The sequence below is a fragment of the Actinomadura pelletieri DSM 43383 genome, assembly GCF_003634705.1.
GTDB classification, from domain to species: Bacteria; Actinomycetota; Actinomycetes; order Streptosporangiales; family Streptosporangiaceae; genus Spirillospora; species Spirillospora pelletieri.
This window is the reverse complement of record NZ_RBWU01000001.1, coordinates 1088090-1168951: the sequence shown is the minus strand read 5'-3', so window position 1 is coordinate 1168951 and position 80862 is coordinate 1088090. Positions and strand designations below refer to the sequence as shown.

Genomic DNA, 80862 nt, shown 5'->3' with positions numbered 1-80862 from the left:
CCACGACGCCGAACGCTGGCGCACGGTTCGAGGAGACCGCGGAACGCGCCTTCGAGGCGGCGCATCACCCCGGACAGTCCACCTCCAACTCCCGAACGACCTGCTCCGCCGCCTTCCTGCGACGGGGGTCGATACTGCGCTGAACCGCGTGTCGCGCGTGGACCAGCGCCCGCAGGGGCTCGGTGTCCTTGAGCGCGCGGGCTAGGAGAAGGTCGGATTTGCCCGGTGATGTCGTTCCGGCCGGGTCGTGTCGTTGGTGCGCGCCGAGCAGGCCGACGGCGTCCGCGAACCGTCCCAGCAGGATGAGCGCGTTGGCGTGGACGAGTTGGGCGCGGAGCGTCGCGTGATGTGAGCGGCCGAACCGTACCCGGCGGCCGGTCAGGACCGCCTCGCTGTGCTCGCCGGCCGACAGGGCCGCCGCCCGGACCTCGTCCGGTTCGGTGGTCTCCTCCGCCTCCATGATCAGGGTCTGGGCGAGAATCAGCTGGGCGATCCAGGTGAACGGACGGTCGGAGCCGTGCACGCGCATCCGCCGCGCGGTCTCCTCCTCCAGCATGTCCAGCGCGCGTTCTAGATCGCCGGGGGCGGCGCGTTCCCGGATCGCCAGCGCCAGGTTCGCGTGCGCCGTCGAGGTCCGGCAGTCGTCCACCGGGAACAGTCGCGTGCGCAGTTCCCATTCGCGCCGGTAGAGCCGGACGGCCAGTTCCCCGTCGCCCGGCCGTCCACGGCGACGCACGTACTGCGCGTGCAACATGCGGATCGTCAGGTACGCGGGGTCGTCGGGCGCCAGTCTCATCGCGGCGGCGCGCCGTGCCAGCCCGGCCCAGACCTCGGCGGACACGGTCGCGTCACGGCCCCGGCTCAGCCACTTCTCCAGTTCGCACTCGATCTGGAGCACCACGGCGCGGTCGACCGTGGAGTCGTGGTCGGCCTCGGTGAGCAGTTCGCGCAGCGGCCGCGGGTCGCCGGTGTCGCCGACGTAGGTGACGAGCGTGCACAGTTCGCTTCGCAGTTCCTGGTCGTGGTCGCCCGGCACCGGTCATGCCCCCTCGGTGAGCAGCCGTAGCGCCTCGCGCGGAACCCAGGTGGGGAGGGCGGCGTCGAGTTCCGCGTCCGACAGGCTCCCGAGCGGCGCCTGGAGGTCGCGGAGGCGGCCGCGGATGCCCTCGACCATCCCGGTGATGGCGGCGGGGGCGTGCAGGATCTCGGTGAGGTCGTCGTAGACGGCGTCGACGACGGCGCCGGAGGACATGCCGAACGGGCCGCGCGCCTCCGTGACGACCTTCGCCAGCAGTTCCCCGGCCCTGGTCTCGGTGATCTCGCATGGCAGGACGGTGCACAGGTCCTGGACGGCCGAGTGCGGCGCGGCGAAGCCGTACACGGTGGCCAGGCCGGGTTCCGCCACGGCCCACCGGGAGAGGACGTCCACCAGGCTCAGCACCGCGCACCGGACGGACCCGCCCGGCAGCCGCGACAGCCCGTTGAGCCAGCCCTGCCGGTGGTCGGCGTACGACCAGATCTTCGCCTCGGCGACCAGGGTCGCCATCGCGTCGCCGTGGTCGAGCCGCGTCCGGAAGTCCGAGGGGCCGAGCGCCTCCTTGAACCGGGAATTGTTGATCGCGTGGTAGAAGGTGGACGAGGAAGTGATTCCGAGTCGCCGGTTGAGTTCGGGACGGGTGGGCCTCGCGGTATACGTCGGCGCCCCCGCGTCGAGAAGATCGCGAAGTGCGCGGTAGATCCGCTCCCGGCCTTCGCTCTTTTCGAGGGACAGCCACCAGCGCGCGGTGGTCGTCCTGTTCAGGCGCGATACGGAGTAGGCCATCGCTCCCCTTGTGCTGACTGATACCTGCCCGCTGCTGGTGCTATGCCCCCACTAGTACATGTCGCATCGCACGGTTGACGACCGTCCGGGAGGACTGTCAGGGATATGGCCACTATCTGTCACTATTCGTGCTTTTTATCCCCTGACTAGGCCGAGATTCGGAAGCCTTATGCGGCCCTCGCGGCCCCTCCGAAACCCCTTGATCACCAAGAGTGATCGCGCGCGGGACGAGTGGGCCGCCCCCGCGCCGCCGCCTTCGCGGCCGAACATGGTCACGGCCGGGCGGCGGCCCACCCCTGCCGCGCTCACCAGGGCGGGTGCACGGCTCGTAGGATTGTGGTCACGGGCGGGGAGGGGCGGTGCTGGGGTTCGAGTCAGGGGTCGATGAGTTTCCGGACGCTCTGCTGGATCGCGTCACGAGGGTCCGGCCGCTCGCGGTCGGCGGCGAGGCGGTCGTGTTCCTCGTGGAGCCGGACGGCGACTGGTGCGAAGGCGCGTCCGAGGCCGTGGTCAAGGTCAACAAGGCGGCCCGGGTGGACCACCACCAGATGCGGCTGCTGTCCCTGCACCGGTTCGTCAGGCACGTCCCGCGGATCTTCGACTACGGCGACATCGAGGTACACGGCGAGACCGTCGGGTGGATGGCCCAGGAGTACTGCCCGCACGGCTCGCTGCACGACGTCATCCACGGTCGCGCGGCGCCCACCGGGGACGCGGAACCGCGCCAGATCATCGCCGAACTCGCGGACTGCCTGAACTTCTGGGTCGTCGAGCAGGGGTTGACGCACACCGATGTGAAGCCCGCCAACATCCTGGTGCGGTCACGCGACCCCTACGAGCTGCTCATCGGCGACTTCGGTGGGACGGCCCGCGACGTCCGGGACCGGTCGCCGAACGGGCGCGGGCCCACCGAACAGGCACCGAACGAACACGCGCAGCGTGGACGGATGGCGTTCACGCTGTCCTACGCCTCACCGGAGACGCTCCGCGGCCGTCGCGGCGCCCCGGCGGCCTGGTGGGCGCTCGGGATCATCGCCTACGAGCTGCTCCTGGGCCGCAGGCCGTACGCGGGCATGGCGCCCGGCGAAGTACGGGCGATGCTGCGGGACGGGCGCCGTCCGGCGTTGACCGACGTCGACGATCCGGACTGGCGACGGTTGATCGAGGGCCTGCTGACCGTCGATCCGGAGCGACGCTGGGGCTACGAGCAGGTGGCGGCGTGGGTGGCCAGGACGAAGCGACCGGTGCGCTTCAACGGCCGCACGTACCGGAAGATCGAACACCTCGTCGACGACCTCGAGCAGAACTGGGCGCCGGGCATCGACTGGCTGGCCGCGAACGGCGGCAGGGTCGCCGACTGGCTCGTCGAACTCGGCGCGAGCGACCACGAGGTGACGTATCTGCGCGGTCTCACCCCCGGCCGGGCGGCGCGGGCGCTGGGCAGGCTGACGGCGAGCGTCCTGCCCGATGTGACGCCCCGGTACGAGGGGCGTCCGATCAGCGCGTCGGGGCTGCTGGAGCTGGCGCGGCGCGGGGACGCCGAGCAGCGGTTGCTGCGCAGGGCGTTGGAAGATGGTGCGCTGGAGTACGCGGCCGGGCACGGCTGCGCCCATTCCGGCTGCCAGGGGCGGTGCGCCGTCCTCGACCGGGTCGACGCGGAGGTCCCCGAGATCGTGGACTTCGTGGCGGCGAAGGTCGGTTGGCTGCGCGACCGGATCGTCCGGAGCTACCGGGGGCGGGCCCCGGCGGAACTGCCGTCCGAACGTGAATGGACGACGGTGTGGGCGTGGGCGACCGAGCTGACGCTCTCACCCGAGGCCGCCGTCCAGGCCCGCGCGCTGGCCGCCGGGGTGAGGTCCGACGTGCCCTGGTGGCTCGACCGGCGGCGGATCGCCGCGACGGCCGATCCGGCGACCGTGGAGGGCCGGGGCCATCTGGTCGTGACGCTGCTGCTCGCCCGCCACGCCCGGCGCGCGGCCGCCGTTCAGTAGAAGGACTGCGGATCGTCCATGGACACCTCCGGCTGGTCCATGTCGATCTTCGGGAGCAGCCCGGCCATGCTGAACAGCGACAGCAGCGGACGCAACACCCGCTTCGGTCCGAAGCCCTCGTCAGGGAACTCGGTCGCGTCCTCCCTCGGTTTCGAGACGCCCGACGCGGACGCGAAATGGACGGTGACCGGCGACCCCGACTCGAGGGGGTCCAGCCAGTGGCTCGCGCCGTGCCGCCTCAGGAAGGCGCCCGCGTCCACGGTCTCCACGAGCACGCTGCGCAGGTCGTTGAGGTGGGTCTCGTCCCTGCGGCGAAGCCAGCGCGTGACGGTGGCGTCGTCGTCGAGACCGTCCAGCATGTCGGACTTCGCGACGACGATGACGGCCGGGGGAAGCCTGCCGTCGCCGGTGACCCGGGTGCGCTCCAACTGCTCGATCGCGTGCATGAAGCCCGGGTCGGGGACCCAGTCGCGCCAGCCGTCGCCGGACCTGAGCCTGCTGCCGTCCGCGACGTAGATGACCGCGTCGGCGGCGCTCATGAACGGTGTGTCGTCGTAGCTGAACCTTCGGAAGTGCTCGCCGGGGACGTCGAAGAACCCGACCGCGTGGGTCCGGCCCGTCTGCCGGCTCTGCACGCGCAGGGCGTAGGCGAACTCGGGCTGTCCCGGACGGGTGCCGCCCAGTACCTCGTGGCGCACCAGGAACGGGGTGACGCGTTCGTCGTAGAACCGCTGCCGGAGCCGACCGTCGAGCGGCCCGATCCGCAGCTCGCGTCCGAACAGCGAGCGGCTCCGCTCAAGCTGCGCGATCATCGCGGTGAGCAGATGCGTCTTCCCCGCCGCGCTGTCGCCGACCAGGCCGACGACGAGCGGCTCCAGGTACCCGTAGTCGGCGGGCAGCAGGTGCGGCTCACCGTTGCCCCGGCACTGCCGCATGGCGCCGAGCGTCCGGTGCCGGTAGTGGGTCTCCGACTCGTCCGGTCCGGGTGTGAGAACCTCCGGCCCTTCGGGGGTCTCCTTCACCAGCGGCACTTCGCTGAAGTCGAACCAGTCGAGCTGGTTCAGGCAGTACGGACAGGTCGTGAGGCGTCGTTCGACCTGGCCGGGAAACGGTTCGGTCATGAGAACACCACCAGGAGGAGGATCACGGCCACCAGCGCGCCCACGGCGACCCACACGAGCGGATGCGGACGGCGACCGCCGTCCTCGCCGACACGGAACGGGAAGTCCGGCGGCAGGCTGCCGGGTTCCGGTCGAGGTCGCCGGGACGGGGCCGGACCGGACCCCGGCACCGCCGCCCCCACCGGCTGTTCGGGCTGGCCGTGCATGTTCGTCACCTTCTCGACGAGATACTTCCGGAACTGGCGGTCTTCACGGTCATCCGGCGGTTCGGACGGGTCGTCGCCCAACCGGCGCGTGCTCCCGGTGTCCGTTGGCTTCCTCGTGTCCTGATGCGTCCTCGTGTCTTGGGACGTCTTCGCGTCCTGGGACGTCTTCGCGTCCTGGTGCGTGTGCGCGTCGTCCTCGGGCGTCGCTCCGATGTGGTGTTGTGTCTCCGTGTCGTCCGCCCGCGTGGGTTCCCGGTCCTTCTTGGGCTCGGGGCCGCGCGGCGGCACCGGCCGCCTCGGACGGACGGGACGCGGCCACCCCACCATCGCGGCCAGCAGTTCCTCGGCGGTGGGCGACTCGCCCTCGTACACGGGCCGGAGCACCATCGCGAGGCAGGGACGATGCGCCTTCAGCCAGCGGTACTCCTGCTCGGCCGACCCGGCTCCGTCTGCCTGGTAGCCGAACGCCGAATCGTCGCCGGACGCGAGCCAGTAGAGCAGCCCGGCGGCGTGGCGCACGTCCCGGACGGCGCCGTCCTCGGCGTCGGTCTGGGTGGTCGCCATGCTGAGGTCGGCGATCTGCAACCCTTCGCCGTCCCAGAACACCGTGGTGGACGAGATGGCGCCGTGCACGTAGTTGTGGTGGGCCAGGATCTGCAACGCGGACAGCAGGTCGTGGGTGGGCTGCCACAACTCGTCCTCGGTCGGCATGGTCGTCGCCAGCCGCTGGGCCGCCGCCCGGCCACGCCGCCGCTGGACCAGCACGGCGCCGCCCTCGGCCGGATCGAGGTCGTAGCCGATCAGCTCGGCGAACCGGCCGTCGTTCACACCGGCCCATCCCAGGCCGCTGAGCACGGCGATCTCGTTCTCGACCGCGCGCCTTCCCCTGTCCCAGCGGGCGACCTTGTACAGGCAGTCGACGTCCGTGAGGCCGCCGCCCCGGACGGTGCCGTAGTGACCGGTGAACCGGGTGCCCCTGACCTCGCCGCCGTCCAGGGTCAGCGTGAACTCGACCCGGTCGCCCGCGGCGCCGGTGCGCGTCAGGAGCCTTGTGATCTCGGTGGTCACCCCATCACATCCCGTGTCGATCAGTTCTGGTAGAAGAAGACGATGAGCTGGACCGAGCTGTTGCCCGCCCCGCCCGTCCAGGCCGCCCGGTAGATCGCCGCGCGGAAGCGTGGATCACCGGACTTGATGGCCTTTGCGGCGTTCCGGCCGAGGACGACCCCGCTGTCGGTGTGCTCCCTGGCGCCGTAGACGAGGTAGAAGCCGACCTGCGCGTCCTCGCCGAGCTGCGCCTCGCAGCGGGCGCGGCCACCGGCGCTCCGCATCTCGGGCCCGTGCAGCCAGGACCGGCTCCTGCCGTCCACCGCCCGGTCGACCTTGGCCAACAGGTCGGCGGTCGCGGCGCGGTCGCCGCCGAGCAGCCCCTCCGCCTGGACCGGGATCATGAACTCGCAGAAGTCCTGGCCGAGGACGCGCGGCCCCTGCGGAGTGGGCCGGTCGTCGCCCCGGGGTTCCTGCGGGATCTCGGCGGGACGCTGCACGGCCATCGCGACGAGGAACAGCACGAGCATCAGGTCGGCGAACAGCCAGCCCGCGAGATGGGCCGCGCTGAACCTGGAGGCCCGCCGCGACCGCCGGGACGCGCGCCCGCTCACCGCGGCACGCCCCCGTCCGCGTCGCGCTCACCCGCGTCCCGGGCGTAGGCGACGAACGCGCGGGACTCGGCGACCAGGTCCTCCAGCCGGTCGAGCGCCACGCCGAGCCGGTCGGTGCTCGCGACGAGCCGGTGCACCGAGCCGCTGATCAGCTCGTGTCCCGAGTCCTGGTAGTGCCGGACGGTGTCGGCGTGGTCGGTGGCGGCGAGCGTCGCCCGTTCGACCTGTGTGACCAGGGCGGCCAGTTCGGCGCGCAGTTCGCGTTGACCGGCGGCGATGTCGTCCTGCAACACCCGGAACGCCGCCAGCGTCTCGGCGGGCGCCTGAATCGCCTCAAGCGCCCGTTCCAGCGCCGCGGACTTGTCGATCCAGGCCTGGAGGGCCTCCTCGATCCGTTTGCCGGTGCTGCTCTCCAGCGCCGCGCGGATCTCCTCGGCGGTGCCGGCCAGCCGGTCGACGAGCCCGCCGACGCTGGTCTCCAACCGGCGGACCAGCGCGCGGACGTCCCGGTAGGACATCTGGTCGTCGGGCGTCCCGGCGAGCAGGTGCGTCGCGAGCGCCAGGTCCTGGGTGATCCGCACGCGCTCGTCCTCGAAGCGGGGACGGTCGAGGCGGTTCTCGCACGCGTTCACCGCGATCGCGAACACGATCACGACCGCGACGGTGACGACGACCCACCACGCCGTCGTCGACAGCGGGTCGAAGTCCTGGACGCCCTGCCTGATGTGGTCGCGCTGGAACGAACCGGCCTGCCAGCCGAGCAGGAACGAGGACTCGCTGCCCGCCTTGCCGTAGGCGCTGAGCGCCTCGTGGAGTTTCAGCCAGGTGATCAGGATCGGCACGAAGACGAGCACGTCCCGCAGCAGCCGCGCCCAGAACAGCACCAGTTCCAGGACACGGGACGGCGCCGGTTCGGGCAGCAGCGCATCGGCCGGGTAGGCGGTGACGAGGTCGACGCCCGCCAGGGCGCGGCCACTGGCGGGGTCGAGATCACGGGCCAGCCGACGCAGCAGCACGGGACCGGTCGCGTCCGCGCCGTGGGCATGCCTGTCCGCCTTCGCGGCGTAGCCGTCCAGCCGTTCGCTGATGGAGCGCAGCCGCTCGTCGGCGGTCAGGGGGTCCGGGGCGGACCGGTGGTCGGTGCCGCTCGCGGCGGGGGCCGAAGGTGGGGCCATCAGTCGTTCTGTCCTGTCGGTGCCTTGGGCGGCTTCGTGACGGTCACGGTCACGGTCGGGGTCACGGTGGGGGTCACCCGGCGGGGCGGGTCATCGTCCGATCCGCCGCGCACGAACAGGATGTAGATCAGCAGCACCAGCACGAGCGCGAGGACTCCGCCGCTGATGAGCGCGTTGCGGTTGAGCCCCAACCCGGCGCCGGGGAATCTCCTCCCGACTTCGTCGGCCTGGTGGTGGTCTTCGCCGCAGACGCCGCACGCCCTGTCGCCGCCGCCGAAGGAAGGGGGCTGCTTCGGGTCGGGGCCCCCCGGAATCGGATCCCGGGGGGACGGTACGGGCGCAGGCGTCGGAACGTCGTCCGGCTCGACCTGTTCGACCTGCGGGGGACGGAAGTACGGGCCGCGCGTGATCTGGCGGACCAGGTCCTCCGACAGCCCCATTTCGACCGCGTGCCGCTGTGTCTCGCCGACCAGGACGGTCAGCACCGCGTCCGTACCGGCCGCCGCGAGGACGGCCAGACCGAACGATGGCGGCCCGCCCAGTGCGAGCAGTTCCTGGACGTCGGCGACGCTCAGGCCCGCGCCGTCCTGCCTCGCCCGGTCCCCCACGCGGTAGGCGCCGCCGATGAAGTGCCCGTAGGCGGCGAGGCGACGGTCGGGTGCCGCCTGCCACGCCGATTCGACCAGGTCGATCAGGAAGCCGTTCTCCAGCAGCGCCCTGCGGTTGGCCTGACGCTGGTCGGCGTCGTGGCGGCGGGTCCGTAGCAGTTCGCAAACGGGAACCAGCAGACCCGGCTGCCCCGGGCGGGCCGCCAACCCGAGGATGAGGTCGGCGCTGCTGAACCGGCGTAGCAGCTCTTCCAGAACCACCTGTGGCGCGTTCCGGTTGTAGGCGTGCGCCGCGACCTGGAACACGAGGTCGCGGCGTTCGACGACGGCGGCGACCGCCGTCCACGGCCGGTACTCCGTCAGCGCGGCGTCCATCGGCAACGCGCCCAGCACGGCCTTCATGTCGACGATCGGGGCGCCGTAGGCCAGGTGCAGGACGATCCGGTAGAGGTGGGTCTCCTCCTCGGCGGTCGCGTCACCGGCCGCGACCAGCCGGTGGATCGTCTCGTGGAACGTCCCGGTCTCCCGCAGCAGCGCGCGGACCTTCTCGTTCCCCGCCCGGTCCGTCGAGCGGCGCCAGCGGTCGTAGGCGGCGCGCATGAAATGCAGGGCCGCGTCGGTCTGACCCTCCGCCGCCATCGACGCCGCCCAGCTCAGCAGGTCCTCCACGGGGATGCCGTGCAGCGCCTTCCCGACGGTCGGGTCGGTCGTCACCTCGACACCGAACCAGAGCGCGAAGTACACCGCCTCGTACTGGTGCCACGGGGTGACCTGCGTGAGCCCACCGAACCAGTTCGCGAGGACGCGGGACGCCTCGACGACCGTGATGTCCATCCGCCGCGCCGCGTCCGCCAACGGCTCGGCCACCTCCCGCGACTCCCCGGCCTCGGCGAGGTACCGCTCCGCGGCGAGGATGCGCAGCGTCCTGGCCGCGTTGCCGAGCCCGCGTGGCGGGTCGGCGGCCCAGCGGCGCAACCGGTCGGCGAACTCCACCGCGCCGACATGCCGCAGCTCGGCGCGCAGCCGGTCCTGCCCGGACGGCCCGTCGAGATGGCGGCGCGCGTCGTCGTCGAGCGTCCCGGCGAGCGCGCGGTCGATGAGATCCAGGACCTTCGTCGCCCGCTGGTGCTCGCTCTCCACCCAGTCCAGCAAGGTGGCCGGGGTGGTCAGCGGCGTCCGTGGCGGGGCCGCGTCCGGGAGGGCGGCGAGCAGCATGGCACCCCGGTCGAGCCGCGCGTCGCCGGTCGGCGCCGTGGTCAGCTGGACGCGGCCGCGGCGGGCGTCGTCCAGCTCCGACACGAGCAGGCGGGGCCGCAGCTCGGCACGGGTGACGGTCGCGCCGAGCATCATCGTCCACGGCTCGTCGCCCGCCACCCCGCCCAACCGGCGGACGAGCCCGGCGACCAGGTCCAGATCGCCCGGCACGATGACCGCCGCGTACCGGTCCGTGGGCGCCGCGAGCACGCCCGCGAGCAGCCCCGCCAGCGGCTCGTGCCGCAGCGGAAACGCGTCCATGGCCGTGCGGGCGAACGTCCGCAGCTCCGCCGCGTCCCAGGGCGACAGCGAGTCGGGCAGGCCGGGCACGTCGTCGGGGGTCACCCAGCCCGGCCAGGCGTGCAGGCCGAGCGCGAGCCGCGCGTCGACCGTCGCGGCGGGGCCGATCAGCGCGTGCACGAGCTGGGAGACCCGGCCGTTGGCGTCCCGGGCCGGCAGCAGCCGCAACGCGACACCGTGCTGACCGAGCCGCAGCGCCCCCAGCGCGACGCACTCGGCGGCGCCGTAGTGCCACTGCCCGACGGCCGCGTCACCCCCGACCAGACGGTCGTTCCACAGCCGCAGGCCGTCCCTGTCCAGCGAGGACGCGACGGGACCGAGACCGCTGCCGCCGATGAGCAGCCGTTCCGACCAGGCGAACACGATGTGGTCGACGCGGTCGGGCGAAGGAGCGGATTCGCTCATGCGTCCTCCGGTACGGTGCCGAGGCTCTCGCGGGGCAGGACGCCCTTCATCGCCAGCAGGGACAGCAGCGGGCGAAGCACCCGCTGGCGGCGGAACGACTTCTCCGGGTACTCGCCGTCCTGCGCCTCGACGCCCGTGGCCGACGCGAAGTGCAATGTGGAGTCCGCGAACTTCTGGACGGGGACGAGCCACGACTCCACCCCGCGCGCCTTGAGGAAGGCGTAGGCGTCCTCGGACTCCTGTTCGACCGTGTGCAGATCGAGGTCGTCCTTGCGGCCGAGCCACTCGTCGACCTCTTTGAAGACGCGCAGCGTGTCCGACTTCGCGACGACCATGGCGGCGGGGATCGGCAGGAACTCCCGGCCCCGCCCCGGATGGACGTGCGCGAGATGGGACAGCACCGCGGTGAACCCGGGGTCGCTGGTCCGGCGGCCGTGCCGCGTGTCGAGGCTCGCGCCGTCCGCCACGAACATCAACGCGTCCGCGATGGACATGAACGGGGTGGACGCGGCGATACCGCCCCGCGTGAAGATCTCCCCGGGCACGTCGAAGATCAGCAGTGCGTACTGCTCGCCGGTGTGCCCGCTGGTGATCCGGTACGCGCAGGCGAACTCCGGGGTCACGGGGAGCCGGGTGGCGGGCAGCAGCTTGCGTTCGTTCAACAGGCCGAGCTGGTTCCGGTCGAACAACTCCTGCTGGAGGCGCGGGTCCAGGGGGAGGACGTCCAGCCGGTGGGAGATCTTCAACGCGGACTGGCCGAGTTCCTCCATCATCGCCCACAGCAGGCTGGACTTGCCCGACCCCGCCTGCCCGACCATGCCGACGATCAGCGTGGTCATGCCGCCGATCGCGGCGGGGATGAAATGGTCCTCGTCGGTCATCTCGCAGACCCGCCAGGCGTGCATGGTCCGGTTGCGCCAGCGGACCTCGTTCTCGCCCGGCGCGCGCACCAGCGCGACCTCGCCGTCCGCCGTGTCACGGCTGATCAGCGGGGCGCTGTCCCAGTCGAACTCGCTGAGGCAGTAGGGGCACACCATCCTGCGTCCCGGCGGATCGTCCGGCGGGCCCGGAGTGCGGGGCCTGCGCGAGAGATTCTCCGGCTCCTTCTCGAACGACGGCGGAGAAGGCGGCGGTTCCGCGGAGCCCGGCGGCGTGTACTCGATGCGGGGCTCGGGTGGTGTCGACGGCGGCATCGGATACGGCGGCCCGTCCCGCCTGGGCGGCATCTTCGGACGCGGGGCTTCGAGATCGCTCACGTTTACCTCACCACCAGGACGAACAGCAGAACGGCGACCAGGGCGAACAGACCGAACACGAACCACGACCGGGAACCGCCTTCAGGCGGCGACGGCTCCGACCCCGCCGCCTGCGCGGCATGCGCCGCCGGTCGGGCCGCGGCCCGCGCCTGTTCCGCGGCGCCGGCCCGCCTGGGCTTCGCCCCGGCCCGGTTGAACTCCCGCTGCTGGCGGCGCAGCTCCCGGAACTCCCGGCGATGCGCGTCCAGCCCGACGTGCCGCTCGTCCGTCCCCGGACGCTCCTGGCCACCTTCCTGGGCGGGGCGCCGCTGGACGGGACGACTTCGCTGCAGCCGCTCCGCCATCTCCTTAGGCGTCGGGGGAACGTCGGCGAGCAGGGCCGGTTCGAGGGCCTCGGCGAGGCGGGGAGCGGCGTCCGCGAGCCTCCCGAGCGCCGTCGCGGGACGGCCGTCGGCGCTTCCGGTGGCGAGGCGGCACAGCAGCAGCGCCGCCGCCCGCGCGTCTGGGACATCGCTGACCGGCAGCCCGGTGGGCGACCCCAGCGCGGACTCGTGCAACCCCGCGATCGTGAAGAGCGGCTCCACATGACCGAAGTTCTGCAACTGGATCTGGAGACCGTCCCAGAACACGCTGTCGGCCGACACGGCCCGATGCGCGAACCCGAGGTCCGCGAGCGTCGCCAGCGCACCGAACAGGTCGCGCGCCGCCCTGTCGAGCTGGGTCGCGTCGAGCCGCAGCTTCGGATCGCACCGGGAGATCGGTACGCCGCGCCTGGTGACCATGAGGCAGACCGGGTCCTGCGCGGTCCGAAAGCCCAGCAACCGGCCGAACGCGGTGTGCTTTCCGCTCATCCGGTTGTAGGCGTCGGCCTCGCGGCGCAGCACCTTCGTCCCGGTGCGCGACACGGCGGTCTTGACCAGGGCGTCACGGTCGCCGGTCCGGCCGTAGCGGTGTACGGCGAGCTGGTCCTCGTGCTGGAGGTCGTCCTGCGGGGTGAAGCCGAGCTCGACCCGTCCCGAATGACCGAAGGGCTTCTGCAGGACGAACGTTTCTTCCACCGGCGCCCCCGCACGTCCGATATTGAGCTGGATTCCGTGCTCATATTTACGGCATTAGGGGTAAGAAGCTCAAGTTGGCCACAGTGATTGTTATACAGTGCACTGGTCTGGACCAGTCCGTACCAGGCCGACAATCCACCCCTCTTTACTACATCGGACCACCCGCCCCCGAGCCCCACCCTCCAACCTCAACAAAATGGCCGGATATGGACATTCCTGGCACTGTCACAACGGCGCCGCAAGCGAACAGACCACTCGCGTAACATCGTGATTGACCATTTCTCTCCACCGCCCCGGCCACCGGTGAGTCACGAACCTGACGCGGGGCGCCGCAACCGCCCACGAACGACCTCCCCGCCCCTGACCAGCACGAATGGTCGACGGGGACCGGCAGCACACATCGCACCAGACCTGCTCGAACCCGTGCCGACACCGACCACTCGCGCCCCCACCACCCACGCACCAACCTCCTGCCCTGACCAGCACCGATGGTCGACAGGGACCGGCAGCACACATCGCACCAGACCTGCTCAGACCGGTGCCGGCACCGACTTCTCGCGCTTGACCGCCCATCGGAAACCCGTCCACGCGCTGTCCGGCATCACGACGGGACCAACGGCTTCACGCGGATCTCCCGCGCACCCGTCCCGCCGCCTGCGGCGGGGTCGCCGCCCGACCCGCGCGACCTGCCACGGCCACGGGCCCCGATCACCGACGACACGTCGGCCAGGCGCGGTCCGCGTCCTGGCGGCCGGGCCGTACTCGGGGCACGTGGCCGGAGGCGGGCCGGCCGCCCGCCAAGGCCCTCTCGTGGCCGCGCGTCCCGCGTCCGACCGTCCCGGTTCGGCAGGAGCCCCGAGGGTGGACATCTTCGTCGAAGACGAGGTCGCCATCCCTCCACGAGCCGCTCTCGATGAGCTACGGAGGAATGGCGACCGCACAACGAAAGGCTCAGATCACTGCTGATCCTCGTCCTTCTTCCGCCGATAAGAGGGGCGTGACTGGTAACCCGACTGACCGGAGTTGCCGGCCTTCATGGCACTGTCCTGGGAGGAGTACTTCGCGGCCCGGCTGATCTGCCCGCGCTGGATTTCTCGTTGCAGGTATTCGAGGGCCTCGGCCTCCTCGGCCAGGTCGTCGACGAGTTCCGCCGGGGCCTGCGCGCGGGCGGCGTCATTGAGCGCCTGCGCGGCACCGATCTCGCGGAGCGCGGCCTGGGTGTCACCCTGCGACAGGAAAGCCGATGCCCGCCTTTTGGCCTGCTGCGTCCGCAGGTAGGCGACCTCGGTCCGCACCACCGGATCGGGAATCCGGCCCGCCGCCTCATCTCCCGGCACCACGTTCACGTGCACGGGAACGGTCACGGTGTGCTCCTTCAGCGTGGGAATTTCCACCCAGGTGAACTCCAGCGTCGCCACCTCGGCAAGACCGAGCGCGCCGATCGCCGGAATCTCCAGGACCACCAGCAACTTTCGCCTTTCGTCGGCGTAGAAACCGCCGAGTTCGGCCCGCACACCGTTCGGCCCGGCCGAGGACGGCAGTTCGTTCAGCAACCGGACCGCCCTGACCCGTTCGGACGGCCGGATCAACACCGAGGCGGCCTGGGCGACCAGATCCAGCAGGTTGTCGACCTCCCCGACGATCAATTGGGCGGCGGTGTCGGGTTCCTCGGCGAACAGCTCGTTCCCCAGCCCCTCCCGGGCGAGCGCCGACATGATCGCCTCGTCGTAGCCCAGACCGTAGCCGAGCGCCGAGGTGGTGACGTTCTGCTCGCGCGCCCCCGCCGCGATCGCGCCGAGCGCTCCCGCCTCGGTGATCCCGACATTGGCGTGCCCGTCGCTGACCACCAGCAATGTCGCCCCGGTCGGCCCGGCCACCGACCGGGCCTCCTGGAGACCGCGCAGGTAGCCCGCCGACAGGTCGGTGGAACCGCGGCAGGTCACCCCCTCGATCGCCCGCTTGACCGCGGCCTTGTCGCGCAGCGGACCGGCCGGCACGACCACCTCGACCTCGTGGTCGAACGTCACGACGCCGAAGTTGTCGCTCGGATCGAGCCGGTCCACGACCGTGCTCAGCGCGGTCTTCGCCCCGGCCAGCCGTCCACCTCCCATGGAACCGCTCCGGTCGAGGACGACGACGAACGTCCCGGCGGGTCTTTCGGTCCGTTCGCCGGACGGTTCCGGGGCCTCGATCTCCATCAGAAGCGATAGTTCGTCTTCGGTCTCGTGCGCCACGATCTCCACGTCGAGATAGGCGTTCACGCGCATGCGTTCCTCCTCCGGTCACCGCCATCGTGCTGGCGGTCACCGCGCCCCCACAAGTCATTTCGCGAAATCGCAGCCATGACGTCGCGCATAACGTCCAGCCGTACCGCGAAATCACCGGCAGCCATCAGGAGTGGAGCGAGGCAGCCGACCGAACGACATCGCATGCGTGATGGGGACCGCGGTCACACAGCCTGGCCAAAGACTACGAAAGTAGACCTCATGAGTACTGGTCGGCCATTGGCCGGCGCCTAAGGAAAGCCCCCTGACCACGAATGCGGTCAGGAGGCAAACCCAGACGTGTGATTACGGTCAGCGGTAAATACCGTGGCTCGTCAGGTAACCAGCGCCATGGCAGTTTCGTCGAACGCCAGTAGCCGACCGCCCTTCAGGCCACACCGCGCGCCGCCGCTACTGCGGCCGTTTCAGGCGCCGTACTCACTCGAAGGGATGCGCGCCCTGGCACGAAAGTGGTCATTGTTCTTGAAACCGTTGGCGTCGTAGTCCTTACAGCAGAGACCGTTGAGAGCGCTGCGCCCGTCGACGGCCGAGGCGTGGGCGTCGACCGAGACCCCCCAGGACCAGCAGACCTGCCGTGACGGTGGCCGGCAGACCGCCGACCGCTATCGCGGTGGTGTGCATGACGTTCTCCGATCCGTCTCGCCGGTTCGACCGGCGAGACACAAGTGTTCGGCTCCGGAGGGCCGACGTGTTCTCCGCGTTCCGAGGGCGGGTCCGCCCACCGCTGCGCCTGACACCGCGCAGCGGAGGCGGCCCGCACCCCAGGACGAGGAGAACCCGCTGCTCAAGGTGTCCGACAGGGCGCCGGACAGGCTCGTCCACCCTCGTCCGGAAGCGGACGACGGGGTCCGACCACAATCGGACACACATAGTCACCACACAGATACTCTGAGCCAAGATCTGGGGGATAATCGAGATCAGGCACGGCAAGACCAAAGCGCAGAGGTCCGACGTGACAATCAGTGATGATTCAGAGGCTTCCCGGACCGTACGTCGGTCCGAGCTGGACTCGGTGACGTGCGGAGAGGAACTCGCGAGACTGCTGTCCGAGCAGTACGCGCGGGCCGATGTGTCGCTGCGCGAGTTGGAGCTGCGGTCGAACAGGTCGGGCGGGACCCGGCTGCCGCGGGCGACCTGTTCGGACATGTTGGCGGGTCGCAGGTTCCCCAAGAAGGCGGTGATGATGGCGTTCCTGCGGGCATGTCAGGTGCCCGAGGCCGAGCTCCCCGACTGGGAACGGGCATGGGAACGGGTGAAGATCTCCCAGATCTCCGCCATGCCGCAACTCTCCGGAACGGCCCACACCGGACCCGAGGTCTCCCTCAGCAAGTCCGCGGACCGCGTCGCGACCACGGAGCAGAACACTCGACCGCTCGTGGACAAGCCCGGCCGAGGCCGAAAACGTGCTCGGCGCCGCCTCGTACTGGCGGTCGGGCTCGCCGCCGTCCCCGCCCTGGGCACCGCCCTCGGCCTCTCGGCGCTCACCGATCCGGAACCGCCCCTTCTCCTCACCCTGACCGACGACGGTCGTGCGTTCAAAAGCGGTGGGTCGAGCCAGTTCACCGTGACCGTCGACCCCGCTCATACCGAGCTGAGACTGACCCGCCGTCTCGACGCCATCATCGGCAGACAAACCGCGACCATCTCCGTGGACGGGGTCCTGGCCGCGGTCTGGCAACCCATGCAGGGAGAAGCGCGGGTGTGGAAGGACCAGAGCGTCGTCCTCCCCGCCGTGCTGACAGCGGGGCACCGCGAACTCACCATCACGAACACGTTCGTCTCCTCGGAGCTGGACTTCAACGAGTTCACCTACTTCGTCGACCAGAAGATCAACGGCACCTGGTCCCGAGCCGACACGGTCGACGTCGGTATGGACCATCCGGAGAGTGAAGCCACACATCACTACCGCATCACCAACCAGAACTGGGCGGGGACCCGCCGCCTCAGCTACCTGCAATGAAGCCCCGGCCTGCCCCGGTACACGCCGTCCGCCACGGTGGGGCAGTCCGCGAAACCTGATCGTCCGCACACTCACCAGGGGGGCCTGTGCGATCGGCTGTTCTCACGTTGCTGCTGGTCGTCACCATGTTGGTGACGACAGCGGTGCAGGTCGGCCGGGCTCTGGCGGCGGACACGGTGCGTCCCGCCGTCGCCATCGCCGCCGACTTCCCCGACCCGGACCTTCTCAAGGTCGGATCCACCGTCTACGCCTACTCCACCAGCAGCTCGGCGGGCACGGTCCCTGTCGCCAGCGCGCCGTCCCCTGCCGGCCCATGGACCATACGTGGGGACGTCCTGCCCACGAAACCGTCGTGGGCGGAAAAGGACGGCGGTTTCTGGGCACCGGACGTCTCCCGACGCGCGGACGGTCAGTACCTCCTGTACTTCACCGCCCCGCGCGCCGCGACCACACCCAGGCGCATGTGCGTCGGCGCCGCACTCGCGACCAGCCCTCTCGGCCCGTTCCAACCCATCGGCGACGGCCCCCTCGTCTGCGACCTGGCCGAGGGCGGCGACATCGACCCGACAACCTTCGTCGACACCGACGGAAAGAGATACCTGGTCTACAAGAACGACGGTAACGCGCTCGGAAACATCCCCTCGATCATCTGGCTCCAGGAAGTACGCCCCGACGGCATCACTTTCATCGGCCCTCGAAAAGAACTGCTCCGCAACAATCACCCGGCTGAGGAAGGAGTGATCGAAGCCCCCGTACTGATCAGGCGCCCGACCCAGTACGTCCTCCTCTACGCAGGCGGTCCCTACTGCAGCAACGACTACTTCACCAGTTACGCCGTGTCCCCTTCACTCACTCGCCCCTTCACCAAGGCCTACCGCCCGCTGATGACGACCGGCACCCTCGACGGCGCGGTGCAAGGCCCCGGCGGCGCCGACGTCCTCGGCGACCGGATCTTCTTCCACGGCTGGGTAGGAACGTGCGGTGCCGGCGGCGTACGCTGGGCATACACGGCCGACCTGGGCTGGGCGAACGACCACCCCGTCGTGCGAGGAAGCCGCGTTCGCTACGAGGCCGAACGCGGCGCCGTGAACCACGCCGTGGTCCGCACCGGCGCCGTCGGCGCGTCCCAGGGCGCCGTCGTGGCCAAGCTGGACTACCAGGACAGCTGGGTCGACCTTCAGGTATTCGCACCGGCCGCCGGGGAGTACACCGCGCGCGTGGCATATGCCGCCGGGGGCGGCAATGCCCAGCACGCCGTGACAGTGAACGGCACATCCCGGTTCGTCCTGGATTATCCCGCCCATGGTTGGGACAACTGGAAACAGGTCATGGCCTCCGTCAACCTGACCCGAGGATGGAACACCATCCGTTTCCAACACCACAACCGCTGGGCCGAACTCGACTACATCGAAATCGCCTGACCCCGACCTGGACGATGGCGAGCGACCCGCTTCCACCTCGCCCCCGGCCGCTACGGCTCTCCACCGTCCACCACCGCGCAGGCGCCGTCAGGGATCCCATCGTCCTGGTAATGCCGCGTCCGACCCGCGTTCACGGCGCCGCTTTCTGGCGGGGGCGGGGCCAGGCACGGACGTGCACGCGTTCGCCCTGACGGCCGAAGACGCTGAGCATTTCAACCGAGCAGGCGCCATGAGAGATCTCATCGACCTGACGTCCCCGCGCCCGGCCCGCGTTCACGGCGCCGCTTTCTGGCGGGGGCGGGGCCGGGCACGGACGTGCACGCGTTCGCCCTGACGGCTCAAGACGCTGAGCATTTCAACCGAGCAGGCGCCATGAGAGATCTCATCGACCTGACGTCCCCGCGCCCGGCCCGCGTTCACGGCGCCGCTTTCTGGCGGGGGCGGGGCCGGGCACGGACGTGCACGCGTTCGCCCTGACGGCTCAAGACGCTGAGCATTTCAACCGAGCAGGCGCCATGAGAGATCTCATCGACCTGACGTCCCCGCGCCCGGCCCGCGTTCACGGCGCCGCTTTCTGGCGGGGGCGGGGCCGGGCACGGACGTGCACGCGTTCGCCCTGACGGCCGAAGACGCTGAGCATTTCGACCGGGCAAACGCCGTTAGGGATCTCATCGTCCTGGTGTGGCCGCGCCCGGTTCGTGTTCAGGGGGCTGCTTTTTGGTGTGGGCGGGCACGGACGTGCATGCGTTCGCCTTGGCGGCCGAAGAGGCTGAGCATCTCGACAGGGCCCTCGCCCGTCGTCCCGAACCAGTGCGGTAGCCGGGTGTCGAACTCGGCGACCTCGCCGGGGCTCAGGTGCAGGTCGTGGTCGGCCAGGATGAGGCGCAACCGTCCGGACAGGACGTAGAGCCACTCGTAGCCCTCGTGCGTGCAGAGGTCGGGCTCGCTGCGGGCGGCCGGGAGGACCATCTTGTAGGCCTGGAGCGGGCCGGTCTGGCGGGTCAGGGGCAGCACGGTGCTGCCGTTCACGCGCTTGGGCTTCAGCCGGACGCGGGGGTCGCCGACCTCGGGCGCGCCCACCAGTTCGTCGATCGGGATCTGGTAGGCCTGCGAGATGGGAAGCAACAATTCCAGGCTGGGACGGCGCTGACCGGTTTCCAGCCGCGACAGGGTGCTCGTGGAGATGCCGGTGGCCTCGGCGAGCGAGGACAGCGTGACGTTGCGTTCGGTGCGCAGCCGCTTGAGGCGCGGCCCGACCTCGGCGAGGGCCTCGGTGACCGTGGACGAGTGTCGCATACCCCCATTCCACCTCGGGTGTCCCAGAAATGGCAACAAGAGTTGCCGTCGGTCGGGGTCGACGTTCATCGTCTGCCACGGAGGTGATCGCGATGGACGATCGGACGGGGAGCAGCGGCTACGACGTCGTGGTGGTCGGAGCGGGGGCCGCCGGGTTGAACGCGGCGCTGGTGCTGGCGCGGGCGCGGCGGCGGGTCGCGGTGGTGGACGCCGGTGAACCGCGCAACGCGCCGTCCGCCCACATGCAGGGGTTCCTGTCGCGGGACGGGATGGCGCCCGCAGCGCTGCTGGAGGTAGGCCGCGCCGAGGTCGCCGGGTACGGAGCGGCGCTGATCGAAGGGCGCGTGGAGCGGATCGAGCCCGGCTTCACCGTGCATCTCGTCGGTGGCGCGGCGCTGAGCGCGCGGCGGATCGTGGTCGCGACCGGCCTGCGGGACGAACTGCCCGACATCCCCGGCGTGCGGGAGCGTTGGGGCGCCGACGTGCTGCACTGCCCGTACTGCCACGGGTACGAGGTCCGCGACCAGCCCTTGGCGGTACTGGGTTTCTCGCCGCTCGCGGTGCACCAGGCGTTGCTGCTGAGGCAGTGGTCCGACGACGTGACGCTGGTGTCCCACACCCTGGTGTTGAGCGATGAGGACCACGAACGGCTCACCGCCAGGGGCGTGCGCATCGTGAACGGCGAGATCAAGCGCGTCGTGACCGACGGCGGCCGGGTGAGCGGCGTTGAGTTGGTCGATGGGCGGACGGTGCGGCGCACGGCGGTGTTCCTGTTCCCGCACATGGTGCCGAACGACGGGTTGCTGACCGGCCTGGGCTGCGAGACCGCCAACGGCTGGGTGGTCACCGACCCCACCGGGCTGACCAGCGTGGCGGGCGTGTGGGCAGTCGGAAACGTGGTCGACCCCCGCGCGATGGTGATCTCGTCCGCCGGGATGGGAGCCACCGCGGCCTTCGCCATCAACGCCGGCCTGGTCGACGAGGACGTCGACCTCGCCGTCGAACGCCACCGCGCCGAGTCCGCGAGGGGCGTGGAAAGGTGAACGTCGAAACGGCACAGCCGACCACGTCGGTCTCTCGCGGGGCGCTGCCACCGGGTGTCTACCTGCTGGCGTTCAGCCTGTTCGCGATGGGCAGCGCGGAGTTCCTGCTGGCCGGTGTCCTGCCGGGCATCGCCGACGACTTCCAGATCAGCCTGTCCTCGGCCGGGGCGCTGATCTCCGCGTTCGCGATCGGTGTCGTGATCGGCGGGCCGCCCTTCGCCCTGTTGACGCTGCGCTGGCCGCGCCGCACCACGCTGGTCACCACGCAGGCCGTGTTCGCCGCTTCCGTCGCGACGGGCCTGCTGACCGACTCCTATGAGGTGCTGCTGGCCACCCGGTTCGTCTGCGGTCTCGCCTACGCGGGGTACTGGGCGGTCGCGGCGGTCACCGCGATCGGCCTGGTCACCGCCGACCGCACCGCACGCGCCTCCGGAGTCGTCGTCAGCGGGCTCAGCCTGGCGATGATCGCCGGCGGTCCGGCGGGCGCGCTGCTCAGCCACTTCACCGGTTGGCGCGGCGGATTCTGGGGTGTCGCCGCCCTGACCGCCGTGGGCGCGGTCCTGAGCCTGCTCGCGATCCCCGCGACCGACGCGGACACCGAGCCCAGCGTCCGGCGCGAGCTACGCGTCATGCGGCGGCCGCAACTGTGGGTCGTCTACGCCGTCACCATCCTCAGCACCGCCGCCTACATGATCACCTACAACTATCTCGCGGCGTTCCTGACCGACATCACCGGCATTCCCGCCGTGTGGGTTCCCGCGATTCTGGTGCTGTTCGGTGTCGGGGCCTTCGCCGGGTTGTCCGTCGGCGGCCGGATCGCCGACCGGTTGCCCACTCAGGCACTTCTGGTCGGAGCGCTCGGGATCCTGGTGGGCTCCGTCCTGCTCGCGGTTCTGGCGCGGCACGCGGTGGCCGTCGTCCCGCTCGTCCTGCTCCTGGGAATCTTCGGATTCGTGCTGAACCCCGCCATCTACGCGCGAGTGTTCACCATCGCGTCGGCGGCGCCGACACTCGCCGGGGCCACCACCGTCTCGGCGTTCCAGCTCGGCATCAGCCTCGTCCCGGCGCTGGCCGGGGCGGCACTGAGCACCGGCGCGGACCTCACCTCCGTCACCTGGATCGGCGCGGCCCTGGCGGCCGCCATCGTCCCGGCCGTCCTCCTCGACCGGACGCTCTCGAACCGCCGAACGATATGACCCGAGCCCGACGTTCACCCATGCGTGCGCGAGGAGCGGTGTAACGCGACGAGGCCCTCCCGTCAAGAAGTGGAAACGGCACATGGCGGGAGGCCTTGGATGGGAGATGAGAAGCCGGTCGTGGAAACAGATCCGGTGGACGTCACCGCGATCGGTCGCGATCCGGCGGCGCTGGAAGTGTTCTACAGGCGGCATGTCGCGGACGTGACCCGCTTCGTGGCTCGCCGGATCTCCGATCCGCACACGGTCGACGATCTGACCACCGAGGTGTTCCTGGTCGCGATCGATGCGGCCGAGCGGTATCAGGTCGGCAGGGGAACCCCGCGAGCGTGGCTGCTGGGCATCGCCCGGAACGTGGTGGCCGCCGAGTGGCGGCGCCATTCCGGTGAGCTCGACAAGGCACAGCGGGCGGGCGGTCATCGCCATCTGGACGGCGACGACATCGTCCGGCTGGAAGAGCAGATCGACGCCGAGCGAGCGGCGCGGGACCTGTACGTGACGCTGTCCGTGCTTCCCAGGCGGCTGCGCAGTGTCATCGAGCTCGTCGACCTGGACGGCCTGCCCCTGGCCGAGGCGGCCGCGGCGCTGGGCATCCGGGACGGCACCGCCCGGGTTCGGCTGCACCGCGCCCGAAGACGGCTGAAGGCCGCCGTTCCCCCAGATCACGCGACACCCGCCCGGTCGACCGCCAATTCACCGTCCCCGTTGGCGAAGGGAGCCTCCTCATGAACAGCATCCCCACCGAAGAAACCCCGCTCGCGGGCTACCAGGAACGGCGGCTGGCCGAGCTGACCGCGGTGGTCGCCGCCAGGCAGGAGCAGGGCGCGTCGGCGGTCCGGTCGCCGCGCAGGCTGGCGCACCCGCGGTCTGCGTGGGGCATCGCGGGCGCGCTGGGCGCGGCGACCGCCGTCACGGCCGGGCTGCTGACCTGGACGGGAAGCGCGCAGCCCGCCTACGCGGTGACGCGGGATCCGTCCGGTCTGGTCACCGTCAAGGTCACCCAGGAGATCCTGGACTCCCGCAACGCCGACGCGCTCTCGCGCGAACTGCGCTCCCTGGGCGTACCGGCGACCGTGTACTCCATCCCCGAGGGCAAGGTGTGCCCGCAGCCCCATGCCAAGCCGGTCGACCTGCCGCCGAACGTCTACGACATGCCGGACGGCCTCTACACCGTGCCGAGCCGACTCCCACGGCCGTCCGGCGGCTGGAAAATGACGATCAACCCGGGCAACTTCCGCCCCGGCCAGTTCATGATCTGGACGTTGACCACCTCCGGTATCTATGACGAGAGCAACCGCCGTACGGGAAACGGGACCTCGGTCGGCACCTACCTGGTCAGTGGACGAGCCATTCCCTGCAACTACCGTCCGGCGCAGCACCCGCAAGCACCGCATCCAGCGGTCACCAAAGTGATGGGGCAGAAGGACGGCCAGTCAGTAAGCGTCACCGACACCGGCGGCTTCATCACCTTTTCGACTTCACCTTGAGAATGACGCCTCAGTAGCTGCGGGAGCGCGCGTCGGGGGAAATGCGAAGGGGCAGCAGGCGATCTGCTGCCCCTTCTCCCACCGCATCGGAGGGACGGATACTCCAGGCATGGGATACCGCCGAGATGCCGCGCGGACCTCGGCTCCAGCGGTGCCTCGCCTAGACCTGGACGGCCCTCAAGGAGCTCGCCCGGTTGTGGGCGTAGTAGTGGGCCGGAATGTTACTCCTGTATTCTCCCTTCTGGCCCCACAGGCCCCAGCCGGTGTAGTTGTAGCCGCCATAAACACCGAAGTACCGAGTCGTCCGGTTCCAGTAGGAGCTCACTTTGTTGTCCATATTCTGGTCGGCCAGGTTAGGCGAACCCCACTTGAAGTAGGCCATCGTTCCGGTCCCGTCATGGCCGTCGAAGACGCAGTAGTAGCCCACCGGGCACCGGTTCCATCCGGTCGCGGCGAGAACGGGCGAAGTCACGATCGCACCCGACGCGCAGAACATCGCCGTGGCCGTGGCCAGAATCGCGATACGGCTCTTGATATTCTTCACTGTTCCCCTTGAGTTCCTCGAATGCCGCGACCGAGTATGAAATGTCCAGGGAAATCCGGCCAGGGCACTCACAGGGCACCTCCCGGGCTTATGCCGGAGCTCGCTGAGCGCCGGGCACGTCCCGTCCGGCAAAGAGAACTCCCAGCCCTATGGCCAGGTCGCTGTGGCCTGCCGGACTGCCGCCCGTGAAGGACGGCGGGTCACCGACCCGGGGTGTCGTCGCGGCGGCGCGGCAGCCATGCCGCCAGCACACCGACCACCGCCAGCACGGCCGCGGTCAACGCGAACGCCCGGCCGTACTGCGCGGCCAGCGCCGCCTCGCCGGTGGCCGGGCCGGTGGTGACGGCGACCAGCGCCGCCGGGCCGAGTGCGCCGCCGACCTGTTTGGCGGTGTTCATCAGCCCCGAGGCCGCCCCGGCGTCCCCGGCGTCAACACCGGAGGTGACGGTGGCCGTGAGCGGGGTGTTGAACAGGGCACCCCCGACCGACATCAGCACCGCCGGCCCCGCCACACCGGTCCAGTAGGTGTCGTCGACGGTGATCCGGCTCTGCCAGGCGAACCCGGCCGCGGCGACCCACACCCCCGCTACGACCAGCACCCGGCTGTCAACGTGCCGCATCAGCCGGGGAGTGACCCGGAGCCCGACCAGCAAGGTCAGCACGGTGTGCGGCAGGAACCCCAGCCCGGTCTCCAGCGCGTCCAGGTGCAGGACGTTCTGCATGTAGAGGGTCAGGAAGCCGAAGGACTGGCCTATTACGTCCTCACCGACCTGTGCACGGCCGACACCGCCCGCGACCACGTCCTGGCCGCGATCACCCGCACCTGCGCCCGTCCCCTCAAGACCGACGAGGGCTAGCGTCGTTCTCGTCCGTCACGCCCACCTGCCGGGCCAGGAGGCGTGCGTAGGCTCCGTTCGCGGCCACGAGTTCGCCGTGGGTTCCCTGTTCCGCGACCCTGCCCTTGTCCAGCACCACGATCCGGTCGGCCGACCGGATCGTGGACAGGCGGTGGGCGATCAGCAGTGTGGTGCGGCCCTGCCTGGCGGTCCGCACCGCGGCCCGCAACGCCTCCTCGTTCTCCGCGTCGAGGTTGGAGACCGCCTCGTCGAGGATGAGTATCGGGCGGTCGCGGAGGAGCACGCGGGCGATCGCGACGCGCTGGCGCTGCCCGCCCGACAGTTGCGCGCCGCGTTCGCCGCAGACGGTGTCGTAGCCGTCGGGCAGGCCGCCGACGAACTCCGCCACGCGCGCCCGCTCGGCCGCTTCGGCGACCTCCCGGTCGGTGGCGTCGGGGCGGCCGAGCCGGATGTTCTCCTTCACCGACCGGTTGAACAGGTAGACGTCCTGCGGGACGATCGTCACGAGGTCGCGGATGTGCCGCTGCGGCAGGCTCCGCAGATCACGGCCGCCGATCGTGACCGCGCCCTCCCGGGTGTCCCAGAAGCGCAGCAGCAGGTTGGCGCAGGTGGACTTGCCGGCTCCCGAGTGGCCGACGAGGGCGACGGTCTCGCCGGGCCGCACCTCGAACGTGGCGCCGTCGAGTGCGGGCGCGGCGTCCGGGGTGTAGGAGAACCGCACGTCGTCGAACTTCACATGGGCCGTCAGCGGCTCCTCCGGCGCGCGGGTACCGGCGTCGCTGACGGCGGGTCGTTGCCTGCTCACCGTGAAGACGCGGCGGGACGCCGCACGGATCTGGCCCAGCGCTCGGGCGGTGCCGGTGACGTCGACGACCGGGCCGAACGCCGACACCGACAGGATCACCACGGCCGGCAGCGTCGCCGGTGACAGGTCGTCCGCGGCGACCAGGAGGGCGGTCACGATGAGCACGGCCGTGAACCCGCCCGAGACCAGGCCGTCCGTGACGGCCTGCTCGATTCCGGAGCGGCGACCGTAGGCGAGTTGCCGGTCCTGGAGCGTGCGCGTGCGTTCGCGCAGCCGCCGCGCGTAGTCGGCGCCGCGCCCGAAGGTGACCAGCTCCCGCATGCCCTGCACGCCGTCGACGACCTCGGCGCCCAGCACGCCGAGTTCCTCGCGCAACCGCCTGCCCTGCCTGTCGGCCTGCCCGGCCAGCCACACCGGCACCGTGGCCAGCAGGACCAGGAACACGCCGACCACCAGCGCCGGCAGCGGGTGGAAGAAGGCGAGCACGACCGTGGAGCCGACCGCGACCAGCGCGGCCACGGCGTAGTCGATGACCGTGTGCGCGTAGAACCATTCGGTGGTCTCCACGTCGGCCGTGACGGTGCCCGCCAGGTCGCCGGTGCGGCGGCCGAGGAGGAAGCCGGGGGCGCGCCGTTCCAGCCCGTCGAAGAGCCGGATGCGCATGGTCGCCAACAGCCGGTAGGCCAGGTCGTGCGCCACCCACATCTGCCACCATCGGGCGAGCGCGGCGGCGACGACCAGCAGGATCAGCATCCAGAAGATCGTCGACAGCGAGGTGGGGCCGGGACCGGTGACGGCCTCGCCGACCATCCAGGCGGTCATCGCGGCCGCCGCGATGCCCAGGCCATGCGACAGCAGCCCGGCCAGCAACGTCAGCCCGGCGAGCACCGGGTGGCCGAACACCATGGGGACCAGCGCCAGGACGGGACGGCGCGGGCCGGCATCAGTGGTCTGGACGCCGCTCATGCCGTCACCTCCTGGGCGGCCACGAGCCGTGCGTAGTCGCCGTCGCGTCCCATCAGCTCGTGGTGGTCGCCGATCTCGCGGATCTCGCCGTCGCGCATGAGCACGATCCGGTCGGCCGCGCGGACGGTGGACAGCCGGTGCGCGACCACGAGCGTGGTGCGTCCGGCGGTGACCCGGCTCAGCGCGTCCTGGATGAGGGCCTCGCCCGCCGCGTCCACGCTGGAGGTGGCCTCGTCGAGCACCAGGATCGGCGCGTCCGCCAGGAGGGCGCGGGCGATCGCGACGCGCTGACGCTGCCCGCCCGACAGCGTCAGCCCGCGCTCGCTCACCGGGGTGGCGTAGCCGTCGGGCAGGCCGGCGATGAAGTCGTGGATGTGGGCCGCCTTCGCCGCCTCGACGACCTCCTCGTCGCCGGCGTCCGGGCGGCCGAGCCGGATGTTGTCGGCGACGGTGCCGGTGAACAGGTAGGTGTCCTGGGCGACCACGGCCACCCTCGCGCGCAGGTCGGTGAGCGCCGCCTCGCGCACGTCGACGCCGCCGATGCGCACGCCGCCCTCGGTGACGTCGAAGTGGCGCAACAGCAGCGCGACGAGCGTCGACTTGCCCGCGCCCGACGGCCCGACCACGGCCACGGTCTCGCCCGGCTCGATGTCCAGCGTGAAGCCGCGCACCGCCGGTCGCTCGCGCTCCGGGTAGCGGAAGGTGACGTTGTCGAAGGTGACGCGGGGAGCGCCCAGCGGCCGCGGCCGCGCGGGCTCCTCCACCAGCGGGTTCTCCCGCAGGAGGTCGTGGATCTGCTGACTGGACGAGATGCCGATATATCCGGCGTGCCAGTACTTCGACAGGTCGCCCAGCGGGCGGAAGCACTCGCGGGCGAGCACCAGCACGAGCAACAGGGTCAGCGTGTCGACCGAGCCCGAGGCCAGCCGCATGGCGGCCACGCCGACCGCCAGGGCCGGCCCGGCCAGCAGACCGAACGTGGTCACGGCGCTGTCGACCAGCGAGACGCCCAGCTGGCGCATCGTGGCCTCGCGCAACTCCTCGGCTCGCCGCGACAAGGTCAGGCGTTCACGGGCCGTGGCGTTGAAGGCCTTGAGCGTGGTCATGCCCTGCATCACGTCGAGGTAGTCGGAGCTGAGCCTGCCGTACGCCTCCCAGTTCTCCGCGCCCTTCTGGGCCAGCATCCTGTCCAGCAGGCGTGGCCCGACCAGGATCAGCGCGATGCAGACCGCGATGATCGCCGCCGAGATCGGATCGCGGGTGGCCAGGTAGATCAGAATCCCGGTCGGACCGAGCAGGCACAGCGCGACGGTCGGCAGGTACCGGCTGTAGTACGCCTCCAGGGCCTCGACCCCGTCGACGAGTACCGTGCGCACGTCCCCGCTGCGTTTCAGCGTGAGATAGCCGGGCCCGAGGTGCAGCAGCTTGTCGTAGAGCCTGCCTCGCACGCGCTCCTTCACGGCGTGGGCCGTGCGTTGGGCCGCGACCTCGGCCAGTACCAGGAGCACCAGCCTCGCGGCCACCACCACGGCCAGCCACACCAGGAGCCAGGTGGTGGATTCGAGCCCCTGCCCGTCGAGCAGGCGGGCGAGTACCTGGGCCACGAGCAGGCCCTGGGTGATGTAGGCCGCGGCGACGGCCAGCCCCAGGACGATGTTGAGCGCCAGCGGGAAGCGGATGTCGCCCGCCAGGGACAGCAGGCGGCGATGCACCATCATTGTCGGTCTCCGTCTCTCGCGCGGCGGGCGCCGGCGTCAGGTGTACAGCTCCTCGTCGTGTTCGTTGATCTGGATCAGGAGCCCGTCCGGGTCGGCGAAGACGACCGAGCGCCCGAACGCCTCGTCGGAGATGCCGCGAACGGGTTCGATCCCCGCCCGCTCCATGCGCTGGACGAGATCGTCCAGAGGTGTCTCGCTGACCAGGCAGAGTTCCACGGCACCGGCGGACGCGGCGGTGTCGGGCTCCGCGGGCTCCGTGCCGTCCGCGCGCGGCCGGGCGGCGTGCAGGGCGACGAGCCCGTCGGAGGCGGCGAGTTCGGCCCAGTTCCCGCTGCGTCCCCTGACCCGCACCGTCAGCCCGAGCGCCTGGTAGAAGCCCAGTGACCGGTCCACGGCCGAGGCGTAGACCACCGGCATCACGATCATGACTCCTCGTCCTCCGTCTTCCGGAGTTCGGCCAGGTGGTCGAGCAGGGCCCGCTCCACCATCGCCGACAGCGTGACGCCATGGTCGATGGCGGCGTGCTTGACCGCCTTGATCAGCTCGGGTGGGAGATAGACGTTGAACTGCTGACGTTTCATAGCTTGCTAGCATACTAGCATCTCGCCGAGTCGTCCCGCCGCCATCGGGTGCACCCGGTCGCACAGCGCGCGCAACATGTTCTCGTCGTGGCTGACCAGGACGAGGGCGGTGCCCTCCGCCGCCACCCGCCGGAACAGGGGCAGGATGCCCGCGACGGTCGTCACGTCCAGCGCGCTCGTCGGCTCGTCGGCCACGACGGCGGCCGGCGCCGCGGCCAGAGCCCTGGCGATCGCCACACGCTGGCACTGGCCGATCGACAGCTCGGACGGCATCGCGTCCAGGGAGAGGCCGCCCAGTCCGACGGCGTCCAGCCGCTCACCGGCCAGGGTGCGGCGCTCGGCACGGGACACCCGCCTGGTGACCGCGACCGGCTCGGTGAGGCTGCGCCAGATCGGCCAGCGCACGTCCAGGCTGCTGAACGGGTTCTGGAAGACCGGCATCACGTAACCGGGGCGGGGCGGACGGCGACGGCGCCTGCCGTACCTGCGGACCCAGGCGGGCGCACCGCCGAGCAGGACCTCGCCCGTGTCCGGCGGCTCGATCGCGGCGAGCAGGCGCAGCAGGGTGGACTTGCCCGAGCCGGACGGCCCGGAGACGCCCACGATCTCCCCCGGGCCCACCGCGAGGTCGGTCTCGAGCAGCGCCCGCGTGGCCGCGTACCGGCGGCTGACGCCCACGACCTCGATGACGGGCGGCTCACCCATGGCCCACCACCCAGCACGCGACGCCTTCGCGGGTCGGCGGGGGTTCGGCCGCGCAACGCTCCTTCGCGAGGGCGCAGCGCGTCACGAACGCGCAACCGGCGACGGCCTCGGCGGGCGCGGGCGGCCTCCCGGGCAGCGGCTTCGGCAGCCCGGCCCCCGGCTTCGGGACGGACGAGACCAGCGCCGCCGTGTAGGGATGGCGGGGCGCGGCCAGCACCTCCGCGGCGTCGCCGACCTCCACCAGCCGCCCGCCGTACAGCACCCCGACCCGGTCCGCGTGCTCGGCGATCAGAGCCAGATCGTGGCTGATCAGCAGCAGGCTCCGGCTGGCCGCGCGCAACGTGGCCAGCACCGACCCGGCGAGGTCCGCGTCGAGCGCGCTGGTCGGCTCGTCGGCCACGACCAGGCCGGGCCGGTGGGCGACGGCCGCGGCGATGGCCGCCCGCTGGAGCATGCCGCCGCTCCACTGATGCGGCCGCTCGCGCAGCCGGGTCGCCGCGTCGGGAATGCCCATCTCCGCCACCAGGCCGGCCACCGCTCCCGGCGGCGGGGTACGGCGGTGCGCCCGCCAGGCCTGCGCGACGTGGTGGCCCACCCGGCGCAGCGGGTCGAAGGCGGTGACCGGGTCCTGCGGCACGTATCCCACGTCGATGCCGCGCATGGTCCGCAGCGTCCGCCGCGACGCGCCGACGACCTCCACGCCGCCGACCCGGATCGAACCGGAGCATCGCGTGCCCGGCGGCAGCAACCCGAGCACCGCCCGCGCCAGCGTCGTCTTCCCGCAGCCCGACTCGCCCGCCAGCGCGAACGTCTCGCCGGGCGCGACGACCAGGTCCACCCCGCGTACGGCGTGGCCGCCGCCCGGGTAGCGCACCTCCAGCTCCGAAACGCGCAGCGCCGCACCGCTCACCGGCCCCTCCTCGGATCGGACGCCTCGGCCGCGGCCTCGCCCAGCAGGACCGCGGCCAGGATCACCACGACGATCGCCGCCGACGGGGCGAGCAGCAGCCAGGACGCGTCCGTCAGGTAGAGCCGGGAGTCCGCCAGCATGACGCCCCACTCGGCGTGCGGCGGCTGCGCGCCGAGGCCGAGGAACGACAGCCCGGTGATCGCCATGATCGTCTGCCCGACGTCGAGCGCGGCCACCACCAGCACGTGGGCGGCGGCGCCCGGCAGCAGGTGCGCCGCCGCGGCGCGGGGCCGGCTCGCCCCGGCCAACCGGGCGGTGACCACGTCCGGACGATCACGCCCGGCCCGCACATGGCCGCGCGCCAGCCGCGCGTACGGCGGCCAGGTGGTGGCCGCCAGCGCGATTACCAGATTGCCGAAGCCGGGCCCGAGCGCCCCGAGCAGCGCCAGCGTCAGCACCACGCCGGGGACGGCGAGCGCCAGGTCCACGGCCCGCATCGCCACGACGTCGACCAGACCGCCGGCGACCCCCGCCACCGTGCCCACGACCAGCCCGGCGGCCACACTGATCGCCAGTACCAGCGCGGTCGCCTCCAGCGACCGGCGACCGCCGTCGAGCAGCCGGGCGAACTGGTCGCGTCCGAACTGGTCGGTGCCGAGCCAGTGGGACGCGCTCGGTCCGCTGAGCACGCGGCCGAAGTCCGCGGCGTCCGGCTCGTGGGGCACGAACCAGGGCCCGGCCACGACGCCCAGCATCACCAGCGCCAGGATGACCAGCCCGGCGCGGGCGTCGCGGCGGCGCAGCAGCCGGGGGAGCACGCCACGCGCGGGCGGGGCCGTCAGCTCGGTGGAGGTCAGGCCCCGCCCGGTCAGGATGGAGGTCATCCACGGCTCCCGGTCCGCAACCTGGGGTCGACCAGGGCGGTCACCACGTCGGCCAGCAGGCTGACCGCCACCCAGACCACGGCCATCACCAGCGCGAAGCCCTGCACGACGGGCAGGTCCCTGGCGGTGACGGCCAGCACGATCTCACGTCCGAGCCCCGGCCAGGAGAAGACGTTCTCCACGATCGCCACCCCGCCCAGCAGAAAGCCGATCGTCATGGCCAGGACGGTGATACTCGGAACCGCGGCGTTGGGCAGGGCGTGCACCAGCAGCACGCGGGCGCGGGACGCGCCCCGCGCCGTCGCGACCGTGACATGGTCGGATCGCAGCGCCTCCAGCAGTCCGGCGCGCAGCAGCCGCGACCAGCGGGCGATCGGATACAGGGCGAGCGCGAGGGCGGGGAACCACACCTGCGACCAGCCACCCGTGCTGACCACACTCCCCACGCCCCAGCGCACGACCACGAACTCGATCAGCAGCAGCCCGACCACGAACGACGGCAACGCGGCCCCCAGCAGCGCGACGGCGCGGCCGACCGCGTCCGGCCGGCGCCCGGGGAACGCGGCGCCCGCCAGCGCCAGCGGCACCGAGACCACCAGCGCCAGCAGTACCGTCGCCACCGTCAGCCGCAACGTCGCCGGAACCCGCTCGGTGATGACCCGCGACACGGGGACGCCCGACCGCGCGGACTCCCCGAGGTCGCCGCGGACCACGCCGCCCAGCCAGCGCGCGTACTGCTCGGGCGGCGACCGGTCCAGGCCCAAGTCGGCGCGGGCCTGCGCGAGCTGCTCCGCCGTCGGCGCCGTGACATGCCGCGCCTCCAGGTAGCGTGCGGCGGGGTCGCCGGGAGCGAACGGCAACAGCGCCCACACCACCAGGCTCGCCAGAAGTGCCGTGGCGAGGGCTTGCCCGGCTCGCCGCGCCAGGGAGAGCATCACCGGCGCGGCGCGAGCGCCGGATCGACGAAGATGAAGTCCGGGTCGGGGGAGAAGTTCGCCCAGGGCTTGGCGACCACGGCGTCGACCGCCTTGAAACCCAGCACCGTCGCGTACGCACGCTCGGCGACCAGCGCTTGCACCCTGCTCAGGTCGGCGCGCGCCTGGTCGAGCGTGGTGGCCTGCAAACGTCCGATCAGAGTGTCGAGTTCGGGGTCCTTGACCCCGCCGAAGTTGCCGCCACCGCCGCCGCCCAGCCAGTTGGCCATCGAGTCCACCACGTTCGGGCCGTCCAGCAGGACGAACAGCGCCGCGATCGTCCAGTCCTTCGGCCAGGACTTGGCGTCGTAGGAGTCCTCGATGCGCTTCATGGCCACGTCGAAGCCGAGGGGACGCACCTGCTCGCGCAGCGCGATGCCGAACGCCTCCAGTTCGGTGTCGCCGGACTGGAACAGGTACGTCACGCGCAGTGGCTTGCCGTTCTTGGCCCGCACGCCGCCCGCGCCCGTCCGCCAGCCCGCCCCGTCCAGCAGCGCCGCCGCCCGCGCCGGGTCGGTGCGCTGGACCTTCGCGGCGAACGGCAGCGACCCCGGCACCACGGAACCGGCCCGCTCGAAGATCCCGCCTCCCGCGACCACGGTGGGCAACCGGGCGTAGTCGACACCCAGGGTGAACGCCTGCCGCACCGCGGCATCGTCGAAGGGCGCCCGCGTCAGGTTGAACTGGGCGAAGGCGCCCCGGTTGGCGATGACCGCCCGCCTGTAGGGAAACGGCCCGTTCTTCCGCGCCGTCCTGGCGATCTCGGCGGGCGGTGTGATCGCGATGTCGGCCTCACCGCTGCGCACCGCGGACAACCGGGCCGCGCTGTCGGGCATGGCCAGCACCTGGACGCCGGAGAGCGCGGGCTTCCTCCCCCAGTAGCGCGGGAACGTCTCTGCCCGCAGAGACTGGCGATCGACGGCGGTGGGCTTGAAGGGGCCGGTGTAGACACCGGCCGCGAGCAGCTTCTTCTCGTCGTCGCCCGCCCGCTCGGCGGCGGCCACGTCGTAGATCATGTAGTAGCGCACGGACGACGCCAGATCGCGCGGGACGGCGGCGCTCGGCTTCGGCGAGGTCAGCGTGACCTCCAGCGGACCGGTCGCCTCGATCTTCGCCTTGGCGACCGAGTCGGCGCCGTAACCCTGCGCGGCCCGCTTCTTCAGGGCCGCCACCACGGCGCGGGCGTCGACGGTCCTGCCGTTGTGGAAGGAGACGCCCTCGCGCAGCTTCAGACGCCACACGTTCGGTCTCGTCCGCGTGAAGGAGGCCGCGAGCCACGGCTCGACCGTCCCGTCGGGACGCGCGCGCAGCAGATGCTCGGCGACGCCGTAGCTGGCCAGGGAGTAGTGCCAGAACCCGTCGGGCTTCAGGCCCATGGCCGTCTCCGGCACCGCGATGCGCACCGTGGTGGATTGGAGCGGGTTCTCGACCGGGTCCCCGCTGCATCCCGTGATCAGAAGCGCGATCAGTACGGCGGGGACCCGGCTCGGCCTGCGGCGCGGGCGGGGGCGTATGTCCATGCGCGTGTTCCTCGTGGGTCGGCTGTGCCGGATCGAAGAGGTAGTCGACCCCGAGGGAGCCGGAGTTCCCGGCTGTTACCACCGCCACACTCGAACGTCCGCGCCAATCGCCCCGCCGCGCCTCCCCTAGCGGGACGGCACGCTCACGGCACGCTCCGAGCCTCGTCCGACAGCCACTCCAGCAGGTTCTCGCGCGCCCTGGCGACCCGCGATCTGATCGTCCCGATCGGGCAGCCGCACACGTCCGCCGCCTCCTCGTAGGACAGGCCGTGCAACTGCGTGAGCACGAACGCCTCCCGCCGCTCCTGCGGCAACGCCGCGATCAGCAGGCGGATCTCGACCTCCCCCGTCGAGGACGCCATCGACTCCGCGCGGGCCGAGTGGGCCTGAAGCGTCGCCTCTAGACGACGCGTGCGCGCCCGCTTCCTGATCGTGTCGGCCACGACCCGCCTGGCGATGGACAACAGCCAGGTTCGCGCGCTGGCCTCGCCCCGAAAGCGCGGCAACGCCACGCAGGCCCGGGCATAGGTCTCCTGCGTGAGGTCGTCGGCGCTGTCCACGTCGGCCAGCGCAGCGCACAGCCGCCAGACCTCCGGAGCGGAGGCCTCGATGAACTCCCGTATCTTCGGTTCGTCACCGTTTCTAGCTGCGAGGGCGAGACGGGTGAGCTTGTCCATGGGGCTACTTTGACAGGCGGGATGCTGGGAAATATGAGGATACGTTCGCCGGAGCTTCGGTACGGCGCGCCGATGACCACCGGGAGGAGGAGATGAGACGGCATGCGTTGCCAACGAGCACGTGAGGCCATTTCCGCGTCGATCGACGACCAGGACCCAGGCGTCGGCACCTACGAACTCCTCACGCACCTGAACGGGTGCACGGCCTGCGGCGACTGGCTGAACAGGGTCGTCGATCTCAATCGTGAGGTGCGCGCGACACCGCCCTCCCCCGCCCCCGACCTGACCGACCGGATCATGCACAACCTGGGCGAGCGGCGCCCACGGTCGAGGCGACCGCTGCGGGTGCTGCAAATCCTGCTGGCCACGATCGCGGCCTGCCAGATCGTGGTCGGGTGCCTGATGGTGGTGGTGCCCATGCAACTGCTCCACGAGGGCGGCCTCACCCACGACCTCAGGGAGGTCGGCGCGTTCAACCTGGCGTTCGGCGTCGGCTTCCTCACCGCCGCGCTCCGTCCACGCCTGGTGTGGGGTGTGCTGCCCGTGGTCACGTTCGGCGCCGTGATGCTCACCGGCACCGCCCTGGAGGACCTGCGCACGGGCGAGGTCGTGACACTACGAGAGGCGCACCACGGCCTCCTGCTCGCCGGCTGCGTCGTCCTGATCTGCATGGTCAGGTTGATCCGCAACCGACCCGCCTCGGGCGGCGGGGGAACGTCCACCGGCCGCGACCGCCCAATACTGGGAGGCACCGGCGGCTAGAGCGCCGTCACGATGTCGCCCATTATCGACGTCCCGGTTCAGTTCAACGGCAGAGTGGAAACCGTGACCCAGCGACCCCGTCCTCAGTACGTGCACTGTATCCCGAGATCGGCGAAACGGGCAGCCTGCGGGCCGCGATGCAGGCCGCGCTCGACGACGCCGGACATGACCTGACGGCTCTGCTGACCAGTTCTCCCGGCTGGTGGGACCGCGCGACACGTGTTGGGGACGATCGTCGACATGTGACGACCCTCGCGGGCAGCCAGGAGCGCCGGTTCCTGATGCAGTTCTGGCAACGAGGCGTGATGATGGCGGACGCGGAAACCGCCGACCTTTCCGCGGCGGCCCGAGCCATAGGCGTCCGGCAAAGCGGCCGGTGCCTTTCCGAGTTGAAGTCAGCGTGTCCGTTCGTCCAGTACAACTCGCTCGCCGAAGCCCATGAGCGCGGCAACGCCGTCGAAGCCCAATGGGCGATCTACCGGCGGACTTCTGCCCCACACGTCGATCGTGAACTGATCGAGGCCGCCTACGCCCAACCGCGACTGCGCGCGCTGTTTCCCTTTCACAGCCACCGGTCGCTTCACTTCAGTCGGTGCACCGGATTCCCCTACACCCATGACCTCCCCGTAATCGTTCCTCGGCCGGACGGGACGTACCGCGTCCTGGGACGGAACCGTTCGGGTCATGGCTCAACACCCCTCGGAGAAGCCTCCACCCCACACAGTGCAGTCGCCTTGGTCGTCGCCCACCTTCCGCACGATTGCGGCCCAGCCGTCGCCGGAACCGCCGACGACCTCGACAGAACCTTCTCAAGACGCTGACCTGATGCACACCACGTTGAGAGGTTGAGACGAGTGAGGAAGAGTTGGAGCATGACTCCCCTTCCAAAACCCGGCGACCTGACGTCCTTGGTCGTGCGCACCGACTTCAGCGATGACATGGCCTGGAATGCGCTGAAAGCAGCCATCGAAGCCTCTGATAGCGATAGTGCGACCTACGTCAACGACCCGGCGTACGCCGGAGTGACCGTTCAAGAATTCGTGGACACCGCCGACACGAACACGTCGACCTACCTTTTCCTTGCCGACGCGACCACCATGACCGAGGACCAACGCCCCCTACTCGCCGTCGACCTGTTCGGGGAACCCGGTCGTACCTTCCGCCTACCTCCCCGCTGGTACGGCGAGATCTCCGCCAACCTGTGCATCGCGAACCTGGACTTCGCCGATTACGCCGACGCGACAGACGAGTCCGGTACTTTCCGCGGCTTCGGCGAGGACTGACGCGGACCGTCCCAGGGAGCGGACGCTTCACCACGGCACGGACGACGCACGGCGGCTGGGGGTGTGGTCGGCGGCCACGCATGACATCAGGAAGGCGACCGCGCATTCGCGTGCCAGATGAAAGGACTTGCTCGCGGAATACGAGCCGAGGTGGCCGATGTAACCGCGAGGTCGGTGCCGGACCTAAAGGGAGGAACGCAGACACGATCTCGGGTTGGAGTCTCTTTGAGGCGATCTCGTGGGTGATGAAGCTGATCGGTTCACGGTGTTGTTCCGGCGGCATCACGGCCAGGTGCGGGCCTACGTACTCCGCCGGACCGACGATGCGCAGGCGGACGACGTGGTGGCGGAAACGTTCACGGCGGCATGGCGCCACATCGACCGCCTGCCTGATGACCCCCTGCCATGGCTCTACCGGACGGCGCACAACTGTCTGAACAACAGCCGCCGTTCGAAGCGGCGCCGGGAACGTCTCGTGGACCGCCTGGCAGCACACCACCGGGTCGAGCCCGACCACGCGCCGGGTGTTGTCGAGGAGGTACGCCTGAGAGCCGCCCTGCGGCAGTTGCCACCGGGAGAACGCGAGGCGCTGATGCTGATCTGTTGGGAGGGATTGGACCATCGCACGGCCGCGTACGTGGCCGGGTGTTCGGCCTCGGCCTTCAAGGTCCGCCTGCACCGCGCCCGCAAACGGCTGGCCCGGCTGCTCGCAACTGACAACACACCCGCAGGGGAGGTCACCCTATGAAGGACCTGGATGCCTTGCTGAGCGCGGCCAACCCCACGGTCGTCACCGACCTGACCTACGGGCCCCGGGAGGAGGCGCTGCTGCGAAGCATCATCCACGAGCCGAGCCGTCGGCATCGTGCGCGCTTCCGCAGACGGCTCCGGTGGATCCTTCCGGCCGTGGCCACAGCGATGGCCACCACCGCGGTGCTGTGGCACGTGCTGGTGCCGCAGGAAATCCCCGAGCAGCGCTACGTCACGTCCGGCGATGCGCACGCGGTCCTGCTGGTGGCGGCCGAGCATGCCGACCGGACCACGAGCAAGCGGTTCTGGCACGCCAAGGGCGAGATCCGTCAACTCCTCCGCCGCGACAACAATGGACACCGGTACACGTTGCTGGTCACCACTCCCACCGAGACCTGGGTGCCGCGAGACCCGATCGACGGCGAGAGTGTCCACTCCTACGACATCGGGGCGTCACGGCTCCAGCCGGTCAGTCCAGCCGACGCCGAGGCGTACCGTAAGGACGGCTCGCCTGGGCCGGATGAAAATTCCGATGCCGGGATTTTCATCTCCGTGCCGGCGGAGGGCCCGGAACTGGCCGGAGACGGCATCTTCGAGGGGGATCCCACCCGTCTGCCCATGGACCCGGCCAAGCTTCGGATGGCGATGCTGACCTGGATCCGCGACCACGGAGGCCTGCCTGCGCATCCCAACGCGTGGTTGTTCCGCGAGGCCGCCAAGCTGCTCGACTCCTCGGCACTGGTTTCGTCCCCGGCGGTACGCGGCGCGCTGTACCGGATGCTGGCCGGTTTGCCAGGGGTCCGCAGCCTGGGCACGGTCCGGGACCCACTCGGGCGCTCCGCGGTCGGGATCGCCATGCGCGAGCACACCTCCTCGCTCGGCACCATCGACTGGCAGATCCTGCTCAGCCCGTCCAGCGACTTCGTGATGGCCACCCGCGCCGTCATCGTCCGGCCGGGCGATACGAACAGTGACTTTCCCGTGGGCGCCGCGCAGTACCTCACCGTGAAGCTGACCGCCGGATGGACCGACCGACCACCACAACACCGCCTGCCGGGCGCACGCCGCTGATCAGATCATTCCTGACAGAGTTCCACGAGCAAGGGTGCGCCCGGACGTCCAGGCGCACCCTTCCGTCCTCCATGCCACTCATTTGTCGACCAGCTCGCACAGGTGTTTCGCCGTCGGCCGCCAGATAATGCGACGTCTTCCCGACGGCACCATCGACCCGATACTCACCGGACGATGTTCCGCTATGGCGTTGACGCTGCCACCGGCGGCGAGGGAAGCGACTCTCGTAACCAAGTGACCGAAGCGGCGGAGCGGCGGACTGGATGGGATCTTGATCGGTGTCCCTGTCGTCAACGGCGGGGCATCGCCCACGCGGTTCGACAAACTCGCTCAAAACCATCGGGCGGGAGATCGTCCTGGCAAGATCAGGCTGTGGGAACCGGTATCAGGGGATTCGTGGAGTGCCGCACCTGGGGTCCCGGCCTCGACATCGGCGAGACCGCCTGGTTCTCGGCCATTGAGCTGTCCATGCTCGGGATGACCAGGGACTACAGCGCCTTCGCCTGCCTCTTCGGCGTCCGGGATCTCCAGGGGCACTGGCGGCCGGTCGCCGCCGACCGCGGCTTGCCCGCTGACGTGTCAGAGAGCGTCCGTGCCGAGCACGTGTCGTGGGGAGATGCCGTGTTCGGCGCCACCTGGCTGGGCTGGGACGAAATTCTCGCCATCGACTGGGCAGAGCCGGCCATCCCTCGGGCCACGAACATCGCGCGTTACCGTCGGCGACCAGACGGCACTGTGGAGCTGGTGCACCGCGAGGACTGGAGTCGCGGCTTCGCCAGGGCCAGCGGTATCGACACCCAGTCCCTCGATCCCGACCGCATCAGTGAACTTTGGGAGGAGGGCACTGAATGGGAGGTCGGCACCACGCTCTACCGCGTCGAACGAGCCCGGCGCCGCGATGCCGTCCCCGCCGACGGACCGTGGCAGCCGGTGTGGACCGTCATGCGCGCCCTCGCTGACATCCACGGCGCTCCTGGCGTCCGCCTCGTGGTCTGGTTCGACGAGTAGCCCCTAGGGCTACTCCCCCGAGACGCCCCGCGTCCTGATCCCGCCGTGCTGCTGCGCTGGGGTCCGAGGTGGTCAGGATGGTCCGAATTGGGCAGGGCGTCGCAGCTTCGGCACGCGGTGATGTCCACATGAACAGCGTCGGGTGAGAACCGCGCCGCACGTCCGGCGGGGCCCGCAGCGCCTTGGGCGCGTCGGGCCCGTCGCCGTCCGGGCGGCGCCGTCCGCCTAAAGTCCCGACACCGGGTGCGGGTCGCGTTCGGTGCCGCCACCCACCCGGTACACCCCGGCCCCGATCTCCTCCGAACGGTCGGCGATCTGCTCGTGCAGGCCGGGCGGCCACCGGGTGGCCCGGTCCCATACCACTCAGTCCAGCGCACCGTCCCACACCGACCGGCCGGACAACGGCACGTCGGTCAGGTCGGCGCCGGAGGCGTTCACCGGCAGCTCCATCAGGTCGCGGGCCAGGTCGCGGGCATGGTCGCAGGCGTTGACGAGGTCGCTGAAGAGGTCCCTGGCGAGGGCGCGGGCGCGGTCGAGCTCGCCGGGACGAATACGGTCCGGGGGGCTCGGGGCCTGGTCTGGGAGCTCATCGAGAACATCGTCGAGCAGGGCGGCCAGGGTGGCAGCCGGGTCGGCGTGCGCCCGTACATGGTCGAGCAGCTCGGCGTTACCAGCGGCGAGGGCGGCGTCCAGCTCGGCGTCGGTGAGGTCGCTCTCGTTGGGCTCGTCGTCGGGAGGGAGCGGACCGTCGGGGGTGGTCATGACTGGCGCCTCCCTTCGTAATCTGCCGGATCGGCCTTGTTCGGTGTTCCCGTCCGCCGATTTCCGCTGCCTGTGACCGCGAGAAGCAGAACGTTCGTGCGTGGGCTTGAGGACAGTTGGGGAGGCGTGGGTGTGCGGTCGATGAGACTTGGCGTCGGTGTTGTGGCGATGGACGAAGGGGCCGACCGGCGGGCGGTCCGCAATCTGATGAGGGTGTCGTCGGTGGGAGTGATCAGCTGACGGCGTGTTCGTCAGGAGGCCGACGTTAACCTCTGCCCGTGGATGACGCTGAAACCGCCTTGGGATCCGGCGGCGACCTTGATTGGAACGACCTAGACGCGGTCTGGGAGGCGGAACTTCTCCCCGCGGATCTCCAGGCGGCGTTCGATCGCGGTGAGGAGCTGGTGGGAGTCGCACTCATTGCTCTGGCGCTCAACCATCCAGAGCCCGCACAAGTGCTGCCGCTGGTTGCGTTAGCGATGGAATCCGACGACCTTCGAATCCGTGAGCAGGGCTTGATCGCGATGGCTCACACAGCCAGGCTTCACCGTGCTGTGGACCAGCGTTGTCTAACGCTATTGCGGTCGTGCACACGAGGCAATCCGGCCGATGACGACCTATTGTCGTTCGTGCCGCATCGCCGGCTCCCCTTGTGGCTACGGTGGTATCACGCTAAGCAACGGCTCTGGTGGTTGCTCCGCGATCGGGGGCATTAACTGAAACCCGACCTTGCCTGAGTCTTCCGCGGCCAGAGACTTCGATACTGTGGTTATCATGTCCCCCAACTCTTCCATTTACCCCACTTGCGGGCAGGACGCAGCGTGAACGCGATCGCTTTGCGCCCGGCCACACCTGCCGACAGCGAGTTCTGCTTCCAACTGCACAAGGCCGCCATGGGTGACTACGTCGCCGCGATCTGGGGGTGGGACGAGCAAGCCCAACGGGACTACCACGCCCGCGGATTCGACCCGGACCACTGGCAGATCATCACCGCTGACGACACCGATATCGGCATGCTCAACGTCGAGTACCACGACAACGAGGTGTATCTCGCCCGCATCGAAATCCATCCCGACCACCAAGGGCACGGCATCGGCACCCGCCTCATCACCACGCTCGTGAAAGAGGCCGCCCAGCGAGGCCAAGACCTGGTCCTGGACGTGCTCGCGGTCAACCACCGTGCACAGGCCCTCTACCAGCGACTCGGCCTGCGGGAGGTCGCACGGCACGGCGACAACGACATCAAAATCAGAATGCGCTACACCCGGCCGTCCGCATAATCATCACAACACCCAATCCAAGGTTACTTGACTATTGCTCGTGCGTTCTGCGCCCAGCATCCAGGTCACTGTTGGTCTAACCCCCTAGAGCGAGCAGCAGCGATTTCTCCGCTGTCAGCTCGCTAGGCGTCGAGGTAGTCGTAGCGACCGTCGCCGGGTGTGACGAAGACCTGGCCTTCACGGATCTGCCACTCGGTCATGCCGTCGCTTTCGTGGGTGGCGAAAAACAGGCCGGTCACGCGGTCGCCGTCCTCATCGGACGCCGGGAGTTGTGCGATCTCTCGTACTTGCGCCAGCAGCGCATCTACTGCCCGCTCGCGTATGTCAGCGCCGAAGAAGACGTAGTGCGTCCAGTTGATGTGCCGGCGCGGCCAACCCCACCCGTTGGAGTAGTGGCCGTCGTCATGGGCGGCGATGATCGCGCGGATCGCGGCAAGTTGCCGCTCATCGCATTGCAACCATCCTCTGACTCCCACATAGATGCCCATCGGCTGATGGTCTCATCAGGTCTTCGGCCAGCTTGCCCGTCGCCCTCAGGGGTCTGGCATCGGTCCGGACGCCGGCCCGACACCAGATCACACGAGACTCTTGCGAACGGACGCCTCTTGGAGGTCGGCGCTCAGCGCTTGCCCATGCTCAATCCGGTGGGCGGGGTCCATTTGGTCGGTTCGGGTGGCTCCAGCGAAGCGATCGGGCTGACGCTGTTGGCAGTCTTACTCACCTCGAATGGGACGGCAGAGCAGGCGCGACTCACGGTGGCTCGAAGGCGGCCCGCTCCCGGTGTCCCGCAGCGGGCCCCGGCCGACAGCGCCGCCGATCGCGCTCCTGCCCTGAACGCTCCGGTGAAAGCTCGCAGGAAATGCAGGGAACGATCCAATGTCGTCCGTCCGTCGTAGATTGCATGATCCAGCGGTCCGCGTCCACGTGCTCACGTTCTCGCCGTCCGCGACCAACCATGAAACGGACAGATGACACACTCCTCCCGCGTCCCTGAGGCACCCGCGAGCCTGCTTCCGTCCCTATTGGTCCAGCCGCCGTGGACACGCGAAAGCACTCCGCGCTCCGCGGCACCGCCCGTCGTACAGGGGTTGAAGCGGCCGAAGACACCGACCGTCGAGTCCTGGCCGCCTGGGTTGCGGGAGAAGTTCCGGGACGTCTCGGACGGCTGGCGCGACAGGGAGACCCCCGTCCCTGATGACGTCGACTTCGCGGCGATCGCGGAGTACTTCCGCAGCGGCGACGCCTTGGAGGACGCGCGCGGCGGGCGACGCGCCGTGCGCTACCGCTGGCTCGTGCTCGACGGTCCGGACGACCTGGCCCACGAACTCCTCGCCGACGAACGCTACTTCGACGACTACTCGGGCTGGGTCTACCGCGTCCCCCTCCGGCGTTTCGCCGCGCGGCGGGGGCTGGCCGCGCACCCGCTGCTCCTGCACGCCGCGAAGAAGCACCTGTCGTGCGCGGTGGCGCTCGTCCCGTTCCTGGACGACGCCACCGCCCAATTCATGATCAAGGGAATGGGCGTCTGGAACGTCGAGGAGGCGTCGCGGGCCTGGTTCGCCTGGCACGGACCGGCCGCGGCCCCGTTCGTCATCCCGGACGCGCTGCGCAAGCCCGGCCCGAAACGCACCCAAGCCGAGAACGGGCTGGCGATCATCGTCCGGGAGCACGGCCGTGAATGCGTGATCGAGGCCGCGGCCAGGTACGGCGAGCACGTCGCCGAGGCGATCGCCGCGTCCGTCAGCGACCCGCTCGACCGCTACCCGGACCCGCTTCCGGAGCCGGACGAAGACTTCGTCCGCGAACGGCTCCCGCAGGTGCTGCTGCGGGGGAGGGAGCACGCGCTGCCGGTCTCCGCCACCCGGCACCTGGTCACGATGCTGCGAATCTCGTCTCCGAAGGAGCCCTACCTCGGTTGCGAGCCCGTCTTCGAGCACCTGGACCCGGACTCGCTCGCCGAACTGGCCTGGGCCCTGTACACCGCCGAGTTCGTCCGGGACCGGTGGGCCTCCGAAGGCGTCGAGTACGCGTTGCGACGACTCGGCAACGCCGGGACCGCCACCAGACTCGCGACCGCGATGGGCCGCTGGAGCAAGTCGTCCGTCTGGTCATGGCGAGGTTGGGAAGCCCTCGACGTGTTGACCGCGCTCGACTCCCCCGACACGCTCCGGCTCCTCGACCAGCTCGCCCGCAAGGCGACCGACGTCAAACGAATGCGGCCCAACGCGCAGGGACGCCTCAACACGATCGCCCGCGAGCGCGGTATCACGCCCGAGCAACTCGCTGACCGGCTCGTCCCGGACTTCGGACTGGACGACGAGGGCGGCCTCACCCTCGACTACGGCCCGCGCCGCTTCCGCGTCGGGTTCGACGAGGAACTCAAACCAACCGTCCTGGACGAGAACGGCCGCCGACGCAAGACGCTGCCGAAACCAGGCGCGAAAGACGACGCCACCCTCGCGCCCGCCGCCTACAAGCGGTTCACCGACCTCAAAAAGGAGGTCCGAGCCGTCGCCGCCGACCAGATCAAACGCCTCGAACAAGCGATGATCTCCCAACGCTCCTGGACGCCGAACGAGTTCAGCAAGGTGCTCGCCGCACACCCACTCCTCCGCCACATCGTCCGCCGCCTCCTCTGGTCCGCCGGAACGACACACTTCCGCGTCGCGGAGGACGGCACATACGCCGACGTCGACGACAACGCGTTCACACTGCCAACCGCACCCGTGACACTCGCCCACCCGATCCTCGTCGCCGACCTCGCCCCCTGGTCGGAACTCTTCGCCGACTACGAGCTGCTACAACCGTTCCCGCAGCTTGGACGGACGGTGTACAAGCCGATGAACGGCGAGGCAACGACATCTCGGCTAACCCGCTTCGAGGGCGCATCCGTACCGAACGGCCCGATCTTCGGACTCACCCGAGCAGGCTGGACACTCGGCCCCAAGGAAAGCGGCGGCTACCAACGACACATCTCACTGAAACTAGGCGAAAAGCAATACCTCGTCCTGTACCTGGACCCCGGCATCCGCATCCTCACCCCCGAGGACGCACCGATCCAGCAGATCGAAGAGGTACGACTCGCCACGTCCAGCCACGGCACAGGCAAGCTCACCTTCGAGGAACTAGGCCCCGTCCTGACCTCCGAAGCCCTAGCCACCCTGACAAAACTAACCACCCAGCACAAGGAGCAATAACACCCTTCCGCGGACACACAAAGACCTCTGGAGCGCGTTCCTGACCCACGGCAGCGAGCACGAAGACCGCCCACCTCGCCTACCCGTTCCGACCCAAGGCGACCCAATTCGCCCAGCCGCTCCGGCGGGTAGGCGGGACATGCAAAACGCGCGGACACGTAACGCACAGCCCAACAATATCTGTCACCCACTTTCGCAACACCCCAATAATCACGTCTCCTACGCTGAGCGGAAAGAAATCAACGCGACCTGACAGTCGGTGGAGGCCACGACAACACCACACTCAAGAAACATCGTCAGTTGGCACGCCAAGCGCGCTCCGCGCGTACTCGACAGCGGCGCCTTAGAAAAGGGCGGCAACCAATGCGAACTCCGTAAAGCCCTTGACGCAGCTGACTTAATCAACGACCCGGCGACCGCCCAGGCTTCATCACCGCAGCCTACGCGGGAGGCACCGTCACGCGCCTCATAGGGACGATCGAGGGTCTCCAACAGCCGGCGACCACCGCCCTATGATGATTGCCATGAAAACCCAGATCTTACTTACCGTGCTGACTTTCACGCTCCTGCCCGGCGCGTCCGGCTGCGCGGCCGCCGCGCCGTCGGGCAGCGACATCGTGGTCCGGCATGCCGAGAACACGGTAATGACCTACGACGAAACCGTCCGTGACTTCGCAAATCTTCGTGGCCTCGCCGGCGACAACTCCGATGAGTACTGCCGTAAGAGTCTTGCCAACGCCCAGGCACTAGGCGCCACGTTCCCGTCCGGGGAGGACAGGTTCCTGCAAGCCTGCCGGGAAGGTCTCAAGTCCTGACGGTGCAGCAACCAGTGAAGTGTCGCAACCGATCGACACGTATTCCTTGAGTTGCGGGAAACCAGTCACGTTGTGTGATCGTCGGGGAGCAGCGCACTCCAGGACCCCGCAGCTTTAGCTCGAAACCTCGTGTCCCGTCTCACCGCACGACAAAGCACACGGGCAGAACACCGCTTCCGCAACGAGCGGCTTCCACGAGACACTGCTGGCATGAAAGGGACGTTCCGGCTCCAGCGCCAGACGAGCCGTGGGGCCCACTTTGCCGAGGTAACCGTTGACGTCACCCCCGCCCACCAGCCTGAAGTTGTAATCGGAGTCGACACCTTCGGCTGGCGCCGTGAGGTGTACGGCCCTGACGCGTGGCCGTACACCCACGACAACGATCTTCAACGCGAGGCGGCCGAGGGCGCCTGGTACGCCCTGCACCACCTTCCGGAACCTTCGCCGCACGTGCGGGTCCTCATCACAGAAATCATCAACAAGGTAGCGGACACGTGCCCCGGCGACGTGAAGTTCGCAGCCGCAAACGCCGTCTGGCGCGCCATCGACCAACACCCTGCCGCCCCTTCCAGCCTAGACAAGAACGGAACACCCCACTTCCCCCACCAAATTCGCTAGACGGCCCTCTCGGATGCCCTGGGTTCCGCCCTCGTTCAGGCTCGTCCAGACCCGCTGTTAGCACCGGTGTTAGCAAACCGAAGTACTCCCCGCCGACCGGTCCGGAGGTGCTCGTTCGCGCGGACGGCGCGCAACCCCATGACAGACCGTCTCGCGCGAACGAGTGCATCGGCTCGCGGGAGGCGGGGGTCGCGAAGCCCCCACTTCGGGCATGTCGAACCAGCTAAACCGAACAGCGCGCGGCCCCCTTGATCTACTCTTCTCAGCCACCGCATAGCCTCATCCGAATGAATGAAGCAGTCCTTATCGAGGTCACCGTGCTGTGGGCCGAACACCTCGGTGCGCCGTGGCCTGAAGAGCTGTACCGGGTGGATGACCGTGACGGCGATGTGGTCGAGATCGATGGAGCGATGGCTGGATGCATCTCGACCTATGTGCAGGACCGTGGGGTGCTCGATGCGAAGCGATCGCGCATCCTCCAAGCCTGCGCACGCGACCTTCAAAAGATCCTTCCCCACTTGCATGGTGAAGGTGCACAATACATCCGCCGTTTGATCCGAATGGCGGAGTTGATAGGTCGGCCAGAAGACGCTGTCACCTCAAGCTCGTAACTCCCCGTCCGTCAGAGGGCGCCTCATGAGACCGGACGACCAGGCGACCCGACGCGGCGGAACCGGACGGTACAGGCCACATACCCGGCTCGCAATGGCCGGGCGCGGTCGCCCCGGCGGCCGCGGAGCGGCGCCTTTGAAGAGGCAGGAAAAGTTCTAACCAGAAAACCGCTATGCGCGCTCTGGTCTGTACGTCCCGTACTCGCGTGGTGAGCTGGACCCCTGATCGCCTTGGGCGTGCGGCGCAGCCTCTTGTGAGTCCACGTCCGTCCAAGGTCATGCAGCCCCGTTGTCAGCAACCGCACTAGCACGGTTAAGGCCCTTGTGAGGGACTGTTGCTGTACAGCAGTCTGTTGGCCTGCGGCGGGGTCCATGCCAAACAGGGGAAGGCGTCCCAGAGTGACTGGCGGGAGTGCCCTCCGGTGGCCGGGGGTCCAGGGGGCGGCGCAGCCCCTGGGTCCAGCTCGCTCAACCATGTCTTGCGCGAATCTCGTTGGCCTCTGCGTGAGCTGCCTCCGCCTCCGCGGCCGCACGCTCCCGGTCCTCTGCGAACAAGAGCCGCTGGGCCAACTCCTCGAGTACAGCCGCCATCTCATCCCGCCACTCGGCAAACGCAAGCGATCGGACCTCCGAAGGTCGACGAGCACGAACCTCGCGCAGCCGCTTCAGAGAACGCTTGAGATCGTCAGGGACGGTCACGGTCACCTTCAATGAGGGGCTGAACCGATCGTAGGCGGCAGCGCGTCCCAGGGCGGACCGGGCTGGCGACCAGCAAGCGCGGCCAACGGCGCGAGCGCCGCCGCTCCCTGACACTCGACAAGATGATCGAGCGCGAACTCAAGAAGATCAAGAAGCCCAGGAGGGAGCGGAAGCCCGGGGGATCGGGCACGTAGTGGGCACGGGGGATGAGGAACTAAGAAGGCCCAGAGTCAGTGACCTGGGCCTTTGGGGTGGGGGCGGGTGACGGGAATCGAACCCGCGTTGTCAGCTTGGGAGCAAACCGATCACACCTGCCACCGGGGCCAAGCTGCTCAAACACCTGCCCGCAAGTGACCGCTCATGCCCTTTGATCACCATGCCTAATCGCCCGCTAATCGCCCGGCCGCCTCCGCGCTGGCTGCACCTTCGCTCCCTTCTCGCTCCAACCATCGCCCACCTGAACAAACGCAGCAACCGGTCCGGAGGGTACATTCGCGCAGCGGCGAGAACCTGGCAAGGGCTATCCGCGCGAATGTGCCCTCCGGGTTACAGGAGGGGTCTGGGGAACCACGAGGTTCCCCAGAAGCGCACGCGCACCCGGCCGCGCTGAGACCTGCACATGCGGCTGGTCCGTCCAGCTCGCTGGGCGTGGCCGCCTCGGCGAGGCTGCTACTTCCGTCCTCAAACAGTTCCCGCTGTTGGACAGGGCGGCCGTGCACGGCGGCGCGAGACGGGACCGGACGGAACAGGCCGCATGCCCGGCTCGCAGAGCCGGGCGCGGCCGCCCGGCGCCCCGCGTCAGCGGGGCGCCCTTGAAGACGTAAAGAAAGTTCTCATTCGGGTGACTCAGTGCAGTGTGCGCAGGTACGACGGTGGCAGATGCATGCATCGATGAAGCAGCCGCCTGTGCTCTCTCCGTTGCATGCACGCTGGTTTGTGGGCCAGCGTGCATCGATCTCGACGGCCATCGCTCGGCAGTCGGTACAGGCGTTGTCGCGCTCCAAGAGCCATATGTTGTCATAGTGGGCAAGGCCGCTTGTGGTGAGGCCGCACAAGGTACGTTCCCAGGGCCCCCGAGCATGCATGATGTCCTGCTTCTGGTTGTGCACGCCCTCCCAACGCATCGCGGGTGGGTGGTAGAGGCGCCACTCTACGAGGGGCCTGTCCAGCGAGTAGTGCCTTGGCCTCTCGTGGTGGACAACCATCACCGCCATACACCACACACACGCGTATTCCGTGGATGCCGACAGGAAGTCACCCTGGTATGTCCCTGTCTCACTCAATTCGTGGCCGCAGATACGGCACGCAATAGAGTCCAACTGATCACCCTTTCCCAGCCGATCAGTACACGCGCAAGCGAAGCGAAATGGGGCACTCGGACGTGCGCCTGCGACGCCGCCCTTTAGCTGGCCTGCTGGCTCTCGTAGCGTTGGCGCCAGGCTGAGCAGCGCTCTACGTAGGCGGGCAGCTCGCGGGCCTCGAACTCCTCGGCGGACCAGTCGTCGTCTCCGACTTCGGCGCCGGGGTTGCATGCGTACGTCCAGCCGTGGCGTCCGTCGGTGAGGTCCACTCGGACGAGTTCATAGACGGGGTCCTCGAACGCGTCCAGGAGGCGCCACTCCTGCGGGGTGAGGCCGGTAAGCAGGTAACCGTGGGCGGTTTTGTCGCCGGGGAGGATGCCAGGGTACGGGCGTCCGGGCAGGGTGGCGACTCGCCATCCCTTGGCGCTCACTGGCTCGTGGTCGGTGACGCGGTCGATCAGCGCGAACAGGACCTCAGGAAACTGGAGACTGCCGTAGACGAACAGGGCCTCCGGGTCCACCGAAAGGCGGTCCCGCCGGCCAGAGTTCGGCGAGGTCGGTCGGGGTGAGCGGCGCTCGGTATGCGGCATGGAGTACCTCCCGGGACACCTTAGCGTCGGCCTTTGCAAGGGCTGCGAACCAGTCGAACCCGGCCGGATACGCCCACATGTAGCTGCGGTGCTGCGGGTTGGTTCCCCGGTCGGCGAGGTAGCCCGCAATGGTCTTGTCGGTTAGCCAGGGGACGCACACGCGTAGGTGGTCGGCGCATTCGGCGGCGGGTGTGCCGTCGTTGATTGCTCGGTGGACCTGGGCCAAGACGAGCTGTAGGTAGAGGGTGAGTCGGACGCGGGCCGTCAGAACCTTGTCCTCGGGCAGGAGATAGAGCGGCCATGCCTGGGCGAGACCTTCGAGCATGACCTGTTGGGGCGCGTGGACGCTGAGGAGACGGACCCATGGGACGTCTTCGGCCTCGGCCTGCGCGGTGAGGCTCGCGCCTGTAGGCCGTGGCCTAGAACCTCGTGTAGGGCGAACTGTCGGGCACCGGTCTGGGTGAACTCGGCGTTCGGGAGGTTGAGCCGTAGCCGGACGTCGTACCCAGCGCCGTCCAGCCAGTACGACCAGTAGGCGTCTACCTCGGCGGTCTCGATCGTGAGCGTGTAGGGGGCGGCGCTGCCGGTGGCCTGGCGGACGAGCGGCTCTAGGTCCTCGGCGGCCTGGCGGATGGCTTCGGGCGCCTCGCTGGCGTCGAGGAGTCCTTCGGCCTGGCGTAGCTCGGCGTTGGTCCTCTCGTCCCACCTGATGCCGAGATCGGCAAGTGCGCTGCGGGCTTGGTCCGCGCGCTCGGTGACGTACTCCTCGGGCCACCCGGCCTGCGGCCTCGGACGGTTGAGCTGTACCGCTGGCTGTTGCGCAAGCACATCGCGCCGCACCTCGGCGGCGTCCAGCTCGGCAAGCTCAGCACGTCCATGGTCCGGGACTGGCGGTCGAACCTCCTCGGGTCGGGCGTCTCCGAGACCATGGCGGCCAAGGCTTACCGGCTGCTGCGGGCGGTCCTCATGACGGCGGTCACGGAAGACAAGATCCTCTCGCGCAACCCGTGCCAGATCCGGGGGCCCGGCACCGAGGTCACGTCCGAGCGACCGACTCTGACCGTTCCTCAGGTGTTCGAGCTGGCTGAACGGGTCGGCACTCGGCCGGTCGGCAACATCCGCAAGCTCGACTCGGGAGAGTTCCGGCTTCGGTACCGGGCCAAGGGCGGCACGATGCGGCGGCACCCGGCCACCTTCGCGACCCGTCCCGATGCTGAGCGGGTGCTCTGGGAGCTGGCGGAGAACGGGCGCGCCGACGTCGTCCAGGACGACCGGCTCCGGGCGTTCATCCTCCTCGCCGCGTTCGCAAGCCTGCGGTGGGGTGAGGTGACCGCGCTCCGGCGCTGCGACGTCGACACCGTGAAGCGGACCGTCCGCGTGCGGGCCGCGTACGTCGAGCGGGCGAACGGGGAAATGATCCTCGGGCCGACCAAGTCACGGGCTGGCCTGCGGACGGTCGCGATCATCCCTCACCTGGAGGCGCACCTAGAGAAGTACGTCCGGCCGGACGCTGAGGCGCTCGTCTTCACGGGCGTCAAGGGCGGGCCGATGCGGCGTAGCGGCTTCAACAAGGTCACCCGGTGGCCGTTCGTGGTGAAGGCGCCCGGTGTGCCGAACCTGCACTTTCATGACCTCGGCACACGGGCAACACCCTCGCGGCTGACATGGGGGTCTCGCTTCGGAACCTCATGGCGAGGATGGGGCACGACAACGAGCGGGCCGCGCTGCGCTACCAGCATCGATCGGCCAACGCTGACCGCGCGATCGCGGACGCTCTAGACGCGCTCGTCCAGGCCGACCGCGAACGGGACGATGGGGCGGCGGGGTCGCTCGTTCCGGCGTAATCGCCCGCTAATCGCCCGGTGGCCTCGCGGCGCCGGAAACGATCAAGGCCTAGTGTCGGAGATCTAGTCCCTGACCTGGGCCTTTGGGGTGGGAGCGGGTGACGGGAATCGAACCCGCGCTGTCAGCTTGGGAAGTCACTTTTCTAGATCAACGATCACCAGCCACACCGCTGACCTCCCCTTACGTGCCTCCAACCCCGCTGACGACCGTTCGGCCCCGAGATCGCCCGCTCCAACGGGCACGCAACGGGCACGCTCCGGGCCCAGGTTCTCAGCAGGATGGATTGACCAGGAAGAGGAGTAGCCACGCCCCCTGACCAGCAAACGCGGGCCTTACCCGGCACAACCGGGGTCGCCCGTTCCGCAACTGTTCCGTGCTGCTGGGCTCAGCCCGGTGCTACTGCAGCGGCGGCGAACAGGCTTGCCAGGATGTTGCTCGCGACAGTTGCAGCAGGGTTGAACCATGAGCGCCACTTCTTCATGAGCATCACCTCCCCTTCGCCTCTTCCTTCGGACGACCGTCCGGAAGTGGATTCAGCAAGGTAGGCAGCGCCGCCGAGAAGCAGTAGCCCCGAGACTCGGTGAGACACCGAGCTCAACCCAGCAACGGCCCTAGTGTGACAGACAACCGCTCTGCGCGCTCCTGGTCTGGACGTCCCGTACACGCGTGGTAGCTGTACCCCTGATCGCCTTGGGCGTGCGGCGCAGCCGCAGTTCTTCCCCCTACCTTCCTCCCCCGGCCCCGACGGGACCTGTACCTAGCGGCGGACGGGTTCTGTCAAGGGTGGCCGTAGGCCATCACGTAGTGACGCCATCGGCGCCCTTGACAGGTTCCGGCCGACGCCATCCTCGATGGATCGGGTCGGGGGAGCCATGCGCATTTCCAGTGCAGCCTGCAACGTCCCTGTGCTGGCGGAGGCGAAATGCCCAGCTCGGTGGCGACGGGGCGGCGGCGCGACCCCGTGACGGCCGGTTGGGGCGGAGGCTGACAGAGGCGGCGCGATGCGCGGCCCGGCGCGGCCGTCCGGTGACCGGCGCCCACGCCGCACGCTCTGGGCGGCCCGGCGCTGGGCCGCGCAGCGGCGCAAGCGCCGCCGCCCCTTGATCCAAAACAGCCCAATTCGGCAGCTAATCCCTTGCGTCCTCTGCGGTCGCAGCATGCGCCCTGTCGGGGACCCTCGGGTCTGGCCGGTCACGGCCATGATGCGGTGTGCGTCTTGCCAGGCAGCCTCGTAATCTCAAAACTTGAGAGACGTTCCGCATAAGTTACGTATAAACTGCGCCACAGCGGGTAGTCATACCGTAAAGGCGATGGGATTTCGAGGAAACCTTTTGAAATGAGTGCTATCTCTGACCAGGATCGCGCTTGGCTTCACAGTCAGTTCATGGCGTACTCAATCCGTAAAACAGGGTTTGAATGGCAAGATTTCGTCACAAATCTTATGCACGCCAGACATGGAGGAAGCTTTATTCAAGTAGATCCCGGAGGTCGGGGAGACAAAGGATGTGACGGGTGGGTCGATGGATTAATGCTGGCTTGCTATGGAGCAAGCAAGCCGGATCAAAATTATGTGACCGATAAGATTCACGACGATTTTTTCGCCGCCCTTCAGCATTGGGGCATACTCATGAACCGATGGGCGTTTGTCCACAATAACGCTAACGGTCTCCCAATAATGGCCGCAGAGGGAGTAATCGAACTCAAGTCTGAATATCAAGATAATGTTGTCGCTATTGAGGTCTGGCCTCCACAAGTTCTCTGGGATCATTGTCTAGAAAAAACTACCCGAGAAAAACTAGTTCACGTCTTAGGTGCACCGCCCTCTGATCACCCCGCAGGAATGACGTACATTGCTCGATGCGTAGAGAGCTTGGCACGCACTCGCCTGAGAGAAGAGTCCGATGATGTTGCGGCTGTTCCTTTTGGTAAGATTGAGTTCAATGAGTTTGGCGTAGAGGTAGCGGAATTAATCAAACGCTTCCAAGTACACACGACTCATGTAAGGTTTTACTTCTCAAAAGCAACACCCGGGGAGCGAGCTCAGGTTTCCGAAAATCTCCGGGTGCGCTATGACGCTCATAAGGCCCGCTTGCAAAACTCGGACGCAATTTTTCATGCACTTTGTGATGATCTAATTGAAGAAGCTTTTCCTGGTACGGCGTTGGATGACGCAGAAGAACAGCGCAGCGCAGCAATGATGGTAGTGACGCACTTCTTTGAAAGTTGTGAAATATTTGAGATGCCAAGCGAGAGAGTATGATCCTTCCAACCAAGAATATTGCGCCAGACCAAGCACTCATTGCAGTTGGTGCACAAGTATTGATGCAGTTGGACCAGCCAGCGACGGTTAGCACTGTCCTTGATCGTCTTATCGCGTGGAGAGTTGAACATAAGATGCCGTCGTCTATTCCATTTTGGTGGTTCGCTCTGACCCTCGATTTCTTGTACACTACTGGTTCGATTAAGCTAGAAGCTGGCGAGCTAACGAGGGTGTCGCATGCTTCGTAGTCTGACGAGCGATCTCGAAAAGTTCAAAGCTGCGAGGTTTGGTTATGGTCTAAATATCGTACTTGCTGAGCGAACCAAGAAGGCAGCTTCTCAAGATAGTCGTAATGCCGTTGGGAAAACTAGCCTAATCAGGGTGTTGGACTTCTTGCTCGGCGCTGATGCTCGGCCGGACCACGTACTTAGACGGCCCGAGCTGGAGAGTGCAACTTTTTGGCTAAAGTTCGACCTTGGATCTGCCGTGGCTACTGCCGGTAGGTCAGGGGTGACCCCCGCTTTCGTTTCCCAGGGCGACACAAAATGGCGTCTCAATCAGTGGCGGCAGGAACTCGGCAGGGAGCTATTTGGTCTTCAAGGCTACGATGGCGAGCCTAGCTATAGGTCACTTATAGCTTTCTATTTAAGAGATGTCGCTAACGGTGCTTTTTCGAGCCCTGTCGAAACCCACAAAAAACAAGCTGCGCTTGCGACCCAGCCAGCCCTGGCTTGGCTGTTCGGGCTGGACACGGGCCTGGTAGGAAAGATTAAGGAGATTTCGGCTGCAGAGAAGAATCTCCGAGATCTCAGGAAGGCGACACGCGATCCAATTCTCGGGATGACTCTTGGACGTGCGCGTGATCTCGACGCGGAGATACGCACGCTGCGGATCGAAGAAGAAGCCCTCACCGAGCAGTTGTCAAGTTTCAAAGTGGTCGAACGCTACTCGGAGTACCGGGCTCAGGCTGATCAGCTAAGCCGACAGATTAGAGCGCTCAATGACAGACTGGTGCTTTCCGAGCGTCGGCTTTCCGATATCGACCAAGCTATCAACCAAGAAGATGACACTCAGCCCGATCATGAATACCTTGAGCAAGTTTATGATCAGGTTGGCCTTGTTCTGCCTGCTCATGTTAAGCGACGATTCGCTGAGGTCGAAGAATTTCACGCCTCCGTGATAAATAATCGGCGGCGGTATCTTGAGACAGAGCGCGCGAGACTAACAGAGGATATCGCTGACGACCGTGAGCGCCTAGCGCGTGCCGACGAAGAACGCTCAAGTCTCATGCGGCTCCTCGAAGCTGGAGGCGCGCTTGCAACCTACCAGGAGTTGCAACGTCAACTCGGGAAGCTTTCCGGGCGCCTAGCCGAGTTAATTGAGCGTCGTGAAACGGTCGATCGTTGGGAGAATGCCAATCGTCACCTGCAGTTGCGAAGTGCCGAGCTAGAAATCCTGTTTAGCTCTGATCTCGCCGAACGTCGTGTACATATTGAGGAGATAGGAAGGACGTATTCTGCGTTCGCCTATCGCATCTATGGTCGCAAGAGGCCGGCATCTCTATCTATCGAGCCTTCGAAATCCGGTTACAAGTTCACTCCTACCATCGGTGGCGACAAGAGCGAAGGCGTTCGGAGCATGGCGCTCTTTTGCTTTGATCTGACCCTAGCTGTAACTGCGCATAGACTCGGTCGCGGGCCTAATTTCCTCGTCCACGACAGTCATCTTTACGATGGAGTTGAAGGACGTCAAATGGCTAGTGCGTTGAACCTTGCGAGCGAAGTGGCGGTGGACGAAGGGCTGCAGTATATTGTTACTCTCAACTCTGATGATCTAGAAAAGGCACAGCGCGAGGGATTTGCAAGTGAGTATCGAGAAAGCGCCAGGATGACGGACGCGTATGATGATGGTGGCCTATTTGGGCTGCGTTTCAATTAGGCTGTCCGCTACCGCTGAGGTATCCCTGAGGGACAGGTTTTTTGGTGGCAGTAGAGTAGCGGGCATGATTCGTGCTGTGGTGTTCGATGTTGGTGAGTGTCTGGTTGATGAGTCTCGGGAGTATGGGACGTGGGCTGATTGGTTGGGGGTGCCTCGGCATACGTTCTCGGCGATGTTCGGGGCGGTGATCGCTCGGGGGTTGGACTATCGGGAGACGTTCCAGGTGTTCGCGCCGGGGTTTGATCTGACTCAGCAGCGTGAGGAGCGGGCTTCGGTGGGGCAGGCTGAGACGTTCGGGGAGGAGGACTTGTACCCGGATGCGCGTCCGACGTTGGCCAAGCTGCGGGGTGATGGGCTGTGGGTCGGGATCGCGGGGAATCAGACGGTGCGGGCCGGGGGCATCCTGCGGGCGCTGGAGTTGCCGTGTGACATGGTCGCGACGTCGGATGACTGGGAGGTGGCCAAGCCTGATCCAGGGTTCTTCCGGTGTGTGGTGGACGCTGCGCCGTGTGAGGCGGGGGAAGTGCTGTACGTGGGTGACCGGTTGGACAACGACATCATGCCCGCGGCTGCGGCGGGGTTGCGGACGGCGCTGATCCGGCGTGGGCCGTGGGGGATCATTCAGCAGGACGACCCGGAGGCCGACCGCGTTCCGACGATGCGGATTGATTCGCTGGCCGAGCTTCCGGGCCGTGTCGCTGCGTTCAACGCTGAAGGGCGCTGAGGGTTGTCTGCCATCCGTATAGGCGGTCGTCTAGGCGGCGGACGCATTCGGTGTCGGCCCAGGGTTGGAGGGCGCGGCGGACGTCGTGTACGCGGTCCATGCCGGTTGCGTACCAAGTGACGGCGAGTTGGTCTAGGGCCTGTTCGGCGTAGGAGCATGCGGCCTCGGGGTCGCTTTGGGCGATCTCGACGGCGGCCAGGTCGCCGAGGATGACCGATCGTTGTTTGGCGTTGGTGTCGCCGATTGCCTCTAGGACGCCTAGGAGGGTGGCCTGGGCTTGGGCGGGCTGACCGGCCTTTAGTTGGGTGTCTCCCTTGAATGAGGCGAGGCTGATGGGTGAGAACCAGTTGAACCACTCGGGGGCCGGTTGTTCGGTGCTCTCGGTCAGTAGGTGTTCGGCGTGGTTGATGAGTCGGAGGGCTTCGCGGGGGTGTCCGCATCGGGTTTCGCACTCGGCTTCGACTGCGTCCAGCCATGCCAGGAACTCGGCGGGTGCGGCGCCTCGTCGGGCATAGGTGCGGGCGGCGCGCATCCGTTCGGCGGCCTCGTCGCGTCGGCCGTCCCATCCTGGGATGAACGCGGCGTGGGCGAGGATCGCGGCACCCAACAGGGGGTCATCGGCTTCGCCTGCGGCCTGGAGGGCTCGGACGTATGAGGCGTCGGCGTCCTCGGGCTGGCGGAGGTCGAAGAACTCGATGCGGCCGACCAGTAGCAGGGACTCGGCGAGTGCGGTAGCGAGGATGGTGCGCGGAACGCCGGTGGTTTCGGCGAGTAGCTGCGTACCAAGTTTTGTGTGCTCGACCACGGCGGGGTGGAGCTGGGCGGGCTGAACTGAGAAGTAGAGGCGTCGCAACGCTCCGTTGATCGCGGCGAAGTCGGCTCCGACGGTGGGCGGCTGAACAGCGGTGTTGGCCTTGGGAAGTGGGAGGGTGGCCCCGGTGACCTGGCCCGAGAGTGCGTGAGCGGCCGTGTTCGACCGTGTCGGGCTAGGAGAGTTGGACGGCTCCCACGGCGGGGTAAAGCCGAGTTCTTCGATGGGCAGCTTGAGCAGGTGCACCAAGAGTCGTTGATGATCGGCGCGCGGCCACGGTGGAGACGCGGACTCCCATCGTCGTATCTGCCGCGCGCTGATCTGCATGTTTCCCAGGCCCAGCAACGGAGCGGCTGTCGTCATGGCGTCGGCTAGTGCCTGCTGAGATGCGTAACCGGCATGCTGTCGGGCCGCTTTGAGACGCGTGTTGCCTACTGCGCGCGGCATCGGTGCTCGTCCTCCTCCTTGGGTCCTCTTCAAGTCCGACTCTAGCGCTCATAACGTCCCTGAGCGGGCACTGTGACCCACCAGACAGCGGGTAAGGACCTTCAAACGTCCTCTATAGGCCCTAAGAAGGACCTTCAATAGGACGTTTCCGGGCGACAGAGTGGCTGTCATGCGAGACGAGCAACCAAGCAACGGATGCGGGCGCTGCGGCGGTCGTGGGTGGAAGTTTGTTCATCCTCGGCGAGCGGTGTTGGTGGGGCCTCGGGGTGGTTCCGGGCCGGATGTTGTGCGGCTGCCGTGTCGGTCGTGTGCTCTGCCGGGTGCGGGGCGGGCGGCGTAGTCCGTTGGGCTGCGGGGCCGGTGGATGTTGCGGCGGCTTGTGCGCGGGGCGGGGTTTTCCCGTGGCCCTGTCCTGCGTGGCTGGGGTGCTGGTGGGTCAGCCCTGGCGGTCGTCTGCCCTGCCGGTCCCGCTTTCATCGTCAGGGAGTGGGTGATCACCGGAAGCCGCGCGGCAGCGATCGCCCCCAGCCACGTACCCACCTCAGCCATGCTGTGGCGATCGTAGGGCGCAACCATCGCCGTCTGATCCGTAGCAAGATCAGGACTGTCCAGGCCCGTCCCATATGCCTCCTGACCAGCGCGGCAACCTCCCGCCCGTCCACACCTGTCCAAGGTCATCCGACCCCGTTGTTAGCACCGCCGTTAGCACCCGCACCCGTCCCGGAGGGTGCGCCCGCGCGAACGGCGAGACGGTGTGACAGACAGTTTCGCGCGAACGAGCACCCCGGCTCGCGGGGTCCAGGGGGCGGCGCAGCCCCCTGGTTCGAGCTCGCTCAAGCGGCCTTGGAGACACCCTCGCGCCGTGCGCTCTCCAAGGCTGGGAGGGTCACGCCCTTGGGGGCGTTGATTGATCCAACCTGCCGACTGCGTAGCCTCCGAGCAGGCTTGCCAGCTCTATAGTGATCGTTTGCACGGCCGTGGGATCCATCCCTAGGGCCGCGAGAAGAACGGCGGTAGCGCTCACGATGAACGCAACGGTGACCACGTCACCGCCGTTCGCTAGTGTGGACATGAGGGCCTCCTTTAGGGGCTACTCGGGCCGCGTGTGCGGGGCAGCATGACTGTCCAGGTCGAGCCCCGCACACGCTGGCTTCTTTGACGTTTATGGAAGCCTACCGCGCACAATTCCTGTTGCACCCTCCACCGGAGGACGAAACCTTCATCGGCGCATGATCAAAACCGCGAACACAACCGCCCACAGAAGTCTCAGTCGCTGGTCAGACTATGTGCACTCAGGTCCCAGTGGACACATATAACGATCCTGCATCATCCAGCCTCTGACGTGCCGATGGGCGGCAGCGCGATCGATGTCGAACGATAGATTCCGGGAAGAATCTCGGAGATATTTTGAGCAAACCTAATGCTCCAGCATTTTGTGCGAGAACGGAAATCGAAATCTTGCGCCAACTGGAAAATCTAAAGACAAACGAAAACGGAATCCCGAAACCTTAAGCCAACCGGGAAACCTAAAGACAAACGAAAACGGAATCCCGAAACCTTAAGCCAACCGGGAAACCTAAAGACAAACGAAAACGGAACCCGAAAGCTAACGGCAGGGCGAAAAGCTGCGGGTCTAGGCGGTCGGGCGACGCGGCGCGGCGGGACCGGACCGGAGAGGCCGCACGCCCGGCGCGCCGGGGCGGGCGGCCGCCGGCGGCGCGGAGCGGCGCCCTTGAAGACGTAATGAAAGTTTTCATTCGGCGGGCGCTTGCTCTGGTGGCCCTAGGTTTTGGGGGCTTGGCCGCCGATGGTGGGGCCTTGGGGCCAGAGGGCTGTTAGGTCGCTTGGGGTGAGTGGGGCCCGGTAGGCGGCCTGTAGGACGGTTGTCCTGGTTGGCTGGTCGGCTTCGGCGAGGTTGGCGAACCAGTCGAGTCCGGCGGGGTAGGACCAGAGGTAGGAGCGTAGTTGTGGGTTGGCTCCTCGGTCGGTGAGCAGGTCGGCTATGGCTGCGTCGGTGATCCAGGGCATGCGGAAGCGGGCGTGGTCGGCCAGTTCGGCGATGCTCGCGCCCTGGTTGAGGGCTATGTGCAGCTCGGCCCGTACGAGTTGGTTGTAGTGGTCGAACCTGGTGCGGGTGATCAATAGTTCGTCGTCGGGGGCGACGAACAACGGGAGTGCTTGGGCGAGTCCTTCGAGGAGGACTTGTTGCGGGGCGTGGACCGACATAAGGCGTACCCAGGGGACATCTTCAGCGGTGGCTCGGGCTGACCAGCTTGCGCCCTGGAGGCCGTGGCCGAGTACCTCGTGTAGGGCGAACTGGCGGGCGGCGACCTTGGTGAAGCTGGCGCGGCGCAGGTTGAGGCGGAGTCTGACGCGGTCGCCGGCGCCGTCGAGCCAGTAGGCCCAGTAGGCGTCCATCTCGGTAATCTCGATGGTCAGGTGGAACGGGGCCGTAGTGGCGGTGAGCTGGCGGACGGCGTCCTCGTAGTCGGCGGCGGCCTGGCGGATGGCGTCGGGGGCGTCTTCGGTGTCGATGGGGCCTTCGACGGCGTTGAGATCCCTGGCGGTGTCGGGTCCCCACTCGATGCCTAGGGCTGTGAGGGCTTGGCGGGCTTGGTCGCCTCGGTGGGTGATGTAGCCGTCTTGCCATCCGGCGGCGGGGCATCCCTGGGTTGCCTGGACGTAGTCGGTAAGGGGCGGGTGTTCGCCGAGGAGGGCGCCGAGGTATGCGAGGTCGGCCGTTACGCGGGCGGTGAGGCGGTCGGCTCCGGTCTCGACGGTGCGGGCGTGTAGGTCGCGTAGCTGGTGGTGGACGGCTAGGCGGCTGGTGGCGGGTTCGGTCGGTCTGGTGGTGGGGGCGCAGTCGAAGTCGATGACGGCGACGGAACCGCGGGCGGTCTCGTAGGCGTGCCAGGCGCGGATGGCGGCTTCGATCTCGTCACGCAGGTTCTTCACGGATCGGCTCCCAGCGCAGCGTCACGGCCTGGTTCGGGCGCAGGTGGTCACGAGTCAACGACATCACGGCGTCCTTGTCCTCGATGTCCCAGACCAGGCTATCCGTGGCGGTGTTCTCCGAACCGTCCGGGTGTTCCTCGGTAGCGGTACATCCGCCGAGGTCGATGTGGCGTTGCCGAACGTTGATCTCGTAGCGGCGGCAGTAGCGGGGCATGGATTCGCGCCAGTAGTGATTCAGGTCGAATTTCCCGCCGTCGCAGACGTAGCCGACGCGGGCCCACTCCCCCGGCTTAAGGGGCGGGGAGATCTGGAAGGCGAACTTGGCCAGGTTGGTCGTGTCGTGGATGCGCTGGATGGCGATACGCCGGTCTATGTCGGGGATGGGCTTGATGACCAGTGGGCCGGTGGTGTGCTCGTACCAGACTTCGCGCGATACGCGGGCTAGTGGCTTGTCGCCGAGGTTGAGCAGGTCGAAGCGGTATTCGAGCAGGGCGGCGCCGTCTTCGGAGATCTCCAGGCTGATCGTCTTGGACAGCTCGACCACGTGACCGGAAAGGCCGGCAAGCTCGGTGATCTCGGCATCGTTCAAGCGGCGTTCGCGTTGGAGCTGGAGCAGGCGGCGGCCGAGGGCCTGGGTGTGGTCGCTGGTGGCGCCGTGGTCGCTGGAGAGTCGGGCCTTGGCGGCGGGGATGGTCCTGGAGGTGCGCCCCCAGGGGATTTCGCCGGTCTTGGGGGTGTCGATGCGGTGCTCGATGGTCGTGAGCAGTTCGGCCACGTCCGGGGACATCGGCTCATCGGGGTTGCTCGTCGGCTGGTTCGACTCCTGCGGCGGGCATGGCTCGAAAAGCTGTTCCGCCGTCCAGCCCGGAAGCATCTTCTCCAGAACCCGGCAGTGGTGGGGGTACGGGAGTCCTTTGAGTTCGCCGCTCAGCCAGCGATGGAACTGCGCCCGGCTCGGCCAACTGCCGACAAGTCCAGGGTCAATGCTTTTGGCCGCCTTGTCATACTCGGCGCAGAACGTCTGATGTGTCTGCCAATGCTTCTCACGGAGCAGAACCTTTAGCCGCACGGGGAAATTCGCCATCTCAACCTCCGACGGCAGGAACGTAACACGGACGAGCATCAGAGAAGACAGGACGAGAGCGATCCGTCCTGGATGCGATACAGGCGGTAATGCGACGTGACGCGTCTCCCGGCCACCGTAGGAGCGTGAACACCGACACCACTCCTGAGATCGAGTTGCTGGCCGGTCTGCGGGCTGAGTTGAGCGAATACGAGGTTCGCTCCGAGGTTCGTGAGGACGTTGCCGGGCTGGCCGTCTCCACCGACGTGCGCGGCGTCTTCGTGTGGGTCTTCGTCAGCTACTCCGGGCGGTACTTCTCCTGGGACCGGGACGGCCGTCAGCACCCGGTCAACGACATTCCGGGGGCGGCTCGGCGGATCGCCGAACAGGTCCGTCCGGACGGCTCGCAGGTGGTGACGCCATGAACCGGCCCGGTGGTAGCGACACGTCGGCGCTGATCGAGCGTCTACGGGATGGGTTGCAAGCCGAGTACCCCGGCTGGCTGATCGCGCGTGAGCGCTCGGGCCGCTGGGTCGCCACCCGGCAGGAGTGGGGCGCCTTGTACGGGCAGAGCGCGGAAGAGCTGCGCAACCGGCTCGACCGGTTCACCACTCGGGGAGATGCGCGATGACCGGGAACCGGCGGGCGCCCGTCGTCCAGATCACCCCTGCACGGCACTCGATGACCAGAAAGAAGGCGGTCGGACTGACCGAGGAAGAGCGTCAGATCCTCCTCACGGAACTCGCCGAGATCACTGTGGAACTCGACGAACTCAACGCACGGACACGGCAGATCACGGCTCGGGTTCACGGGGCCGAATCAGCCGCGCCGACTCCCGAGAGCGGAGCGGCCTGAGATGAACCACTCCCAGTAAGGAACCCTGCGATGCGAACGCGTGCGTACACCGACACCGATGACCCGGCGCTCCGCCAGCTCCGGGAAGAGTTCACCGGTCACCGGATCTGGCGGTCTCGACGCTGGGACGGACGTCTGGGCGACTGGGTCGCGACGCTGCATGACCCGGCCGCCGGCGTCGATGCGACGGTGATCTGTTCAGACTCGACGGCGTTGCGCGAGGCGCTGGTCCGGGAGCGGGAGCGCGCGGAGCTTCGGTGTGTTGAAAGGGCCTGGTGATGCTGGCCTGGTTCCCCCCGCCATCATCACCGGACGGGGCCGTCTCCAGTAATGGGGCGGCCTCGGGGAAGGCTGAGGCGGCGCGGTGGGTGTGTAACCCCCCAAGTGCACGCGCCGCGCTGCCTCGGCCGATCATTGCGCGGTGGCTGCTGAACCGGCTCGGGCGGCGGCTACGGAGCCGGGGGTGGAGTGTGGAGCGCCGTTATGACAATGCGCTGCCAATGCTGCGGGTGTACTTCCCCAGGGCGCGGTGCCTGGGGGAAAGCGTTCTGGTCGTCGCTGGGGATGGCGGCTGGTGGTACCGGTCCAGTACCGGTGAGCTGCTCGCGCCGTGCTCGCAGGTGGACCTGACGGTGTCGTTGATCGTGTCGTCGCTGGAACGATGGGTGTCGGTGGTGGGCTCGTCCTGGGAGACGGACGGGGAGTGATGAATGCCGGGGCGCCCCTCGCCGAGGTCTCCGAACACTTCGGGGTCATCTGCCGGCGGGGCTGCTACACCCGGTCGTTGTGGGCGCTGGTGCGGTGTAACCGCGGGTGGCGCCTGGTGGAAGCGGTATCGGTCCGGGAACTGGTCATGGCCATCACGCATCCTGACGGGTGGCCATGGCCTTGACGGCCAGCCGTGCGGCATGGGCCACGGTGGGGGGCGGTGGGTCGTACCGCACGGTCGTCGCTGTTTGAGAGCGGCCGAAACGTGTCGCAACACTGCTCGGCTTAGAGGTCCTTGGTTCGCTCGTCCAAGTCGTCAAGCCGGGTGCTGAGGCGGCGGAGTTGGCCGCGGATGTCCTGGAGTTGGGTGAAGAGGAGCTGGAATTCCTCGCTCCGTTCCGGCGGCGCGTCGCCGGCGTCCTGCGTGTCCGGGGTCGCGATGACCGTTGCGCCCCTGGCGCCCTGCCGGGTGGTGACCAAGCCCTCTTCGCGCAGGACGGCGATTGCGTTGCTAACGGTCATGCCTGAGACGCCGTACCGGTCGGCGAGTTCTTACCGTGGCACAAATCTTCGACCTGGCCGAGCGGGTTGGCGTACGGCCGGTCGGCAACATCCGCAAACTCGACTCCGGGGAGTACCGGGTGCGGTACCGGGCCAAGGGCGGCGACATGCGGCGGCTCCCCCGGACCTTCGCGACCCGGCCGGACGCCGATCGGGCGCTCTGGAAGTTGGCCGAGGACGGGCGCGCGGACGTGACGAGAGACGATCGGCTGCGGGCGCTGATCCTCCTCGCCGCGTTCGCAAGCCTGCGCTGGGGTGAGGTGACGGCGCTCCGGCGGTGTGACATCGACATTGCGAACCGTACGGTTCGGGTCCGCGCGGCCTACGTCGAACTGGCGAACGGTCAGATGATCCTCGGGCCGACCAAGTCACGAGCTGGTCTGCGCACTGTCGCGATTCCAGAGGCGATCGTGCCTCACCTGGTCGCACACCTGACCAGGTACACGGGGGATCAGGACGATGCCCTCGTCTTCACGGGCGTCAAGGGCGGTCCGCTGCGGCGTAGCGGGTTCAACAAGCTGACCCGGTGGAAGCCAGTTGTGGAAGCGCTCGGCGTCCCGAACCTGCACTTCCATGACCTGCGGCACACGGGGAACACGCTCGCCGCCGACATGGGCGTCTCCCTGCGCAACCTGATGGCACGCATGGGGCATGACAATGAGCGGGCGGCGCTGCGGTATCAGCACCGGTCGAGCAGTGCTGACCGTGCGATCGCGGACGGGCTGAACGCGCTCGTCCAGGCCGAGCGGGAGCGGGACGGCGGTGACGATGACGGGGCGGCGGAATCACTGGTGCCCGTTGTCTAATTGCACGCTAATTGCACGGCGGTGATGTCAAGGAGAAACGATCAAGGCCCAGGCTCGGGGATCATGTCCCTGACCTGGGCCTTTGGGGTGGGAGCGGGTGACGGGAATCGAACCCGCGCTGTCAGCTTGGGAATAGTCCCGTCTCCCCTGCCCCCGCCACTGACCAGCCGTTCCGCCGTACCGCAACTGACCGCTATTGCCCCTTGATCACCCTGCTTAATGGCACGCTAATGGCACGCCGCCCCGCGCTGACCTGCTCACTCTTCCCGCCCTCGCCGCTCGCTGACAGCGGCCCGGCTGCCGCATGGTGCCCGATCCCCCTGGCTGCTGCCGCGTCCCGATGCGAGGACCTGCAACCGCGTGGTGTGCAAGTCTCGCACCCTGCTTGGGCGTGCGGCGCAGCCGCTGTTCTTCCCCCTACCTTCCTCCCCCCGGCCCCGACGAGACCTGTACTTAGCGGCGGACGGGTTCTGTCAAGGGTGGCGTACCCATCACGTAGTGACGCCCGTAGGGCGCCCTTGACAGGTTCCGGCTGGCGCCATCCTCAACACATCGGGGCCGGGGGACCCGCGCATTTCCAGCTCAACTTGCAACGTCCCTGAACCGGCGGAATCGAGTTCTCCAGGCGGAACCGTTCGGGCGGCGGCGCATACCCCGTGGCGGCCGAACGGGGCGAGGCCGGCGGCCGTGGCACGATGCGCGGCCCGGCGCGGCCGTCCGGTGACCGGCGCCCACGCCGCATGCTCCGGGCGGCCAGGCGCGGGGCCGCGCCAGCGGCCCAAACGCCGCCGCCCCTTGATCCAAAACAGCCCAATTCGGCAACTGAGTACCGGCGCGGGTCAACTAGTCCATTGACTCGGAGAAGACAGGGCGACCGTGACGATAGCTAACATCTGGTTCACGAATAATCAGGTCCTCTCCCTCCCATTGCATGCCAAACTTTCCTAGCCCTTTCCTGGATACCCGCAGACGGCTGCGCCAGGCAAGGTTTACACAGGCAATAGAAAGGATTAGCGCTATCAAGACTAGATAGACCTTTAGTGTCGAACTATCTCCGCCACGCGCAAAGGCGACAATAGGCTCTTCCGCAAAATGGAGGAAGTTTGGAAAACTAGCTCCACTGATAACGTCTAGTGACTTGCTTAGAGCTGGCATGCCCAAGAGGGCGGCCACGGTTAGACCGAACATCGAAATAACGAATCCGCGGCGAGCCGTTGCAGCCGCCGTCATGGCTCCGATCAATTGCGTCAAGGTTCCGAGACGACTCGTAACTCTAGCCTGCAGGCGGTCCACTTTCGCCTCTACCAGAATATCTGTTACAATATCCTGGGCATTGCCCCACTTTATCATTGTCATGCGCTGTTCTTCCAGGCCCATAATTACGTCATGCTGCATCTTTTCAAGCGTTTTTCGTGTCCATATCCTGGTTCTTGAGATGAGGATGTCCAGATCGCGGATCTGCCAATATTGTAGAAGGAAGTTTTCGATGAGGACCAACCTGAAGGCATCTTCCACTCTGGGATATCCATTGTCGTCATCATCCACGAAATCCCACTCCACGAAGACAGTGTTGGAAGATAGGTAGTACGAAGAACGGGATCGCTGGACGGACTTGTCTCGCTCTAGCAGATAATCGACAAAATTCGGTGACATATCCTGGTAGCTAGCCATCCTTCCGACGAGTCCAGCCAACTCCACTCTATGCCGTTTAATCCACCTAGACCTGGTTTTGCAGCAATCCAGCTTCCCTAGAATCAACGTTGGATAGCAAAGCCATTCTTCTTGAGCCTCAGTCCAACGGCCGCCGCAGGCAGCAATCACTCGTTCCTGATACAGCGAGAAGATATATGCCAAGTCGATAGGTTCGCGCCACTCTATGGTGCGCCAGTGTGTCCCGTCATATTTTTCATCTTCTACGACCAGGGTCTTATAGCTCTCCGAATACGGGCGAGCGTTTTTCCAAAGGTCTTCGCACGTGGTCGTCTGAGAAAAGACAAGGCCGGCGGCAGACTCTCCAGCAATCAAAGAATCTGTCGAAATCCCATCCTCTATCGGCGCCGCGAAGGTCATAATTGCCACACCTGACCTATGCAGCACGAGAAATACTTCTAGTGTCTCGTTGGCCAGAAAGTCATTTTTCCCTGAAAAGTTTCTCAAGCTCAGCCGAATGAAGGGCTCGCCACTGAGATAATCTTGCGTATAGAATTTCTGGTCATACATTGCATGAATAGCCAGAAGTGCTCTATCGGTGGCAATCTCCTTCTCGATGCTTTCCACTGCATCGAGCATCTCTTGTCTGTGTGTGACGTTCGATGTGGTCTCTTCCTCTGATTTTCTTTCACTTTTCCGCCAAGGAGAGGTCAGTCTCCCAACGAAAATATTCTTGGCAAGCGATACGGCCAGCTTAGGGTGTCTGCGCACCCAGGCGGAGACTTTCATTTTGCCTGAAAATGCCGCCTCCATATCGGCTATGCCTTGTGCCATCTTTTGCACACCTAGGAGCTCCGAATATTGCGGAGCAAGCTTCACTTCTCCATCCTTGGGAGAAACGGCCGTCTTTGCGATTCCTGCCTCGAGTAGCTTGTGTGCCACTTTTGCGATATCCACTTTCCGTGGCAATGAGAAACAAAAGGAGTAGTATATGCCTGACTTAGAGAACTTGGCTGTATGCTCTCGGCGGTACAAGTTACCCTATCTCCGATCTAAGACATTTAGCTAGGTTGAGCTGCATTGTAGCGGTATACCGTTTCCGTAGCGCCGTTAGCGGGAAAAATTGATGGATCACCCATAGTCAATGCTGACACACGAAGGTTGTGGCTTGTCCGGCAGACTTGCACCTCGTCTGCTTGCCACGCCACCTATCGACTGGTATGAGTTGTGTTGGCAATAAGCGCGCAAATCTTAGGACCAAGTGCGGGAGCTACACCGACTGTGGAGGACGAGTCATACGAATGGTCCTTGCCGTCTTGGTCGGTGACCTTGGCTCCGGCTTCACGGGCAATGATGACGCCAGCCGCCATGTCCCATGGCTTGTTGGACAGGGTGATGCTGGCGTCGAGCTTGCCTTCGGCTACCCACGCTAGGTCGATGGCTACTGAGCCAAGCATGCGGACGCGTTGGACGTTGGCGGCTAGGCGTTCGCTGAGGGCGAGGCGTTGGCGGTTCTTGGCTTCGGAGCCTTCCCCAACGGCGTAGTCGCCTATGGCCACGATTGCGTCCTTGAGGTTGGTGGTCATGCTGGCTTGGATGCGGCGGTCTCCGAGGTAGGCGCCGGTGTGTTGGGCGGCGTGGTAGCGGGTGCCTAGGAACGGTAGGTCGATGACGCCTACTACTGGGCGGCCTCGTTCGATGAGGCCGATGGAGATGCCGCAGAGAGGGATGTTGCGGACGAAGTTGGCTGTGCCGTCTATCGGGTCGATGGCCCAGAGGAGTTCGCCGGTTGTGTCGCCGCTGATGCCCTCTTCTTCGCCGAGGATGGCGATATCAGGGGTTCGCTCTTTGAGGTAGTCGCGGACGGCGCGTTCTACGGCGTAGTCGACCTCGCTGGCCATGTCGCGGTCACCTTTGGTGGTGAGCAGGCCGGGGACGCGTGTGCGCACTAGATCACTGGCTATCTGTGCCGCTCTGAGTGCGACGGGCAGTAGAGCTGCGGGTGCGTCTGTCATACGGTGCGGCCTCGTTCCCATAGAGCGGTGAAGATCTCCTCGAACGTCTCATACAGTCCGGCGCCGGTTGCGTTGCGCTCGGCGAGGAACGTGGGCGAGTCGACTCCGCGGGCGTTCGGTAGGTAAGGCTGCATCACACAGAGCCTGTCGTTGATGAGGGTGATGTTGAACCGGATCGTCTCGTCGTAGACGGCGACGGACACCCGGCCTCGGGCCTCGGGTGATAGGCGTCTGCGGAGGCGGGTCAGGACCTCGATGTTCAGGCGGGTCAGGGTCGTCAGGTGGTTCTCGCTGTACCCCTCCTCGCGCTCGCGGGCTCGGATGGCTTCGCCTTCGGGATCCAAGAACAGGGCTTGGAGAGTGGCGCCGTCTTCGATGAGGCGGTAGAGGCGCTGGTCGGGGTACTGCTGGCACAGCATGTTGAGCGAAAGACCGGCGGCCCGGATGCTGCTGGCGCCGTCGAGTAGTGCTTGCGGCGGGTGGGCGAATGAGAACTCGGCGCGGGTGGGGAAGACGGCGGTCACGTCGGCGTAAGGCTTTGGGCCGATCCGGTCGGCGGTCGATTCGAGGTCTGCGCGTTCTTCGCTGGGGGCATGGGCGGCGGGCTCGTCCGTCAGGACGTGCGGCGGGCATGGGGCGAACAGTTCCTCGGCGGTCCACTCGGGGAACATCGCCTCCAAGACGCGGCAGTGATCGGTATAGGGAAGGCGCTTGAGTTCTCCAGACGTCCAGCGGTGAAGCTGGGCGCGGCTGGGTGCGGTGCCGGTGAGTTCGGGCGAGATCTACTTGGCGGCCTCGTTGTAGGCAGCCTGAAACAGGCCGTACCTGTGTAGGCGCCGCTGACGTATCACGACCTGCAACAGGATCGGTTGGGGAGACACCTGCCGTCCTCTCTGGGTGGGCGTTCACCAGGCTAGGCACCGCACGAGATCGAAGACGAGACAAAGTCGAGACAGTTGCAAGACGTTGATGCCCGAGACGAGATCATCACGGCGTCGTGACGCAACGTGACGTGTTGGCACGGTGTTGTCATGGCGAGCGATTGCACCTCTTGTAGAGGCCGCGGGGTCAAGCGGCGTGTGGCACGGCGGACGTTGGCGCCGGGGCATGTGGCGGGCGTTCCGGCTGACAGCCGTCAGGACGACTGCCCCGACTGCTTGGGGACGGGTCGGTCTGCCCCGCGACAGGGCGGTATGGGGTCGTGAACGCGCGTGACTTCGAGCTACAGCTTCTTAACGACCTACGAACCACACTCCTCGGCTTGGGTCTAGCGGCCCAGTTGGACGAGAACATGCCGGGACTGTGGCTGAGAACCGCCAATCCAGACCTTTACGTGTGGGTGTTCGTCGGTGCTTCCGGGCGAACGTTCACCTGGCGACGCGCCGACAGTAAGCACCCGGTCGACGACCTTCCGGGCGCGGCGGCGAAAGTCGCTCGCTTTGTGACGGCTCAAGGCGGACAGCTCAACGGGTTGGCTGACGGGCATTTCGACTAGCGCTCGTGGCGGCCCCTGGCGGGTTAGCTCATGAGCGCATTGAACGGGTAGAGCCGGTGGCGTGGCGAGGACGGTCCGTGTCGTGATCTCAACCGTCCCCCCGGTGATCACGCAAGGGAGGCGGGCCAAGCCCCGCGCCTCCGGCTCTGCCTCCAAGGAGACGAGAAACAGTGATGGGTCCTTCCATTTCCCGTGAGGGCGAACTTCGGGTGTTGGGCGACTTGTGTCGTGCCTTGGTCATGCGAGGTCTGTACGTTCAGATGCGGGACGCCGTCCCCGGGCTGACGATCACGCGGGCGGGCGGAACGTCCGCGGACGTCATCGGCTACGTCGTCGTAAACCGTCGAAAGGGCCAGGTCTCCTGGTGGAGGGTCGACAACCTTCACCCGGTCACCGACTTGGACGGGGCGGCGGAACGGATCACCGCGTTCATGACCGAGTCGACGGTGTCTGACCGGCACGGGTCCCGGCCGTGAACTCGTGGGCGGCGGGCGCTCCGGAAAATGTGACGACGACGGTCGTCCTCCTGCAACATCGCTTTCCGAGGTCATCGGTATGGTTCGGACGCCACACGTTGCGATGGTGGGCGGTGATGCCTCGGGCCACGCAATGGGTGATCCTCGAAGCGGCGACGCCACGGGAGTTGGCGGACAGGATGGCTGAGGCCTGCGGGCCGACCGTTCCAAGCGGCGTGACTGGGCCTGCTGGTGTCCGATGGTCGTGACAGGCGGGGCCGGTTAGGCGTAGATTGAGCTGACCTGGTCAGACAACCTGTCGGATGATGGACGGTCGACATGAGCCTTGAATCCGTTCCGCCGAAGTACGCCCAGCTCGTCAAGGAGCTTCAACGGCGCATCGAAGCGGGCCGGTACCCCCCCGGCTCGGCGATGCCGAGTGAACACCAGCTCATCGACGAGTTCGGGGTGAGTCGGCCAACCGTGGTGGCGGCCCTACGAGTTCTCCGCGATCAAGGATGGATCGACTCCCGGCAGGGCAAGGGGCGGTTCGTTCGGGGGCGTCCCGCTCTGGCTTCGCTGGACAGTGCGCGAGCTGGACAGAGTCGGTTGGCTGGCTCGGAATCGGCGATTTCTGGCGAGGTGCTGGCGGCTGGGGTGGTCGATGCGCCGAACCGCGTACGTTCGCTCCTCGACCTCGGGTCGTCCGGCAAGGCGTTCGTTCGTAGGCGACTGCTGACGGCTCAAGGCGCGCCGTCTGAGCTTCTGTCCCTGTGGCTGCCCGTAGAGCTTGCGGAGGGAACGGACCTCACCAGCGCTGAACCGTTGAAGCAGGGCATAAGGCAGCATCTGGAGTCACGCAAAGGTGTGACGTTCGATCACATCATTGAGCACATCGTTGCGAGGATGCCTAGCGGGGAAGAAGCGTCTGCCTTGTCCATGGGTGAAGCCATCCCGGTCCTCGTCGTGTACGCGACCGCGCGTGACGCTGCCGGTAGTCCCCTGTTGGTGGTAGATACGGTCCTGCCTGCTGACCTGCACGAACTGGAAGACGCCTACCCGCTAGCGTGACCGTATCCGGCCACACGCTAGTTAGTTACTTGATAGACCAAGCTGAGTAGGATTATGATCGGATCACTTGATAGGTCAACTGACAGACAGTTGACCGGATGGCAGTCGATCAACATGGCGGTGCAAGGTCCGTTCAGGGTCGCGTTCGGGGCCGTGTTCCCCTATGGCGCGTTCGTCAAGGGCGGTGTCGAACCGGTGCGGGATTTCGACCGGTCGACCAAGGACAACTTCGTTCAGGCGCGGGACAAGGACACCGGGGAACTGGTGTGGGCGGTCGAGGTCCTGGACGCCGACCCGGAGTCGAAGGGGACGTTCAAGGTCAAGCTGACGGCCGCGGTTCAGCCGCTCTTGCCGGAGGCTGCGGCGGGGTTCCCGTTCGTGCCGGTGGAGTTCGACGGGTTGGCGGTGACGCCTTACGTCAACTCCGGGACCGGGCGGCTGGCGTACTCGCTGAAGGCGGCGGCGATGCGTCCGGCCAACGGCAAGGGCGGCGCGGCTCGCTCAGGTAAGGACGCGGCTGTTAAGGACGCGGCGTGATGGCGGCCGGGCGCGTGTCGGCGCTGTCGCTGCCGCTGGACGCCGGGGCATCGGCCGAGTTCAAGCCGTTCCGGGCGCGTACGCCGCTGTTCACGGTCTCGGCGGGTCGGGTGATGGTCACTCTCACCCTTCCCGAACGGCTGGGCGCGGGTGATGTGGAGTTCGCGCGGCGGCTGGCCGAACAGGCGGCGGCGTACGCGGTGGAGGTGGAGCGGCTGTACCGCTGCGGTCGCCGGTCCTCGTCGGGTCGCCTGGCCAGGAAGGGGGCGGCTGTCTGATGGACGCCTACAGCTACACCACGGTTCGAGTGGAGCAGGACGGGACGGCGCTGACGTCGGTGAGCCTGCACCCGGATGAGCGGGTGTCGGTGCTGTACCCGCGTGGCACGAACCGGGCGCAGATCTCGATCACGCACGCCTACGCCCACGTGCGCATCGTGCCGACGAACGCGACCGCACCGACCGCCGAAGACGTCCGCGTCGCACGCAAGCTCGCCGAGTCGTTCGTGGCGTATGCGGCCGAGGTGGAGCGGCTGCACGCCCTGGCCAACCCTCGGAGCGAGTCCGCCGAAGACCCGGCGGCTTGATCTGGGTGGGGCGGCTGGAGGTCGCATCTCCGGCCGCCCCCATCCCTCTCCCTCAACGCTTGCAAAGAAGAGGTGTGATCCATCATGGCATGGGAGTTCCGCAAGCTCGGTCCCGGTGAGAACGTTGCCGTTGAAGCCGACCGTGACCCGTTCGCCGCGCCCAAGTGGGCGCCCCCGGTGTGGCACATGCCCGAGGGCCTGGTGCTCATCGTCAACACCGTCCGCGCCCTGGTCCGCACGGTGGTGTTCCTGGTCCGCAACATCGTCCCCGTGTCCGTCGTCGCCGGGCTGGGCTGGCTCGGCTACCGGTTCGGGTGGGCCGTCCCCGTCCTGGTCCTGGCGCTCGTCGCGGTCGGTCTGGGGGTGTGGGCGGCGGTGGACCGTCCGTCCTTCGTCCGCTGGGTGGCGTATCCGGCCCTGGCGTGGTGGCGGCTCGTCACGGTGTATCGGCGGGACTGGCAACCGGTCCTGGTCACGGCCGGACTCACCAAGGTCCACAAGGGGCGGGAGTATCTGCCGTCGCTGGTGCGGGTGCGGTGTGGCCCGACCTCGGATCGGGTTCTGGTGCGCATGCTCAAGGGGCAGGCCCCGGACGCGTGGGAACGGGTGGCGGCCAACCTGGCGCACGGGTTCGGCGCGGCCCTGGTCCGAGTGCGGGACGGGGGTCGTCCGGGCCGGATCTGCCTGGAGTTCGTGCGCCGCGATGCCCTCGCCACCCCCATCCCCGCGCTGCCCGTCCTCGACCCGGCCGAGGTCGACCTGTCCGGCCTGGTGGTCGGGCGGTGTGAGGACGGCTCACCGTGGCGGCTGCGGCTGCTGGGCACCCACGTTCTCATCGCGGGCGCGACGGGGGCCGGCAAGGGGTCGGTGATCTGGTCCACGGTCCGGGCGGTGCATCCGCTGATCCTCGCCGGGCTGGTGGAGGTGTGGGCGATCGACCCCAAACGCATGGAACTGTCCTTCGGGCGGGTGCTGTTCGAACGGTACGGGCGCTACAGCGACGATCCCAAGGGCGGCATGGTCGAGCTGCTGGAGGCGGCGGCCGAGGACATGAACGCGCGCGCCGAGCGGTTCGCCGGGCTCACCCGATCGTTCACCCCCTCGACCGAGTTCCCGTTCCGGGTGATCGTGGTGGATGAGCTGGCGTTCTTGACCGCCTACTGCCCCGAACGCGACCTTCGACGGCGGGCAGAGTCGGCGCTGGCGGTGCTCACCTCGCAGGGCCGGTCGGTGGGGTACTGCGTGATCGGCGCACAGCAGGACGCGCGTAAAGAGGTCAACAACCTGCGCAACCTGTTCCCCGACCGCATCGCCCTGCGCCTGGATGAGGACGAACAGGTCGACATGGTCCTCGGTGACGGCGCCCGCGACCGTGGCGCTCTGGCAGACCAGATCTCCACCGTCCCGGCGCTCGGCGCGGGAGTGGGCTTCGTCCGCCTGGAAGCCAGTCCTGATCCGGTGCGGGTCCGGGCCGCCTACGTCTCCGACACCGACATACGCGCCATGGTCGCCTACGGCCTGCCCGACCTCGACGCCGAGGGGGCGGCATGAAACCCGTCCTCGATGGGGCCGAGGTCGACGGGGCTGGAGTCGAGGGGGCGGAGGTCGACGGGGCCGGGGTGGAGTCCGGTGCGGTGGTCAAGACGCTGCCTCCGCTGGCCCGGGGAGTGTTGGAAGCGGTCGCGGTCGACCACGGCGTCTGTATCCGGCCGGTCCCGATGCGGCGGGTGGACCTGACCACGGGCGCGGCCGAGATGGTCTATGTCCCCTGCGGGCATACGTTGGCCTCGGTGTGCCCGTCGTGCGCCGAACGTAAGCGCAAGCTTCGCGCCGTGCAGTGCCGCCAGGGCTGGCACCTGACCCAAGAACCCGTCATCGACCGCGCCGACCCCGATGAGGAACAACGCGCGTGGATGCAACTGCGCGCACAGGCCCAAGTGGCCCGGGATCGCGCGGAAGTCGACGGGACAGCCGATGGGGAAGACGCCGGGTTCTGGGACGCGGTGATCAGCGACCTCGACCACGAACTTGCACGGACCGGGGTACGGGGCGCCCTGAAGACCGGGGACCAGACCAGGGCACGGCGGACCCGATCGACGCGGCGGCGGCAGGACGCCCCGGATCTGCCTCGGCGTCCGGTCGACTCCCGCACCCTCGGGAAGGTGTTCCACGGCCGAGACGGCCGGACCTTCCGGCCCTCGCTGTTCCTCACCCTCACCCTGGACTCATATGGGCGGGTGTGCTCGGACGGAACGCCGGTCGACCCCACGTCGTACGACTACACGCGGGCGGCACGGGACGCGGTGCACTTCTCCAAGCTGGTAGACCGGTTCGTGCAGAACCTACGCCGCTTCGTCGGCTACGACGTGCAGTACTTCGCCACCGTCGAACCCCAACGACGCCTCGCGCCCCACCTGCATATGGCCATCCGCGGAACCATCTCCCGCGCCGAACTCCGCCAGGTGGTGGCGGCCACCTACCACCAGGTGTGGTGGCCTCCGACCGACCGCGTCGTCTTCGAGGGGGAACGGCTACCGGTCTGGGATGAGGCAGCGGGCGAGAACGGCGGGTACCTCGACCCGGCCACCGGGGAAGTCCTGCCCACCTGGGACGAAGCCCTAGACGCCCTCGGCACGGCTGAGAACGCCGAACCGCTTCATGTGGTCAGGTTCGGACGGCAGATCGACGCACAAGGCGTCATCGCCGACTCGGCCGACTCCCGCAAACTGATCGGCTACCTCACCAAATACCTCGTTAAGGGCGTCGCGGAATGCCACCAGGCCACCACCGCCGCCCAACGTGAGCATGTTGACCGGATGGCCGAAGCACTCCGGTATGAGCCGTGCTCGCCGACGTGCGCGAACTGGCTGCGCTACGGCATCCAACCCAAGAACCCCCGCAAGGGCCTCACCCCGGGGTTCTGCAAGGGCAAGGCTCACCGCCGCGAACATCTCGGCTACGGCGGCCGCCGCGTCCTGGTGTCGCGCAAATGGTCCGGCAAGAGCCTCGCCGACCACAAGGCCGACCGCAAAACCTGGGCGCTGGCACGCCTCGCCGAAGCCGGAATCACCGTCACCAACCCCGCCGACCCCCAAGCGGTGCACGTCTGGGAACGCGCCGGACCCGGTGACCCTGACGTGAAACCCACAGAGCAACGAATCCTCCTGCTGATCAACCAACGCATCCAACGGCGTCGCCAACTCGACGCGGCGACCCACAGCCCCACCCCAGAACTTTCGGCGCCTGCGGAGGCAGCGTGAACAACACACGTAGGTGGGCGGTGACCCTCGACCCCGATGACAAGCTCCTGACCTACGCCGAAGCGGCCGAGGTGCTCAACACCAGTCCGCGGTTCCCGCGCCGCCTGGTGGAGGAACGGCGCATCCGATTCGTCAAGGTTGGTCGGTTCGTTCGCATCCCCGAATCCGCACTTCACGAGTTCATCGCGGCCGGTCTCGTCGAACCGGTCACCCTTCGCGGGCAACACACAAGGAGGGCCGCGTAATGGCTGGCAAACGTCGTTTCGGACGCGTTCGGCAACTCCCGTCCGGACGCTGGCAAGCCCGGTACCCCGGACCGGACGGGCGCGACCACAACGCACCCCACACGTTTCCGCGTAAGCGGGACGCCGAACAGTGGCTCACGCTCAAAGAGGCCGACCTTAAGCGGGGTGACTGGCTAGACCCCGCGGCCGGTGCGATCCCGTTCGCCACCTACGCGGCCGAATGGGTGGAAGACAAGGAACTCAGTCCCAAGACCGTCCAGCTCTACGAACTGCTGTTGCGGCTCCACCTGAATCCGACCTTCGGTGAGATGCACATTGGCGACATCCGCGAGGAAGACGTCCGGAAGTGGCGGACGTCCCGTCTTAAAGCCGGTCCAAAGAGCAAGCCGACCTTCGGACCGGTGACGGTCGCGAAGGCGTACCGGCTGCTCCGCGCCATCCTCAACACGGCGGTGCGAGACAAGCGCATCAAAGAGAACCCGTGCCAGATACCCGGCGCTGACCGGGAGTCCAGCCCGGAACGGCCCGTGCTGAGTGTGGCCGAGGTGTTCCGAATCGCTGACGTGATCACACCTCGCTACCGGGCGCTCGTCCTCCTCGCGACTTTCGGCAATCTGCGCTGGGGTGAGCTGGCGGGGCTCCGGCGCCGGAACCTCGACCTGGACGCCGGAACGGTGCGGGTCGAAAAGACCGTGTACGAACTGGGGCCGCTGGTGAAGGGAACTCCCAAGTCGGAGGCCAGTCGACGCAAGGTCGTCATCCCTGCGCTGATCATCCCGGACCTGCGTAAGCACCTGGACGAATACGCCCAACCCGGCCCCAAGGGCTTCGTGTTCGTCGGCGTTCGGGGCGGCCAGCTCCGCCGAAGCAACTTCTCCAAGACCTGGGCGCGGGCACTGGAGAAGGCAGAACTGGAGGTCGGTGCGATCCACGTTCACGACCTCCGGCACACGGGCAACACCTACGCGGCCGAGTCGGGGGCCTCGCTGGCTGAGCTGATGAGCCGGATGGGGCACTCGTCCACGCGGGCGGCCCAGGTCTACCTGCACGCGCGGCGTGAGCGTGACCGGGAGATCGCCTCGACGCTCGACAAGATGGCCAAACGCGAACTCAAGAAGATCAAGAAGCCCAAGAAGGGGCGGAAGCTCAAGGGATCGGGCACGTAGCGGGCACGGCGGCTGATGAACAAACAAGGCCCAGAGTCATTGACATGTCAGTGACCTGGGCCTTTGTCGTGGGAGCGGGTGACGGGAATCGAACCCGCGCTGTCAGCTTGGGAAGCTGAAGTTCTGCCATTGAACTACACCCGCTGGGGCCTGTGGGGCCGCCTTGCTGTGGACACTGTACCGGAAGTCGGTCAGCGTTGGGTCAGGCCTACGGTGAAGAGGACTGCGGTCAGGCCCAGGCCGGTGGTGCAGAGGGTTAGGACGCGGGGGTGGACGCTGTGGGCTTCGGGGAGGATTTCGGCGGCGGAGAGGTAGAGGAGGACGCCGGCGAAGGTGCCTAGGTAGGTTGCCAGGACGGCGTCTGGGACGGTGATGAGGGTTCCTATCGCGGCGCCGATGATGGGGGCGAGGGCGTCGGCGGCCAGGAGGAGGATGGCGGGGCGGCGGTCGGTTCGGGATAGGGACGCGGCGGTGAAGGTGTTGAAGCCGTCGGCGAAGTCGTGGGTGATGACGGCGACCGCGACGAAGATGCCCACTTCTGTGCCGGACTGGAAGCCTAGGCCGATGCTGAGGCCGTCCACCAGGCTGTGGCCCACCAGGGCGGATGCGGCGAGGAGGCCTGCCGAGCCGCCGTGGGCGTGGGGGGCGTACTCCTTCTCGTGGCCCTGGTGGATCGCCACGGCCTGTTCGATCACGTGGAGGAGGAGGAAGCCGGCGGCGAAGCCGATCATGGGGGTGGGGACGCCGAGGGGGCGGTGGCGGGTCATCTCCAGGGATTCCGGGAGGAGGTCGAAGGCGACTACTCCGAGCATGAGGCCGCCCGCGAGGCCGAGGACCAGGTGGCGGCGGTCGCGTACCCGCATCGCCGCGAGGCCCCCGGCCAGCGTCATCAGGAACGCGATGACGGACGCGAGCACGGCCATCCCTGGGTTTTACCAGGGTGTCGTCGGCGCAATCCTTACGGTCGGAGGGAGTCGATGTCGACTACGTTCTTGGTGGGTGGGCGTACGCCGACCGGGGTCTCGTAGCCGAGGTACTCGATGCTGTTCCCCGGTCCGCCCTTCAGGAGGAGGATGTAGGGCGGTCCTTGGGACGCGACGTGGAGTTTGTCGCCGGACGAGCTGGTCATGACGACGCTGGGTGTGGTGCCGACCTTTCCGGGGCGGCTCTTCTTCCAGCCGCTGATCCCTCCGAGTACTTCGTTGAGCAGGGCCATACGGTTGGAGAAGACCGCGAGCTCCTTGAAATCGCGGTCCTTGACGGTGGTCTTGAGGTGCTTCCCGGAGAGGAGCTGCACTACGGCCTTACCGCCGTACTCCTTCCAGTACGCGTCATTGCCCGCGAGATATACGGTCTTCCCGAATCTGCTGATCTCCAGGTGCTGGGAGCCCTGCATGAACGTGCCGGCGGCCTTCGTCTTCCCCTCGTAGCGGAAGTCGAGTTTGTAGCTTTCGCCCTCCTCGTGGAGCTCCGCGCGCATCCGCACGTACTGGGCCGAGGCCGTCGCCTTGCGGGCGCGCGCCAGGATCTGGGCGGGCTTCAGTTTCTCCACCCCGTTGGGGGTCGCGGTGGGGGTGGGCTTGGCGGCGGCGGGGGACGCGGGCGCCTTCGTCGGGGCCATGCCGGTGTTCTTGTCGTCCGCCGGGAGGCAGGCGGACGACAAGAGGACGAGTGCGAGCGTGGCCCCCGGCACCATGACACGCCCGGACCGTCGTCCGTTATGAAGCACCAAACTCCCCTTTCACTTCCTTGTCGATGACCGGAGAAATGGTGGTGGACGCCGGTGCGGAATGACTGTCGCTATGCTGCCGTCACTGCGTCCGGGCTGCAGAATGGCGGCGGGGTCGGGGAAGTCGGAGGTGATGACGCTGCGGGGCGTGTGCTTCGGGATTCTGGGTCGTCCGGCCGCATGGCGGGACGGCGAGGAGATCGATCTGGGTCCCGGAAAGCAACGGGCGGTTCTGGCCGTGCTGTTGTTGACGCCGAACCGGCCGGTGTCGACGTCCTCGATCGTGGAGGCGGTGTGGGGGGACGAGCCGCCGGACAACGGTGTGAACGTCGTTCAGAAGTATGTGGCCGGGCTGCGGCGTGTGTTGGAGCCCGATCGTTCGCCGCGGTCCCCGGGGCGGTTGTTGACCTTGACCGGCGCGGGATATGCCTTACATGTGCCGCCGGGGGGCTTGGACGCCGAGGTCTTCCGGGAGCGGTTGCGGGAGGCCCTGGCCGTGCGCGACTCCGGGGACATGGCGCGGGCCGGGGTGCTGGTGCGGGAGGCGTTGGATCTGTGGCGGGGGATGGCGCTCGCCGGGTTGAGTGGTCCGTTCTTCGACGCGGCGCGGGATCGGCTGGACGAGGAGCGGGCGGCCGCGCTGGAGGCGTCCGCCGAGATCGGGCTGGAGCTGGGGGAGCACGCGCGGCTGGTGCCCGAGTTGATCCGTATGGTCGCCGAGTTCCCGCTTCGGGAGGGGTTCCGGTACCTGCTGATGCTCGCGCTCTACCGCAGCGGCAGGCAGGCGGAGGCCTTGGCCGCCTACCGGGACGCGCGTGAGTTCTTCGCGGAGGAGTTCGGGTCTGAGCCGGGCGAGCGGCTCCAGAACCTGCATGTGGGCATTCTGCGGTCTGATCCGGCGCTGGCGGCGCCGATCGATGATCCTCCGCTGGAGCGGAATTCTGGTGTGTCGGCTCCTTTTTCGGACGGGTTCGCTCCGCCGGCGGTGATGGCCGGTCCGGTGGTGTCGTCCTGGCCCGCTCCCCCGGCCGTGGTGCCTTCCAGGCGGCGGCTTCACTGGGTCGTGCGGATCATTCTGCTTCTGATTCCGTTGGTCACCCTCGGGCTCGCGACATGGACGCTGTTCGCCTACGTCGCGGTTCGGCGCAGGAGCCGCTCGCTCGGGCTGACGGCGCTCGCCTACCTGGTGGCGGCGGGCTTCTTCTTCGGTGCCGCCCTGGTCACCAACCCGGACAAGACGACCTGGTGGGACGTGCCGATCATGACCACGTTGCTGGTCGTGACGCTCGGCGGCAGCTTGCACCTCGCCCTCCTGACGGCCGATCCGTGGCCGAGCGGGACGCCCGTTCTCGACGTCCAGCAGATCGAGCGGAGGGTGCGGCGGGAGCAGGCTCGTTCTCTGGTGGCCCACGATCCGATGGTGGCGCGGCGGCTTCGTATCGGTCGTCCGGATCTGCCGCGCACGTTCGATGACGGTGGCCTCGTCGACGTCAACTCGGCGCCGGAGCATTTGCTCGTCTCGTTGCCGGAGTTGGACGCCCACCACGCGAAGCTGATCGTGTTGGCGCGGACGGCGCACGGGCCGCTCGCGTCCGTCGACGATCTCGCCGTCAGGGGGATCCTGCCGTACGCGGCGGTGCACGCGCTGCGGGAGACGTTGATCGCCGTCCCGCCGGGGGCGGACGCCGAAGCGCCGGACGGCAGGGTGACGTTCCGGTAGCGCCCTACTCGGCGGTGACGGGTTTCTTGTCCTCCGTCGTTCCCTTGATGGAGCGGATCAGGAGTTGGGAGACGTCCACGACCTCCAGCGATTCCTTGGCGTCGCCCGCGTTCTTCTTCTCGTTGATGGCGTCGCCCAGCATGACCAGGCAGAACGGGCAGGCGGTGGAGACGGTGTCGGGGTCGGTGGAGAGGGCCTCGTCCACGCGCTCGGTGTTGATGCGCTTGCCGATGCGCTCCTCCATCCACATGCGCGCGCCGCCCGCGCCGCAGCAGAAGCCGCGTTCCTTGTGCCGGTGCATCTCCTGGGTCCGGACGCCGGGGACGGTCGCCATGATGTCGCGGGGCTGCTTGTAGACCTTGTTGTGGCGGCCGAGGAAGCACGGGTCGTGGTAGGTGATGTTCTCCTCGATCGGGGTGATCGGGGTGAGTTTGCCGGTCTCCACCAGGTGTGCCAGCAGTTGGGTGTGGTGGACGACCTCGTAGTTCCCGCCGATCTGCGGGTACTCGTTGGCGAGGGTGTTGAAG

General features: G+C 67.7%; 79 protein-coding genes, 1 tRNA gene and 1 pseudogene (1 of these 81 running past the window's edge). 41 read left to right on the top strand and 40 right to left on the bottom strand.

Translation table 11 applies throughout. From position 1 onward, the window contains the following. Positions 1-64: 64 nt before the first annotated feature. Both BZB76_RS05365 and BZB76_RS05360 read right to left on the bottom strand, forming a co-directional pair. Positions 65-1036, bottom strand: a complete 972-nt coding sequence (locus BZB76_RS05365) for a hypothetical protein (protein WP_121433122.1) — start codon at positions 1034-1036, stop codon at positions 65-67. Positions 1037-1039: 3 nt separating this feature from the next. Continuing rightward, a complete protein-coding gene (locus BZB76_RS05360; RefSeq protein WP_121433121.1) occupies positions 1040-1822 on the bottom strand; it encodes a hypothetical protein in 783 nt (260 codons plus the stop codon). A gap of 359 nt (positions 1823-2181) precedes the next feature. Here BZB76_RS05360 and BZB76_RS05355 point away from each other — a divergent pair, with 359 nt between their 5' ends. Beyond that, positions 2182-3813 (top strand): serine/threonine-protein kinase, encoded by a 1632-nt coding sequence (locus BZB76_RS05355; RefSeq protein WP_121433120.1) that lies wholly within the window; start codon positions 2182-2184, stop codon positions 3811-3813. On the opposite strand, the gene BZB76_RS05350 is transcribed toward BZB76_RS05355, so the two are convergent. From BZB76_RS05350 to BZB76_RS05315, 8 genes are all read right to left on the bottom strand, one after another. Next, positions 3807-4934 carry a TRAFAC clade GTPase domain-containing protein gene (locus tag BZB76_RS05350; protein ID WP_121433119.1) on the bottom strand — a complete coding sequence of 376 codons (1128 nt, stop codon included), beginning with the start codon at positions 4932-4934 and terminating at the stop codon, positions 3807-3809. The two genes, BZB76_RS05355 and BZB76_RS05350, sit on opposite strands and share 7 nt — an antisense overlap. Then, positions 4931-6208, bottom strand: coding sequence for a protein kinase family protein (locus BZB76_RS05345; protein ID WP_121433118.1), 1278 nt, complete (start codon positions 6206-6208; stop codon positions 4931-4933). Before BZB76_RS05345 ends, BZB76_RS05350 begins: the two co-directional genes overlap by 4 nt. A 20-nt stretch (positions 6209-6228) precedes the next feature. Next, entirely contained in the window at positions 6229-6801 is a 573-nt protein-coding gene (locus tag BZB76_RS05340) for a hypothetical protein (protein WP_121433117.1), read from the bottom strand. Then, complete coding sequence (locus tag BZB76_RS05335; protein WP_121433116.1) at positions 6798-7976, bottom strand: hypothetical protein; 1179 nt, start codon at positions 7974-7976, stop codon at positions 6798-6800. The genes BZB76_RS05340 and BZB76_RS05335 overlap by 4 nt, the downstream gene beginning before the upstream one ends. Further along, the gene (locus tag BZB76_RS05330) at positions 7976-10543 is read right to left on the bottom strand and encodes a proline dehydrogenase family protein (RefSeq protein WP_121433115.1); all 2568 of its coding nucleotides are present in this window, start codon (positions 10541-10543) and stop codon (positions 7976-7978) included. The genes BZB76_RS05335 and BZB76_RS05330 overlap by 1 nt, the downstream gene beginning before the upstream one ends. Next, the gene (locus BZB76_RS05325; RefSeq protein ID WP_147449332.1) at positions 10540-11799 is read right to left on the bottom strand and encodes a hypothetical protein; all 1260 of its coding nucleotides are present in this window, start codon (positions 11797-11799) and stop codon (positions 10540-10542) included. The genes BZB76_RS05330 and BZB76_RS05325 overlap by 4 nt, the downstream gene beginning before the upstream one ends. Before the next feature lie 2 nt (positions 11800-11801). After that, positions 11802-12857 (bottom strand): hypothetical protein, encoded by a 1056-nt coding sequence (locus tag BZB76_RS05320; protein ID WP_121433113.1) that lies wholly within the window; start codon positions 12855-12857, stop codon positions 11802-11804. Between the two features lie 956 nt (positions 12858-13813). Next, positions 13814-15124, bottom strand: a complete 1311-nt coding sequence (locus BZB76_RS05315) for a vWA domain-containing protein (RefSeq protein WP_121433112.1) — start codon at positions 15122-15124, stop codon at positions 13814-13816. Between the two features lie 1030 nt (positions 15125-16154). On the opposite strand from BZB76_RS05315, the gene BZB76_RS05310 reads away from it, so the two are divergent. Beyond that, positions 16155-17102, top strand: a complete 948-nt coding sequence (locus BZB76_RS05310; RefSeq protein ID WP_121433111.1) for a hypothetical protein — start codon at positions 16155-16157, stop codon at positions 17100-17102. Between the two features lie 86 nt (positions 17103-17188). Beyond that, positions 17189-18523, top strand: coding sequence for a family 43 glycosylhydrolase (locus tag BZB76_RS05305; RefSeq protein WP_211342835.1), 1335 nt, complete (start codon positions 17189-17191; stop codon positions 18521-18523). A 702-nt stretch (positions 18524-19225) separates the two neighbouring features. On the opposite strand, the gene BZB76_RS05295 is transcribed toward BZB76_RS05305, so the two are convergent. Continuing rightward, positions 19226-19819 (bottom strand): helix-turn-helix domain-containing protein, encoded by a 594-nt coding sequence (locus BZB76_RS05295; protein ID WP_121433110.1) that lies wholly within the window; start codon positions 19817-19819, stop codon positions 19226-19228. A gap of 92 nt (positions 19820-19911) precedes the next feature. Here BZB76_RS05295 and BZB76_RS05290 point away from each other — a divergent pair, with 92 nt between their 5' ends. The 4 genes from BZB76_RS05290 (at position 19912) to BZB76_RS05275 (ending at position 23545) form a co-directional block, all read left to right on the top strand. Continuing rightward, the gene (locus tag BZB76_RS05290) at positions 19912-20862 is read left to right on the top strand and encodes an NAD(P)/FAD-dependent oxidoreductase (RefSeq protein WP_121433457.1); all 951 of its coding nucleotides are present in this window, start codon (positions 19912-19914) and stop codon (positions 20860-20862) included. After that, a complete protein-coding gene (locus BZB76_RS05285) occupies positions 20859-22058 on the top strand; it encodes a Cmx/CmrA family chloramphenicol efflux MFS transporter (protein ID WP_121433109.1) in 1200 nt (399 codons plus the stop codon). The genes BZB76_RS05290 and BZB76_RS05285 overlap by 4 nt, the downstream gene beginning before the upstream one ends. A gap of 99 nt (positions 22059-22157) precedes the next feature. Next, a complete protein-coding gene (locus tag BZB76_RS05280) occupies positions 22158-22787 on the top strand; it encodes an RNA polymerase sigma factor (RefSeq protein WP_121433108.1) in 630 nt (209 codons plus the stop codon). Continuing rightward, positions 22784-23545: a hypothetical protein gene (locus BZB76_RS05275; RefSeq protein WP_121433107.1), complete on the top strand. Its 762-nt coding sequence runs from the start codon at positions 22784-22786 to the stop codon at positions 23543-23545. The genes BZB76_RS05280 and BZB76_RS05275 overlap by 4 nt, the downstream gene beginning before the upstream one ends. Positions 23546-23705: 160 nt before the next feature. Here BZB76_RS05275 and BZB76_RS05270 read toward each other — a convergent pair whose 3' ends face one another. Then, on the bottom strand, positions 23706-24089 hold the full coding sequence (locus BZB76_RS05270; RefSeq protein ID WP_211342834.1) for a peptidase inhibitor family I36 protein: 384 nt from the start codon (positions 24087-24089) through the stop codon (positions 23706-23708). 200 nt (positions 24090-24289) lie between these two features. Then, positions 24290-24811 (bottom strand): MFS transporter, encoded by a 522-nt coding sequence (locus tag BZB76_RS05265; protein ID WP_121433106.1) that lies wholly within the window; start codon positions 24809-24811, stop codon positions 24290-24292. Between BZB76_RS05265 and BZB76_RS34600 the strand changes: the two genes are divergently transcribed. Then, complete coding sequence (locus tag BZB76_RS34600; RefSeq protein ID WP_170180514.1) at positions 24794-24946, top strand: hypothetical protein; 153 nt, start codon at positions 24794-24796, stop codon at positions 24944-24946. The genes BZB76_RS05265 and BZB76_RS34600 overlap by 18 nt on opposite strands. On the opposite strand, the gene cydC is transcribed toward BZB76_RS34600, so the two are convergent. The 10 genes from cydC to BZB76_RS05215 form a co-directional block, all read right to left on the bottom strand. Next, positions 24927-26717 (bottom strand): thiol reductant ABC exporter subunit CydC, encoded by a 1791-nt coding sequence (cydC, locus tag BZB76_RS05260; RefSeq protein WP_121433105.1) that lies wholly within the window; start codon positions 26715-26717, stop codon positions 24927-24929. The two genes, BZB76_RS34600 and cydC, sit on opposite strands and share 20 nt — an antisense overlap. Continuing rightward, positions 26714-28435: a thiol reductant ABC exporter subunit CydD gene (gene cydD / locus BZB76_RS05255; protein WP_121433104.1), complete on the bottom strand. Its 1722-nt coding sequence runs from the start codon at positions 28433-28435 to the stop codon at positions 26714-26716. Before cydD ends, cydC begins: the two co-directional genes overlap by 4 nt. 36 nt (positions 28436-28471) lie before the next feature. Then, a complete protein-coding gene (locus tag BZB76_RS05250) occupies positions 28472-28861 on the bottom strand; it encodes a VOC family protein (protein ID WP_121433103.1) in 390 nt (129 codons plus the stop codon). Further along, positions 28858-29016, bottom strand: a complete 159-nt coding sequence (locus BZB76_RS05245) for a ribbon-helix-helix domain-containing protein (protein WP_121433102.1) — start codon at positions 29014-29016, stop codon at positions 28858-28860. Before BZB76_RS05245 ends, BZB76_RS05250 begins: the two co-directional genes overlap by 4 nt. Before the next feature lie 6 nt (positions 29017-29022). Then, a complete protein-coding gene (locus tag BZB76_RS05240) occupies positions 29023-29721 on the bottom strand; it encodes an ATP-binding cassette domain-containing protein (protein ID WP_121433101.1) in 699 nt (232 codons plus the stop codon). Continuing rightward, positions 29714-30631: an ABC transporter ATP-binding protein gene (locus BZB76_RS05235; RefSeq protein ID WP_121433100.1), complete on the bottom strand. Its 918-nt coding sequence runs from the start codon at positions 30629-30631 to the stop codon at positions 29714-29716. The genes BZB76_RS05240 and BZB76_RS05235 overlap by 8 nt, the downstream gene beginning before the upstream one ends. After that, entirely contained in the window at positions 30628-31515 is an 888-nt protein-coding gene (locus tag BZB76_RS05230) for an ABC transporter permease (RefSeq protein ID WP_121433099.1), read from the bottom strand. Before BZB76_RS05230 ends, BZB76_RS05235 begins: the two co-directional genes overlap by 4 nt. Beyond that, positions 31512-32450: an ABC transporter permease gene (locus tag BZB76_RS05225; protein WP_121433098.1), complete on the bottom strand. Its 939-nt coding sequence runs from the start codon at positions 32448-32450 to the stop codon at positions 31512-31514. The genes BZB76_RS05230 and BZB76_RS05225 overlap by 4 nt, the downstream gene beginning before the upstream one ends. Next, positions 32450-34009, bottom strand: coding sequence for an ABC transporter substrate-binding protein (locus tag BZB76_RS05220; RefSeq protein WP_121433097.1), 1560 nt, complete (start codon positions 34007-34009; stop codon positions 32450-32452). The genes BZB76_RS05225 and BZB76_RS05220 overlap by 1 nt, the downstream gene beginning before the upstream one ends. A gap of 143 nt (positions 34010-34152) precedes the next feature. Continuing rightward, positions 34153-34686, bottom strand: coding sequence for a sigma-70 family RNA polymerase sigma factor (locus BZB76_RS05215; RefSeq protein WP_121433096.1), 534 nt, complete (start codon positions 34684-34686; stop codon positions 34153-34155). A gap of 102 nt (positions 34687-34788) precedes the next feature. Here BZB76_RS05215 and BZB76_RS05210 point away from each other — a divergent pair, with 102 nt between their 5' ends. From BZB76_RS05210 to BZB76_RS05185, 6 genes are all read left to right on the top strand, one after another. Then, the gene (locus BZB76_RS05210) at positions 34789-35448 is read left to right on the top strand and encodes a hypothetical protein (RefSeq protein ID WP_121433095.1); all 660 of its coding nucleotides are present in this window, start codon (positions 34789-34791) and stop codon (positions 35446-35448) included. Between the two features lie 137 nt (positions 35449-35585). Next, a complete protein-coding gene (locus BZB76_RS05205; protein ID WP_147449331.1) occupies positions 35586-36269 on the top strand; it encodes a DUF6193 family natural product biosynthesis protein in 684 nt (227 codons plus the stop codon). A gap of 93 nt (positions 36270-36362) precedes the next feature. Beyond that, positions 36363-36731, top strand: a complete 369-nt coding sequence (locus BZB76_RS05200; protein ID WP_147449330.1) for a DUF6924 domain-containing protein — start codon at positions 36363-36365, stop codon at positions 36729-36731. Positions 36732-36996: 265 nt separating this feature from the next. Continuing rightward, entirely contained in the window at positions 36997-37479 is a 483-nt protein-coding gene (locus tag BZB76_RS05195) for an RNA polymerase sigma factor (protein ID WP_170180513.1), read from the top strand. Continuing rightward, complete coding sequence (locus BZB76_RS05190; protein ID WP_121433091.1) at positions 37476-38552, top strand: CU044_5270 family protein; 1077 nt, start codon at positions 37476-37478, stop codon at positions 38550-38552. The genes BZB76_RS05195 and BZB76_RS05190 overlap by 4 nt, the downstream gene beginning before the upstream one ends. Before the next feature lie 372 nt (positions 38553-38924). Continuing rightward, positions 38925-39560, top strand: a complete 636-nt coding sequence (locus BZB76_RS05185) for a hypothetical protein (RefSeq protein WP_147449329.1) — start codon at positions 38925-38927, stop codon at positions 39558-39560. Positions 39561-39785: 225 nt separating this feature from the next. Here BZB76_RS05185 and BZB76_RS34595 read toward each other — a convergent pair whose 3' ends face one another. Together BZB76_RS34595 and BZB76_RS05180 are read right to left on the bottom strand one after the other, a co-directional pair. After that, entirely contained in the window at positions 39786-39923 is a 138-nt protein-coding gene (locus BZB76_RS34595; RefSeq protein ID WP_170180512.1) for a hypothetical protein, read from the bottom strand. Beyond that, positions 39924-40322: a hypothetical protein gene (locus tag BZB76_RS05180; protein ID WP_121433089.1), complete on the bottom strand. Its 399-nt coding sequence runs from the start codon at positions 40320-40322 to the stop codon at positions 39924-39926. It lies immediately after the preceding gene. Positions 40323-41143: 821 nt separating this feature from the next. Here BZB76_RS05180 and BZB76_RS05175 point away from each other — a divergent pair. After that, positions 41144-41602, top strand: a complete 459-nt coding sequence (locus BZB76_RS05175; RefSeq protein WP_121433088.1) for a GNAT family N-acetyltransferase — start codon at positions 41144-41146, stop codon at positions 41600-41602. Positions 41603-41724: 122 nt separating this feature from the next. Here the strand turns inward: BZB76_RS05175 and BZB76_RS05170 are convergent, their stop codons facing one another. Continuing rightward, complete coding sequence (locus tag BZB76_RS05170; protein ID WP_121433087.1) at positions 41725-42090, bottom strand: hypothetical protein; 366 nt, start codon at positions 42088-42090, stop codon at positions 41725-41727. Positions 42091-42690: 600 nt separating this feature from the next. Between BZB76_RS05170 and BZB76_RS05165 the strand changes: the two genes are divergently transcribed. The 4 genes from BZB76_RS05165 (at position 42691) to BZB76_RS34145 (ending at position 46843) form a co-directional block, all read left to right on the top strand. Further along, on the top strand, positions 42691-44799 hold the full coding sequence (locus BZB76_RS05165) for a DUF4132 domain-containing protein (RefSeq protein WP_147449328.1): 2109 nt from the start codon (positions 42691-42693) through the stop codon (positions 44797-44799). A 524-nt stretch (positions 44800-45323) separates the two neighbouring features. Continuing rightward, positions 45324-45614: a hypothetical protein gene (locus tag BZB76_RS05160; RefSeq protein ID WP_147449327.1), complete on the top strand. Its 291-nt coding sequence runs from the start codon at positions 45324-45326 to the stop codon at positions 45612-45614. A 210-nt stretch (positions 45615-45824) separates the two neighbouring features. Next, positions 45825-46232: a hypothetical protein gene (locus BZB76_RS05155; protein ID WP_121433084.1), complete on the top strand. Its 408-nt coding sequence runs from the start codon at positions 45825-45827 to the stop codon at positions 46230-46232. A gap of 287 nt (positions 46233-46519) precedes the next feature. Then, positions 46520-46843, top strand: a complete 324-nt coding sequence (locus BZB76_RS34145; protein WP_147449326.1) for a hypothetical protein — start codon at positions 46520-46522, stop codon at positions 46841-46843. A 2101-nt stretch (positions 46844-48944) separates the two neighbouring features. Here BZB76_RS34145 and BZB76_RS05150 read toward each other — a convergent pair. Together BZB76_RS05150 and BZB76_RS34590 are read right to left on the bottom strand one after the other, a co-directional pair. Continuing rightward, a complete protein-coding gene (locus tag BZB76_RS05150; protein ID WP_246006759.1) occupies positions 48945-49364 on the bottom strand; it encodes a gamma-glutamylcyclotransferase family protein in 420 nt (139 codons plus the stop codon). A 333-nt stretch (positions 49365-49697) separates the two neighbouring features. Beyond that, a complete protein-coding gene (locus BZB76_RS34590; protein ID WP_170180511.1) occupies positions 49698-50261 on the bottom strand; it encodes a hypothetical protein in 564 nt (187 codons plus the stop codon). Between BZB76_RS34590 and BZB76_RS35175 the strand changes: the two genes are divergently transcribed. From BZB76_RS35175 to BZB76_RS05125, 5 genes are all read left to right on the top strand, one after another. After that, entirely contained in the window at positions 50250-51212 is a 963-nt protein-coding gene (locus BZB76_RS35175; protein WP_211342832.1) for a site-specific integrase, read from the top strand. The two genes, BZB76_RS34590 and BZB76_RS35175, sit on opposite strands and share 12 nt — an antisense overlap. Positions 51213-52662: 1450 nt before the next feature. Continuing rightward, entirely contained in the window at positions 52663-53538 is an 876-nt protein-coding gene (locus BZB76_RS05140) for an ABC-three component system protein (protein ID WP_211342831.1), read from the top strand. Further along, entirely contained in the window at positions 53535-53786 is a 252-nt protein-coding gene (locus BZB76_RS36530; RefSeq protein ID WP_121433081.1) for an ABC-three component system middle component 6, read from the top strand. Before BZB76_RS05140 ends, BZB76_RS36530 begins: the two co-directional genes overlap by 4 nt. Next, positions 53776-55476, top strand: coding sequence for an ABC-three component system protein (locus BZB76_RS05130; RefSeq protein WP_121433080.1), 1701 nt, complete (start codon positions 53776-53778; stop codon positions 55474-55476). The genes BZB76_RS36530 and BZB76_RS05130 overlap by 11 nt, the downstream gene beginning before the upstream one ends. A 64-nt stretch (positions 55477-55540) precedes the next feature. Beyond that, positions 55541-56200 carry an HAD family hydrolase gene (locus tag BZB76_RS05125; protein WP_121433079.1) on the top strand — a complete coding sequence of 220 codons (660 nt, stop codon included), beginning with the start codon at positions 55541-55543 and terminating at the stop codon, positions 56198-56200. On the opposite strand, the gene BZB76_RS05120 is transcribed toward BZB76_RS05125, so the two are convergent. The 4 genes from BZB76_RS05120 to BZB76_RS05105 all read right to left on the bottom strand — a co-directional run bounded on the left by BZB76_RS05120 (position 56181) and on the right by BZB76_RS05105 (position 61497). Further along, a complete protein-coding gene (locus BZB76_RS05120; RefSeq protein WP_211342830.1) occupies positions 56181-57257 on the bottom strand; it encodes an NsdA family TPR-like regulatory protein in 1077 nt (358 codons plus the stop codon). The two genes, BZB76_RS05125 and BZB76_RS05120, sit on opposite strands and share 20 nt — an antisense overlap. A 1087-nt stretch (positions 57258-58344) precedes the next feature. Continuing rightward, positions 58345-58530 (bottom strand): hypothetical protein, encoded by a 186-nt coding sequence (locus BZB76_RS05115; protein ID WP_121433077.1) that lies wholly within the window; start codon positions 58528-58530, stop codon positions 58345-58347. 710 nt (positions 58531-59240) lie between these two features. After that, positions 59241-60413, bottom strand: coding sequence for a hypothetical protein (locus tag BZB76_RS36290; RefSeq protein WP_281273844.1), 1173 nt, complete (start codon positions 60411-60413; stop codon positions 59241-59243). After that, positions 60397-61497, bottom strand: coding sequence for a hypothetical protein (locus BZB76_RS05105; protein ID WP_147449324.1), 1101 nt, complete (start codon positions 61495-61497; stop codon positions 60397-60399). The genes BZB76_RS36290 and BZB76_RS05105 overlap by 17 nt, the downstream gene beginning before the upstream one ends. A gap of 125 nt (positions 61498-61622) precedes the next feature. On the opposite strand from BZB76_RS05105, the gene BZB76_RS05100 reads away from it, so the two are divergent. The 5 genes from BZB76_RS05100 to BZB76_RS05080 all read left to right on the top strand — a co-directional run bounded on the left by BZB76_RS05100 (position 61623) and on the right by BZB76_RS05080 (position 63038). After that, positions 61623-61901 (top strand): hypothetical protein, encoded by a 279-nt coding sequence (locus tag BZB76_RS05100; protein ID WP_121433075.1) that lies wholly within the window; start codon positions 61623-61625, stop codon positions 61899-61901. Then, entirely contained in the window at positions 61898-62107 is a 210-nt protein-coding gene (locus BZB76_RS05095; RefSeq protein ID WP_121433074.1) for a hypothetical protein, read from the top strand. Before BZB76_RS05100 ends, BZB76_RS05095 begins: the two co-directional genes overlap by 4 nt. Then, positions 62104-62331: a hypothetical protein gene (locus BZB76_RS05090; protein ID WP_121433073.1), complete on the top strand. Its 228-nt coding sequence runs from the start codon at positions 62104-62106 to the stop codon at positions 62329-62331. Before BZB76_RS05095 ends, BZB76_RS05090 begins: the two co-directional genes overlap by 4 nt. Positions 62332-62361: 30 nt before the next feature. Next, positions 62362-62610 (top strand): hypothetical protein, encoded by a 249-nt coding sequence (locus BZB76_RS05085; RefSeq protein WP_121433072.1) that lies wholly within the window; start codon positions 62362-62364, stop codon positions 62608-62610. 221 nt (positions 62611-62831) lie between these two features. Then, on the top strand, positions 62832-63038 hold the full coding sequence (locus BZB76_RS05080) for a hypothetical protein (protein WP_121433071.1): 207 nt from the start codon (positions 62832-62834) through the stop codon (positions 63036-63038). Between the two features lie 286 nt (positions 63039-63324). On the opposite strand, the pseudogene BZB76_RS35705 reads toward BZB76_RS05080, so the two are convergent. Beyond that, a pseudogene (locus BZB76_RS35705) lies at positions 63325-63579 on the bottom strand (hypothetical protein); the annotation flags it as partial. A gap of 17 nt (positions 63580-63596) precedes the next feature. On the opposite strand from BZB76_RS35705, the gene BZB76_RS05070 reads away from it, so the two are divergent. After that, positions 63597-64406, top strand: coding sequence for a site-specific integrase (locus BZB76_RS05070; RefSeq protein WP_121433069.1), 810 nt, complete (start codon positions 63597-63599; stop codon positions 64404-64406). Between the two features lie 843 nt (positions 64407-65249). Here the strand turns inward: BZB76_RS05070 and BZB76_RS34130 are convergent. From BZB76_RS34130 to BZB76_RS05060, 3 genes are all read right to left on the bottom strand, one after another. Further along, on the bottom strand, positions 65250-66935 hold the full coding sequence (locus tag BZB76_RS34130; protein WP_147449323.1) for a hypothetical protein: 1686 nt from the start codon (positions 66933-66935) through the stop codon (positions 65250-65252). Positions 66936-67264: 329 nt separating this feature from the next. After that, positions 67265-68071, bottom strand: coding sequence for an inositol monophosphatase family protein (locus BZB76_RS05065; protein WP_121433068.1), 807 nt, complete (start codon positions 68069-68071; stop codon positions 67265-67267). After that, positions 68068-68742, bottom strand: coding sequence for a DUF5919 domain-containing protein (locus BZB76_RS05060; RefSeq protein WP_147449322.1), 675 nt, complete (start codon positions 68740-68742; stop codon positions 68068-68070). The genes BZB76_RS05065 and BZB76_RS05060 overlap by 4 nt, the downstream gene beginning before the upstream one ends. A gap of 530 nt (positions 68743-69272) precedes the next feature. Here BZB76_RS05060 and BZB76_RS34125 point away from each other — a divergent pair. From BZB76_RS34125 to BZB76_RS05015, 10 genes are all read left to right on the top strand, one after another. Then, entirely contained in the window at positions 69273-69566 is a 294-nt protein-coding gene (locus BZB76_RS34125) for a hypothetical protein (RefSeq protein ID WP_147449321.1), read from the top strand. 239 nt (positions 69567-69805) lie between these two features. Beyond that, positions 69806-70042, top strand: coding sequence for a hypothetical protein (locus tag BZB76_RS05055; RefSeq protein ID WP_147449320.1), 237 nt, complete (start codon positions 69806-69808; stop codon positions 70040-70042). A gap of 318 nt (positions 70043-70360) precedes the next feature. Continuing rightward, a complete protein-coding gene (locus BZB76_RS05050; RefSeq protein ID WP_121433065.1) occupies positions 70361-71092 on the top strand; it encodes a GntR family transcriptional regulator in 732 nt (243 codons plus the stop codon). A 114-nt stretch (positions 71093-71206) separates the two neighbouring features. Next, positions 71207-71629 (top strand): plasmid replication, integration and excision activator, encoded by a 423-nt coding sequence (locus tag BZB76_RS05045; RefSeq protein ID WP_121433454.1) that lies wholly within the window; start codon positions 71207-71209, stop codon positions 71627-71629. After that, entirely contained in the window at positions 71629-71907 is a 279-nt protein-coding gene (locus BZB76_RS05040) for a hypothetical protein (RefSeq protein WP_121433064.1), read from the top strand. The genes BZB76_RS05045 and BZB76_RS05040 overlap by 1 nt, the downstream gene beginning before the upstream one ends. Continuing rightward, on the top strand, positions 71907-72215 hold the full coding sequence (locus BZB76_RS05035) for a hypothetical protein (protein WP_121433063.1): 309 nt from the start codon (positions 71907-71909) through the stop codon (positions 72213-72215). Before BZB76_RS05040 ends, BZB76_RS05035 begins: the two co-directional genes overlap by 1 nt. An 84-nt stretch (positions 72216-72299) precedes the next feature. Further along, complete coding sequence (locus BZB76_RS05030; RefSeq protein ID WP_246006758.1) at positions 72300-73766, top strand: FtsK/SpoIIIE domain-containing protein; 1467 nt, start codon at positions 72300-72302, stop codon at positions 73764-73766. Further along, on the top strand, positions 73763-75475 hold the full coding sequence (locus BZB76_RS05025; RefSeq protein WP_246006757.1) for a replication initiator: 1713 nt from the start codon (positions 73763-73765) through the stop codon (positions 75473-75475). Before BZB76_RS05030 ends, BZB76_RS05025 begins: the two co-directional genes overlap by 4 nt. A 20-nt stretch (positions 75476-75495) precedes the next feature. Then, on the top strand, positions 75496-75720 hold the full coding sequence (locus tag BZB76_RS05020; RefSeq protein ID WP_121433062.1) for a helix-turn-helix domain-containing protein: 225 nt from the start codon (positions 75496-75498) through the stop codon (positions 75718-75720). Continuing rightward, positions 75720-76886, top strand: coding sequence for a tyrosine-type recombinase/integrase (locus BZB76_RS05015; RefSeq protein ID WP_121433061.1), 1167 nt, complete (start codon positions 75720-75722; stop codon positions 76884-76886). Before BZB76_RS05020 ends, BZB76_RS05015 begins: the two co-directional genes overlap by 1 nt. Before the next feature lie 73 nt (positions 76887-76959). Here the strand turns inward: BZB76_RS05015 and BZB76_RS05010 are convergent. From BZB76_RS05010 to BZB76_RS05000, 3 genes are all read right to left on the bottom strand, one after another. Further along, positions 76960-77030 (bottom strand) — tRNA-Gly (locus BZB76_RS05010). A 47-nt stretch (positions 77031-77077) separates the two neighbouring features. Then, entirely contained in the window at positions 77078-77809 is a 732-nt protein-coding gene (locus BZB76_RS05005; RefSeq protein ID WP_121433060.1) for a ZIP family metal transporter, read from the bottom strand. A gap of 35 nt (positions 77810-77844) precedes the next feature. Continuing rightward, entirely contained in the window at positions 77845-78582 is a 738-nt protein-coding gene (locus tag BZB76_RS05000) for a hypothetical protein (RefSeq protein ID WP_121433059.1), read from the bottom strand. Positions 78583-78748: 166 nt separating this feature from the next. Between BZB76_RS05000 and BZB76_RS04995 the strand changes: the two genes are divergently transcribed. After that, positions 78749-80335 carry a BTAD domain-containing putative transcriptional regulator gene (locus BZB76_RS04995; RefSeq protein ID WP_170180509.1) on the top strand — a complete coding sequence of 529 codons (1587 nt, stop codon included), beginning with the start codon at positions 78749-78751 and terminating at the stop codon, positions 80333-80335. A gap of 4 nt (positions 80336-80339) precedes the next feature. Here the strand turns inward: BZB76_RS04995 and BZB76_RS04990 are convergent, their stop codons facing one another. Further along, positions 80340-80862: the final stretch of a (Fe-S)-binding protein gene (locus tag BZB76_RS04990; RefSeq protein ID WP_211342829.1), read on the bottom strand. Its footprint extends 1619 nt past the window's final position; 523 of the gene's 2142 nt are visible here — the last part of the coding sequence; the start codon falls outside the window, past its right edge; its stop codon occupies positions 80340-80342.

Coding starts and splice junctions, on each gene's coding strand:
- BZB76_RS05360 (WP_121433121.1), bottom strand. CDS start 1,822: ATGGCCTACTCCGTATCGCGCCTGAACAGGACGACCACCGCGCGCTGG.
- BZB76_RS05350 (WP_121433119.1), bottom strand. CDS start 4,934: ATGACCGAACCGTTTCCCGGCCAGGTCGAACGACGCCTCACGACCTGT.
- BZB76_RS05335 (WP_121433116.1), bottom strand. CDS start 7,976: ATGGCCCCACCTTCGGCCCCCGCCGCGAGCGGCACCGACCACCGGTCC.
- BZB76_RS05330 (WP_121433115.1), bottom strand. CDS start 10,543: ATGAGCGAATCCGCTCCTTCGCCCGACCGCGTCGACCACATCGTGTTC.
- BZB76_RS05315 (WP_121433112.1), bottom strand. CDS start 15,124: ATGCGCGTGAACGCCTATCTCGACGTGGAGATCGTGGCGCACGAGACC.
- BZB76_RS05295 (WP_121433110.1), bottom strand. CDS start 19,819: ATGCGACACTCGTCCACGGTCACCGAGGCCCTCGCCGAGGTCGGGCCG.
- BZB76_RS05290 (WP_121433457.1), top strand. CDS start 19,912: ATGGACGATCGGACGGGGAGCAGCGGCTACGACGTCGTGGTGGTCGGA.
- BZB76_RS05280 (WP_121433108.1), top strand. CDS start 22,158: ATGGGAGATGAGAAGCCGGTCGTGGAAACAGATCCGGTGGACGTCACC.
- BZB76_RS05275 (WP_121433107.1), top strand. CDS start 22,784: ATGAACAGCATCCCCACCGAAGAAACCCCGCTCGCGGGCTACCAGGAA.
- BZB76_RS05265 (WP_121433106.1), bottom strand. CDS start 24,811: ATGCAGAACGTCCTGCACCTGGACGCGCTGGAGACCGGGCTGGGGTTC.
- cydC (WP_121433105.1), bottom strand. CDS start 26,717: ATGAGCGGCGTCCAGACCACTGATGCCGGCCCGCGCCGTCCCGTCCTG.
- cydD (WP_121433104.1), bottom strand. CDS start 28,435: ATGATGGTGCATCGCCGCCTGCTGTCCCTGGCGGGCGACATCCGCTTC.
- BZB76_RS05250 (WP_121433103.1), bottom strand. CDS start 28,861: ATGATCGTGATGCCGGTGGTCTACGCCTCGGCCGTGGACCGGTCACTG.
- BZB76_RS05245 (WP_121433102.1), bottom strand. CDS start 29,016: ATGAAACGTCAGCAGTTCAACGTCTATCTCCCACCCGAGCTGATCAAG.
- BZB76_RS05240 (WP_121433101.1), bottom strand. CDS start 29,721: ATGGGTGAGCCGCCCGTCATCGAGGTCGTGGGCGTCAGCCGCCGGTAC.
- BZB76_RS05230 (WP_121433099.1), bottom strand. CDS start 31,515: ATGACCTCCATCCTGACCGGGCGGGGCCTGACCTCCACCGAGCTGACG.
- BZB76_RS05225 (WP_121433098.1), bottom strand. CDS start 32,450: ATGCTCTCCCTGGCGCGGCGAGCCGGGCAAGCCCTCGCCACGGCACTT.
- BZB76_RS05220 (WP_121433097.1), bottom strand. CDS start 34,009: ATGGACATACGCCCCCGCCCGCGCCGCAGGCCGAGCCGGGTCCCCGCC.
- BZB76_RS05215 (WP_121433096.1), bottom strand. CDS start 34,686: ATGGACAAGCTCACCCGTCTCGCCCTCGCAGCTAGAAACGGTGACGAA.
- BZB76_RS05210 (WP_121433095.1), top strand. CDS start 34,789: ATGCGTTGCCAACGAGCACGTGAGGCCATTTCCGCGTCGATCGACGAC.
- BZB76_RS05205 (WP_147449331.1), top strand. CDS start 35,586: ATGCAGGCCGCGCTCGACGACGCCGGACATGACCTGACGGCTCTGCTG.
- BZB76_RS05190 (WP_121433091.1), top strand. CDS start 37,476: ATGAAGGACCTGGATGCCTTGCTGAGCGCGGCCAACCCCACGGTCGTC.
- BZB76_RS05180 (WP_121433089.1), bottom strand. CDS start 40,322: ATGACCACCCCCGACGGTCCGCTCCCTCCCGACGACGAGCCCAACGAG.
- BZB76_RS05170 (WP_121433087.1), bottom strand. CDS start 42,090: ATGGGCATCTATGTGGGAGTCAGAGGATGGTTGCAATGCGATGAGCGG.
- BZB76_RS05160 (WP_147449327.1), top strand. CDS start 45,324: ATGAAAACCCAGATCTTACTTACCGTGCTGACTTTCACGCTCCTGCCC.
- BZB76_RS05155 (WP_121433084.1), top strand. CDS start 45,825: ATGAAAGGGACGTTCCGGCTCCAGCGCCAGACGAGCCGTGGGGCCCAC.
- BZB76_RS34145 (WP_147449326.1), top strand. CDS start 46,520: ATGAATGAAGCAGTCCTTATCGAGGTCACCGTGCTGTGGGCCGAACAC.
- BZB76_RS05140 (WP_211342831.1), top strand. CDS start 52,663: ATGGCGTACTCAATCCGTAAAACAGGGTTTGAATGGCAAGATTTCGTC.
- BZB76_RS36530 (WP_121433081.1), top strand. CDS start 53,535: ATGATCCTTCCAACCAAGAATATTGCGCCAGACCAAGCACTCATTGCA.
- BZB76_RS05130 (WP_121433080.1), top strand. CDS start 53,776: ATGCTTCGTAGTCTGACGAGCGATCTCGAAAAGTTCAAAGCTGCGAGG.
- BZB76_RS05125 (WP_121433079.1), top strand. CDS start 55,541: ATGATTCGTGCTGTGGTGTTCGATGTTGGTGAGTGTCTGGTTGATGAG.
- BZB76_RS05115 (WP_121433077.1), bottom strand. CDS start 58,530: ATGTCCACACTAGCGAACGGCGGTGACGTGGTCACCGTTGCGTTCATC.
- BZB76_RS05105 (WP_147449324.1), bottom strand. CDS start 61,497: ATGGCGAATTTCCCCGTGCGGCTAAAGGTTCTGCTCCGTGAGAAGCAT.
- BZB76_RS05095 (WP_121433074.1), top strand. CDS start 61,898: ATGAACCGGCCCGGTGGTAGCGACACGTCGGCGCTGATCGAGCGTCTA.
- BZB76_RS05090 (WP_121433073.1), top strand. CDS start 62,104: ATGACCGGGAACCGGCGGGCGCCCGTCGTCCAGATCACCCCTGCACGG.
- BZB76_RS05085 (WP_121433072.1), top strand. CDS start 62,362: ATGCGAACGCGTGCGTACACCGACACCGATGACCCGGCGCTCCGCCAG.
- BZB76_RS05080 (WP_121433071.1), top strand. CDS start 62,832: ATGCTGCGGGTGTACTTCCCCAGGGCGCGGTGCCTGGGGGAAAGCGTT.
- BZB76_RS05065 (WP_121433068.1), bottom strand. CDS start 68,071: ATGACAGACGCACCCGCAGCTCTACTGCCCGTCGCACTCAGAGCGGCA.
- BZB76_RS05060 (WP_147449322.1), bottom strand. CDS start 68,742: ATGTTCCCCGAGTGGACCGCCGAGGAACTGTTCGCCCCATGCCCGCCG.
- BZB76_RS05055 (WP_147449320.1), top strand. CDS start 69,806: ATGCGAGGTCTGTACGTTCAGATGCGGGACGCCGTCCCCGGGCTGACG.
- BZB76_RS05050 (WP_121433065.1), top strand. CDS start 70,361: ATGAGCCTTGAATCCGTTCCGCCGAAGTACGCCCAGCTCGTCAAGGAG.
- BZB76_RS05045 (WP_121433454.1), top strand. CDS start 71,207: ATGGCGGTGCAAGGTCCGTTCAGGGTCGCGTTCGGGGCCGTGTTCCCC.
- BZB76_RS05040 (WP_121433064.1), top strand. CDS start 71,629: ATGGCGGCCGGGCGCGTGTCGGCGCTGTCGCTGCCGCTGGACGCCGGG.
- BZB76_RS05035 (WP_121433063.1), top strand. CDS start 71,907: ATGGACGCCTACAGCTACACCACGGTTCGAGTGGAGCAGGACGGGACG.
- BZB76_RS05030 (WP_246006758.1), top strand. CDS start 72,300: ATGGCATGGGAGTTCCGCAAGCTCGGTCCCGGTGAGAACGTTGCCGTT.
- BZB76_RS05025 (WP_246006757.1), top strand. CDS start 73,763: ATGAAACCCGTCCTCGATGGGGCCGAGGTCGACGGGGCTGGAGTCGAG.
- BZB76_RS05015 (WP_121433061.1), top strand. CDS start 75,720: ATGGCTGGCAAACGTCGTTTCGGACGCGTTCGGCAACTCCCGTCCGGA.
- BZB76_RS05005 (WP_121433060.1), bottom strand. CDS start 77,809: ATGGCCGTGCTCGCGTCCGTCATCGCGTTCCTGATGACGCTGGCCGGG.
- BZB76_RS05000 (WP_121433059.1), bottom strand. CDS start 78,582: ATGGTGCCGGGGGCCACGCTCGCACTCGTCCTCTTGTCGTCCGCCTGC.
- BZB76_RS04995 (WP_170180509.1), top strand. CDS start 78,749: ATGACGCTGCGGGGCGTGTGCTTCGGGATTCTGGGTCGTCCGGCCGCA.